Source organism: Clostridium sp. BL-8 (assembly GCF_002006495.1).
GTDB lineage: Bacteria > Bacillota > Clostridia > Clostridiales > Clostridiaceae > Clostridium.
In genome coordinates, this window is record NZ_LZZL01000020.1 from 1 (window position 1) to 85287 (window position 85287).

Here is an 85287-nt window from a genome sequence, read left to right on the forward strand (position 1 = left end):
CGGCTACCTACTCGCTGCTTTTGGACCGATGCTTTTTGGTTTTCTACATGATGCAGCTAACAACTGGGAATTACCACTTATCGTCTTAATCAGTGCTTCCGCGTTATGCTTGTTTGCTGGGCTTGGTGCATCACGCGATCTGCATATTAAGTACAACTGTTGATAATAACGTCACACATAAATATTCTATCTCTAATTTAGATTACTGCAATAAACTATTTTAAATTCAAAAATAAGACATAGAGTAATAAGATATTCTTATATCACTCCATGTCTTATCTATTTATACATAATTAATTTTCAAACAAACCTTATTGTTTAATCCCACATTAAATTCCTTTGATATAAGCGACTTACTAATCGCTAATCCCTTGCGCCTTCAATTCGTCTTAACTTCTCAGTGTCCCTAGCTGGAGATGAACCGAATAAACGGGAATACTCTCGATTAAATTGTGAGGGACTCTGATATCCAACTTGGTATGCAGCACTAGCTACTGAATATCCCTCAAATGCCATAAGGTTTCTAGCCTCCAAAAGCCTTAATTGCTTTTGAAATTGAATCGGGCTTAAACCCGTTGCCCGTTTGAATTGACGGTGAAAGGTATTTATAGCCATACCATATTTTAATGCAATCTCACCGATGTCAATTGGCTTTGTATAGTTATCGCGAAGCCATTTTACAACCTGAGAAATCTTAGAAAAATTACTTTCTCTCAAGCCAAGTTGCCTCAGATACCACCCTTGCGGTCCCATAAGAACTCGATAAAGTATTTCGCGTTCATAAGCCGGTGCAAGCGCTGGAATATCTCTTGGAGTTTTTGTTAACCTCAATAATCGCAGCCATGCCTCCATAAGCTCGATGTCTATTTCGCAAGCTGCAAAGTGCTCAGAAGCAGTTGGTATTAGATCTTCAGGAATATCCCTTAACAAACTCTGAAGAACATTCTGGTTTAACTCAAGACCTAGTGACATGTAAGGACGCCCATCACAGTCTGGATGTACACTCGCCGTTGCAGGAACATGTATCGGTAACACGTAATATGAAGGTCCTTTCATTGTAGTACTATGTTCACCAATTAAAAGAATCTTTGTTCCTTGAATCGTAAAACCAACCATCGGCTTGTAGAGTGCTGCGAGCTGATGTGTTGGAACGTCTCCCTTAATCATGCTTAACCCAGGTACTTCGGTTTCTATTGGTCGGGTGCCTGCTCTTTTCATTAAATCTATAATTTCATCTAAAACTTTATTCATACACGTATTCTATCACATGACTTCGTGCTTTTCAACATAATTCCTAACGCCAGGGCATTTTTAGGCTCTTTGAAAGATAAAAATATAGAGTAATTCAAATGATTTTCATCACTAGTGATACTTTTAGGCAATAAAATGGTACCATTAGATCTAGTTTATTTCAGCAGAAACGAATAAAATAGAATCAAAATTAAGCAACAAAACAAGGAGGATTTTATTATGAAAATTGCAATTGTAACAGGTGGAAGTAATGGCATTGGAAAAGCAACTGCGCTTGAGCTTGGCAAACGCGGAATTAGTGTCATTCTCACATACAATTCCTATAAAGATAGAGCAGAAGACATTGTTAAGGAAATTAAAAAGAATAAGGGAATTCAGGCTGTAGCGCTGAAGCTGGATCTGACTCAAAGATCAACATTCGAAGGTTTCGTTCAGGAAGTGAAGATGAATCTCAAAGAAATTTGGAATAGAACGACTTTTGATTACTTAGTAAACAATGGCGGTGTAGGGGGCCCAATGATGTTCTCGGAGATGAGCGAAGAATATTTTGACAAAATTCTTAATACGAACTTCAAAGGCCCCGTTTTCTTAACGCAACACCTTATGCAATTCATGGAAGATGCTGGAGCCATTGTAAATACCTCGAGCTCATCCAAGAATCAATCATTTCCTGGTTATTCAGTCTACGGTTCGTTAAAAGCAGCGTTGTCATCTTGGACTCGCTATATCGCCAAAGAACTTGCGCCGCGCAAAATTCGTGTCAATGCGGTTTCTCCTGGTCCTACTCACAGCAATTTTGGCGATGGAGCCTTCGATAAACATCCTGAATTCATTAAGCCGCTAGCTGAGCAATCTGTATTCGGCCGAATAGGCCAACCTGAAGATCTTGCCAAGGTCATTGCGAACTTACTATCCGATGATTTCGGATGGGTCACAGCCCAAGATATCGAAGTGTCTGGCGGACACTTGCTTTAGGAAGGATGATACACAAGCAACCGTGTCATGTACTATAAAAAACATATACCCTATAAAGGCAATTTCTAAGTAAGTATATAAAAGTATTTAATTATGATCTAATTTTAGTATATAAAGTCCAACAGAAGACGTCGAATTAGCAGAATTGTATAATCTAGAAGAAAAATAATATATAAAACAAATGTAATGGAAAGTTATGATAATCAACTTAGGAAAGTCACTAAAAATAACCAGGTTTTCCCTAATGATAAGTCATTAGGGAAAATACTATATGTTGTAATCATTCATATAATTAAGAAATGGAGACATAAAATTAAAGGCTGAGCTCAAATTTTAGCTCAACTCTCAATCTTCTTCGAAGGTCGACTGAACGAAGATTTATAACAACTAAACATTGTAAATGTTCTAATCCTAAATGGATTGTTGTTGATTTTGAATAAAGTTTGATGTAGGTTTTGAATAAAGTTTGATCAAAGTATTCTTAAAAAATGGCTTAAAATCATAAAAGTAATTTTATATTTTTTTAACAAAGTTTGCTCAAAACTTATCATAAACTTATTGAGCTGATAGAAATTTTTATAATAAAGTTTTATCAAAACCATTAAATCTTTATGCAACAACTCTATTTATAAATGTTTTGTTATTAATTTTATAGCAAATTTTGATCAAACTTTTTTACACATCTACAATTATAGTATGTTAAAATTAATATACAGAATATAGAAAATATATCCAACAAAATACGTTTATTGAAATATTATAACAAATATATTATGCAAGGAGATTATGGAATGAACTTTAAATGTGATAATAAAGAACTTAAAGCAATTGCTTCTGTTTACAAGTACGCAATAAATAAAACTGACGAATCCGAGAATAATAGGCAAAATATTCTAAAGGAGATAAACCTAAATTATAATAACTTTAATTTTTCCAATTTGATAGAATATAGAGAAAAGCTTTGTAACTTTGCTTTTAGCATTATAGAGAGTTTTGAAAAGGAATCGATTCTTTTCTTTGCTGAATTTTTAAGAGAACAATATTGTAATAATGAGTTTCCTAAGAGAATGTTAGATCATTATATGTCGATAACCGAGGCAGGAATATATATACAGAAAATTGCATTGCAAAAGAATTGTTCTTTTCGAAAAACGGCTAGTTTTAATAGATCTCGTTTATGTCTTCTGTTAGAAACTTTGTTTATGTATGAATTATTAGATATGAAAATTAAATTCTCAATTAATAATTCATATGTCTGCAATTTTGAATCTTTGTTTCTCCCTCTTGCTGAAGATGAGATTGATTCATATTTCGAAAAATATGATCTCTATTTTAGGGTTGAAAAACCAGAAGAGAGGATGGTATATAATCCACAACTAAGAGAATATCTTCTGAAAAAAAAGTTAACTCCAGCAGCAATATATCTGGATGCTGACCACGTATTAAAAGAAGTGCTAGGCTTTACATATTCTGATATAGACACAGTAGTCAACAATATAGAAAAGCAAATACATAAATTTAATATATCGAAAAAATGCCTTACCGGTCAGCATCATGTCAGAATAAAAAAAGAAGAATTAGTAAATTTGTTTACTGGTCTTGTAAATAAAGATAGTATGGAGTCAATGTTAAGTCATCTATCATTAAATATGTGCATAGAAAAGAATATAGATTCTTCTAATAGAATGTTGGAACTTAGATGTATAGTGGAAGATGGTGATGTATTATCATTTGGATTATGTACTATCAAAGAGTGCTTATTGATATTAAAAGCAATAAGTCTTCCAGGACATTTTCCAAATGAAATTGGAATCACTAAGGATAAAAATGCATTATTCGGTGAATTCCAGAACAAATTATCTCAGTATTTTTCATATATGGTAGGCGATTTGTTTCAACAGAATGGATTTCATGTTCCATTAAAAGAAAGCGGATTAATTAAAGTTGAGTTGAATACAATTCAATTATCGAATAAAAAGTTAATATTTAAAGATATTGATGTTTTAGCATTAGATGTGGTTAATAAGAAATTGTATAATTGTGAATTAAAATATTATAAGGTTAAAATTGATTACCAATCAATGTTAACTGATGCGTTAGAAAACAAAAAATACGAAAATTTTCTCAAAAGACAGAGGATACTAGAAGATAATAAAGAACAGATTCTAGAAGAGATTTTTGGAATAACTAATCTCGAAGGATATTGTGTTTGTCCGATTGTAATAACAAGTAGAGTAAATAATAACACTAAACAAGTGCCTGAATATAGTTTTGAGGAATTGAAAAGAAAAGTTCTTAATAAGGAAGTTTTGTAAATAATGCTTCTTATTAAAGAAATTTAAAAAATTACATAACGGTACTTTTAATATTTAGCCAAGAATAACCTTAGAGTTGGTTTAGAATTAAGTTTGATCAAATATTTTATATAATAGTTTATAATTTATAGTTTCTTATGCAATATTTTTGTCTTTTAAAATTTAGGTGAAAAGGCTACAATATTACTACTAAAAAACTTACATTTGAAAGGAGATAAATTATGAATTTTGAAATTCCCCTTATTACTCCAGTCTCTCTTAAATACTACAACAAAGCTCAAGTAGAAGAGAAAGAAACTTACTACAGAGCTCTAGATATTCGTTTATGTCTAGAAAAGATTTGTACTGATTTACTAATTCAATTTATTCCTGAAACTAAAAAAGAAAAATGGCTAAAATTATCTTTACACAATAAATTAATAGACACAAAATCATTTATGGACAATAATATAATTACAAAAATCATAAACACTAAACTCGTAGGAAATAATGGAGTCCATAATGGTGAAGAATCCAATATTAAATCTATTGATATAGAGAATTCTATACTATCAATACACGAATTTTCTCTTGAAATTTTTGTAGCCTATTTCAAAAAATTCGGTTTCTTTAAGCCAGATAGTTCATGGGTTCCTGTTATATTCAGTATTCTTCCTCCAATTTATCGTGTTAAGATATTAAAAAAATATTTTGACTACGATAAATCTCCTTTAATAATTGACAAGCTTTCAATGGCTTTAATAAAAAATAATATGATAACCGAATCTTATGACTTTATTAAATATTGTCTAGAAAATAATTATATAGATAAATATACATACTATAATTTTATTGAAAAATTAAATTTGTTAGAACATAGTCTTGATAAATTAGCAGTTTCCAAAAGCTTAACTGAATCAAAAGAAAGATTTAACATGCTAATCGATTCTATTCCCGAGAATGAGCGCGATTCCTTTTCAATTCTTCTATCTCTAATACTTAATGGCGAAACAAACCAAATTAATATTGAGTTCTAATTTATATGAAAATTTCATTTCAATTTTTTTGATAAACATAAATAATAGCTGCCATACAACAATTATCGGCAACTATTATTTACTAGAATCTAATCACAATATTTTTGTGTTCTTTAAATTTATCACAACATGTAGTTTGGGAATAAGTTTTATTAAAATTCAATATGCTGTAGGTTTATAACAAAGTTTAACCAAAGTACCCTTTTAAAATGGCTTAAAATCATAAAAACAACTTTATATTTTTTTAACGAAGTTTGATCAAAACATATCTTAAACATATGGAACTGATAAAAATTTCTATAATAAAGTTTAACTCAAACTATTTAATTTTTTATCCCCATATTTCTTCCAACTTTATATTAGGTACTTTTATAAAACTGCCATTGGAATTTTAAGTTGTTCATACTTGCTTTTAGCAAAATTATAGTTTAGTATACTACCTTCACTAGTAACTTCTTTAATATCAATATTTTTGCAGTGATAGTTTCCATTCCTCCAATATATTCCTTAGAATCGTCATAATGTTTAGAACTTTTATTTGAGATCACTTTATGTATTTCCTCAACATGTGCTGGACTATAGTAATATTCACATTTACCTTTTGCTTACCTTATGAAATCATATAATTTTAAGTTTTCTATCATCTCAATATAAATATTTAAGTCTAGATAAATTTTTCTGAATTCACCTAAAAGTTTATTTTAAAATTCCAAAGCATATTAAACCTTAGATATTAAGATATAATCAACATTGCTGATTTTCACTCCATGATTAACTCATTTAAACTCTTTCCTAAAAAGTGTTCTTTATTTTTTAGAAATATTTCATCAACTCCAGATCTTGACCAAAATGCAAAGTACTTACTTAGTATTTCTTGCAAATACTGCTTTTGCATCCTATAAGGTCTTGTATATTTTTTCAAACATTCTACATTTGATTTATCATTTAAATCAATTATTTTTTCCTCGTAAAATCGCCATTCAATCTTTTCTAAAACATTATTCAATGGTAATATACTTAAATGATTTCCTTCACCTTTGTTATAATCAGTTATCTTAATTCCTTCAATAAACTTAACCTTATAATTAACTTTTTTAGGTCTAAAAACATCACAAGGAGGAGTGATACACATCAAACAAGATTGTCCATTTTCATGGATTAATATATCACCACTGTTAAATAAATTTAATGTTTCTCTTTCAAATTCATCTTTATTACTTGATGATTTAATTAACTGTTCCAACCTGCTTTTTAAGTCGCAATTTGTATAAGATACCAACTTCATTAATTTAAATAAAGTTGATATATGCGATTCTATACGTTCTGGGTCTTCAAATATTCCAGCCAAAACAAAGGCCTCGAAATATTTTGCTATAAAAGTTTTAGACTCTGGTTTTAAAGCTATTTCAGTTTTAATAATCCCTAATGTATTAGAAAATTCATCATTTCTTTTATTTTTATCATCAAGATATAAATTTGAATTAATAAATACATCAAGAAGTCTTATAAAGTGTTCTTTCTTAAATTTTTCATTTATATTTTCTAATTCTATTTTATGTTTTTCATATATTCTTTTTCCTTTAATCCAATTTTTAAAATTGGTCTTAATGTTATCAAAATCTGCATTCTTTAATTCTTCAATCTTAAATTTGTAATTATCTATTATACCCTCCATTATGCAATTATCTATGATAATGTTGTCATTTAGGTGACTCAATACTAAATTTCTTAGCTTTTCTTCATAATCTAGTTCATCTATACCAGTATTTTTTAATTGGATCATCAGCAATAATTCAAATGGATCCATAAATTCATTTAAAACTTTACCAGTCTGTAATCTAATTTGTTGTGCTATATTAAAAAAGCTTACAAATAAATATCCATATTTCTTTACCAATGTTTCGCTAAAGTCATTTATTATAGCTTTTAATTTTTTACCTGTATTTTTCCCTGAAATCATAATATAAGTAGTATTTACTCTCACAATTCTTTTTTCATCATCTATTGTGTTATAACAGTTTTCAAATTTTGATTCAATAGCTCCACGAACATTATCTAAATCATCTCTATTTGTATATATTATTACAAATCGGAGAGTACTGTCTTTATTAATTTCTTCCAAAATCTCTAAAGTTTTCTCAGCTCTCCCATGTTCTAATTCCCAATCTAAAATAATAAGACTAGATTTTTCAATAAAATTTATTAACCTTTCTATATTATTCTCATCCTTAGGTATATATATATATGGGAAAACATTTAAATCTGTTTTTTTAAAATCTTCAAGCATTTTTCCTATATTATTATATACTTTTTTTATATCAGTTTCATTTTCAACATTGCTGAATTTATCTTCATTTCCTACTTCATAACTAGCTGCACTTTGCTCCGAACCCCCATTAATTTCATCTTCTTCATATGATGTTGGATCAAAGTCATCTTCTTCTTTATCGATTTCGCTCTCTTTCTCACTATCTAATTCATCATGCTCTTCTCTAATATCAAAATAATCATCTATATATATTATACTTTCAAAATATTTTGCTAAGATTTGTTCTGCGTTTTCCATATGCTTTTGTTTTACCATTAATCATCTCTCCCCTCCAAATGTTATTTTAAAGCAAGCACCAGCTAACTTCTTTTCATTGGCTTCCAATATTATATTTATATTATGACCTTCCATTTCCAAAACCTTTTTTGTTATAGTCAATCCTAATCCTCTACCTAATCCATATGGCTTTTGTGAATAAAACTTATCAAATATGCGATTTCCCACCCTTGGATTAATACCTGGGCCAGTATCCTCAATATATAAAGATCTTTCTTCCTCATTATATCGCCAGAGAATTATTCTTTCTTTGCTTGATAGAGTCCAATAAATCGCATTATCTAATAAATTAGAAAAGACAGGATATATTTTAGATGGTGAAATTGTAACTCTTGCTTCCGGATTTATTTCATATCTAATATCAATTCCCGAATTTTGTATTTTAAGTCTAAAAAATTCAACTGTCTGCTCAATCATATCTAATATTTTTATTTCTTTCTTTTTAATGTTATAACTACGATACATAGGTGATAATTGACTGTGACGATTACCTATAGCTCTAAACCCTACTTCAATTTGATTTAAATAATAATTTCCCGCTTGATTTAATTTAGTTTTCTTTAAATCTCTTATTGCATTTGTAACATTGGTAAAATATTGATTGAATTCATGATCAACGATTTCAGCAGCTAATCCTACATTAGCCAAATCCGCCATTATTTCATTTTCCTTTTCTAATTCAGCATTCTTTTTAGTTAATGCATCAACTAAATGTTGAACATCATATTCATTATTTATAAACTCTCCAAAGCCTCTAAGCTTAGGTGAAATATTCATCTCTATGCTCATTATTTCATCTTTTAATTTAATTTGCTTGTTTCGAAGTTTATCACTTATTTCTCGTATAACTATCGATATATCATTGATCTTATTTTTAATATCTTCTGGTCTTATCTTATCTAAATTGTTAATATTATATTTTTCTCTCTCTAAATATCCAATAAAATCTTTTTCAATTTGAAAAACTTTATTTCTTAAATTTATCTCAATCTCATTCACAGACTTTGCTTCGTTATGAATAATTTCAATTAATTGTTTATAGGATACTAAATTTTCTTCAATTTCATTGCTAAGTTCACCAACAATATTAACCATTTCTTTATTTAAGCTATTACATTGTTTAAATAAAGCTTCTTTATAATTTTCTATGCTATCACCAGAAATATTTATAATACTTTTCCGCCATTCGTTTAACTTATTTTGATAAATAACATTTAATTCTTCTTTTCTATCTTTTAATATTTCTAATCTTTCATCAAGATTTTTTAATAGTTTACTATTAAGCACTGATGCTTCAAATACCATCTCTTCTGGTAATGAGCTTTTAAATTTCTCTGAAATCTTAATTATTAAATCCTTCTTATTTTTTGCTACATCTTTCTCTATCGAGTTTATAATTATATCTAATTGATTATAATATAATGATATTTCATCATATGTTATCTTTTGTTCGAAAACCTGCATTAACTTATCATAGTTTTCTAATTTCTCCTCAATGGATTTATTAATACTTTTAAATTTCTTTTCATTTGTTTCCAATGCAATTTTTATTTTATTCTTTTCATTATTTAATAAATTCTTTTGTTCCTTTATTGCCTTTTCCTCTTCAAACTTTTTATCAAACAAAGCTCTATTGTAATCTACATATGATGTTCTAATACCAGTTCCATTCAAGTAATTTACAGCTATTTTTATCAGTAAAGTTTTAAGAATTGTAATAAAATAGTGGTATTGTTCATTCTCTATAAAACCTTCCCTACTTGATTTATCTTCTAAAGCTGGGTTGTCATTATAAGTAATATCTATTCGCCCAAATAATCTTCTATGAGAAAATATATAATCTCCTGCTCTAAGCAATCTTCGTTTCTCTAATTCTAAGAAATCATTTTCTGGTTCACCATATGGTAATATTCTAACCCCATCTCGATATATCATAACTCCACCATAAGTGTTTAATTTTTGCGTTTGCTTTAACCACACACTTTCTTCCAATGCAGTATTTTTTTTAGTTCCTTCTATGTGACAAAACTTTATTTTAAATCGTCCACAATCACTTTGTCTCCTCATATCATATGGAATTGTGTCTGCAATATCTATACCACTTTCTAGTTCCTCGTTACATTTTTGAATGCTATTTTTGTCTCCATTAATAACGTCAATACTTCCATAAAATTTTCCATTTAAAACTTCACCATCTATTTTAACATCATAAATTTCATAATCTTCATCGGAGAATCCCGCTTCTATGGCCAATTCAGTATCATTGTAAAATAGGCTCACCTCAAATTTGTCTTTTTGAGTATGATTTAATGGATATAAGAAAGTTTGTAATCTTGAATTATTGGTAGCAGCCAACGAATCTCCATCTTTATCTTTTTTATCTTGCATAGGGTTTAATATTCTATTCCAATCTTCCCTAAGGTTGGAAATTAACATCAATGTTCCTTTACCCTTTTTTTCTATATTATTTAACTGATTTAAAATCTTTTTATACGGGATAGATAATTCATTTAATTGAAATTCTATTCGTCCCCTTAATTCTAGTAAATCATTCTTTACCTGTTTCTCCTCAATTGAACCATTTTCATTCTTAATTATATCAAACCATGAATCCTTATTTATATTGTTAAATACTAGTAATCTCATTTCCTCAATGATTTTGCTTAAATCATCAAATATATGGAACTCTTTACTGAAATACGTTCCAACATCAACATCTTCAATAAATGAATAAGGGTTTTCAAATACATTCCAATCTATAAAAACAACACTCCATTTTCTATCTTTCTCTGATTTAGAAAATAACAATAGTTGTTCTCCTAAACACGCAGAAGCAAGTCTACCTATTCCTTTCTCTCCCATTAACATTCTGCCATTTGGTGTTCTTCGTTCTTCATTTCTTCCTCTTTTTTTTGAATTTGTTCCAATTACTAGCCATTTATCTATAATATCTTCCCCTGTCATCCCAAAACCAGAGTCCACTAAAATTAAATATGGAATCTCAAACTCAGTATTGAATATAGCTTTTGCATATTCGGCATCAGCATCATATGAATTTTTCAAAAGTTCTGCTAATGCTGTTGTTCCATCTCTAATCTGTTTTCTTCCTAATAACTCTATTGCTCTAGACTTAGTTTTAAAAATCATATGAACACCCCTATACTTTTAAATAAACTATAACTTACAAATCATCACTTTATTCCACACTACTGGTGCTACTTAAAATTATGCTTACCATGTATTCACGTAGAAAAAATTATAATTTATATTATATTTAAAACTTTACCCAATTGAACAAAATACTTGCCACTTGCAGCAGCCATATCGACTGGTACAGCATTTCCTATCTGTTGAGCAATTTCTTGTAGATTACCTTCAAAAATAAAATTATCGTCAAATGTCTGCAATGTAGCTGCTTCCCTTGCAGAGATAGCTCTATCTTGCTCTGGATGCCCAAATCTACCTTTACTATACGACAAGCATCCTCCAGTTAGTGTAGGCGCTGGTTTATCCCAATCCATAATTCCATACACATCCCCATATCCAACTTTCTTCTTACCATCTTTACTATTATGACAAGCTAGTTGCAATTCTTTAGGTAAAGAACTTCTACTTCCACCATACTTTCGTATCAATCTGATACGCTCAAGATTTATTTCTTTGAGATTAGTTGCCGCATGATTAGGGATCATTTCATGGCTTTCTCCGCATTTAATTTTAGGATAATGTGATATTGCATCTCTTACAGTTTTCCATTTTTTTGATTTTCTTTCATTTAACTCTTCTGGCTTGCAGTGTGTCTTCTCTGGAAACTCTATATCAATGTTTTTGGCAATCATTTTCTTGTAAACGTCTTTTCTAACTCCATGCAAAACTAATCTTTTTCTTGTTTGAGGCACACCATAATTAACAGCATTTAGAACCTCTACTCTAACTTCATATCCAATTTCATTAAACATTTTTAATAGCTTGTCAAAAATGTTTTTTTCATTTTTAAGTCCTGGTACATTTTCCATTAATATGAACACAGGTCTTATTTCATTAATTATTCTGAAATATTCAAAGACTAGTAAATTTCTTTCATCATCTTCACCTTTTTTATTTTTCTGTTGTGAAGAGAATCCTTGACATGGTGGACATCCAGCAAGTAAAAACAATCTGTTTTTACGGACTCCAATTTTTTTTAATATCTCTTTACCTTTTACATTCCTAATATCTTTCCTTATTACTTTGTTTTCACCAAAATTTCTTTCATAAGTATTTGCTGCTATTCCCCATAATTCAACTGCTGCGCTTACTTCAATCCCTGCTTTTTCTAATCCACATGAAACTCCACCCGCTCCTGAAAATAAATCTACAGCAACTTTATCCACTTTTTTCATATATTTCCTCCGTGCGATAAAATTATTATAACATACCGTATTTCTAATACAATATAATTTTAATATTATAAGAAAATTATAGCAAATTTTCTGTATTTTGTACAGAAAATTGTTGCAATAAATCCTTCTATATTATATAATTCATCTATATCGAGGTGAATTATATGGAAGCAAGAAACAGAATTAGAATTAACCAAAATATAGATATCATTTTATTAGATGAATTACGTTATATTTCACAATCACTAGATTTTCCACAAAGTCGTATACTTGAATTTGGAATGAAATATACTTTAAAAAAACAATTAATTCCATCAAAAAAAACTGCTATAAGATCTTCCATAAATTTGACTATAAACAAAAATTTATGGGATGATTTTAAAATTTATTCTAAACAAAATAACATTAAGCTTGTTCATTTATTGGAAGAATCCCTTAGATATTCAATGAAAAAATTCAAAAAAGATTTAAAAGATACATACAACTAATATTTCTATAAGTTGCATCTACAATAATTGAACACTTTATATTTTATGTAATTTTCATTATAATTTATTATTTCAATATATAAGTGATTTCCAAACCCAATTCTCTGCTCAAAATAAATAATATCTTATTTTATACAACTCATAATGTTATCTAAATAATTCCTACTATGCTTTTTTCTATCTATTGTAATACTTTCTTTTTCTATACCATAAAAAATTTCATTACTCCATTTTCCACTTTGACGAACTAACCCATTTAATAGTTCTTTGTACACCCATTCAAGCCTTTTTTGTGAAGTTAACACTAATGTAGATAATAATCTACACTCTCTTTGAACTTCTATAATTGAAAGAACATTTCCATTCATTTTTAATATCTCTACTATTAAGCACTTTCGCCTATCCATTCCATTATCTAAATATGAAAATTTTCTTCCCAAAGGCAACATTACAATTCTTATATCAACCCTTTCAATCCAATCTACTTTTTCTAACTCTTTTAATCTATATATAAAGTCATTAAATTCTTTTGGTATTAGTATTTCATCTAATGCTGATACTTCAATGCCATTTGCTTTTTTCATTCCGCCTTCTGAAGATAAAGTTCTTGAATTTTCATCATATATAAGATATTTTTTAGTATCATCATCTTCAGTTACTCTTAACTTTCCATTATTCTCTTTTTCTTTTTTTACGATTGGAACTTTAATATATTCGTGTATTATTAATTCATTATTTATTCTTTCATCATAATCTTTCGCTCCATCCACATCACTATCAATTATTCTATCTTCATCCTTATTGTTCTGATAAGTATAAGTTCTTAATTTTGCTTCATTAGTCTTTTCACGTTGTTCAAAACTAGGATGATATATATTTAATTCATCTATATTAATTTTTTTCTGATTAACTCTCGATATCTCCACTATGGTAAATCCATGCTTATTTTTCTTTACCCTCGCAGTTATACTAAATCTAGGTATATTAAAATCAAAAAATAATTTTCCCTTACTAAACATATTGTATCCAATATCGTTGCACATTTTTAAGACTTCCTCATTACTTATCATCCAAGCTAAATGATTATAATATTCATTTTTTAAATATGATATCTTATATTGATTAGTAAAATGTATCTGAAGTTTTCTATCATCAAGCTTATATGTAAAATAATCTTCCCATGCATCATTATATAAAATAGTATTTAACATAAACGTATTTGGTGCAAAAATAGCTCTTACTATTTCAATTATTGGGATTGTATACAGAACATTTCGTTTCCAAAAGCTAAAAGTTTTTGATTGACTCTTATAAGCACTTTTTAATATTGACCATTCGTTTTCATTATATCTAGGAATAATACCACTTAAATTTATATTTATAGTTTCCATTTCTCCTTCATTATCCAATAGTTCACCAGACCTTAAATCTCCATCAGTATAATATTTATCAATAGACAAAAAATATAAATTAGCCCAATCTTGAATTATCCTTTTTGTATTTTCTCCATCGTTAAAATATGTATCAAGCATCCATTTATTATTTCGCTTGAAAGGTTCTCCTATCCATATTAACTTTGCTTTTTTGCCTTTCTCAAAAGGCCAATTATCTAATTTAAGTTTTTTTCTTTCCCCCATAATCTGTTTTCACCTGTTTCTCTTCTAAATATTTCTGTAATTCATATCTTATGTTTTTAAAATGTTCAGTTCTAATTCCAGCCATTCTTTGTATTTGCCACATTTTTATATTTTTAATATCAAACTCTACTTGCTTATCAATTACCGCCTTTGCTCTTCTTATTTCAAAGGCTTCCGTGCTTTCGCAAACTTCAGCAAAGAAACTTTTTGTTAAAGGCAATTGTTCTAATCTCTTTTCTATGTTAACTAAAATTCCTAAAGACTTAGCTAAACTTCCTCTAGTGATTTTAATAACAGGATCTTCATCAATTAATTTTTCATATTTTTCTTTTAATAATTTTAAATAATAATTATCTCTTTCATTCCAATTTATTCTCCGATTATCAATGCTTGCTTTAACCTTAATAGGTAAATTATTGAAAAGCCATTCTTTATCGTACCTATAAAGATATACATACTCTTTATTACATTTATTACGTATATCAGTTCTTGTAAGAGCTTTATTATTTATAGTCTTCAAAATTACAGCTTTATAAGCTTTTAATTTATTAGCATTCGCATTTTCAATGGCATAGACTTTATCTCTTTTTTTAATTTCATCTATCTTACAAGCATCTATATTCTTGAAAAAATCATTAATATTCTCACATAAGAAATTAATAAATAATAGATGTCTTAAAGGATGTGATGCTCTTTTTGACTTCCTTGATAATACCTTCAGCCAATTATATTCATTATGATAATCTATTTCTGAAGCTAGCTGCTTTAAAAAAGCTTTTCCATAATAGCTTATAAATGCTTCATATAATTTTCTCTGATTTACAGTATTATTGCCTTTAAGGAAGCCTTTTTTATATAGTAAATATCTATATTGGTTAAATACTTTTGCTTTACAAGTCGCATTTAAATCTTTATCTAATAAATAGTAGGAAGATTTTGCGAGCCTTATATGCTTATCATAGTCTGTAATTTCTGTTTCTTCAGCTTCAAAATTCAAATATTGTTCTTCAAATCTTATATATTCAAGCTTACTTACGTCTGTTCTCTTTAAGGAATATTGTTTTAGTAAAGTACCATGATGAGGGCAGAGTAGTATTCCTTCTAATTGATGTTCTCTATGAATATAGGCTTCCCCATATTCCTTAATATCCTTGGCTACACATATAGGACAATAAAAAATGCCTGCTTTTTTGCATATACCACCTGCTATAATTCCAAGCTTTGTATATATTGAAGAACTACCTTTATATTTTATTGCTTCGAGTATTTCTTTTTTTGCTTTTTCATCTATAAAAAGTGAATAGTAAGGTAAAATCGTATGCTTGGCTATTAAGCTTTCTGAATCATATCTTTTGCCCAAAGTCTTCGATAAATATTCAAAGTTACCGCCTATCTCCAGTGTTGGTATCATAGTTCTCTTTCCAAAACATTCTTCAATGGTATCCCTAAAATCCACATTGCCTGAATAATAATGATACCTAGCTATAGTTGAATATATAAGTTCATCCTTGTAGGGATCAGTAAAAAAATCTAACAATATTTTTCGCTCCTTTACTATCCCATCCCCCAGTTATTAGCTAATGTTTAAAAACTCCTCTATTGGATTTTTAATAAAACCTTTTTCTTTTAATAGTTCATATGGATGTATGTTTTGCTCTTTAGCTGCTTCGTATATTCCAATTAAACCTTCCTTCATCTCAAAGGATTTTTTCCTATTTCTATTGGTTTTCAAGGTCTCGTTAAGCTCCATTGCTTTCTTTAAAGCTTGAAGCTTTTGTGAGTTATACTCCTCATCAATTAATGATTTTTCTACTACTTTTTCACATACTTTTTTAACATCTTCCACGCTTAATTCATCAAAAATATCCATACCTGTTAGATCTAAAATTAAATTTTCAACTGTACTTCTTTTCTTAAGTTCTATAGATTTTTTTCTTTCTTTAAAGGATTCCTTAATTAAACCTGAAAGCTCTATATTCCCCTTATAGTTTCTTTCCAACTCCTCAAGATTAATTGATATATATTCATATTTTGCGATTTCAGATATATTATTATTTCTAAGCGCTTTAATCATTGGTTTAATCATCTGAAGGTCATTTTTTGCAGTCTTTCTAATAATGTCTACAGTTATTTCCTCCTTGCCTTCTTGTAAGGCTCTTTCCTGAGCTAATAGAAATAAATTAACGGCCACTGCTGTAATTCCTTGGCACTCATCATAAAAGACATCGATAAGTTTATCTGTTAAGGGTGTTATTTCTCTCAAACCTTGAAAATCCCATATAGACTCCAGGAAGAAATGCCATTCCTCACTATCTCGTTTCATTCTATCCCACATAATTGAGCCTTCACTGGCGGCTCTTCTTGCTTGCCTAAAGTTACCTTTAAAGATCTTTTGCGCCTTGCTAGTTCCAATTAATATAGTTGGTATTCCAACCGTATTAGTAAGTGTAACAAAGAAATTCAACATTTCTTCCATATCATTTTTTGTGTTTAATAGATGTTGTATTTCATCTATAACTAAAACACCAATACCATATCTCCAGGCCAACTTAGTCATATTAATTAACATTGTTGAAGTGACTCTATTTGAATACCCAAATTTCTCTAAGTATCTAGTTCCTAAAATATCATCTATTGCTGAAAAAAAGTTTTTACATAATGTAGATAAATTACCATCATAGGGACAGTCAATCTTAAGCCAGACTATTTGCGTTCTAGTAAGCTTATTTTCCTTATATTCAAAATGTTTAATTACTTGAGGATACATTAAAAGAAGTCTTTCAATGGCTGTAGTTTTTCCTATACCTGAAATCCCTATAATTGATAGGCTATCAGCCGTTGATCTTATATTGACTAATTCATCCTTTAAATCATTTTCTTTAATTGAGTTATCATCTAAGCCATTCAATATTCTTAAGTTCTGTAAGAACGTTTTATCTACTGGATTTCTGCTTAGATATCCACGTCTTATAAGGGATGATATCCTTCGTTCTAATTCAATATGTATAGGTAGTGGTTGAATGAAGTTTTTTGCTCTTTTTATTATGTGATATCTTAAATTATCTGGCTTGTTTCTATCTTTATCAGATATTTGTGGTAAAACCGTAAATTTTTCTATCACATCTTCCTCATTAAATATTGGTGGCAAGGCTTCAATAAAAGGATTATAAGCATATTCTTCTAATTCCTGTTCTTTATATACTGCTTCCTCAACACTTCCCTTGAGTATTGTTATCTTTTCCTCATCCATCACTTTTTCTCATTCCTTTTTCTTTTAATCATTTCCATTACTCTATTATTTCCCTTATTTTCTTGACTAAGGTCCTTTGGTCTGATCGCTTCAATAACTTCTGCCATCTCACTCTTATTATTTCTACTTTCTTCCTTCAGATTAAAACTCTCATTCTCCCTATTAATAGCCTTTTCTACACTTCTATTTCGCTTTATCCCTTTCAATTTCTCTGAAGCACTCTTACTATAATCAACATCTTTTTCTTTTATCTTCCTGGCTTTGCTAACTATCTTATTAATTTCTTTTTCCAGATCTATATTATTTTGATTTTGCTCTTTCATTTGTTTTTCTTTCAATTCTGCCTCAAGCTCTTCATTGAATATAATTTCTTCTAATAAGCAATCTTTATATTGAATACTGGCACTAATCAAATAACATTCATCATAGCTTAGACCATTATCAAATGGAATGTAAATTTTATTCATATTTCTAGGATCATATACTATTTCAATACTTCTAATTTTATTATTAATAAACCACTGTTCCTTAATGGCTTTATCTGAACTATAATATAGACCTTTGAACCTTATTCCAGCTCTTGATACACTTGCTTTTCCTCTAGGTAATATATTAAGCCTTAAAATTTCTCGATTTACAGTTTTCAACCTGCCTTTTCTATTTTCAATTCCCCATTTCCATAAATTTAATGGCGTAGGAGTTATTTCATCCTCAAGCATTTCTTTATCCATGGGATATTTATCAATTATTTTGCTATTATGATGCAGCACAATATTTATATATATTCTTGTAAACTCTTCTAAGGTTAAGGTTGCATCTAATCTATAATCTCTATCTCCGCGCTTTCTAAATTCTTTCTGAATAGCTCCTGGCGTTGTATGTTTTATTTTCTCATTTGTAGTCCTAAAGCTTCGCTCAACAATTCCCTTTAAATCTCCTCTGTAGGGTGAAGTGTTCTCAATTTTTATATTTAAATTATTTATTAAGTTTTCTACTGAATATCCTTCAAATTCTCCTCGATCTGCAATTATTATTTCAGGAATATGTTCGCATGGCCATTGTTCTTTTTCTATGTTTATTCCATACGCTTTACAATACTCCACCTTATCTTGAAGCATATTATCTAAAGCCATCATTGCACCAAGCCAGGAAGGACCTTCTAAACCAATATATATTCCTGTAATGAGTCTTGAGAAAACATCTATAATCGCATATACAATAGGTCTTCCTATAATTCTATTTCTATTTAATGAACTAACTAAATAAACATCAGCAATTGTTGCATCCACCTGAAATCTTGTACCTGGTCCATCAGTTTCTTGCTTTGAATTATTTAATAACTCTCTATGCTTAAGATTAAATTCTTTTTCACTTTCTCTAAAAGTAATATCTTTCTTTATGTCTTCATCTTTCTTAAACCAATAATAAAATTGATTATAGGTAGGTATTCTTGCTATATCCCACATCTTATGTTTGAGCTCATTATTCTCCATATAACTATCTGAATAAAAATCTTTTAGCATAAGCATATATGCTTCTTTAAGTGATAGCTTATTATTACTTCGATAATACTTGTTTATTGCTACTTGAAAATGCTTTTTAACTTCAGCTGTTATATTAATTCCCTCAACTATTTCACCATGATAGTTTGCTTTTTTAGGTCTCCCAACCTTATTAACTGATAATTTTCTTTCCTTACCTTTTGCTCCTGAATTAATGTAATCAGGCAAAAGTGCATTTTTGTTCATTCCTCTTTGCCAATACCTACTAAATAACTTCTTTACCTTTGGAACACTTATACCTATTTCTTCTGATATCCTTTCAAACATGATATTTCTAGACTTCTTTTCTAGTAGCTCTTCTTTATCATTAATCCAATATTTTAAAATAACTTTCCAATCTGAATCTCTTTTACTTATTTGTAATTCTGACAGATCCTTTTCATCAATTATTTTTGCAAAAGGATCTTTAATCAATATTAATTTTTCAGCATTAATTTCTTGTGAAATAGTTTCTGTTAATTCCTTTCTAGGCATTGAAGTTGCACCATCTATATTTACTATGTAAGTAAATTCATCTATTATATAAATAACTCTAATTCTTTCTTCCTTATTATCAATATATTTATATACAGAATTAATCTCCATCATATAGCTTCCACCTTCTTAATTTCTTCTTTTCGTACGCTAATAATAGGGATATGTTTATTAACCTCAATTTCTTTTGAAATATCTATTTGAATGATCTTATTTATAATTAAATATTTAAATATACTTAAGCCACTTCCTTTTTCCAAATCCATATCCTTATCAAACTCAAAGCATATTTTCCTTACAGTTCTTTCATCATCAACAATTCGTTTTATAAACTCATATACTAAATCCTTTAAATTTAAATTATCAATTTCTTGAAAACAATCTACTAACGTTAAATCTTTATACCCTTGTACAAAGCTTATATTTTTAGCTATTGTCTTATCGATTTCATGTTCAGTTACTATTCCCCAATTTATCTCTTTTTTCTCCCAGTACCTTCTTTCAATTTCAAACTTTTCAATTATTCTTTTATTTAAAAGATCATCTTTACTTTTTATGGTTCTTGCAACTTCAAAATATTCTCCATTCTCTTCAATTGTTACTAGAAAATCCGTAGTCATAACTATTGGGTCATTAGTTTTAGGATCTCTCGGATGTGTTATTCCAAGTTCCATAGCTATTGCCAAGGTATCTTCCAAAGGAAGTAACGGATATTGTTCCCTGATATCAACTACTTCGTCTGAAAACTCAAGTAAATAAAAATAATTTCTTTCCATATCAGACATTAATTCATGCTGCCTGGCGGTTTTAATTCCTTTTACCCTTGTTACCCTGCCAAGAGATGCAACATCTTGTATTCTTATCCATGGAAGATATTCTTTTCCTATGCCACTTCCACGACCTTCCTTAAGCATTTTATCAATATCCTTTGTTCTTTCTCTTTTTGCCACCTTATCACCTCTAATATAACAAAAAGCTAGACATTTAATTTGCTTTAAATGTCTAGCCTTCTAAGAATTACCTGCTATAATTAATTTAAATGGTAATACTAAACATTATGCTTAGTATTACCATTCAATTATTTTTTGATACGACTTTATTATAAATGATATAACTTTATTCAAAACGATACGACTTTGTTATAAACGATACAACTTTATTATAAAGCCACAAACACATCTTCTATTAATTTATACTTTATTCAACAGTAACTGATTTAGCTAAGTTTCTTGGCTTATCTATATCGCATCCTTTATTTCTAGCTGTATAGTAAGCTAAAAGTTGTAATGCAACTACAGCAACTATTGGTGAAACTAAGTTAAGAAGTTCTGGAATTCTAATTACTTTATCAAAAATTGATTCGTCTAACTCATCATTTTCATAAGCAATAGCAATTACCTCTGCTCCTCTTGCCTTAACTTCTACTATATTACTTACCATTTTTTCTCTAAGCGATCTTTGAGTTAATAAAGCAATTACCTTTGTTCCTTTTTCAATTAAAGCTATTGTTCCATGTTTTAATTCTCCACCAGCATACGCTTCTGAATGAACATATGAAATTTCTTTAAGCTTTAGTGATGCTTCTATACATAGTGCATAATCAGCACCTCTTCCTAAATAAAACACATCTTCTTCATTAGTTAAAAGATTAGCTATTTCTTCTATTTCATTTGCTTTATCTAAGATTACTTGAACTTTTTCAGGCACTAATAATAAAGCTTCTCTTAATTCTTTATCTAGTTCCTTAGTCATTAATCCCTTTAATTCACTAAAATACATTGCCATCAAGTACATAACAACTACTTGTGTTGTATATGCTTTAGTAGAAGCTACAGCTATTTCTGGACCTGCCATTGTATATATTACATTGTCAGCTTCTCTAGAAATACTACTTCCTACAACGTTAGTTATAGCTAAAGTTCTAGCTCCAACCTTTTTACAATCTCTAAGAACTGCTAATGTATCAGCAGTTTCCCCTGATTGACTTAATGTGATTACAAGAGATTTATTAGTTACTAAAGGATCTTTATATCTAAATTCTGATGCTATATCAACTTCAACTGGTATCCTTGCTAATCTTTCAATTGCTACTCTACCCATAAGCCCTGCATTATATGCAGTTCCACAAGCTACTATGAAGATTCTATCTATATTATCAAGATCTTCTTTAGATAACTTAAAGTCTCCAAAATTAATATCATTATTCATTGATAATCTTGAAGCCATTGTATCTTTGATAGCTTTTGGCTGTTCATTGATTTCTTTAAGCATGAAAGAATCATATCCACCCTTTTCAGCTGCATCTTCATTCCAAGTTACTTTGAAAACATCTTTCTTTACTTCTGTTCCATCACCGTTAAAGATTTTAGCTCCATCTTTAGTAATAAGAACAAATTCTCTATCTTCTAAAAGATAAATGTCTCTTGTGTAGCTGATTATTGCTGGTATATCTGAAGCAATAAATGTTTCATCCTTTCCAAGGCCTACAATTAACGGACTATCTTTTCTTACAGCTACTAGCTTGTCTGGTTCTGCTCCGCTTACTACACCTAGAGCATAACTACCTTCTAGTCTTTCAGTAGCTTTTACAACTGCTTTAAAAAGATCTCCTATTTCTTCGTAATAATAATGAATCAAATTTGGTATTACTTCTGTATCTGTTTGAGATATAAATTCATATCCTTCACCTTTAAGCCATTGTCTAAGTTCTATATAGTTTTCTATAATTCCATTGTGAACTACAGTAATATCTCCTTTTGAACTTTGATGTGGATGTGAATTAATATCTGATGGCTCTCCATGAGTTGCCCATCTAGTATGGCCGATACCAAGTGTTCCCTCAGCTTTACCTTCTCCTAAATTATCAGTTAAATTAGTAAGACGGCCTTTGTGCTTTTCGATGCTTACCTTACCTTCATTAACTACTGCTATCCCTGCTGAGTCATAACCTCTATACTCTAACTTTGATAATCCATCTACTAAAAAGGATTTCGCTGATTTACTTCCAAAATATCCAACTATTCCGCACATATTTATTCTTCCTCTCTTTTTCGCATATTATTTAATTTTTATTCTCCTTTTAATTTCATCCTAGCAAAACAAAAAAGGGCATAATAATCCTAGAAATTAAAATTAAAAGAAAGGTTTTAACACCAGACTGAATTTGTGCTGCAAATTGCTTTACAGTTTTACCAGCCGTTTACGGTAGTGCGATACCGTGGGGCACCCGCCGAAGTTTCGATACTCCCCAACCTCGTCAACTTAAGTGAAAACCTAAATCTTTGATTTAGTAGTTTGAACTTACCCAGTATAATCGGGCAAGTGAGACTCCAAATCTATGATTTGGTCAGTCGAACTTACTCAGCGAACGAATGTGAGTCGAGTTTCCTTTAAAAAGATTTACTTAGATCTTCATGTAACTTTAAAGAAAAGATTACTTCCATCTAAATTCTTTTTCAAAAAACTAAACCACTAAAAGTTCACTTACCTTCAAACTTCACTTAGTCCTGGCGCTTTTTTTCAATTTATAGCTTTAACTTTTCCTATATCATCGCCTCCATTTTTCCTTTTTTTATGCCTCTTTGACTATTTTATCATATATTTTTTAATTGTCTATATTTATATATATTTTAATTCTTACTTTTTAGTTACAAAAATATTATTATACAAAAATACTTAAGTAATTTATTAAAATTACTTAATTTATTTAACTTAAACAATCTAAGGCGGATTTTTTTTACCCGCCTTAGATGAAACTTTTATAATTTTAAAACATCTTCATATGCTTTTTCTATCTTTTCTAGTAATTCACTATCATCTATATTAGCAATTTCTGAAATAGCAGCTTTTATTCCTTTTTCCTTAATTAATTCTTGCAATTTTACACTCTGTGCATCTTCAGGATTATTATAATGAAGAGCTGCTCCTACACCTAATAATAAATTATCTATACCTAGATTAAATCTCTTAGCAGTCATTAATGGCTTGATTAATCTATCACTATCGCTTAATTTTCTAAGTGGTTCTCTTCCAACTCTTGATACATCATCTTTTAAATATGGATTTTTAAATCTTTTAATGATTTTATCTATATATTTAAAATGAGCATCTTTATCTAAATTATGTTTTTCTACTAATCCAAGTCCACTTTCTTTCATTGCACTTTTTACAATATTATATATCTTTTCATCAGCTATACTTTCATCTATTGTGCTATATCCTTTTAAGTTACCTATATATGCTGTAATTGCATGACCAGTATTTAATGTGAATAGTTTTCTTTCTATATATGCCATTAAATTATCTGCTAAGTTCATTCCTTCTATTGATGGAATTGTTCCTTTAAATGCTTTCTCTTCAACATTCCATTCATAGAATTTTTCAACTACTACATCTAAAATATTTTCACTCTTAACTGGTGGAACTATTCTATCCACAGAACAATCTGGGAATCCAACAAACTCTTCTAAATAAGCTTTTTCATCTTCATTTAAGCATTTTTCAACTTCAGCTTTTAATTGAGAACTTGCCTTTATGGCATTTTCACATGCAATAATGTTTAGTGGCGCCTTAACTCCAGCCTCTTTTCTAAGTTGTATCCCCTTAGCTATTGTTGGTGCTATTCTTGGTAATACAACAAGACCTACGGCTGTTGTTATAATTTCTGCTTCCTTTATTTCATTTAAAACTTCATCATTTATTGAGATAACTCCACTTATATTTTCAACTACTACATCTTCACATTCTACATCCATAACATGTATTGTATATGTTTTATCAACATTTATTTTGTCGATTATTTCTTTATTTACATCGGCAAAAACTACATGATATCCTGCTTTTGAAAGTAATGCACCTATGAACCCTCTTCCTATGTTTCCTGCTCCAAATTGAATTGCTTTCATATTACATCTCTCCTTCTTCTATAATTTCTATTATTTCTTCTGGAGTCTTTGCATTTCTAAGTCTCTCAACATTTTCTTCATATTGAACTGTTAGTGCTATCTTTGATAAAATCTCCATATGTTCATCGCCTTTTCCAGCTATCCCAATTACTATATATGCAGTATTTCCTTCACCGAAATCAACACCATTTGGGTATTGAGCTATAACTATTCCAGTTTCAAGGATTTCCTTCTTATATTCATTCATACCATGTGGAATTGCTACACCATTCCCCATGTAAGTTGTTACTTCCTCTTCTCTAGCTTTCATTCCCTCTATATAATTTTCTTTAACATAACCTCCATCTATTAAAAGCTTCCCAACTCTCTCTATTGCCTTGTCCTTAGATTCTGAACTTACATTTAATACTATTCCTTGTTTTACTAAGATTCCTTTTTCCATTTATTCTTCCTCCTCATTATTAATGATGTTAATTAGAAACTCTCTAATCTCCACCGCGCTGCTAAATTTTAATACTTCAATAAATTCTTTTTTTTCTATTAATGAAACACTTATTTTGCCGAGAATCTTAAGTATATAATTACTTTCAGCATTCCTTGCAAACATGACTATAAACGTGTCTACATCCTCTACTGAAAATCCTATACTTCTCATAGCTAAAGGTTTATTTATTCTATATACTCCTACAAATGGTTCACTGATTTCATCACTTCTAGTGTGTATAAGAGCTACATTAGTTCCTGGAACAACTACATTTCCATTTTCCTCACGTTTAAAAATGAGTTTTCTGATAACTTCTCTATTTTTCCCAATATTTATTTTGTGAATATCTTCTACTATGAAATTTATTAAATCTGTGAAAGCTTCACTATTGCATTTATTTACTTTAAGATTTTTAACCATAGTATTAGCCAGCTCATATTCCTCATCTGTAACTGTATTGTCAGGAGCTTCAGCAAATAATTTTAATTCTTTTTCATTATTAGCTTTAAACTCAGATATAAACTCACTGATTTTTTCCACATCTTCCTCATTCATGAAATGTGAAACTACAATTATATTATCTGCTTCTAAACTTACAGGAACTGTTGCTAAGATCAAATCATATTCGTTCCTTTTAACTAAATTATTTATATCATGCAAAGACACCACATCAATAGTTTTTATATCATTAAAGAGAGTTTTTACTTTATTGCATAATATTCTTGAAGTACCTATACCACTTGGACATACAACCAGCACCCTAATATCCTTAGACATTACCTGCCGTTTTTGTATAGCCACAACAATGTGCATAGTTATGTACCCCACCTCCTCTGGAGGAATTTTAAAATTATATCTTGAAAATATTAGCCTACAAGTACTATTAATAATCTTATATATGTCTCTATAGTTTTCTTTTATTTCATTTATAAGTGGATTTATTACTTTCAGCCCCAAGTTCAGCATGTAAAAGGTTTGTTTAAAATGTTGAGCAAGATCTTTTGCTAATTGATCATCTCCTGTAATATCCACATTCATTTTTTTTGATACTTCTTCAATGACTTCTTTCGATATATTCTCATAATCAATATCTGATTCTATACGATACTTGTTATTAAACAAATACTTATAATCACTCAGATATAAACATAAATAAACTAATTCATCCTCTGATATAAATATATTATTCTTCTCTAAGCTCTCGCCCAAATATTGTATTCGTTTGTATTCATCTACAGCTAAGATATTCGTTTTAATTTCCTTCGGTAAATATATACTTTCTCCATTTTGAGTCTTTTTTATTGATAGGAGTACTTGTATAAATAAACTTAGGTATTTTATATCGTTGTTTTTAAAATAATCTAATTCTTTATCCTTCAATACATTCTTTACTGAATTAATAATTTCATTTCCAAAAATAATATTAAAAAATACCTTAACCAACTGATCGACTTTTTCATCATAAAGAAATGCTAATAAGTCTTCGAAAGGTTTAAAATCAAAGAACAATTCTACTATGGCATTTCTCTTATTCCACTCTGATCCCTGAATACTTATTCCATAACTTCTCTTTCTGATAACGCATAGATTCTTTGAAATAAGCCTTTTTTCTATATTATCTATATCTAGACTTATGCTTCCCATTACTACATTAAATTTATGGCAAAAATATGATGCTTTTAAGGGCTCCTTACTAACCAAAAGTTCACACATAATTATGATTTGTCTTTGCTCCTTGCTAAATAACCAAGGAATCGGAATCATCTCTAAAGAGCTTTTGATTTCTTCTAGATTTTCCTTATTACCAGAAATACTTAAATTCATATCTTCATCATTAAATATAACTATACTACTTTTTTTAAGTTCTTTATTAATAGCATTTATTTCCCTTAAAATGGTTCTTTCACTTACATCAAGGTCTTTACTGATGCTCTTTATATTAGAAGTACCTTCATTTAAGATTGTACTTAATATAAATTGCTGTCTAGGAGTTAAATTATTCATATACTTCACCCGATTTACTTTATTATTTTTTATGCACTTCTTAGGTTATCGCATCTTTTAGTAATGTAAAATCTTTTAAGATGAATTATCATTATATCGTCATTAATTCTTATAATTTAGAACTTTTCAAAAATAGGTTTTCCTATTGTCTGAGATTAAATACGATACTAAAATAAAGAAGTATTATAACTAGTTATTTTTATTTTAATAATAAGAATCGTTAATACCCATTATTAATCTTTAGTAAACGTTACCACTCTTTTGGATATTTGCATTTTTTGCATATTCCTAATTATGGAATTAATTGTCTTAATGTAAATTTTAATATGTTATTTATCAATATTGAATATTATTGCTTCTTTCACTTATTATCTTATACTACGCATAATACGTTTTCAATTTAAACAAGTTCAAAACTGTGGTGACTTTTCAATGACAAATTTAAAGTTCAAAATTAATTATTATTGCATGAATATATTAGTTATGAATTACCAGAAATAGTCTCGCTTTAAAAAATTTTTAAATATATTCATATAAACTACAATAAAGGACAATTAAACTCATTGTCCTTTATTGCTATTTCATGTTTATTGTAACTTATATTATTTTAATGTGTTTATAAACTCATCATATTTACTACGATCTAAGAAGTTTTTAACTGTAATTATACTAGCTGCAGCTGATGCTGAGCTTCTTGCTCTTTCAACTAAGTTTTCTTGAGTAAATATTACATTAGCTTCTTTTGGAATGCTATCAACTGATGAATGTTTAACTTCTATGCCATTAATTCCAGCATCTTTTAGAGCCTTTTTAAGAATAGATTCTCCCATTGCAGAAGATCCCATACCTGCGTCACAAGCAAAAACTATTAATTTAACATCAGCTTTTGATACATTAACAACTGTTTCTTGAGCTTTTGCGCCCTTACTTTCTGCTTTCATTTCTTTCATCTTAGATTGAGCTTCATCAATATCTTCTCCATTATCCTTTGATGCTTTAAGAATTATTGATCCAACTAAGAAAGATACAATTGCACCTACAGCAACTCCTGATAAAACAGATGCATATCCACCTTTTGGTGTCATAGCCAATACTGCAAATATACTTCCTGGTGAAGCTGCTGCAGAAAGTCCTGCATGAGTTAATACAAAAGTTAAGTCTGCACAAATTCCTCCAGCTATTGCTGCTAATATTAATATTGGTTTCATTAAGATATATGGGAAGTATATTTCATGTATTCCTCCAAGGAAGTGAATGATTATAGCTCCTGGAGCTGATTGTTTTGCATTTCCTTTACCATAGAATGTATAAGCTAAAAGTATACCAAGACCTGGGCCTGGATTTGCTTCAAGTAAGAAGAATACTGATTTACCTACTTCTTGTGCTTGTTGTACTCCAAGCGGAGTCAATATTCCATGATTAATTGCATTGTTTAAGAATAATACCTTTGCTGGTTCAATGAATATATCTATTAAAGGTAATAATCCCATGTTTGTAACTATTGTAGCTAAACTACCTAATGCGTTTGAAAAACCTTGAACTACTGGTTCAATACAAGTAAAACTTAAAAGTGCTAAGATTCCTCCAAAGATTCCAGCTGAAAAGTTATTAACTAACATTTCAAAGCCTGTTGGAACTTTTCCTTCAAAGAATTGATCCACTTTTTTAATTACATAACCACCAAATGGTCCCATAATCATTGCCCCTAAGAACATTGGTATAGAAGCACCGATTACAACACCTATTGTTGCTATTGCACCAACAACTCCACCTCTATGATCATATACGATTTTACCACCTGTATATCCTATAAGTAATGGTAATAAATATTTTATCATAGGATCTACCATATTGCCTAAATATGCATTTGGCATCCATCCTGTTGGAATAAATAAAGCCGTAATTAAACCCCACGCAATAAATGCACCGATATTAGGTAATACCATACCACTTAAGAAGCTGCCTAGTCTCTGTACTTTTCCTTTTAGAGATGTTTTTTCCCCTGTATTAACAGTTTCCATAATAAAACCTCCTATTTATTCAATAAATTATTTTAGTATTAGTTCTTTCATTTATCATCTTAAACTATCGTGAATACCTTTTCAATTTAAACAACTTCAAAATTGTGCTACGTTTTCAATGACAAATTTAAAGTTTGAGTATAACCATTGATAATTCACATTTTTATTATGTTTTTTTCAACAATAAAAAATACCTAATAGATAAAAAGTATCTATTAGGCTCTTTGACATTTGTGCCACTCGCAATTATTTAAATACAAAATTTCATATTAATACATTATTTTAACAATCACGATTACTTCTCCATAGCTTCTCTAAATGATTCAATTAAATCATCTATATCTTCTAATCCTACAGATACTCTTATTAATGTATCTGTAATTCCAAGTTCTTCTCTTTCTTCTTTTGGAATCGATGCATGGCTCATTTTAGCAGGATATGACACTATAGTTTCTACACTTCCTAAACTAACTGCTACGGCTACATTCTTAACATTATTTAAAAATGTTTTAGTCCTTTCAAAAGTTTTAAACTTAAAGGATAAGACTGCGCCAGCGCCATATGCTTGTTCTAAATGCAATTCTCTTCCTTCCATAGAAGATAATCCAAGATAATATACTTTTTCCACTTCTTCTCTTGTCTCAAGCCATTCAGCCAATTTTTGAGCACTTTTTTGAAGTGCATCTAGTCTAACCTTTAAGGTTTTAATTCCTCTAACAAGAAGCCATGAATCTTGAGGCCCAAGTACAGCTCCAAAAGTGTTTTGTATTTGATAAATTCTATCTCCAAGCTCTTTCGTCTTAGTTACAACAAGGCCTGCAATTACATCACTATGTCCACCTAAAAATTTAGTCGCACTATGAAGAACTATATCCGCTCCTAATTCTAATGGCCTTTGAAGATATGGTGACATGAAAGTGTTATCTACTATTGTAATTGCATTATTCTCTCTAGCTAATTTGCTAGCAGCCCTTAGATCTGTAACCTTTAACAACGGATTTGATGGAGTTTCTAAATAAAGTCCTTTTGTATTTTGTTTAAAAGCCTTTTCTATTTCTTTAACATTTGATGCATCTACAAATGTAAAGTCAATATTAAATCTTGAAAATAATTTTGTAGCTGCTCTATAAGTTCCCCCATAAACATCTCCACAAATTATAATGTGATCTCCTGCTGAAAATATTGATAACACAGAACAAATTGCTGCCATTCCTGAAGCAAATGCAAAGCCACACTCTCCCCCCTCGAGTTCTGCTATTAATTTTTCTACTACATCTCTTGTTGGGTTTCCTGACCTTGCATAATCATATTTTCCGAAGTTCTCTATATCAAATTGATGAAATGTTGATGTTTGATATATTGGAGTACTTACAGACCCTGTTGTAGGGTCTATATCTCCACTTGCATGTATTAACTTAGTTCCAAAATTCATAATTACACCCCTCTTATTTAGTTAACAGTTAGCAATTAACAGTTAACAATTATTGATTAATTTGCTACGTAAATTCTTTAAATTTTAAAATTATATTTTTAAAAAGCCGTCAGCTTTTCTTTCTAAACTCTTAATTCTTAACTCTGAACTTAGTTAATCGCGTTGTCTAAGTCACCTATTAAGTCATTAATATTTTCTATTCCTACTGATAATCTCAATAGATATTCATCTACACCTAACCTTTGCTTGATTTTTTCTGGAATCTCTGAATGAGTTTGAGTAAATGGATATGTTATTAGGGTTTCCACTCCTCCTAAACTTTCTGCAAATCTTATGACTTTAACACCCTCTAGGATTTTAGGAACTAATGCTTTGTCCTTGACTCTAAAAGATAGTGTTGCTCCAAAACCTGTTGATTGTTTCTTATTTATCTCATATCCTTCTGAACTCTCTAAACCAACATAATAAACTTTTTCTACTTTAGAACTTTTCTCTAAAAATTTTGCTATCTTTATTGCATTTTCTTGAGATCTATCTAATCTTATATGTAATGTCTTTAATCCTCTTAAGACCAACCATGAATCAAATGGAGATAATGTTCCTCCTGTTGACATGTGAATCTTTCTAAGCTTTTGTAAAATTTCTTCATCATTTCCAACTATAAATCCTGCTAGTAAATCATGGTGTCCACCCAAAAATTTTGTTCCACTGTGAATTACTAAATCAGCACCTAATTCTAATGGCTTTTGATAATAAGGCGTTAAAAAAGTATTGTCCACAATTAATAGTAGATTTTTTTCCTTAGTTATTTCTGCTACTGCTTCTATGTCTGTCACCTTCATCATTGGATTAGAAGGAGTTTCTATAAAAACAGCTTTTGTGTTTTCTCTTATAGAGTCTAATATATAATTAATGTTTGTTGTATCAACAAAAGTTACTGTTATCCCAAAATCTCTATAAATGTCATCAAACAACCTATATGTACCTCCATATAAGTCATCAGATAAAATTATATGATCCCCAGATTTAAATAAGTGTATACAGGCATTAACCGCTGCAACTCCTGACGAAAATCCTATTGCTGCTTCCCCACCTTCTAAAACAGCTAGTGTTTTTTCAGCTTCTTCGCGTGTTGGATTTTGAGCTCTTGAATAATCATATCCTGTACTATTATTGAGTCCATGATGCTTAAATGTAGCTGACTGATATATTGGAAAACTTATTGCTCCGGTAACTTTGTCCCCACCTGATACCCCACTTACTGCAATTGTTTCAAAAGATTTTTTTAGTGCCATTTTCTTGCCTCCTTAAATTTATATCTTACTTAATGCTTTATTAGTTATTATTTAATATTTATTTATAAGTTATAACTTATCAGCTAATAATATTTTTATTATTTTATAGTAATAAAAAAAGTCACTTCTCAAACAAGAAGTGACTGCATAGTCATAAGTTCTAATAAGACTTAATTCCTCTCATTTTTCAAGATATTCTCTTGCAGGATTTAGCACCAACGAAAAAATTCATTTTAAAAATTTTCTCAGGTTGCCGGGCTTCAAAGGGCCAGTCCCTCCACCGCTCTTAATAAGATTAACTTATATAAATATTCTTTTATTAATATTAATTATACCTTATAAAAAATTCTTGTCAATAAATATCAGTAAACTTATCGATTTTATGTTCTTATTACTGCAACATATATAAACTTAATATATATGTTGCAATAATAAAACTACATCACTATTGTTTAAATGAATCTGAGCACAAAATATGCAATGTAAAATATTTAACGCAACTTATATAGATCTATAGATTGAATAAAAAAAATTCAACGAACTCAAAATGAATTTTAACAGCAGAAAATAAACAACATATTGTATTAATTATTATACAATATGTTGCTTATTTAAATTAGGTAAAACTTTGAGATCCTTTTAGTTTACCCAAGCTCCATTGGAACCAACATAATATCCATCAATATATTTATCATGTTCCATAGCTCCTGATTCGTTTAGGTAATACCAGTTTCCATCTGTATCTTTAAACCATCCAGTTGCCATAACTCCTGATCCATTTAAATAATACCAGTTTCCATCTGTACTATTAACCCATCCTGTTTGCATTGCCCCTGATTTATCTAAGTAATACCAGTTTCCATCAGTGCCATTAACCCATCCTGTTTGCATTGCTCCTGACTTATCTAAGTAATACCATTTTCCATCTCCATCTTTAAACCAGCCAGTATTTGTTGTTCCTTCTTTTGATAAATTATACCAAGCACCATTTTTTTCCTGCCAACCACTTTCAGCCGCATTTGCAGTTTTATCCGGTGCACCGGTATTGGTTCCCTTATCAGATGTAGTTGTATCTGAACTTGTAGTTGTACTTGTGCTCGCACTATCACTTGATGAGCTTGATGAATGATGATGTGATCCTGAAGAAGAACCAGTAGTTCCTATTAATAACTTAACATCATTGTTATCATAAGTAACAGTTACTGAATAATTATCTGGTAAACCAGTTGTTTCAATTGAAGAAAATCTGCTATTTGTACTATTACTATTAAATGTTATTATAGCCGTACCATTAGCAGGTATATAATTGTTATTAAAATCCAGTTTTAATTTTCCATTAAAGGTTGCATTGCCACCAATCTCAAATATATCATCCTTGCTTCCAATAGAAAGTTCAAGTGTACTGTTTTGTTCTTGTTTATAGTCACTTTTAATATTTACTGCTCCATCTACCTCTTCAGCAAGTGTACCGCCTTCATTTGAAACACTCCCTGCTCCTAAAGCTGTAGCTGAATCTGCTTCAAGAGTTCCTCCTTGAATTTCTGTTCCACCGCTATAAGTATTGTCTCCGCCTAATTTCAAGCTTCCTGTTCCTGCCTTTGTTAATGAACCGCTTCCTGAAATGTCATTACGCCAGTTATCTGAAGCATTAAATCCACCTTTAGACGCATCCATATTTACTGTAACAGCACTATTAAAAGCACCATATCCATCAGCTGCTGCAAAAAGATTAAGTCTTCCCCAGCCTTCTGCATCATCTAATAATGGGTAACCAGATTCTAAACCAGTTGTATATAGAACATCGCGTCTTTGATTTGCATCAAGATATGGAAGACGAGTTTCTAAAAGCACTTCTGCTCCCTTTGGCACTACCATTGGCTTAGTTGTATCCCCAATTTGAGTAAAACCATAAGTTAATCTATCAATATAATCTTTCTTATTCTGCTTATAATCATCGAATCTATCTGTTGCTGTCCCCTGTTGTGGTAGGAGTTTAGTCTGCCCATCATTATAAGCAGCCGCTTTTATAGCTGCATTAGCTGGGTCATTAAGTGCTGCCGCTGAAAGTGCAGTTCCTGTCATACGTCCTCCTATTACATCTAATGGTGAATGCATCCCTGCAATAATTCTGTTATTTCCAAGCTCAGAAGCACGTGTAAGCATTTCTTGAAAACGTTCTGGAAAAGCATATGCTAATCCTATTGCTGATATGTATGCAGCATTTGTATGTCCGCTTGGGAAACCTCCATCTGTACTTTGTTCAGGAAGTAGTGTTGGAAGAAATTTCACGTCTGAACTCCATTTATACGGACGATTATAGTTATAATAATTTTTAGCTTGTGATGTGCTTGCACAAGTAGCACGCAAAGCCTCCACTAATTTAACCATGTTGCCAAGCTGGGAATTATCATCTGCCCAAGTACATCCCGCATCATCATCATTCTTTACTACATTTGTTAAAGCTGCTTCTCCTACAGTTGTAACTGAAGTTTGCGCATTAGATAATCTTTTAAATACATCTGTATAATTTCCAAGACCATCAATAACGCTATAATTCTGATTTCTACGGTCATCAAAGAAAACCTGTGCTAATGGACCAGTTGTTGAAACTGCTGCTGCTGTTGTATTTCCACTTGTAAGTTCAATGTCCATATTAATATTATGTTGTTGAACATCATCATCTAAAACATTCCCATTACTTGGATCATATATTTTAAGAAATTGAGACAATACCCCAATGGATGGGTTACTTTCTGGTGTCATATTCGCTTTAATATTATTTTTATAATTATCTACATAATATCCATATGTACTTGGATTAGGAGTCAAATTATCATCCGCAAAAGATGCCATAGGCATTAAACTTTGAGTTACAGTAGTCGCTAAAACTAATGGTATAATCTTTTTATTAAAATTCATATTAATCTTACCCCATTCTATAATTTTTTTGTAAAGTCGCTTTCTTATTAATTCATATAATCATTTTATTTAACGAATATTATTTCCTCATTAATTTTAGGTTAAATCCTAGTTTATTCTTCATATAGTATTATTTTCTTTCTAATTGTTCCTCTTAATTTCATAATATTAAAAAAATAAAGCTAAAAACTATATATTTTAGTTTTTAGCTTTGTTTTAGATTACTATATTCTTATGACTTTATATACTTATTTTCCTTCTCTAATAAAAAGTATATATGTTGCAGTTAGTTTTCTACATTTTATATATCTGCATACACTTAACTAATAACCATACTAAATTCACTTTCATTCTTACAATATATTTTAACTTAACTGTATATTATTTATTCATATCTTAAAGCTTCAATTGGATCAAGACTAGCTGCCTTTTTAGCTGGATAATATCCAAAAAATACACCAATTGCCATTGAAAATGTGAAACTTATTAAAATAGTTGGAATTGATATTGATATTGGTGAATTTAATACTATACAAGCAATTATCCCCATACTGATTCCAAGTACTATTCCTATTGCACCACCTATTGAACATATTATAACCGATTCAGTTATAAACTGCATTTTTATGTGGCTGCTTTTTGCACCAAGAGCTTTTCTTGTTCCTATTTCTCTTGTTCTCTCCGTAACTGATACAAGCATTATATTCATTACTCCTATCCCACCTACAAGTAATGCTATGGCTGCAATTACAGATATTCCCATAGATATCATACCTAGTACTGAAGTAATTGATTCCGCCTCATTTTTAAGATTTGAAACTTGTAACTCCCAATATTTATTACTCTTATACAATTTATCCGTGTATTTCTTTATATCTTTAACTAGTTTATCTGAATCAGCATTAGGACTAGGTTTAATCATAAAATAAGAATAATTTTTATTTGTTTGATTAACCTTGGCCGTTGTTACAGGAATATATACATCTGTCTGTATATCTTTTTCCGTTGCTGTAGATCCACCTCCCTCTAAAAATGATGGCGGTTCATACTTGTACACTCCAACAATAACATATGTTTCAATATCATCTTGTATATAAACCTTAATTTCTTTACCTAAAGGATCTGACTTTCCCTTAAATATATTATTAACAAGCTTTTCAGAAACTACAGCACACTTTTTTATTCCTTTAACATCTTTATCTGAGATGAATCTTCCACTAAGCATCTTTATATTATTTACATCCTTAAAACCATCGTTTACTCCAACAGTTGTTACATTCGCATATAGATATCCATCCTTTACTTTCCCGCTTCCTTCTTGGGCCGATATACTTATACTGCTTATTCTATCAAAGAATGCATCATGAAGTGCATTTATTTGATCTAAAGATACAAGATCACTATCATCAGGTCTCTTACTTGAATCACCTTGACTAGAACCGTCTATACTTTTTTCCCTTACATAAACCTGCATATTATTAGCACCTAACTTATCTAGTTCTCCTGATACCTTAGCAGTGATTGCACTTCCAATAGAAACAATACCTATAACAGCGGATATTCCTATTATTATTCCAAGCATAGTTAATAAAGAACGCATTTTACTTGATTTTATTCCTGCTATTGCAAGCAGTATATTCTCTTTTATGAACATATCTCTTCACCATTTGGAAATCTCTTAATATACTTATCATTATGTCTTTCTGATACTATCTTTCCATCCCTTAATGTTATAATCCTTTCTGTTTCTTCTGCAAGTTCATAGTTATGTGTTATAAATACTATTGTCTTTCCTTCAACTTCATGAACCTTATGAAATAAGTCCATAACTAATCTTCCTGTTGCTGAATCAAGAGCGCCTGTGGGTTCATCTGCTAATATGATACTTGGATCATTAGCTAAAGCACGTGCAATTGCAACCCTTTGTTTTTGTCCTCCAGATAATTCATTTGGAAGATGCTTCATTCTATCTTTCATCCCCACAAGTTCTAAGAGCATTTCTGCCCGATCACATCTCTCACGCTTATTCATTCCATAATAAAGCATTGGTAATTCAACATTTTTTAATGCTGAACTTCTTGGTATTAAGTTATAAGTCTGAAACACAAAACCTATTTGCCTATTTCTAACCTCTGATAAACCATTATCTGTTTTTTCATTAACATTTGTGCCATCTAAAATATAAGTCCCAGAGGTTGGCCTATCAAGTGCCCCTATAATATTCATTAAGGTACTTTTTCCAGAGCCTGATGCACCTACAATAGCTACGAACTCACCCTTATTTATTGTTATATCAATGTTTTTAAGAATATTTAACTGATTAGGAGTATTAACATAAAAACTTTTCACAATATTTTTCATCTCTATTATACTTTCACCCAATATACTCACCTCTAATCTATTCGTACTTTCTCCCCGACCTTGCAGACCGTAGGATCATTGATTACCATAACTCCATCCATAATTCCATCACCTGAAATTTCTACATTAAAATCAGATTCAAGCCCTATATTTATTGGTACTTCCCTAACTATATACTCATTTGGTTTTTTACCGCTTTTTTCTGCTATATATATACTTTTGTTGCCATTCTTTTCAACTATACTTTCTGATGAAACTGCATAAATATCAGATTTTTCACTCGTAATAATGTTTACCCTTGCACTCATTCCAACCTTTATATTTTCATTTGCATCGTCTATTTTAACTTTTGCTTCAAAATCTCCATCAGAACTTGTTTGATCACTTTGAGAATCAGCTTTATTCTGAGTTTGAGGTATACTTCCTTTTTGTGCTACCGGACTAACACTTATCACTTCTCCTGGAATAACTTCCTCTCCTGTTGCATCTGTTTTTATTTCTACTCTTTGTCCAGCCTTTACATTTGCTATATCAACTTCCTTAATAGGAACTGTTATTTCTGTATTATCTAGATCTTCGATTTCAAATAGTATTCCATTCCCTGAATTTCCTACAACAGCATCCACTCTTGTAACGGTTCCATCAGTAGTTGCTTTAATTGTACATGCTTCTAATTGCTGCTGCTGCTTTTCAATTCCAATGCGTTTACTTCTATCGCTGCCTTTAGCCTGCGCTGTTTCATAATTACCTTTAGCGGTGTTTAACGCTTCGTCTGCTTTGGTTTTAGTACTTTCTAGCGCTACTTTTGCTTTTTCATACTCTGAATTTGCAGTATCGAAATCTATTTTTGCTTTATCAAAATCACTTTCTGTAATTGCTCCTGAATTAAATAATGTCTCATTCTTTTCATATGTCTTTTTTTTATCATCAAGATTAATCTTTGCAACATTTAAAGCCTCTTCTGCATCTTTTACATCCGAATTCAAGTTATTATCATGTAAGTATAACTCTTCCTCATAAGTTTTTTGCGTAGTATCCGTTTGTGTTTTATCACTAGCTTCTTCCGCATCCGCTGCTGCTATTGACTGTTCAATATCCTTCTCTAAATCTGCTGAATCTAATATTGCTAATACATCCCCTGCTTTAACCTTATCTCCTTCTTTGACTTTTACCTCTTTAATTGAGTTATTCATTGTACTATATATATTAGTGGAATCCTGACTCTTTATTTCTCCTAAAACACTTACACTATTTATCACTTCTCCTTTTGATAAAGCCGTACATTTAATAGCTACTGCTGGTTTAGGTATAACAAATTTCCATATTACTATAGCTACAACTATTACAAATATTGTACTTAACACTACTATTTTTTTACTTGGTTTCTTTTTGAGCTTTAATCCTTTAAGGCTAATACCTTTAGGCCTTAAATTTTTAATATCTAACTTTGGCATCCTTTACTTCCCCCAGACTTTTACTCCATGAATAATAATTAATAGGAAGCTTAATTCCTTTTACTTACAATTCATGTATTTTACCCTTATCTTTCATCACATAATGCTTGTATATAATTTCCATGCGATGCCTTTAGTATATCATTGCCAATCTAATATAAGCCTTAACAAAACATTAAATTTTTCTTAAATTACAGAGGACTATCTTAAAATAAATTTTGTTTATTTTAAGATAGTCCTCTGTAATTACTTTACTATTTATTAATCTCTTATTTTATGTAAAAAAAATCATCCTTGATGCCATCATTTAGACTTGGCGATAACTTATTTAACGTTTCTAATATGTCTGTTCTATTTTCACCAGTTGCTAAAGTTGGGATATAATCATTTTTATCATTTCTTGAAGAAATCATGGCTGGAATAACTTTATACTCGAAGTTTATTAATCTATCATTCTCTACATTAGCCTTAAGTTGAAGTATAAATGTTCTTTTATCCGATGGATTTGAATTTCCACCAAAGCAGAAATTCCCCATTGAATATGCTATAAGCCTCCCCTTATAATTTTCCATGCTTTGAATCACATGAGGATGTGAACCTATAACAGCATCTGCACCACTATCAATAGAAAATCTGGCTAACTTTTGTTGAACATCATCTGGCTCATATACCCTTTCAATTCCCCAATGAAAATATGGAATAATTACCGTTGCCCCTTTAGCTCGCAATTCATTAATATCATTAACAATTTTTGCTTTTAATTCATCTGAATACTGCCAGCCAGTATAGCCTATAAAACCAAATTTAACACCTTTTATGTCTCTTAAAATTTTATAACCCTCTCCACAAATATCAATATTATTTTCTTTTAATGTATTTATAGTATCATTTATCCCTTGACTGCCATAATCATAAATATGATTATTAGCTATTGTAACACCATCTATATAACCATTTGTAAGAATCTTAGCATACTCTTTAGGCCCCTTAAAATTATAATATACTTCTCCTTGTTTAATAGTCTTAATATTAGAATCTGTAAGTGTAGTTTCTAAATTTACTAAGGTATAATCGTCCTTACTAAATACAGAAGATACATTTTGCATAAAATACGAATAATCTTTCCCACTATTTATAAATGCAGCTGGTAAGCTTCCATCATATGCAAATTTAGAATCTGTCCCTAATGTAAAATCTCCAGCAAAAGAAATTGTAATCTCCTTTTTTATTGGCTCTTCTTTAATATTTTCTTCTGTTAAATTAGTAATCTCATCATCGATTTCAACATGGGAATCATTACTTTTAACTCTTTGCATCTTCAAATAGTATCCTACTCCGCTTATGATTAATACACTTAAACAAATTAATATAGCATTTATTAAATAATTCTTCTTTCTATATCTTTCACTTCTTTTCCTCATAATATTATCCCCCAAATTTTTAGCTTTGAGTTATCTTTATGCAAATACTAACATATTATACGTCCCACTTCCATAAGTTGATGTATTATTTTGAACTATGGCAAATATTTTTTATTTATACATCCACTTATTGCAATCGATTGCGCTATTCTTGTCAATGAATACCATAAGCTTACATTTATATGTAATTTAAAATGATGATCTTCTTATAAGTTTAGACTCAATAATATAATGATTCGTTGATGTTTCGTTATTCTCTAAAAAATCAATTAGAATCTTTGCAGCATAATACCCAAGTTCCGAAGCATTAATATCTACCGATGATAATGGAGGTGTTTGAAACTCAGCTAAGGGACTATTGTTAAATCCCACCACATCAATATTTTCAATTTTTCTTTCCTTAAGAACTTTAAGTGTCCCAAATGCTAGTACATCATCTTCTACTATTATAGCTGTCGGAATCATATTTTTTAATAATTTTATAGTTCCATTTCTACCCTCTTGCTCATTGAAATCATTAGCCATTACTACGCTTTTATTTTGAATTTTAATGCCATTAACTTCACATGCAGCTTTAAATCCTTTATATCTATCTTTTGTCACATTCCACTCTTTCTTAGCTCCAAGAAAGGCAATAGACTTATGTCCTTTTTTTATTAATTCATTTACTAAATTATACGTCGCCTGAAAATTATCATTATCCACCCATAGTAAGCCTTCTGATTCTTCTGGTCTTCCTATTACCACAAATGGAAACTCAGCATCTTTAAGGTATTTAATGCACTTATCATCTGCTCTTGCTCTCAATAAACATATACCATCAACTAAATTGCTTGTAATAAAATTATTTATATATTCTATTTCTGATTTTTCATCTTCACTAAATGCATATGAAATATAATACTTTTTATTTTGAGCATAAAGGCTCATTCCTTTCATTGCCTGAATGAAAAATGTATTGGTTATTAAATCTTGAGCTTCACTTGGTAAAACTACGCCTAAAATTCTGCTTTTCTTGTTAGCTAAGCTTCTAGCAATTGCATTTGGCTTATATTTTAATCTATTTATTGCATCTCTAACCTTCTCTTTAGTCTCCTCACTTATTTGTGAACTATCTGATACAACCCTTGATACAGTCGATGGAGATACATTTGCTTCCTTTGCTACTTCCTTAATCGTAACCTTCATAATTCTCCCCTATTCTATCTTAATAATTTTAATATTAGCATATTTAATATAATGTTACAAATAATACATTAATTAGTATAATACTCTCATAAATAATGAATTTTCTACCTTATGGATGAGTAGCTCAAGGACTTGATTTGTTACTTGTGATTCTTAGATCATGCTATACTCAATTATAAGTTATGGGCTCAAGATGAAATCCTACCTTGTAAGAATTTTAAATATATATTTTTTTGAAAAGCCTATGGATCTTTTTCCAAAACTCATAACTTATGACTTTTAACTCATAACTAATTAAAGATTTTTCTTTAGTCTTCCATAAATCTTAGTAACTCTATAAATCTTTTCAGCTAAATCATTTGTAAATAGTCCTGATTTTGCCCTCCAACGCCAATTCTCCCCAAGAGTAGATGGCAAATTAATTCTTGCTTCATTACCCAAATCCAAAAAATCCTGCATTTGAGCTATTGCTACATCTGCAGTGCTACTCCAAGCTCCCCTTATAAATCCCCAGTTGTAGCCTTCTTCTTTATTCAAACCCAAATACTCTATTGCCTTTTTAACTTGTTCCTTTGGAGCACTTGTTTCTATCCAGCCTCTAACTGTATCATTATCATGAGTTCCTGTATAAACAATAAAATTTCTTTGATAATTGTGAGGTAAAAAAGGATTTTCACTATCTGAATCAAATGCAAATGTTAGGATTTTCATTCCTGGAAAACCAGTATAATTTCTAAGTTCTATAGTTTCTTCTGTCAAAGTCCCCAAATCTTCTGCAATTATATTTACCTCTCCTAGTTCAGCCTTAATTGCATCAAATACTTTTCTCCCAGGGCCTTTAACCCACTCTCCCCTCTCTGCTGTTGGATCTCCATAAGGAATTGACCAATATGATTCAAAACCCTTAAAGTGATCTATTCTGAGTACATCATATAAATTCAAACTTTGCCTTATGCGATCTATCCACCATTTATAATCTGTCCTCTCCATATAGTTCCAATCATAAATAGGATTTCCCCATAATTGGCCTGTAGCAGCAAATATGTCTGGCGGACACCCAGCAACCTTCAGCGGCTTCAGGGTCTTTTTATTAAGAAGAAATGCTTCAGAATTTGCCCAAACATCTGCACTATCTTCTGCTACATATATAGGCATATCTCCTATTATTTCAATACCTAGTTTATTTACATATGACTTTAACTCAGTCCATTGTTTATAAAACTCATATTGCAGAAACTTCCAGTAATTTATTTCATCACTTAATAAATTCCTATATTTATCTATAGCTTCCGACTCTCTCACTCTTATATCTTCATCCCATGTTTGCCAGCTTTTTAAATTAAACTCCTTCTTTACTGCCATATACAGCGCATAATCCTCGAGCCAATATGCTTCTTTTTCCTCAAACCCTTTTAAATTCATACTCTTATTTAATTTAAAATTCTCATATGCTTTTCTTAGCACCTTAAATTTTTCTGTGAATATTGTTCCATAACCTATGTCTTCTGAATTCTTTCCAAAATCTATAGAGTTATAATCTTCTTCTTTTAGCAATCCTTCTTCTTTTAAAATGTCAAAATCAATAAAATAAGGATTTCCAGCAAACGCTGAAAAAGATTGATATGGAGAATCTCCAAAGCTGGTAGGCCCAAGAGGCAGTATTTGCCAATACTTTTGACCTGCTTTTTTAAGAAAATCTCCGAATTCATATGCTTCTTTACCAAAGGTTCCTATTCCATATTTTCCTGGCAGAGAAGCAATATGCATGATAATTCCACTACCTCTGTTCATACCTTCCTCCTATTATCCACCTCTTGCTTTTAATATGTTTTGCACTATTATTTCCATCTTAATTTACTGTATTTAGTAATTGCTTACATAAAACATCAAGGCACAGTTTTTATTTATAAGTATTATATTCCGTTAGTATCTTTAATGATTATTGGAATTTTCTAACAAACTATTTTATTGAACCTTGAACAATTCCTGCTATAATCTGCTTTTGAACAAAGAAATAGAATATTATTATTGGAATTATGGCCATGATTAATGCGGCCATAGCTAATTCCCATTGTTTTGAAAATGCTCCAAAGAAATTATTCATAGCTAGTGGTATAGTATTTATTTTCCCGTTTATAGTTAAAAAAGGTAACAAAAAATCGTTCCATATCCAAATACTATTTAATACTGCTACTGTAACGGTAGTTGGTTTTAATAATGGCAGCAAAACTTTTACATACGTCTGCCATTTGCTACATCCATCTATAATTGCGGCCTCTTCCACTTCTTTAGGGATTCCTTTAATAAATCCATGATACAAAAATATGCTCATACTAACACCGAATCCTATGTACATAAATATGAGCCCATAGTGTGTTCCTAGCATTTGAAATGGTCCAAAATGGATTAATCCCATCCATTTTACAAGTGGTAACATTACTGCTTGGAATGGAACAATCATTCCTGAAGTAAATATATAAAATATTATCTTGCTCTTTTTTGACTGGTCACGCACCAATACCCATGCTGCCATTGATGAAAATAGAAGTATTAATACTACACTTCCAACGGTTATTATAATAGAATTAGCAAATGCACTTATTACATGCATTTTATCCATAGCATCTAGATAATTCTTAAAATTCCACGTCTCTGGTAATCCTGTAGTATTAGAAAATATTTCTCTTCTTGATTTAAATGAATTTATTATCATCAAATAAAATGGTGTCATATATACTACTAATAGCAACCATGCAAACACTTCTAATATTTTTAACTTGCCAGTGTAGCTGCCTAATGTCTTCAATTTTTTGCTTGATTTAGTTTTCTCTGTATCATTAACAACTTTACTTGTTTCCATTATACTTCTACCTCCTTCTTCTTATTAAAGTAAACTTGAGTTAAAGAAATAGTAGTTACAAGTATAAAAAATACAATAGCTTTAGCTTGTCCTATCCCCATATTATTTACTATAAATGCTTCATTATATATGTTTAGTGCTAACATTTCAGTTGTTTTTACAGGTGTAAGAGAGAAATTTAAGTCAAACAACTTAAATGAATTTGCTAAAGTTAAAAATAAGCAAATTGTTATTGCTTGTCTTACCATCGGTATTGTTATATTTTTAAATGTATGCCATCCATTAGCTCCATCAATATGCGCTGCTTCTATTAGATCCGTAGGAACATTTTCAAGGGCTGCTACATAAATAACCATTATATACCCAGCATACTGCCATGTTGAAACTATTAGCATTGCAAGCATCGCTGTAGTTGGCTGCTGCAAAAGTGATGTTCCAAGTATTTGGGAACCTAAAGTTTTTCCTATTGATGTGAATACGGAATTAAACATGAATTGCCATATGAATCCTAAAATTAATCCTCCAATTAAATTTGGCATAAAAAATCCAGTTCTTAAGAAACTGCTGGTTTTTAATTTCCTCGTAACTGCATATGCTAGTCCAAACCCAACTAAATTAATAGTTATTACGCTGGCTATTGTATATAGAACCGTTATTTTTAAAGAGTAAATAAATTGTGTATCCTTTGGAAGATTAATGTAGTTCTTTATTCCTACAAAATCATATTGTGGGTTAGCACCATTCCAATTTGTAAATGTATAATATATCCCAATTATAAAAGGTATTATTACCACTACTGTTATTGCAAATAAGGCTGGCCCTACAAAAATCCAAAAGTCTTTGCTATCTTTTAATTTTTTACTCATTCTCTTACTCTCCTTTCATAATAACTTTTGGAACTTCATCCTAAAATATTTTAAAAAATTCATGAGAAGATATATCCCCTCATGAATAGAATTTTATCTAGTGCTATTTAGCTTTTGTTGCATCTTGAATTCCTTGCAACATATCTTTCTTAGCCTGCTCTCCCATATCAGTATTAATAAACTTAGAGAATAAAGGTGCTAAACTATTCTTGTTAAATCCATCTGGTAGATTAGTAAATGCCCAAGGAAGAGTTTTTCCTGCTTTATTATATTCATTTATTGATTTGTTCAATGGATTATCACTTTGAACTGTAAAGTTTGTAAATGCAGGAATCATGTCCATATCCTTAACTAATGATTCTTGACCAGCTTGACTGCTAACCATCCAATCTAAAAATTCTCTAGCTTCCTTATTAACCTTAGAATCTTTATTAACTACCCAGTACATTGGAACTCCTACTGGAATAGATCCACTCATCTTTGGATCATCATTTATTGCAAGTGGAACAAATCCCATATCAAATTTAGCATCTAAGTTCTTTAAATCTGAAGCAATCCAGTTACCTTGATGTATAAATGCAGTTTTTCCAAGAGCGAAATTACCAACTTGAGTACTATAATCTATGGTGTCTAAATTCTTTCCACCACCATATTTACAAAGTAATTCAACTAAATTCATCCAATCATTAAATTGCTTATTATTAACTATATCAGCTTTACCTGCAAGGTAATCCTTAGTAAATTGAGTCGGATTATCTTGAGTTGCGAGTGGTATATTAAATGTATGATTTCCTGTAACCCAGAATTCTTTTGTTGTATAAGATACAACATTATCAATACCTAATTCAGCTTTTTCACTATCTAATTTTTCAAAGGCTGCTTTTAATTTATCAAAAGTATCTATAGACTTGGGATCGATACCAGCCTTGTCCAAGATTTCTTTGTTATATAATAATCCATAACCTTCTGTAGCAGCTGGCATACCATAAACTTTTCCATCAATAGTTACTGTATCTAAAGTTCCTTTAACAGCATTGTTCACCCATTCTTCTGAACTTAAATCATCAATTTTATGTTTCCAAGTTTCGTAATCCCCAGCACCCTGAATCATGAATATATCAGGTTCAGTTCCTTTTTGAAACTCTGCCTTTAAAGATGCACCATAATCAGCTCCTCCACCAACTGAAGTAACTTCAACTTTTACACCTTTTTCTTTCTCATATTCTTTAGCAAGTTCTTGAAGCTGATCATTGATTTCAACCTTTAGTTGATAAACTCTGACTGTCTTTTCACCTCCAGAATCACTAGAATTTTGTGTACTTGTAGTAGTCGATGCTTGTCCACATCCTGCCATAGTCCCCACTAATAATGCAGAAGTCAAAATTCCTGATAATAACTTTTTTGTTTTCATGTGAATACCCTCCATTAGAATTCATTTAATTTTTTGATTTTTCCAAAGCCTTAAATGATATATTAATATAACATATGCCTAAAATATTAATTTTAGATATATGATATTTATCACATAATTAAAGATTTTATTTATGCAAGCGTTTGCGAAAGCTGCTAAAAAATTTAGTCTTATAACATTTCATGTTATTTAGACTATTGCCGAACCTCCACTTGGGTATTTTGTATTATATTTACAGTATAACAGTATAAGAAAACTTTTACAAGTAATTTTTTTACTTTTTTAGAGGTCATTACACTTTCTTACTATAGTAACAACTTATCAATTTTAATTTTTCTTTCCTAGTTAATCTTTTTATTGCATATTCTCTTTTCATTGCATCATTTTTATTCTCAAATATCTCATGATAAATCAGCTTAACTGGGCCTCTTCCTCTAGTATACTTTGCTCCAATTCCCTTTGAATGCATTTCAACTCGTTTTTCTAAATTATTTGTCCATCCTGTATAGAGTGTACCATCGGCACATTCTAAAATATATACATAATTCATTATATTCTCCTAATTATTTTTCTATTATATTTAATTATATATCTATTTTATATTATAGGGCATATAAAAATGAATAATAAGGCAAATATATATCTCACATAAAAAGAATCAGGTATAAAGTATTTTCACATTTTACACCTGACTCATGCTATATTTTACACGGCTAATATATAATTATATACAGAATTAATACTACTATGAAAATGCTTTTATGGTATTTGTTTTGATATATCCTCTAGTTCTTCATATTTCTTTAAAAAAAGAATTAATTTTTCCAACATCACATTTGTTCCATTGTCCGAATCTGACTCTACATTTAATGCCAGTACAGGTTCATGTAATGATAATCTTAACAAAAGCCATCCATCACCGCTTTTTTTATTACAGTTTATCCTTACTCCTTCATAATTTTGTGGTTCAATTGTCCAGCCTTCTATTTGTTCTACGTATTTTTTTAAACCTTCAATTATCATTTCTCCATATGTTCTAAAATCTGCTCTTTTTATATTTATTCTTATATCTCTGCTTTCTTTTGGATATTTAAGATTTTCTATAAGGCTAGAAATGTCTTTTCCCTCTTCTTTTAGCTTAGCCATTTTTATTAATATTTTAGCAACTAAATATGCACCGTCATCTAAAAAATAATTTTCTTTCAGCGCAGCATGTCCAGATGTTTCTATCGCTAAGTTGCTCTCAGAACCTTTTTCATTTAATCTCTTAGCTTCATTTATAACATTTTTATATCCTCTTTTAAATCTATGATGAATTCCCCCTAAGTTTGTTATAAATTCAGCAAGCCCTGCTGAAGTTACTGAGTCTGTAACAATAGTGGAACTTGGCGTTTCCTCTAGTACTATAGCAGATATTAATGCTATAAGTGCATTCTTATTTATCTCCGTTCCATCACTGCTTACCACTGCTGCCCTATCTACATCTGTATCAAAAATTATTCCTAAATCTGCTTTATTTTGAAGAACTGCCTTTTTTATAGATTCCATGGCCTCTTTGTTTTCTGGGTTTGGTATATGATTAGGAAAATTTCCATCAGGTTCTGTGAACTGACTTCCTTCTATATCAGCTCCAAGCTTCGCTAAAACTTTATGTGCAAAAAATCCTCCTGCTCCATTTCCTGCATCTACAATTATTTTCTTTCCTTCTAGAGGAAATTCATAATTTATTTCCGAATTTACGCTTTTCCTTATTTTATTGACTAATATATTTGAGTAAACATCTATAAAGTCAACATTTTCTACTGATCCACCAGCACAACTCTTTCCTTCTAAGCAGGAATATTCTATTATTTCTACAATATCTTCTTTTTCACATCCACCTTCCTTAGTAAAAAATTTTAATCCATTATAATAATATGGAAGATGGCTTGCTGTTATCATTATAGCTCCATCACAGGAATAGTCTTCTAAAATAGTTGTCATAAACATGGCAGGAGTTGTACACATTCCACAATCATAGATTCTGAAGCCAGAATTTAAAAAAACTTTAATTAAAGCCTCTTTCAATTCTAGACCTGACAATCTTGAATCTATACCAACAGCTATTTTTATACTACCTTTATCTATATTTTTATTATTTTTGAGCCATTCCAAAAATCCATTTCCTAAGGCTCTTACTAAATCTGGTGTAAGGTTTTTAATTCCATTATATTCAGTTGCTATCCCTCTTATATCCGTTCCGCTTTGCAACTTTTTAAGTTCTTGTAGCATAATAATTCCTCCCAAAACTAAAGTATATACTAGTAAACATCTTGCAATATTTTTTTATTATTAAAGTGATTAACAAAATAATTAAATTACCTTTAGCAAAGTTTATTTATTTTCTATTTCTTCTACCAATGCAAGTCTTTCTGCGTGTCTTCCACCTTGAAATTCTGAATTCAACCATGTATTTACAATTTCAAGAGCTAATCCTTCTCCTATAACTCTTTCCCCTAAACATAAAACATTTGTATTATTATGTTCTCTGGTAGCTTTTGCAGAGAAACAATCACCAACAACTGCGGCTCTTATCCCCTTATATTTATTGGCTGCAATCGACATTCCGATGCCTGTTCCACAACACAATATTCCTAAATCACATTCTTTTGATACTACTGATTCCGAAACTTTTAATGCATAGTCCGGATAATTCACACTATCACTGCTATTAGTACCAAAATCAATAACATCTATATTTTTAGCCGAAAGTTCTTTCTTTATTGTATTTTTTAGATTAACTCCACCATGGTCACATCCTAAAGCTATTTTCATCTATATCATCCTTCCTATTATTTACTCATTGAATCTTAATATTTCTCGTAGTATAATTATCTTTAAAATAATAGGAGAATACTCGCAATATTCTCCTGTTATTTAAGCATATGAATGAGTTATGGGGTATTGTTGATGTTTATTATCTTTTGATTGAATAGATCAATGTTTTTCGCTAAACCTTCATTAAATAATGATGAACCTATTACAATATCTCTAGCTCCTGCTTTAATTACATCTTCTACATTGTATAAGTTTATTCCACCGTCTACTTGAATAGTGAACTCATAATTGTTTTCTGCTTTAATTTCATTAAGCTGACTTATTTTATCTAAAGCAAAAGGAACGAATGATTGTCCGCCAAATCCTGGCTCTACGGACATTATCAAAACTCTATCTAAAAGAGGATAAACATATTCTAGACAGTTTATTGGTGTTGCTGGATTTAAAGCTACTCCTGCCTTTATACCAAAGCTTTTTAAATAGTGTATGCTTTTATATAAATGAGTTGCAACTTCTGAATGTATTGTAATGCTATTTGCTCCTGCCTCTACTAAAGCTTCGACATATTCATCTGGATTTGTAACCATTAAGTGAACATCAAATTCTGCTGTTGTTAACTTTCTTAAAGCTGCTAATTGGCCTAATCCTATTGAAATATTAGGTACATAATGTCCATCCATAATGTCTATATGAATAACCTTAATATCCTTTTCATTGAATATCCTAAAGTCTTCTGAATAATTACATACATTTGCTGATAACAGTGATGGTGAAATTATTGCTTCCATCTACAATCCTCCATTCTTACTTCATATATAACTTTATTTTGATATTATCTTTTTAAGCTTCTCTATTAATTTATCTTAAGTTAGTACATAATATTTTAGCGTGGTGTTTAGTTTATTGAGAAAATATATATTAGAAATTTAGTCTTTAAAATGATTTTACAGTTTCAACTATGTGCTCTGCTGTTAAATTGTATTTTTCTAGTAGAACTTCTGCACTTCCTGACTTTCCGAATTCATCGTTTATTCCAATTCTTTTAACTTTTGTTGGATGTTCTTCGCTTAAAAGTTCTGAAACTGCTGAACCTAATCCCCCTATTATACTGTGCTCTTCTACAATTACAATTTTCTTTACTCTTTTCGCAACATCAACAATTAGTTCATTATCAAGAGGCTTTATTGTTGATATATTTACAACAGTTGCATTTATTCCGCTTTCACTTAATGCTCTTGCTGCATCTAAAGCTTTTGCTACCATTATTCCTGTTGCAATTATTGCTACATCATTTCCACTTGAGAATAAAATTTCACCTTTTCCAATTTTAAATTCATAATTTTCATCATGTATATCTGGAGTTGCTGCTCTACCTAATCTTATATATACTGGTCCATAATATTCTTTAGCGGCAAATATTGCTTTTTTAGCTTCAACTACATCTGCTGGGCTTATTACAACCATATTAGGTATGCTTCTCATTAATGATATATCTTCAAGTGCCTGATGGCTTCCTCCATCTTCTCCAACTGTTATACCTGCATGAGTTGCCACTACTTTAACATTTAGGTTAGGATATGCTACTGAATTTCTTATTTGCTCAAATGCTCTTCCTGCTGCGAACATTGCAAATGTACTTGCAAATGGAATCTTTCCGGCTGCTGCAAGACCAGCTGCTGTACCAATCATGTCTCCTTCTGCAATTCCCATATCAAAGTATCTTTCTGGTGCTACTTTTTTAAACTCCATACTCTTAGTTGCTTTACCCAGATCCGCCTCTAATGCCACAACATTTTTGTCTTCTGCTAGTACTTTTAAAGCTTGTCCGTATGCTTCTCTTGTTGCTGCTCCCATTAATTTACGCCTCCTTCTAACTCAGCTAATGCTTTCCTTGTTTCTTCTTCATTTGGTGCTGACCCATGCCATGCAACGTTATTTTCCATAAATGAAACGCCTTTTCCTTTTACTGTCTTGCAAACTATCATTGTTGGTTTTCCTTTTACAGCTGCTGCTTCATCTATAGCTTTAGAGATTTCTTCAAAGCAGTGCCCATTTATAGTTAGAACATTCCAACCAAAAGCCTTGAATTTTTCATCAGCTGGACCTATATTCATTACTTCTTCATTTGAACCATCTATCTGTAGGCCATTTAAATCAAGGAATGCAGTTAAATTGTCAAGTTTATAATGTGCTGCGCTCATTGCGGCTTCCCATATCTGTCCTTCTTGCACTTCTCCATCACCTAATACTGCGTAAACTCTATAATCTGCATTGTCTAGTTTTGCAGCTATTGCCATTCCATTTGCTGCTGATAATCCTTGTCCTAGTGATCCTGTTGACATATCAACACCTTCAACTTTTTTCATATCCGGATGACCTTGTAACTTAGATCCATATTTTCTTAAGCTTAAGAGTTCCTCTTTAGGGAAATATCCTCTCTCTGCCAATGTAGCATATAATGCTGGTGCTGAATGTCCTTTTGATAATACAAGCCTGTCTCTTTTTGGATCTTTTGGATTTTTAGGATCTATATTCATTTTCTCAAAGTATAAAACAGTCAGGATATCTGCAATTGATAATGAACCTCCTGGATGCCCTGATTTTGCTGCTGATACACTTTTAATAATATTTACTCTTATGTTGCTTGATATTTTCTTTAAATTTTCATTCATGCGCTATATTTCCTCCTAAAATTTAAGATCTGTAATTTTTTCTATTAGTGCTTTTCTTCAAAACATTACTCTTGCTCTTGGACTATCATTATCTTATTATATTCCTCTTTTCTACTACCAATTAATTCAAAAGCTTTTGCTGTATCTTCTAGTGAGAATCTGTGTGATATAAGTTCCTGTAATTTAATTTTCTTTTGTTTTAAATATTCTATAGATGCAAACCATTCTTTTCCTGGAAATGGTGCAGAATATGAATTCCAAAATCCTTGTAAATTTAATTCTCTTCTGAATATTCCTTCAAAAGCACTCTCTGATAACTCAATCCCTGCATGTCCAATTCCTTGATATGCTACTTTTCCTTTTTTTCTTGTTATTAATAAGCATTGTTCTTGTGTTATCTTTGATCCAGCACATTCGATACTGATATCAACACCTAACCCATTGGTTAACTCTAATATTTTCTCAACTGGATTTTCCTTCATTGCATTTATTCCTATATCTGCACCTAAAGCAATAGCTTCTTCTATTTTTTTATCAGATATATCTACTGCAATAATTCTTTCAACTCCTGAAATCTTAAGCCATTGAATCGTAAGCTGTCCTATGGTACCAGCCCCTAGAACTGCTACTGTATCACCTAGTTGCGAATGAATATTTAATGTTCCATGTAATGCAACTGCCAATGGTTCTATCATTGCTGCTTCTTCATAATCTATATCGTCTATTTTTAATACATTTGCTGCTTTAACATTTGCATATTCTGCAAATCCGCCAAATTGCGTTGCACCTATCATTTCATAATTTTCGCAAAGTGAAAATTGTCCCTTTTTACAGTATTCGCATTCATTACATGGTTGTAATGGAACTGCAACAACTCTATCTCCAACTTCTACATTTGTAACATTTTTACCCTTTTCAACTACATAACCTGAAAATTCATGACCTAATATAGCTGGTAACTCATATTTCCATTTCTTTAATGCTCTTGGAGGATCTGATCCACATATTCCTGCCGCCATTACCTTTATTTTAACTTCATCATCTCCATATGGACGTAATTCAATTTCCTCATATCTTATATCTCCTACTCCATGTAGTACTGCTGCTTTCATTTTTTCTCCTCCTTAATAAACAAAATCTAAATGAACAAAATATTTTATATTTTTATGGTTCTTATTGTAAAGCATACTTTTACTTAATAACCTAATGTTTTTACTTTAAAATCAATGGAAGAAAGGTCCTACTATTTGTGCAAATTTTAATATTATCCAGTTGAGGAAGTTACCACCCATATCTAAACTTGAAATCTGAGTAGCTCCACCTGGTACTTGGAAGCTTGCACCAGACATCATTGAAGTGTGTACTGTTGCAAAGTCTGTTGCCATAAGTAGTGAGAATGCAAGTACTATTGTCCCTGTAATTACTGAGTGAACAATATTTCCTTTTCTTGAACCAACCACAAATGCAACATAGAATGGTATTGTAGCTAAATCACCAAATGGTAATACTTTATTTCCTGGTATGATTACTGCTAACACTAATGTAATTGGTACTAATATTAAAGCTGTAGCCATTGTTGCTGGATGTCCTACTGATACAGCTGCATCAATACCGATATATAATTCTCTGCCTGCATATTTAGATTGAAGTTTTTCTTTCATTGCATCTGAAATAGGAATTAAACCTTCCATTAATATCTTAACCATTCTAGGTAGTAAGAACATAACAGCCGCCATGCTAACACCTGCTTTAAATATTGCTCCTGGATCGTTTCCTGCAAGTATCGCAAGTACGCAACCTAAGATTAATCCCATCATCATAGGTTCCCCAAATATACCAAATCTCTTTTGAATTGATTCAGGGTCTGCATGTAATTTATTTAATCCTGGAATTTTCTCTATTAAATATCCAATTGGAATACCTACTAATCCAAATGCAGCAGTAGAACCTGTTGGAAGTGATATACCTTCTAAATCATAAAAATTTGCAACCATTGGAGCTGTTTTATCAGCAATAACTAATACCATGATTTCATATAATATTGCGCAGATAATTGCAAATATCCAGCTGTTTGTAACTATATAACCAGTTGCTCCAGCAGCTATAAAATGCCAATAATTCCAGATATCAACATCTAGGGTTTTTGTTAATTTAAAGAAGATCATAACTAAATTAACAACTAAACATACTGGTATTAAGATAGCTGCTACTGGTGTTGCCCAAGATGCCGCTGCCGCTGCTGGCCAACCACAGTCAATTACATTTAGACTTAATCCAAATCTTTTTACCATTTCTTGTGCTATTGGCCCTAATGTACTTGATAACACACCACAAACTAAGTTGATTCCAACGAAACCAATACCTATTGTGATACCAGACTTAAATGCCTTAGTGATTCCCGTTCCCGCTATCAAGCCTATTATCAGTATTGCTATTGGTAAAATTGCTGTTGGCCCAATTCCTAAAATGTACTGAACTACTCCCATAAGTTGATCCATATTATTATTCCTCCTAACAATCTTTGAAAAATTTTATTTAAATTGTCCTAATAAATTAGGACAATATAAACCTTATTTAAAAAAGCTTAATATTTTTTCATCTAGTTTATCCATACCAATTCCAGTAACATATGCTGTAGCCTTTATTGCTGGAATTTCATACGTAGTAGGTAAGATAGTAGTTGAGATTATCAAATCAGCATCTTTTGCTTTAGAAGCTACCTCTGCTATCTTACATTGAATAATCTCTGCCATAATACCATTTGCTTTAAATAATTTTTCAACCTTGTCGCAAACTACTGTCGATGTTGCTATACCTGCACCACAAGCTACCAATACTCTTTTTTTACCATTCATAATTAATTCCTCCTAATATTTTTAATTTGGTTTATAACTTAAAATATTTGTATTATCAATTTAATTTATATATTGTTTAAAAGGTTTTCAATCTGATCCTGATCTTTGGCTTCTATAATTTGCTTTACTAAATCTTCTTGTTGTATAACTTCCATCAACTCCTTTAGCACTTCTAATTGATCATGAGGTTTGTTAAGTCCTAACATAAATATAAGACTCATTTCTTCTTCCTGTGTTTCATCTTCCATTAACTTAAACTTTATTGGACTTTTTGGTACTGCTATTGCAATAAACTCTTCCTTAACGTGAATTGCATCAGTATGAGGTATTGCAACATTGTAATTAGTTAATTTTATTCCTGTTGGAAAAACGTTTTCCCTTGATATCAACCCATCTAAGTAAGTTGGCTCTACATATCCATATTTAAATACTTCATTGTGCATCATCTGGAATAATTCGTTTCTATCTTTGCATGGTAAATTTACTTTTATCAAATTTTTATTAATAAATTTATTTAATTCCATACACTCATCTCCTTTCAATACTGCTTTTTTTATTTGATCTTTATGCTATTTATTAAAGCAAGACCCATGCCAAGTTTTCGGAATATTTTGATTTTATAAAAATACCCCCTTTACTTCTTTTTTAGATTTAGCTGAATGTATGTTATTCACTAGATTTTCTTCCCTAATCATGTAAGCTATTTTTTTTATTTCTTCTCTGTTATCCTCTTTAAGTGCCAGCAAAAAAACTATATCTACCATTATTTTTTCATTCCATTGTATTGGTTTATTTAGTTTTGCTATAACTATAGCTGGTTTAATAACATTTTCAGGCAGACCATGGGGAATAGCTACTTCATTGTTAAACACACTATCCCCAATAGCTTCTCTTTTGTATATATTTAATAAAAACTTATTATTAACGAATCCTTTTTCTTCAAGCAGTCCTACCATTTTATCTATTATTTCCTCTTTATTTAAACAATCTAAATTTATCAAAATAAAATCTTCAGCTATTAATTGATTTAGCTTTTCATACGCTATTAATTCTTTACTAGCTGCTTCCATACCAATAAGCTTAATTAACTTATTAATACCAATTCCATCTAATATATCTCTGTAATCTATAAAAGGTATATTTGCTACGTTAATTTTTATAGTTCCGCACACTGCCACAATATCATATTCACTTGACATCTTTGCAATTTCATCTTCTATGTCTTTTCTATTAATAAAACCCATTGCAAATATCTCTATATTGCAATGCATTTTTTTTAGATATTTCTGAATATGCATTTTAATACTTAATGCATTTCCTTCCCCTGTTAGACAAATAGTTATTATTGCTTTCTTTTTGTTTTCTCTGCTCTCCATTTTCGGTTTAAACGTACCATGATATTCTTTTAACTCTTTTAACATTTCAACAATATTATCCAAACTTTCATATTCTATTGAAGCTTTTCTAACTGCTTCTATCGCTAATAACGTATCAACTCTTGCCAAGCTTCTAGTTTTTATTCCAGTCCGCTCCTCCACCTGTGACGAGAACATACCTAATGACCCCATATCTACAAGTAATAAACACCCTCTCCCTTCATCCATTTTCTGAATAAATTCAATAGTTCTATCCAATCCACTTTCAGGTGATTCATCTAACGATATCTCTATTCCAATTGCATCATCTACTCCTAACAACTGATTAACAATATCTGCAATACCACATGCAACATGTCCATGAGTTATTATAAATACCCTAACCTTAGATTTAATATTAAATGTATCTGAACAAAACTTCTTTATATAGATTGCAATATATATTGTTTCTTCTTTAGAAATTTCCAAGTTTGTGGATTTCCCTATCATTTGTCTTATCTTTTCGGCAATTTGCATCTCTTGTTGCATAGTTTCTTTGTTTATATGAATGTTAGATTTTCTTATAACTTTCCCAGTAATAACTCTTTCAATAGTAAAATTAATATGTATAGCTAGCGCAATAAAAAAGTTGTCGTTTATAAACTTATATTTTCCTCTAACCAATTCTAAAATCCCTTCTGTTATACTTATAACTTCTGGTCTAACTATTGATTTTAGCTCATTTATATTTAATAACTTTGTAATTTTTTTATTATCAATTATCTTTCCTAATTTACTTTCAACTCTTTCTAAAAGAATCTTGTCTAATTCACAATCATTTATTCCTTCTGACTCAAGTTTTTTAAATTCAGATTCTATATAATGATAGATTTCATTTTCATTTACATATTTAGTTATTTCATTTTTATTTTTTTCTTGGTTTTTTATATCTATATATAGATCATCTATAACAAGATTTTTTACTTGCTTATCATTCTTTTGTCCTTCAGAAAATGAATTTCTAATTGAAATACTTATGTCATCCATACTAATAATTACTTCATCTGTATTTTTGAACATATATTTTACATAACTTTTTGCACAAATGACTTGAATGTCACTTTTAAGTTGTCCTATATTAGCTTTACAGTTATATAGCATCAGACAGATTAATATGTCCTTCTCAACTAAAAGATTTCTATTAATTCTATGCGCCTCTCTATTTAAAAACATTACTATAATCTCTAATCTTTCATGTAACGGTCTTTCTATTAATTTAGGCAATTCAATGAGCATAGGTATCCTTCTTCTAAATGTCAATAATAAACTTGATTCTGGATTTTCAGTAGTTGCAGCTAATATAAGAACATTAACTTTTCTTTCAACATTTGTTTCTCCTAGTCTCCTATACTTACCTTTATCTATAAGATTAAATAATATTTCCTGTCCTTCTGAAGGAAGTCTATGTATTTCATCTAAGAATAAAATGCCATTGTTAGCCTTTTCAACTAATCCTTCCTTGTCTAAATTAGCTCCAGTATATGCCCCTTTAATCACTCCAAATAATTGAGCGATAAGAAGATTTGGATTTTCTGCATAATCTGCACAGTTAAATACTATGAAAGGAGAATTTTTAGACTTGGCCCCGCTTGATACAGCAAATTCATACATACATTCTGCTAACTCACTTTTGCCAACTCCTGAACCACCATAAATAAGTGTGTGTAATCCATTAGGTGGGTATAATATCGCTGCTTTTGCTAAGTCTATCTTATTTCTAATACTTCCTTTATACCCTATTAGTTTTTTAAAACTCTCTTCATTTTGATTATCTGATTTAGGTGTGAATATATTATCACTAATATTTTCTCCTCTAATATTCTCCGAACCTAACTCTTTCATATACCTTCCTACAATATTTCTGGAAATATTATATCCTTTTTGTATCATTCGTTCTGTGACTTTTCTTTCAGATATATTATTACTACGTAAAATTTCCTTTAAATCACTTAGCAATAATGCCTTTCTCCTATCCCTTGAATCAGGAATATTTAGTTCCCTTCTTTTTTCTATAACTTTTAATCTTGGAATAGATAATAATTCTGAAAGTTCCTGATCTGTATAAGGATTTTTCTTATCCTCAGTATCAATAAGTTCAGCTAATCCTCCCACTCATGTCTCCTCCCTTATGGTCTATTTACAACTCAACTTGATATTGGAACCTAGTTAACATAGCAAAAAATTATATTTAATATAAATATATCCGAATTAAAATATTCATTAATCCGTTATCTTAGTAAACATTTACATATGTTACTACAATACTTTTCATTTATATCTGCAATAAATTTACTATCAGAAAATGCCCTAGAATGTCTTTCTCTAAATATCATTAGTAAAAGTGAGTTATTCAAAAAAATTTAGAAATCTAAACTAGAATTTCAAAGTCTTCCAAATAACTCACTTAATAAGTATAATTGACATATTAGAATTTCAAACAATAGCTGGTTCAATAAGATTAGAATAAAATTATGTGTATTTAATAATTATATTTCTTCTGTTTCAAAAGCTTTCCATGGAATATCAATTTTAGCACCTGAATTTATGATATCATCAATATGAATTAACAATGGGAAATCACTAAGTGCAACTATTCCCTTTTCTGCTAAAAATCGTACATACTTTGCTGCGCGAGTAGCAATGACTACTGATTCCAAAGTAACTCCTTTTAATTTTTCCATGGCTTCCGCAAAGGAAAATCCTTGTCCAAGTAGAGTTCCTATTCTACGGGTACGCCCTCCAAAAACAGTTACATAAAGGTCTCCACCAAAATATACGATATTTTCTTCTTTACCCCCTATTAATTTAAGAAGATGTTTTGCTTCCTTTATGCTTTCTCCAAAAAGTGCTGCTTGTGAATTGTAATGCTCTTTTCCTGATCCATCTGCTCCAATAGCTAACCCAATAGCTAGAGATACACCAAGGGCATACGCGTTCTTTAAGGCTACTGCACATTCAACTCCTACAACATCTGTGGATAAGCTGATATGATAATAAGATGTCTCAAATAAATCCTTAAACTTTCTAAGTATATTTACATTATCTCCACAAAATACTACTTCTGAATTGTCTTTGTCAGCAAGCTCATAACTAGTACATGGACCTCCAATAGCACTAATAGAAAGCTTTTTATTAGGAGGAAGTTTACTCAAAAAATACTGTGGATAATTGATTATTTCTCCATCTTCTTTAGTAATCATTCCTTTTGTTATTGAAAGAACAGGAATATGTTCAGGTATAATAGGCAATATATTATCCGCAAACCAATCAACACCAAAACTGCTGACTCCACAAATGATAACATCAGCTCCATCTATTGCTTCCTTTACATCTTCTATTTGATAGTAATTAATCCCCTTTTTAGGTAATTCACGTTTCAATGTTGTATGAAACCCTGTCTCCTTCGCTGCACTTATGATATCTCTATCTAATGGAGTACCAACAAGTCGTACCTCATTCTTATTTTCTGTTGCAGGAAAAGTTAATGCAGATGCCATTTGGCCTGCTCCAATAATTGCAATAATACTCATAATATTACCTCCATATTTACAAATTAAAAACTTGTTGAAACAATTTTTAATTTTCTGAATTTTAATCTTTATGCTATCTTATTAGAGCAAAAACTATGCCAAGTTTTTGGAATATTTTGATTTTACAAAAACATTCTTATTATTTCTTTTTCTGATTGTGCTAAACGTATATTTTTTACTAGATCTTCTTCTCTAATCATATGAAATAATTTTTTTATTTCTTGCCTATTATCTTCTTTAAGTGCCAACATAAAAACTATATCTACCATATTTTCATTGTTCCATTGAATTGGTTTATTTAGTTTTGCCATAATTATAGCCGGTTTTATGACATTTTCAGGTAATCCATGAGGAATTGCTACTTCATTATTGAAAACTACATTGCCCATAGATTCTCTTTTATATAGATTCAACATAAACTTATTATTAACAAAGCCTTTTTCTTCAAGTAATTCTGCCATTTTATCGATAACTTCTTCTTTCACTAAGCAATCCAGATTTAATAAGATCAATTCCTCTGAAATCAAGTTGCTTAGGTTACTATGTTCTACACTTTCATTTGAATCGTTTTCACTCTTTATAAGCTTAATTAATCTGTTAATTCCTATTCCATTTAACATGCTTTCATAATCGATAAAGGGTATATTAGCTACTTTAATTTTTATGGTTCCGCATACCGCTAAAACATCATATTCAATGGATAACTTTATAATTTCACCTTCTATATCTTTCTTATTTATGAAACCCATTGCAAATATTTCTATATTGCTATTCTCTCTTTCTAAACGTTTTTCAATATATGTTTTAATACTTAATGCATTACCTTCTCCAGTTAAGCATACTGTTACTATTGCTTTCTTTTTCTTCTTCCTATCACTTATTTCTGATTTAAATGTACCATTGTATTCTTTAACTTCTTTTAGCATTTCAACAATATTATCTAGGCTTTCTCCTTCTATTGAAGCCCTTCTAGCTGCTTCTAATGCTAGTAAAGTGTCAACCCTTGCTAAACTTTTAGTCCTGATTCCTGTTCTCTCTTCCACCATTGATGCAAACATTCCTAAAGATCCCATATCCACAAGTAATAAACAACCTCTTCCCTCATCTATTGCTTTAACCATTTCAATAGTTTTTTCTAATCCACTTTCTGGTGATTCATCTAAAGCTATTTCTATTCCTACGGCATCTTCTATACCTAATAATTTATTAACAATATCCGCCATTCCACAAGCGACATGCCCATGCGTAATAATAATCACCTTAACCTTAGGCTCTACATTAAATACGTCTGAACAGAATTTTTTTATATAAATAGCTATATATGTTACTTCTCTTTTTGGAATCTTTAGTTTTGTTGCCCTTTCTATCATTAATCTTATCTTTTCTGCTATTTTGATCTCTTGGACCATATTCTTGGTATTTACTTGAATATCAGATTTTGTTATAACTTTTCCAGTCATTACTCTTTCAATTGTAAAATTAATGTGGATGGCTAACGCAATGAAAAAACTATTGTTAATAAATTTATATTTTCCCCTGACTAGTTCTAAAATCCCCTCTGTTATGCTTATAACCTCAGGTCTCACTATAGTTTTTAGTTCATTTATATTAAGTAACTTTGTAATGTTTTTATTATCAATAATCTTTCCTAACTTATTTTCTACCTTTTCTAGAAGAATCTTATCTATCTCCTCTTCTCCTATCCCTTCTTGTTCAAGTTTCTTAAACTCATCTTCTATATACTGATATATTTTATTTTCATTTACATAATTTTTTATTTCATCCTTATTTTTTTCCTTGTTCTTTATGTCTACATATAAATCATCTATACCAAGATTTCTGACTTTCTCACTTTCCTTCTGTCCTTCAGCAAAAGCACTTTTGATAGAAATGCCAACATCCTCCATATCAATAACTACTTTATCCGTATTCTTAAACATGTATTTTACATAACTTTTAGCGCATATAACCTGAATATCACTTTTTAATTGACCTATATTAGCTTTGCAATTATACAACATTAAGCATGTTAATACATCTTTAGTTATTAAAAGATTTCTATTTATTCGCTGAGCCTCTCTGGTTAAAAACATGATTATAATTTCAAGCCTCTCAGACAAAGGTCTTTCCGTTAATTTAGGTAATTCAATAAGCATAGGTATTCTTCTTCTGAAAGTTAGAAGTAAATTAGACTCTGGATTCTCAGTAGTTGCTGCCAATATAAGAACGTTTACTTTTCTTTCAACATTTGTTTCTCCAAGTCTTCTATACTTGCCCTTATCTATCAAATAAAATAGAATTTCCTGCCCTTCTGATGGAAGTCTATGAATTTCATCTAAAAATAAAATACCTCCATTTGCTTTTTCAACTAACCCATCCTTATCAGCATCAGCTCCTGTGTATGCGCCTTTTGTAACTCCAAATAATTGGGCAATAAGTAGATTGGGATTTTCCGCATAATCTGCACAATTAAATATTATAAATGGTGCATTTTTAGGTTTTGCTCTGCTAGATATTGAAAATTCATACATACATTCTGCCAATTCACTTTTTCCTACTCCTGATCCGCCATAAATTAATGTATGAAGACCATTTGGCGGATATAGTATTGCTGCCTTTGCTAGATCTATTTTATTTTTAAGACTTCCTCTGTATCCTATGAGCTTTTTAAAGCTCTCTTCACTTTTATCCTCAGAGTCATCCGATACAACAATGTTTTCTTCTTTTGATATTACATCATTTTCGCCTTTGAATTCTTGAATCACTTCTTTTATATTTTTACTTATAATGCTTCGTGAAATATTATAGCCTCTCTCTATCATTAATTCCGTTATTTTTCTCTCTGATAAATTTATATTTTTTCGTAATATATCCCTTAAATCTGCCAGAAGTAACTCTTTCCTTCTATCTCTAGAGTCTGGAATATTTAGTTCATTTCTCATTTGTATTACCCTTAATCTTGGAATAGATAAGAATCCTGCAAGCTCTTGATCTGTATAAGGATTTTTTTTATCCTCAGAATTAATAAGTTCAATTAGTTTTTGCATGCAATCCCTCCATTTTAATACAGTTATTTTCTCCATAGTTAATATTGATTCTCTTTGTCTCCATACTTTTTATTCCATACTATTATATAAAGCAATATCTATGCCATTATACGTTTTGTGCCAAATAAGACTTTTTATTTATATAATATCCTCCTCTCCACAAATTTTTATTTGGAATGTAAAAAATCTCGCAAATAAAACACTTTTAAACTGCGAGATCTTTTTATACTTACTATATTACATTGTATTTTTCTTCTTGTATATCATTTTTATTTCAAATTTAGACATTAATTTTACTTTTCTGATTTAAATACATATTTCAAAAATCAGCTCATAAAAATCTTTTACATACTACTAATATTTAATTAAATAACTTTAAAGAAAAAAAAAATAAAGGTAGTCGAATCAAAATCGACCACCTTTACTTTTATATTATATTAATCAACTTTAGCTGTATCAATCCAGCTCATCATTCCTCTTAATTCTTTACCAACTTTTTCAATTGGATGCTCTGCTTCCATTCTTCTTCTTGCATTAAATCCTGGTCTATTTGTTTGGTTTTCTAATAACCAGTTCTTAGCAAATGTACCATCTTGAATTTCAGTAAGAACCTTCTTCATTTCTTTCTTTGTATCATCAGTGATTATTCTCTTACCGATTTGATAATCTCCATATTCAGCAGTATCTGAAATTGAATATCTCATCATACTTAATCCACCTTGATATAATAAATCAACGATTAACTTCATTTCATGCATACATTCAAAATAAGCATTTTCTGGTGCATATCCAGCTTCCACTAAAGTTTCAAATCCAGCCTTAATAAGCTCTGAAACTCCACCACAAAGTACTGCTTGTTCTCCAAATAAATCTGTTTCTGTTTCGTCTTTGAAAGTTGTTTCAAGAACACCAGCTCTTGCTCCTCCAATTCCATTTGCATAAGCTAAAGCATATTGTTTTGCCTTTCCAGAAGCATCTTGATGTACAGCTATTAAGCATGGTACCCCAGCACCTTCTGTATATGTTCTTCTTACTAGATGTCCTGGTCCTTTAGGTGCAACCATGAATACATCAACATATGCTGGTGGCTTAATTTGACCAAAATGAATGTTAAATCCATGAGCAAATACTAATGCGTTTCCTTCTTCTAAATTTGGAGCAATTTCTTCATTATATATTTTAGCTTGTTTTTCATCTGGTAATAATACCATTACTAAATCAGCTGCTTTTGCTGCTTCTGCAACAGTTGCAACTTTTAATCCAGCTGCTTCAGCCTTTTCCCAAGACTTACTTCCATTGTACAATCCAACTACAACATCTACTCCACTTTCGTGTAAGTTTAGTGCATGAGCATGACCTTGGCTACCATAACCTATTACAGCAACCTTCTTTCCTTTTAATAAATTTAAATCTGTGTCTTTTTCATAATACATTTTTGGCATTTTTATGACCCTCCTAATTATTATTAATTTTTATTAATATCTTCTTCACTTATTATTTGATTGATTGGTGCACCAGGTGCAACCATAGGAAAAACTTTTTTATCAGTATTAATTAAATAATCTATAAGAACTGGACCCTGTGAATCCAGAGCTTTTCTTAAAACGTCATCTATTTCTTCTACTTTAGATATTCTAAATGCTTTAGCTCCAAAGGCTTCAGCAAGTTTCACATAATCTGTTGGTCTATCTAGTGTTGTTTCAGAATATCTTCCTTCATAAAATAAACTTTGCCACTGTCTAACCATTCCTAAACAATTATTATTCATAATGACTTGTATTAAAGGAAGTTTATTTTTAACTGCAGTAACTAATTCATTACAATTCATTCCAAAGCTACCATCTCCAGCAATATTAAATACTCTTCTATCTGTTCTGCCTATTTGTGCTCCTATTGCTGCACCAAGACCATACCCCATAGTTCCAAGACCACCTGAAGTTATAAGAGTTCTTTCATTTCTAAATTTAAAGTATTGAGCTGCCCACATTTGATGCTGCCCAACTTCAGTAGATATTATAAAACTTCCATCATTTAATTCGTTTAATTTATTAAAAAATAATTCCGGTGTTAGTTCATCATTAGTTATATTCAATCTCTTGGATTCTTTTAAACTGTTTACTGTTTCAATCCATTCTTGGTCTTTCTTTGTCTTAACTAATGGTATAAGTCTATCTAGAACTTCCTTTAAATCTCCTACAATACATGCATCAACTTTTATATTCTTGTTTATTTCTGCGGGATCAACATCAATCTGCAATACTTTAGCATTCTTAATATGATTTTGATTACTTATAACTCTATCACTAAATCTAGCTCCAAGGGTTATCAACAAATCACATTTAGTTGCTGCAATATTTGATGCTTTTGTTCCATGCATCCCTATCATTCCAGTATATAACTCATGATCATTCGGGAATTCTGACATGCACATTAGTGATGTTGATACAGGTGAATTTATCTTTTCTGCAAAATTAATGAGTTCACCTGTTGCTCCAGATATTCCTACACCTCCACCTGCATATATAAATGGCTTTTTACTCTGATTTATTAACTCTACTGCTTCCTGCAACGAGCTTTCTGTAATATATTTTGACTTTCTAATTACTTCCCTTGGAATCAATTTAGTATACTGTGTCTTATCTGCAGTTACATCCTTAGGAATATCTATTAATACTGGTCCTGGTCTCCCATCTTGAGCTATATAGAAAGCATCTCTAATTATATCTTGAAGATCATTAACATCTCTTACAATATAGTTATGCTTTGTTATTGGCATTGTAATTCCTGTGATATCAACTTCCTGAAAGCTATCTTTTCCAAGTAATGACTTAGCTACATTTCCTGTGATAGCTACCATTGGAATTGAATCCATGTATGCTGTGGCAATACCGGTAACTAAATTAGTCGCTCCTGGCCCCGAAGTTGCAAGACAAACTCCAACTTTACCGGTAGCTCTTGCATATCCATCAGCTGCATGTGCTGCACCTTGTTCATGACAAGTTAGAACGTGATGGATTTTGTCTTTGTATTTATATAATTCATCATATATATTTAATACTGCTCCACCTGGATATCCAAATATAGTATCTACGCCTTCATCAAGTAGAGACTTTATCAGAATTTCAGCTCCAGTTAATAACATTTTATTCACTCCTTTGCTGATAAAATGATTGTAAATTTGCAATGCACAATTGTAGAAAATAAACTTAAGATTTCAAAATCATATTATTTTTTTCTTATTGCGCATCGCACATTGAAAACTGGAATTATAATTATTTTGCTTGTAATTTTTCACAAACTAATTTGCCCATTTCAACTGTTCCAACTTTTTTCTTACCTTCTGTCATTATATCTCCAGTTCTATATCCATCTTCAAGAACCGCTAATACTGCGTTTTCAATTGCCTTTGCTTCTTCCTCTAAAGAAAAACTATATCTAAGCATCATTGCTGCTGAAAGTATAGTTGCTAATGGATTTGCAATTCCTTGCCCTGCTATATCAGGAGCACTTCCATGAATTGGTTCATACATACCAAGTGTTCCGTCTCCAAGAGATGCTGAAGGCAACAATCCTATTGATCCCGTAACCATACTAGCTTCATCTGATAAGATATCTCCAAATAAATTTGACGTTACTATTACATCAAATTGGTTTGGATCTCTCACTATTTGCATTGCTGCATTATCAACATATAAATGATTTACTTCTACTTCTGGATAATCCTTAGCTATTTCGTTAACTACACTTCTCCAAAGTTTTGAACTATCTAAAACATTAGCCTTATCAACACTTGTAAGCTTTTTGTTTCTCTTCATAGCTATTTCAAATCCACTTTTAGCAATTCTAGTTATTTCATTTACATTATATCTTTCAGTATCATAAGCACTCTTTACACCATCAACTTCTTCTGTTCCTCTTTGACCAAAGTAAATACCACCAGTCAATTCTCTTACTATACAGATATCTATTCCATCTTTAACAATACTATCTTTAAGCGGTGATTCATTTTTTAGTGGTGCATATAAAACTGCTGGTCTTAAATTACAATAAAGATTCATTCCACTTCTTAATTTAAATAACCCTTGTTCTGGTCTTACTTTCCCAACATCCCATTTTGGTCCTCCAACAGCTCCTAGTAAGACCGCATCACTTTTCTTACATATCTCTAACGATGCATCTGAAAGTGGTGTTCCCTCTTTATCTATAGCGCATCCCCCTGCTAGCACATATTCGTAATCAAATCTATGTCCAAACTTATCACCAATAACTTTTAAAACTTTTGTAGTTTCTTCTATTACTTCTGGACCTATTCCATCTCCTGGTATTACAGCTATATTATATTTCATTACAAAACCCCCGTTTAATCAGTTTACAGTTTACAATTTTCAGTTAACAGTTATGGATAAAATCACTTTATAATTTCTTTAAATTTTCAATAATATTCATTATCCCAACTGTCAACTAACCAACTTTAATTCTTACTGTTATTATTACTTATTATTTATTGCTTTCATTTTATTATTTACTTATTGTTTAATTGGTTTAATTTATACTATTAGTTATTATTCTGATTATCTATTTCTTATATACCCAATTAATCCATCATTATCAATAATTTTTTGCATGAATTCTGGGAATGCTTCTCCTTGATACTCTTGATTCTTTGTTAAATTCTTTATAAGTCCTGTTGAAAAATCAACTTCTAATTCGTCTCCGGCATCAATGCTCTTCACAGCTTCATCACATTCTAAGATTGGCAATCCAATGTTAATTGCATTTCTATAAAATATTCTTGCAAAAGTCGATGCTATAACGCAACTTACTCCAGCAGTCTTAATTGCAAGTGGTGCATGCTCTCTTGAAGAACCGCATCCGAAGTTTTTATTAGCAACAATTATGTCCCCATCTTTTACATTTTTAACAAAATCAACATCTATGTCTTCCATACAATGTGCTGCAAGCTCTTTAGCATCTGATGTGTTTAAATATCTTGCTGGAATTATTACGTCTGTATCTACATTATCCCCATATTTGAATACTTTACCTTTTACGCTCATTACTAAATACCTCCTAGACTAATTCTGGATCAGTTATCTTTCCAGTTAATGCAGATGCTGCTGCAACTGCTGGACTTGCAAGATATACTTCAGATTCAACGTGCCCCATTCTTCCTACGAAATTCCTGTTTGTTGTTGATACACATCTTTCACCTTTTGCTAAAATCCCCATATGTCCACCTAAACATGGTCCACAAGTTGGTGTTGAGAATACTGCTCCTGCTTCAACTAAATCTTTTATTATGCCTTCTTCTAAAGCTTGTAGATATATCTTTTGTGTTCCAGGAATAACTATGCATCTAATTCCTTTTTTAACTTTCTTTCCTTTTAATATGTCTCTGGCTATTCTTAAATCAGAAATTCTACCATTTGTACATGACCCTATAACTACTTGGTCAATTACTACTTCTCCAGTATCATCAATTGTTCTTGTGTTATCTGGTAAGTGAGGGAATGAAACTGTTGGCCTTAGTGCACTTAAATCAATCTCAAATACCTTATCATATTCTGCATCCTCATCTGCTTCGTAAGCTGTCCATTCTTTAGTTGAATGTTCCTTTAAATATTGAGCGGTTTTATCATCAACCGGGAAGATTCCATTTTTTCCACCAGCTTCAATTGCCATATTTGCCATTGTAAATCTATCATCCATTGAAAGATATTGTAATCCATCACCTACAAATTCCATTGATTTATATAATGCCCCATCAACACCAATCATACCGATTATGTGCAATATAACATCTTTTCCGCTTACCCATTTAGCTGGCTTATTCTTAAGAACAAACTTTAAAGCTGAAGGTACTTTAAACCAGCACTTTCCTGTAGCCATTCCAGCTGCCATATCAGTTGATCCTATACCTGTTGAGAAAGCTCCAAGAGCGCCATATGTGCAAGTATGTGAGTCAGCTCCTATAACTACATTTCCTGCAACAACTAGACCTTTTTCAGGAAGCAAACAATGTTCTATTCCCATTTCTCCAACTTCAAAGAAATTTTCTATTTCCATCTTTTGAGCGAATTCTCTAATATATTTAACTTGCTCTGCAGCTTTTATATCTTTATTAGGAGTAAAGTGATCTGGAACTATTGCAATTTGACTTTTACTAAATACTTTATCTGTTCCAAATTTCTTAAATTCATTTACAGCTACTGGAGTTGTAATATCATTTCCTAAAACTAAATCAAGGTTTGCTTCAATTAATTGTCCAGCTTTTACACTTTCAAGTCCTGCATGTGCTGCTAAGATTTTTTGCGTCATTGTCATTCCCATTTCTAATCATCTCCTTAAAAATATGCTTTTACTTTTCTTTCAATATCTTTTATTAATTTATATTCTATTGAATCTACTAAAGCTATCCAGCTAGCTTGAATTACATCTCGAGATACCCCAACAGTACTCCAAGTATCAATTCCATCTGTTGATTCAATTAAAACTCTTACCTTTGCTTCTGTTGCACTTTCTGAATCTAAGACTCTAACTTTATAATCTACAAGTCGTGCCTGCTTCAGCTCTGGATAAAAGATCTCAAGAGCTTTTCTAATAGCCTTATCTAGTGCATTTACCGGACCTTCTCCTTCTGCTGCTGTCATTTCATTTTGTCCATCAACTGTGATATTTATTACTGCTGTTGAGCTGAAATCTTCGCTGCCATAAGGTTGTTCTCCAATAATTTTAAAATGATTTAATTTGAAAAAAGGTTTGTACTTGCCTATGATTTTTCTTATTACTAATTCTACGGTTCCTTCTGCCCCTTCAAATTGATATCCTTCGTATTCCAATTCCTTTAATCTATCTGTAATTTTTTGAACCGAACCATCATCCTTAGATATATTAGGGAATATTTTTTTAATTTCCTGAAGTATTGTACTTTTTCCACTTACTTCTGAAACCAAAAATCTTCTCTTATTTCCAACTGCTTCTGGTTCTATATGCTCATATGATCTTGAGTCTTTAGTTACCGCATCTATATGCATTCCGCCTTTATGAGCAAATGCAGAATTTCCTACAAATGGGTTTTGCTCTGTTAATGTAATATTACATATTTCAGCAATATATCTGGCTGTTTTAGTTAAATTTATCAATTCAATATTGTTTAACACCTCATATTTTAGCTTTAACTTTAATGTAGGTATTATTGCACTTAAATTAGCATTTCCACATCTTTCACCAATTCCAATAAATGTTCCTTGAACTTGAAGCGCCCCAGCTTCTACTGCCATTACTGAATTTGCTACTGCCATTCCCATATCATCATGACTGTGAATTCCAATATCTATTGATATTTGTTTCTTTACTTCTTTAGTTATCTCATATATCTCTTGAGGCAGTGAACCTCCATTTGTATCACATAATACAACTACTTGTGCTCCAGCTTCTTCTGCCGCTTTTAGGGTTGCAATTGCGTACTCCTTATTTGCCTTGTATCCGTCATAAAAGTGTTCTGCATCAAAAATTACTTCTTTCCCTTTTTCACAGAGATATTTAATTGTATTTTTTATCATCTCAATATTCTCATCCAAAGAAGTTTTGATTATATCTAAAACTTGAAAATCCCATGCCTTTCCGAATATAACAATTGTATCTACTCCCGATAACATTAAATCTCTGAGATTTTTATCATCCTCTGTATTAATGTTAGGTCTTCTAGTTGATCCAAAAGCTACTATCTTTGCAGTCTTAAGTTCCACATCCTTAAGCCTTTTAAAGAATTCCATATCTTTTGGATTTGATCCAGGGTTGCCAGCCTCAATATAATCAATCTTCATCTCATCCAAAGCTCTAACTATTTTAAGCTTATCTTCTAATGAGAATGAAATTCCTTGTCCTTGAGCTCCGTCTCTCAAAGTAGAATCAAATATCCTTACCTGATTCTGAACCATATATTCTTATCCCCCTTTTTATCATTTATTGCCATTGCTTACATTCACTTTGCACTAATAACTTTCAATAGAATTTTTTATGGTTTTTTCTCCCCGTTGAAGTGCTGTAACTCCAGTTCTCACCAGCTCTTCTATACCATACTCCTCCATCAAATTTATCAATGCTGATATTTTATCTTCATCCCCAGTTAACTCTATAGTCAGCGTATCGGTAGATAAATCAATTATCTTGCTTCTAAAAATATTTACCGTTTCATTTATCGCTGCCCTGCTTTCTGCATTTGCTCTTACTTTAATGAGCACTAATTCTCTGTAAACTGATTCATTTGCTTTAAAGTTAATGACTCGTATTACATCCTCTAACTTACTTAATTGCTTTTTTACTTGCTCTAATACATTATCATCATCCATAAGCGTTATTGTCATTCTTGAAATTAAAGGATCTTCAGTTCTACCAACTGTTAAGCTATCAATATTATATCCACGCCTTGAAAACAGTCCGCTAACTCTACTCAAAACACCTGATGAATTCTTTACTAGAACAGATAGCACATGCTTTTCCATAAACTTCCCCCTAGATATTTTTTATTATATGCCCTAAAAATGGTTAAAAAAATCCACCCTTAATGATATAAATCATAAGAAGTGGGATAATATTCCGCCTTATATAATATCACTAGGTTCTAACAAACCCTTGCATATAACGGATGCACACCGGACATCTTTTACTCGAAAAATATTTTTTCTTTCTGGATTCTGCTCAGGAGTGATAATTATAAAGCTAAAGTATCGATTCTCACCAACCATCGACTCTCTGCAACTTATCTGCAAAACAATTGTCTCCATCTCAGCATTTAATAACCTAAGGACCTATTCAATTTTCTTGTTAGACTAAATTTTACTCTGGGTTTTTACTATTGTCAATATTTTAGTAATATATTTTTCATTCTCTTTTTTTTGATAATTTTAAGCTTATATAAATTGCTTATTTTTCAATATATGTATTGTTTTTTTATCAAATTATCATCATTTTTATTTTTAAATTAATTATATAAAGTTTTTTAAAGTTAATAATTAATAATCTTAATTTTTTCTCCTTATTCTATTAATTTAAAGTAATAGAAATTAATTCCTATAATTTGCTGAGATGATCTCCAAAATCCTCCATACTCTCGACTTCTTGAACATCTGCTAAAATTTCATCTAAACCATACTCATATATATTAAAATTTACTTTTGCTTCACATAGTTTAGAAATTATTTCTTCTTTATCTTCCTCGAAAATCAAATCTTTATTAATTGCTTCAATAAATGCTTCTGTCTTATATATTTCGCATTTTGCTCCTTCTTCTGCTCCTAATTGAGTAAATACCTCAAATCTAGGCTGATCTCCTCCAATTTCTGTCGCATCAACAAATCCATCTTTATGAATTACATCATCAAACCGCCATTCATAATATATGTTTATATATGCCTTTGCTCCCTCTATATCATTAAAGCCTTTACAATTACCTGTTGGCATAACTACTAAGTACTCGTTATAAGGTTCTTTATCCATATAATTTCCTCCTCTTTTGCAAACTCATTGTTTATTATTTTATTTATCCCCTTATTAATCATTTGTTATGCATTAATAACTGTAATGTAGTCTTGAAAGATTTATTTTAAAAATACATGACTTAAACTATATTTACATCTTTCATTTATAAATATCCAAGTAGAGAGTTTGATATATACAGTGGCATAAGAACTATAAATTTAAAAACTCACCTAAATGTTATTTCTTAATTTTGAAATCTATAAAATTATAATAGCAGAGTATAAAAAGGAGTCTACTCCAAACTCCTTTTTACACTCTGCTATTATAAAGCTTTATTTAATTAATATATAATTAATTGTATTTCTTTTCAATTAAATTTGCTAAACTATGAGCCATCTTATCTATTTCTGCTTGATCTTCACCTTCAAGCATTACTCTAACTAATGGTTCTGTTCCAGATGGTCTTATAAGAACTCTTCCAACACCATTTAAAGCGTCTTCTATTTTCTTTATTTCACCTTGTATTTCATCATCTGTTAAATATAGGTTTTTCTTGTCATTTGGTATTGTCGCATTTGCCAATACTTGTGGTAATTCTTTCATTATTGAACATAGCTCTGATAAAGGCTTTTCTTTCTTCTTAACTATACTTGCAATTTGAAGTGCTGTAACTAAACCATCTCCTGTTGAATTATAGTCTAAGAATATAACATGTCCTGATTGTTCTCCACCTAAAACATATCTATTTTTAACCATTTCTTCTAAGACGTATCTATCTCCAACACTAGTTTTTACAAGATTTATCCCTTCTCTTTTACATGCAATGTCTAATCCAAGATTACTCATTACAGTTACTACTAAAGTATCATCTTTTAGCTTTCCAAGTTCTTTTAAATACTTAGCACATAACATTAATATAAAATCGCCATTTATTAAATTACCTTTTTCATCAACGGCCAAACATCTATCCGCATCTCCATCAAACGCAAATCCTAAATCGCACTTCTTCTTGACTACATAATCCATTAATTCTTCTGGATGTGTTGATCCACAATTTTCATTTATGTTTGTCCCATCAGGATTATCGTTTATTACAAATACATCTGCACCTAATTCTCTAAATGCCTTTACTGATGATTTATATGAAGCTCCATTTGCACAGTCTAAAGCTATTTTTAATCCCTTTAAATTATAAGGTATAGTTTCCTTAGCAAATTCTATATAATCATCTAAAGCGGATACTTCAATTGTCTCTCTTCCAAGATCTATTCCAACTGGACTTGGTACACCTTCAAAATCACTTTCAATAACTCTTTGAATCTCATCCTCTAAATCGTCTGAAAGCTTGTATCCTTTATCATCAAAGAATTTTATGCCATTATATTCTACTGGATTATGTGATGCAGAAATCATAACACCTGCATCAGCTCCATATTTTCTTGTTAAATATGCAACAGCTGGTGTTGGTACTACCCCAAGCACTACTGCCTCGGCTCCAACTGATAATATTCCTGCTATTAATGCTGATTCCAACATATCTCCAGATATTCTTGTATCTTTTGCAACTAATATCTTAGGCTTATGAGCTGCTTCTGTTAAAACATATGCCCCTGCTCTTCCAAGGTTATATGCAGTTCTTGCTGTTAATTCTGTATTTGCAACTCCTCTAACGCCATCAGTTCCAAACATTCTACCCATAATTTTACCTCACTTTTTTATTCTGTTATAACCACTTAATTAATTTACAGTTGTGACCAAAAAACTTACGACTTTTCATAAATAGAACTTTTTTAAATCCGCATATGAGTTTTATCCCAAACTCATACCCCTTAACTCATAACTGTCTAAATGGCTCACCTTAAATAGTATAATATTTTTAAGCCCTATTTACAATCATGTCTTTCGGGCTTTCTATTATTTTTCGATTTTATATGCAAATGAAATCTTCAATATTTACTTATATTAGTCTATTTTTCCACTTTCTAATCTTTCCAGTACCATTTTATAACCATCACTACCATAATTTAAGCACCTATTTACTCTACTAATAGTGGCTGTACTCGCACCAGTAATTTCTGCTATTTCCGAATAAGTTTTTTTAGCCTTAAGTAATTCTGCTACATGTAATCTTTGCGCCAATGCCTTAACTTCATTTATAGTTGCCACATCTTCAAAAAACTTATAACATTCATCTATATCTTTCAATTCTAAAATTCCTTTAAAAAATAAATCTAATTCCTTGCTTTTAATTTTGGATTCTAAAGAACTCACCTTATCACCTCGCAGTATAATCATAAATATACTTAATCATACTTATTATAGCATACTTTACAACTTTAGTATGCTAGAGTTCATTATTCATCTTCTTCAATAACTTCAGACGAAAACTTATTTTCTAAGTTTGCTTCTTTTAATCTTAAATCTTTATATATATTTTTGGTTGGTACCAGCCAAACTTCACCTGTACCTCTGTACACGCTAACTAGTCCTTCTCCACTGACGGCAGTTCCAATAAGGGATTTTGATGATTTCTCTATTGAAAACTCAATATTTCCAGTCCTTAAAATCGCAAAATTTCCATCTACTCTTAATGTATCATTAATTAATACGCATTTAAATATTTCACTTTCTGGAACTGGAACCCTAAGTGCAACTATTCCATATCCTTCTAGCCTTGTTTGATATAAACCGTCACTTCCTAAAAGGGCTGCTGAAAAAGTTTTTTGCATTGTTGCATTAATCTCTATGCTCTCTTCGCATGCACAGAACATATCATCACTTACTATTATTTCATCATCTTCTAGTTCTATAAGTGCAAAATGATCAAAAGATGGTTCTAAAAATATTTCTCCACTCCCACTATATACTGGCTTGAATGCAGTCTCTCCAGTTAACTTGCTTGATATTATTTTTTTCCCAAATCCTATAAGTCCACCTGATTTACTTCTTATGTCTATATCACCCTTCATATAACTCAAAGTACCCGGCTCTAGTTTTACTGAACTTTCATTTATTATTATTCTTATTTGCTTTAGTTTGACTCCACTTTGTCTAATCACATTAATTCCAAAGGCAGTTTGAACATCTGTAGCCCCGTCTAAATTCTCATATTCTAATATTTGAAATTTAGATTCTCCCTCCATTTCTGATAACATACTTAACTTATTTGTAAATTTCAGTGAACTCCTCATAAAATCACTCCCATCTTATAACATATTATTTTATTAATTATTTGAACTTAATTCTTCTAGCAATGTAAATATTCTTTTATTAAGTACAGGATGCATAAGGTATGGTGCTATTTCATTTAGCGGCTTTAATACAAATTCTCTTTCATGCATTCTAGGATGAGGAAGAATTACCTTTTCATTAGAAGATATTAATTCATCATACATAATAATGTCTAAATCAATAGTTCTAGGCCCCCACTTTATTTCTCTTTTTCTATCAAACTCCAACTCAATTTCAAGCAATAAATCCATAAGTTCTTCAGCTTCAAGTATTGTTTCTATCTCCACCACTGCATTTAAGAAATCTTCTTGATCTAAATATCCCCATGGTTTTGTTACTATAAATGACGATTTTTTTTTAATTTCAACATTTTTTTCTGCACATATCCTATTAATTGCTTCTTTTAAATAATTTTCTTTATCTCCAATATTAGATCCCAGTCCTATATATGCCTTATGTCTTTTTCTTTCAATCATTATTTCTACAGTATCTAAATGCTTTTTTATTGGCGCCCACGGCTTTTTTAAAAATACTTTAACACCATATATTACCTTATATTCGCTCAGAATAAAATCTGCTAAATTTAAAGCTGCAGTTTCTATAAGTTCATGGCTATCCCTCTTAAATTCTTCTTCAATTTTGTCGCATAATTCACCATAATGGACTGATTTAAGCAAATCTCCAGTTTTTCCTGCGGATTTTAAATCTAAATCTATCTCTAACGATAGTATAAATTTCTGTCCCAGTCTTTTCTCTTCTTCAAAAACTCCATGAAAAGCAAATAATTCTAAGTCTTTTATATACATTTTATCCATAATTTATCCATCCTATCCTCTTATGCCTATAAAAAAACACTAATCCAAACATGCAGCACTGCATAACCTAAAACATGCTAACTATTTGTCTATTATTTTTTAATTTCGCCTTATTATTGCATCAGTCATCTTTGCTGCCCTTGAATTTTCTAACACATCGTGAACTCTTACAAAATCACAGGCGTCTTTCATTATTCCAATTACAGTTGTCGCAACTGTTCCTTCTACTCTTTGCTCTACCGTTAGGTCCAATGCAAGACCTATCATAGACTTTCTTGATGTTCCAAGAAGTATTGGATATCCCAATTCTTTAAGCCGCTCTAAATTATTCATAGTTTCTAAATTTTGCTCATAAGTCTTTGCAAAACCTATTCCTGGATCTAATATTATATTTTCATCTTTTACCCCTGCATCCTTAGCTATTTTTATGCTTTCTTTCAAATCTTCTAGTATATCGTCCATTAAATTTTTGTAATCCTTATTTTCTCTGTTATGCATTAAACAGCAAGGAACATTATATTTAGCTGCAACTTTTGCTATATCTTTTTCTTTCTTAAATCCCCATACATCATTAATAAGATTAGCTCCTGCTTCTATAGCTTTTTCAGCCACCTTTGCTTTATATGTATCTATAGATATAGGAATATCGAAATTTTCTCTTATAGCCTTTATTATAGGAATAACCCTGCTTATTTCTTCATCTTCTTCTACTGGTGTGTGATTGGGCCTTGTGGATTCTCCTCCTATATCTATTATATCAGCACCATTTTCTATCATCTGTTTAACATGCACTATAGCTGCATCTATATCATTAAATTTTCCACCATCAGAAAAAGAATCCGGTGTAAAATTTAAAATTCCCATAATATATGTTCTTTCACTAATTTTAAATTCCTTATTCCCTATTTTCATTACAACTAATGCCTCCTAATAGTATATCTTCAAATTCTTTTTTTCATCGCTCCAATTACATTCAGTTAATGCCTTACATGTAATACACTGTCTTGAAAGTTTATCTGCTCTATATATAAGCAAAGAAAATCCTTTACTCTTCTTATTTCTATGTCCTAATATTCCTTGCTTTATCAATTCAATTTCTTCGTCATTAAATTTATAATCCTCTAAAATTGTTTTTGCAATTTCCCACGAAGCCATTTCATGTGGAATTCCATCTTCATATTGAAATGATTTTCCTATATCATGTAAAATTGCAGTTGTATATATAATTTCTCTTTCAAAGCCCAAACTTTCCTCCAAATTTATCAAATATGCAATTCTTGCCACATCTAAAAAATGTTTTAGATTATGCTTGCAAAACTTTCTACCCTTCTCAAGCTTTTTATTTTTCTTTAAATAGTGTATATATTTTTCATCATTTAAGATACAGTTGAATCTCTCCATATATTTTTTACCCCAACAGCTTTCATATTTACTAATCTATATACTTATAATCATCATATGATTATTTATTATTATATCATTTGCTCATGATTTTAAGGTACAAATAGACAAATTTTTATTTATGTTGTAGATAATACTTTATCTTGAGAGATTCTTACATCCAAGTGGCTCTATCACTAGATGTAACATTTCTTAATAACAAAAAAACATCTTGAAATAACTTAAAAGTCATCTCAAGATGTTCCCTCTACATTTTAATAAACTTTAGCTTGTTCTTCTCCATCAAGTACTCTTATAGCACCTTGAGCTAATGCTAATAGCTCATCTTCTCCTGGGTAAACTGTTACTGGCGCAATCCAGTCAACCTTTGCTTTAAGATCTGGTACAAGAGTTGGCGAATATGCTATTCCTCCTGTAAAGATAATTTGATCTACTTTCCCCTCTAATACTACTGACATTTCTCCTATTGCTTTTGAAATTTGATAAACAAATGCTTTATAAATTTTCTCGCATTCTTTATCTCCGGCTTCCATTTTATCTATAACACCTTTTACATCATTTGTATTTAAGTATCCGACAAATCCGCCTTTTCCAACTGTCTTGCCATATACTTCTGCTTCACTATATTTTCCACTAAAACACATTTTTATTAAATCACCAATTGGAACTGATCCAGCTCTTTCTGGTGAAAATGGACCATCTCCATCTAAAGCATTGTTAACATCAACAACTTTACCATGCTTATGAGCTCCAACTGAAACTCCACCACCCATATGTACAACAACTAAATTTAGATTTTCATATCCTTTTCCAGTTTCTTTACCATATCTTTTAGCTACTGCTTTTTGGTTTAATGCATGGAATTTACTCTTTCTTGGAAGCTCTGGTACTCCTGATAATCTTGCTACATCAGCTAATTCATCTGTAACAACTGGGTCTACTATATAGGAAGGTATGTTTAATTCATCTCCTATTGACTTAGCAATGATTCCACCAAGATTTGAAGCATGAGGTCCTTGAACTCCAACCTTTAAATCTTCTACCATTGCATCATTAACAGCATATGTTCCGCCTTCTACAGGTTTAAGCATTCCTCCTCTGCCAACAACAGCACTTAAAGTTCTTATATCAAAGTTTTTCTCCTTAAGAACATTTAAAATAACCTCTTTTCTAAATCCAAATTGATCATATATTGTTTCATATCTCTTTATTTCCTCATTTGTGTGTCTTAATGTTTCCTCAAATAGTTCCTTTTCATTTTCATAAACACCAATCTTTGTTGATGTTGAACCTGGATTAATTATTAACAGCTTATATGACATTTTGAATCCCCCTCTGATTTAATGCATTTAGAATGCAGTAATAATAAAATAAATTATTATAAATTTAATTTTTAATCGCCCTTTATGGTTTATTAACTGCTTAATTACTTATTTTTTGCTGCAACTAATGCTGCTAGAGCTATTGAATTAACTTTTGTTTCAAAAGAATCCGCTCTTGAGGTTAAGATAACTGGTGCTGAAGTACCTACTAGAAGTCCACCATTCCTTGATTTAGAGAAGTATGTTAGTGTTTTATACATTACATTTGCTGTTTCAATATTTGGTAATAATAGTATATCTGCTTTACCTGCAACTTCACCTTTAACACCTTTATGGTGAGCTGCTTCTTCTGATATAGCATTATCTAATGCAAAAGGTCCGTCAACAACGCATCCTTTAAATTGTCCTCTGTCACTCATTTTTGCTAATAATGCAGCATCAACTGTTGATGACATATTTTCATTTACAACTTCAACTGGACATACAACTGCTACATTAGGAATTTCTATTCCACATGAATGTGCAACTACTACTGCATTATTTATCATACCTGCTTTATCCTTAAGTTCTGGGTATGTGTTAAATGCTGCATCAGTTAAGAATAATAATTTATCCCATCCTTCTATATCAAAAACTGCAACATGTGACATTAATTTTCCTGTTCTAAGTCCTACTTCTTTATTTAATACGCTTCTTAAAAATGTAGCTGTATCCACTAATCCCTTCATAAGCATATCTGCATGCCCACTTGAAACTAACTTTACTGCTTCTAATGTAGCTTTCTTTGGATCTTTAATATCCATTATTTCATAGTCTGATAAATCTAAGTCTATCTTTTTAGCAATTTCGTGTATTTGTTGCTTATCTCCAACTAATATCGCCTCTGCTATATTATTTTCTGTAGCCTCTTTAATAGCTTCTAAAACCGGCTCATCTTGTGCCACTGCTACAGCAACTTTCTTGATTGGAACTTCCTTTAGTCGTGATAGTAAATCGTCAAAATTTTTACTCATCTTTACACCTCTTACATTTCATACTATTTTTGCTTGTTATTAATTTAATTATCTTGTTAAATTTCTGTCAATCACTGGTATAAGAATTTCTTTCATCTATCATTGTAACAAAAAATAATTGTAAATGTTAAATTTTCAGAAAATTGTTTTTATTATTTTATAGAAATTTTTTTTAATATAAATTATATTATAAGTCATGATTTTTCTTATATGCATTAAAAAAACTCAATTTAAATGCATATTTATTGTAAATCAAGTAATTTTACAAAATTTAATCATATTATATAAAAAAATAACAGACAATTGTATTAGTCCATTATTTTTAATTATTACTTAATTTATTAGTTACAATACATAGAATTTTTGAATTATATGTTCTGCAACCTTTATACCATCTACAGCTGCTGAAATTATTCCTCCTGCAAATCCAGCACCTTCTCCTGTTGGATAGAGCCCACATACATTTATGCTTTCAAGTTTTTCATTTCTATTGAGCCTAACTGGCGCTGATGTTCTAGTCTCTATACCCGTTAAAACTGCATCTTCTCTCGCATAGCCCTTTATCTTTTTATCAAAATTTACAATTCCTTCTTTAAGTGCTTCAACAACGTAATCCGGTAAACACTTCTTTAACTCTTTAAATTCATATCCTGCAGTATAACTCGGTACAACCTGGCCTAACTTACTTGATACTCTATCTTTCATAAAGTCCCCTACTAGCTGCACTGGTGCCTTATACTTTCCACCACCTAATTTAAATGCTAAGTTTTCATAATATCTTTGAAATTCCATTCCTCTGAGAGGAGAATTTCCTTCAAAATCCTCTGGTGAAACAGTTACTACTAATGCTGAATTAGCATTTTTTAAGTCTCTTGCATGATAACTCATGCCATTTGATACAAGCCTGCCTTCCTCTGAAGCTGCCGCAACCACTACTCCACCCGGACACATGCAGAACGAATATATTCCTCTTCCTAATCTCTCACTTTGGTAAGTTAGTCTATAATCAGCAGCATGTAATTTCGGATGATCGTGACTCTCTCCATATTGACTAATATTTATCAATTCCTGAGGATGTTCAATTCTTACTCCTATTGCAAATGCTTTCGCATCCATTGAAACTTTTTCTTTATATAACATTTCATATGTGTCCCTTGAACTGTGGCCTATTGCAAGCACTAATGCCTCACAGGAAATTTCTTTTCCATTAACTATTATGCTTTTTAATTTACCGTTCTCATATGTTATTCTCTCTAACTTGGAATTGAAATTAACCTCGCCTCCAAGATTTTTAATTTCTTCTCTTATATTCTTAACTACACCTTTTAATAAATCAGTCCCTACATGAGCTTTACTCTCATACTTAATTTCTAATGGTGCTCCTGCCTTTATCAGTTCATCAAGTACAAATGCACATCTATGATCTTTAATTCTTGTGGTAAGCTTTCCGTCTGAGAATGTACCTGCTCCACCTTCGCCAAATTGAACATTAGATTCCAGATTAAGCTCTCCAGTACTCCAAAACTTTTCCACAGTCTCTGTTCTTTTATCCACATCTTCCCCACGTTCATACACAATTGGCTTATATCCCTGTCTTGCTAAAGTTAATGCAGCAAAAATTCCTGCTGGCCCAAACCCTACTACTACTGGTCTAAAATTAAGTTTTTGTGTTCCTGACTTTATAGTTTCTATTTCCTTGACTTCTTCAAGTTTTATATCTTTATCATGAATTTTAGATAATATCTTTTTTTCTTTTTCGCAGAATACATCAACACTATAATTAAATTTTATATCATTCTTTTTCCTTGCATCTATGCTTCTTTTTATTATACTTATTTTATTAATATTTCCATTAGATACATTTAACCTTTTACAAACCTTCTTTTCTAGAACTTCTAATTCATCGTCTAAACCTAAATTTATATTATTTATCCTTATAGCCAAAATTTATTCACCATATCCTTTCAAAGTCAAAGCATGATTTCGCTTTGTACTTATTATATCCTTCATTGAACTACTCCAAACTAAGTTAAAAAAATTATATCATAAAAAATCACAGTACTCATTATACTGTGATTTTTTTATTATTCTTTCTTTTTAACTACTATATGAACACTTCCAACCTCTGATATTGTTACATTATCAGCTCCAACAAGTGTCGCTTGTGGCGTATAATCAAAAGTTCCTTCCGCTTGTACTTTCGATAAATCCAATATAACATTTATATTCTGAGTTGCTACTTTATCTAATGCATCCTGACTTCCTGTCACCTTTACATTTGTTGTTAAATTCTGTGTTTCTACTGAAAGTGCATCATTTAAGTTTTTGTATTGAACGTTGCACACTAAATTCTTTGTTGTATTTTCTTCCTTTGTTACTTTAAATTTAACTTTAACTGTATTTTCATTGTTCAGAACGGAAATTCCATCCGGCAGGTTAAGCTTAACATCCATTTCACTATCAGCTTGTAATGCTGACATATCCACAGGTTCAGTATCTATGGCTTTTACTTTGTTTAAGTTTTGAATATCTCCAAGGACATTTACATAGTTTTGGCTCAGTTCATATCCTCCAAAAGTAAATCCTTGAGGAACACTACCTGAAGTTATTAAACTTATTGGCACAGACTTTCCATTTGTTACTGTGATAGATAACTTTGCAGTTTGAACATTAGATTGAACATTGCTAATTTCATTACCTGATGAATCTACAAATTTTATATCATAATCCTTCTCCATATTCTGATCTACATCTTTTTCTTCACCATTTAAGGTAGCAGCGTCAATTTTTTCTATAGAGCTTTTTCCTCCTTTTACAGTTACAGTTTGAGGGCTTATTGATTGTCCCTTCTCATAAATATTTTCTTTATATGAAACTTTTATATTTGACTTTATTGGTATATCCTTTTGAACCAGCTCTTCTAAACTTACTTTAACACCCAAAAAGCCATTATTCTTTATATCTATATTTTCAGGGGCGCTTACAACTTGAACTGGTATAGTATTATCTCCTGTTTTTAACGCATAAGCTGACATATCGGCTACTATTTTAAAGTCCTCTTTTTTTACTTTTATCATTTCACTCGATGGGCCTTCTAACTTTAAATCCACCGTAAATTGCTGCTTATCTGCAATTGCAAGTTTTGAATCCGTTAATGAATCCTCATTAATTAGTTCTACAGGAACATTTTTCAGGTCATATGTTCTAAGCGGATTCTCAACATTTGAGACATATAGCCATAAACCTAATGATAATAGTAAGCATACAATCTTGACTATTAACGTTCTGTTTTCACTCTTATCCATGACCTAACCCTCTCTCCTGCTGATTTTACCTTCTTTTCATTTCTATTTTCTATTATTTTAGTTAATACAATTTTTAATCTATCTTTATCATAGCCTCTTGTAATCCTTCCATTGATAGCTAATGATATGACTCCTGTCTCTTCAGACACAATTACGACCAATGCATCTGATACTTCTGACAATCCCATTGCAGCTCTATGCCTAGTTCCTAGTTTCTTGCTAATTGTATTGTTATCCGTTAACGGCAAGACACATCCTGATGCTAGAATTCTATTATTCCTTATTATTGTTGCTCCATCATGAAGTGGTGTATTGACTACAAATATATTTTCTAAAAGATTTGAAGTTACGTTAGCATCCAATAATGTTCCCTGCCCAATTATTTCATTCAGACCTGTACTCTGCTCCATTACAATTAATGCGCCTGTTTTGCTTTCGGATAAATTTTGTACAGCTATTGCAATTTCGTTGATTGTAGAATTAAAAGCTTCCTTATTGTTTTGATAGTGTTTATCATCAAAAGCACTTCTTCCTAGATGTTCTAAAGCTCTTCTAATTTCCGGTTGAAAAATTATGACTACAGATAATACCCCGATAGTTAATGTTTTATTTAATATAAAATATAACATATCTAATCTTAATAAATAGCTAATTGGAATAAGTGCTATTATTAACAATATTCCTTTTAATAATTGTTCTGCTCTTGTTTCTTTTATTAACATATATCCTTTATAGAATATGAAAGATACAACTAATATATCCAATACAGACCATATTGACATATTAGAAAAACTTTGTACTAGCATCGATAAAAGTTCATTCAAATGTCTCACCTCTCTTCTAATTAAAATTATACAACAAATGCTATACTCATACACATATAGAGTATTATAATTTTATTACTTTTTAATTATTTTTATAATAATTTTTTATTAATTCTTCTGGCTTTTCTAGTTTAATATCGTTAGAAAACCCTATAAATGATTATAAAAATAAATAGTGTATATAATTACTTTCTTTGGCAATAATATTACTTGTTGCACTATACCGAAGGAGGTTTTTTATGAAAAAGAAATATAGTATTTTTGTAATTGCTTTAATACTATATCTTTCCGTTATTAATGTAAATCCAACTTTCGCCAAAACATTAGGTGAAACTTGTAGTGAAACTAAGAATGTCCAAATAAATGAGAAAACTACTGAAAATAACATAAACGCTAATTCACAATTCAGAGAAAATCGTGATGAAGTTCTACAAGTATTTAATCATGATACTCAAAAATTATATATAACGGGTGAAGATATAGATTTAATGGCAAAGGTTGTTTCTGCCGAAAGTCGTGGTGAACCATATGCAGGAAAGGTGGCTGTAGCTTCTGTGGTATTAAATCGTACCATTGACCCTCATTTTCCAAACACTATAAAAGAAGTTATTTTCCAAAAAAATGCATTTTCCTGTGTTAAAAATGGTCAAATAAATGCTAGTGCAGACCAAGATTGTTATGATGCAGTATACGATGCAATTAGAGGTATTGATCCAACAAATGATGCCCTGTTCTTTTATAATCCAGCCATAGCAACATGTAACTGGATGAAAGAAACTCAAAAAATCAATGAAACAACCATAGGACATCATACTTTCTTCAAAGTAAAAGCTTAGTTTTAAATATCGTAAAAAAATCAGGAGTTATATCAAAAATTTGATTTAGCTCCTGTTTCTTATTTTTAGGCACCATCAAATAAATAACAAGTCAATTTGCCAGCCTATTTTCCATTAGAGGAAGCTCGACTCGCTACGCTTGCTGAGTA

The 85287-nt window shown here is 30.7% G+C and carries 64 protein-coding genes, 1 pseudogene and 1 riboswitch; of the genes and pseudogenes, 7 read left to right on the top strand and 58 right to left on the bottom strand.

The features are described 5' to 3' along the window. Positions 1 to 163, top strand: a pseudogene (locus tag CLOBL_RS28505) (MFS transporter); the annotation flags it as partial. A gap of 200 nt (positions 164 to 363) precedes the next feature. Here CLOBL_RS28505 and CLOBL_RS08845 read toward each other — a convergent pair. Next, positions 364 to 1251: an AraC family transcriptional regulator gene (locus tag CLOBL_RS08845; RefSeq protein WP_077858682.1), complete on the bottom strand. Its 888-nt coding sequence runs from the start codon at positions 1249 to 1251 to the stop codon at positions 364 to 366. Positions 1252 to 1470: 219 nt separating this feature from the next. On the opposite strand from CLOBL_RS08845, the gene CLOBL_RS08850 reads away from it, so the two are divergent. From CLOBL_RS08850 to CLOBL_RS08860, 4 genes are all read left to right on the top strand, one after another. Then, complete coding sequence (locus CLOBL_RS08850; protein WP_077858683.1) at positions 1471 to 2226, top strand: SDR family oxidoreductase; 756 nt, start codon at positions 1471 to 1473, stop codon at positions 2224 to 2226. 186 nt (positions 2227 to 2412) lie between these two features. Beyond that, complete coding sequence (locus CLOBL_RS27480) at positions 2413 to 2550, top strand: hypothetical protein (RefSeq protein WP_143323853.1); 138 nt, start codon at positions 2413 to 2415, stop codon at positions 2548 to 2550. 467 nt (positions 2551 to 3017) lie between these two features. Next, positions 3018 to 4541, top strand: coding sequence for a hypothetical protein (locus tag CLOBL_RS08855; RefSeq protein WP_077858684.1), 1524 nt, complete (start codon positions 3018 to 3020; stop codon positions 4539 to 4541). Between the two features lie 221 nt (positions 4542 to 4762). After that, entirely contained in the window at positions 4763 to 5557 is a 795-nt protein-coding gene (locus tag CLOBL_RS08860) for a hypothetical protein (RefSeq protein ID WP_077858685.1), read from the top strand. A 760-nt stretch (positions 5558 to 6317) separates the two neighbouring features. Here the strand turns inward: CLOBL_RS08860 and CLOBL_RS08865 are convergent. The 3 genes from CLOBL_RS08865 to CLOBL_RS08875 form a co-directional block, all read right to left on the bottom strand. Further along, complete coding sequence (locus CLOBL_RS08865; protein ID WP_077858686.1) at positions 6318 to 8141, bottom strand: response regulator receiver domain; 1824 nt, start codon at positions 8139 to 8141, stop codon at positions 6318 to 6320. A 3-nt stretch (positions 8142 to 8144) separates the two neighbouring features. Next, positions 8145 to 11309, bottom strand: coding sequence for an ATP-binding protein (locus CLOBL_RS08870; protein ID WP_077858687.1), 3165 nt, complete (start codon positions 11307 to 11309; stop codon positions 8145 to 8147). Between the two features lie 116 nt (positions 11310 to 11425). After that, a complete protein-coding gene (locus tag CLOBL_RS08875) occupies positions 11426 to 12544 on the bottom strand; it encodes a DNA cytosine methyltransferase (protein WP_077858688.1) in 1119 nt (372 codons plus the stop codon). A 164-nt stretch (positions 12545 to 12708) separates the two neighbouring features. On the opposite strand from CLOBL_RS08875, the gene CLOBL_RS08880 reads away from it, so the two are divergent. Next, positions 12709 to 13032, top strand: coding sequence for a hypothetical protein (locus CLOBL_RS08880; RefSeq protein WP_077858689.1), 324 nt, complete (start codon positions 12709 to 12711; stop codon positions 13030 to 13032). Between the two features lie 125 nt (positions 13033 to 13157). On the opposite strand, the gene CLOBL_RS08885 is transcribed toward CLOBL_RS08880, so the two are convergent. The 54 genes from CLOBL_RS08885 to cdaA all read right to left on the bottom strand — a co-directional run bounded on the left by CLOBL_RS08885 (position 13158) and on the right by cdaA (position 84302). After that, positions 13158 to 14669 (bottom strand): Tn7-like element transposition protein TnsE, encoded by a 1512-nt coding sequence (locus CLOBL_RS08885; protein WP_077858690.1) that lies wholly within the window; start codon positions 14667 to 14669, stop codon positions 13158 to 13160. Further along, positions 14647 to 16206, bottom strand: coding sequence for a TnsD family Tn7-like transposition protein (locus tag CLOBL_RS08890; RefSeq protein WP_077858691.1), 1560 nt, complete (start codon positions 16204 to 16206; stop codon positions 14647 to 14649). Before CLOBL_RS08890 ends, CLOBL_RS08885 begins: the two co-directional genes overlap by 23 nt. A 36-nt stretch (positions 16207 to 16242) precedes the next feature. Beyond that, positions 16243 to 17919 carry an ATP-binding protein gene (locus CLOBL_RS08895; RefSeq protein WP_242953805.1) on the bottom strand — a complete coding sequence of 559 codons (1677 nt, stop codon included), beginning with the start codon at positions 17917 to 17919 and terminating at the stop codon, positions 16243 to 16245. Then, positions 17919 to 20069: a Mu transposase C-terminal domain-containing protein gene (locus CLOBL_RS08900; RefSeq protein WP_077858693.1), complete on the bottom strand. Its 2151-nt coding sequence runs from the start codon at positions 20067 to 20069 to the stop codon at positions 17919 to 17921. Before CLOBL_RS08900 ends, CLOBL_RS08895 begins: the two co-directional genes overlap by 1 nt. After that, complete coding sequence (locus CLOBL_RS08905) at positions 20066 to 20905, bottom strand: TnsA endonuclease N-terminal domain-containing protein (protein WP_077858694.1); 840 nt, start codon at positions 20903 to 20905, stop codon at positions 20066 to 20068. Before CLOBL_RS08905 ends, CLOBL_RS08900 begins: the two co-directional genes overlap by 4 nt. Positions 20906 to 21152: 247 nt before the next feature. Then, positions 21153 to 22985: a glutamine--fructose-6-phosphate transaminase (isomerizing) gene (glmS, locus tag CLOBL_RS08910; protein WP_077858695.1), complete on the bottom strand. Its 1833-nt coding sequence runs from the start codon at positions 22983 to 22985 to the stop codon at positions 21153 to 21155. A gap of 728 nt (positions 22986 to 23713) precedes the next feature. After that, positions 23714 to 24859: a mannitol-1-phosphate 5-dehydrogenase gene (locus CLOBL_RS08915; RefSeq protein ID WP_077858696.1), complete on the bottom strand. Its 1146-nt coding sequence runs from the start codon at positions 24857 to 24859 to the stop codon at positions 23714 to 23716. 1 nt (position 24860) lies between these two features. Further along, on the bottom strand, positions 24861 to 25301 hold the full coding sequence (locus CLOBL_RS08920; RefSeq protein WP_009167938.1) for a PTS sugar transporter subunit IIA: 441 nt from the start codon (positions 25299 to 25301) through the stop codon (positions 24861 to 24863). Next, positions 25302 to 27347 (bottom strand): BglG family transcription antiterminator, encoded by a 2046-nt coding sequence (locus tag CLOBL_RS08925; RefSeq protein WP_077858697.1) that lies wholly within the window; start codon positions 27345 to 27347, stop codon positions 25302 to 25304. Between the two features lie 602 nt (positions 27348 to 27949). Further along, entirely contained in the window at positions 27950 to 29368 is a 1419-nt protein-coding gene (locus CLOBL_RS08930; protein ID WP_077858698.1) for a PTS mannitol transporter subunit IICB, read from the bottom strand. A 295-nt stretch (positions 29369 to 29663) separates the two neighbouring features. After that, positions 29664 to 30800 carry an aminotransferase class I/II-fold pyridoxal phosphate-dependent enzyme gene (locus CLOBL_RS08935; protein WP_077858699.1) on the bottom strand — a complete coding sequence of 379 codons (1137 nt, stop codon included), beginning with the start codon at positions 30798 to 30800 and terminating at the stop codon, positions 29664 to 29666. Positions 30801 to 30949: 149 nt separating this feature from the next. After that, a complete protein-coding gene (locus CLOBL_RS08940) occupies positions 30950 to 32095 on the bottom strand; it encodes a PLP-dependent aspartate aminotransferase family protein (protein WP_077858700.1) in 1146 nt (381 codons plus the stop codon). Positions 32096 to 32272: 177 nt separating this feature from the next. Beyond that, positions 32273 to 32391, bottom strand: a riboswitch (SAM riboswitch). A gap of 343 nt (positions 32392 to 32734) precedes the next feature. After that, positions 32735 to 35014, bottom strand: a complete 2280-nt coding sequence (locus CLOBL_RS08945; RefSeq protein WP_077858701.1) for a phosphatase PAP2 family protein — start codon at positions 35012 to 35014, stop codon at positions 32735 to 32737. A gap of 385 nt (positions 35015 to 35399) precedes the next feature. After that, on the bottom strand, positions 35400 to 36668 hold the full coding sequence (locus CLOBL_RS08950; protein ID WP_077858702.1) for an ABC transporter permease: 1269 nt from the start codon (positions 36666 to 36668) through the stop codon (positions 35400 to 35402). Further along, on the bottom strand, positions 36659 to 37396 hold the full coding sequence (locus CLOBL_RS08955; RefSeq protein ID WP_009167932.1) for an ABC transporter ATP-binding protein: 738 nt from the start codon (positions 37394 to 37396) through the stop codon (positions 36659 to 36661). Before CLOBL_RS08955 ends, CLOBL_RS08950 begins: the two co-directional genes overlap by 10 nt. Before the next feature lie 11 nt (positions 37397 to 37407). Continuing rightward, a complete protein-coding gene (locus tag CLOBL_RS08960) occupies positions 37408 to 38829 on the bottom strand; it encodes an efflux RND transporter periplasmic adaptor subunit (protein WP_077858703.1) in 1422 nt (473 codons plus the stop codon). A gap of 269 nt (positions 38830 to 39098) precedes the next feature. After that, positions 39099 to 40250 carry a CapA family protein gene (locus CLOBL_RS08965; RefSeq protein WP_077858704.1) on the bottom strand — a complete coding sequence of 384 codons (1152 nt, stop codon included), beginning with the start codon at positions 40248 to 40250 and terminating at the stop codon, positions 39099 to 39101. A 189-nt stretch (positions 40251 to 40439) separates the two neighbouring features. Then, positions 40440 to 41438 carry a LacI family DNA-binding transcriptional regulator gene (locus CLOBL_RS08970; protein WP_077858705.1) on the bottom strand — a complete coding sequence of 333 codons (999 nt, stop codon included), beginning with the start codon at positions 41436 to 41438 and terminating at the stop codon, positions 40440 to 40442. 294 nt (positions 41439 to 41732) lie between these two features. Continuing rightward, positions 41733 to 43229 carry a 4-alpha-glucanotransferase gene (gene malQ / locus CLOBL_RS08975; RefSeq protein ID WP_077858706.1) on the bottom strand — a complete coding sequence of 499 codons (1497 nt, stop codon included), beginning with the start codon at positions 43227 to 43229 and terminating at the stop codon, positions 41733 to 41735. A 169-nt stretch (positions 43230 to 43398) separates the two neighbouring features. Beyond that, a complete protein-coding gene (locus tag CLOBL_RS08980) occupies positions 43399 to 44298 on the bottom strand; it encodes a carbohydrate ABC transporter permease (RefSeq protein ID WP_077858707.1) in 900 nt (299 codons plus the stop codon). Then, on the bottom strand, positions 44298 to 45164 hold the full coding sequence (locus CLOBL_RS08985; protein WP_009167926.1) for a sugar ABC transporter permease: 867 nt from the start codon (positions 45162 to 45164) through the stop codon (positions 44298 to 44300). The genes CLOBL_RS08980 and CLOBL_RS08985 overlap by 1 nt, the downstream gene beginning before the upstream one ends. A 103-nt stretch (positions 45165 to 45267) precedes the next feature. Next, positions 45268 to 46575, bottom strand: a complete 1308-nt coding sequence (locus CLOBL_RS08990) for an ABC transporter substrate-binding protein (protein WP_077858708.1) — start codon at positions 46573 to 46575, stop codon at positions 45268 to 45270. A gap of 292 nt (positions 46576 to 46867) precedes the next feature. After that, on the bottom strand, positions 46868 to 47125 hold the full coding sequence (locus CLOBL_RS08995) for a GIY-YIG nuclease family protein (protein WP_077858709.1): 258 nt from the start codon (positions 47123 to 47125) through the stop codon (positions 46868 to 46870). Positions 47126 to 47334: 209 nt separating this feature from the next. Further along, entirely contained in the window at positions 47335 to 48846 is a 1512-nt protein-coding gene (locus CLOBL_RS09000; RefSeq protein ID WP_077858710.1) for a phosphomannomutase/phosphoglucomutase, read from the bottom strand. Positions 48847 to 48948: 102 nt separating this feature from the next. Further along, complete coding sequence (rpiB, locus tag CLOBL_RS09005) at positions 48949 to 49389, bottom strand: ribose 5-phosphate isomerase B (RefSeq protein ID WP_077858711.1); 441 nt, start codon at positions 49387 to 49389, stop codon at positions 48949 to 48951. Between the two features lie 119 nt (positions 49390 to 49508). Next, a complete protein-coding gene (gene rpe, locus CLOBL_RS09010) occupies positions 49509 to 50180 on the bottom strand; it encodes a ribulose-phosphate 3-epimerase (protein WP_077858712.1) in 672 nt (223 codons plus the stop codon). Positions 50181 to 50325: 145 nt separating this feature from the next. Next, the gene (locus CLOBL_RS09015; protein ID WP_077858713.1) at positions 50326 to 51246 is read right to left on the bottom strand and encodes a transketolase family protein; all 921 of its coding nucleotides are present in this window, start codon (positions 51244 to 51246) and stop codon (positions 50326 to 50328) included. Beyond that, positions 51246 to 52064: a transketolase gene (locus CLOBL_RS09020; RefSeq protein WP_077858714.1), complete on the bottom strand. Its 819-nt coding sequence runs from the start codon at positions 52062 to 52064 to the stop codon at positions 51246 to 51248. The genes CLOBL_RS09015 and CLOBL_RS09020 overlap by 1 nt, the downstream gene beginning before the upstream one ends. Before the next feature lie 65 nt (positions 52065 to 52129). Then, a complete protein-coding gene (locus CLOBL_RS09025; RefSeq protein WP_077858715.1) occupies positions 52130 to 53176 on the bottom strand; it encodes a galactitol-1-phosphate 5-dehydrogenase in 1047 nt (348 codons plus the stop codon). Positions 53177 to 53287: 111 nt separating this feature from the next. Then, positions 53288 to 54562 carry a PTS transporter subunit IIC gene (locus tag CLOBL_RS09030; RefSeq protein ID WP_077858716.1) on the bottom strand — a complete coding sequence of 425 codons (1275 nt, stop codon included), beginning with the start codon at positions 54560 to 54562 and terminating at the stop codon, positions 53288 to 53290. Positions 54563 to 54634: 72 nt separating this feature from the next. Then, a complete protein-coding gene (locus CLOBL_RS09035) occupies positions 54635 to 54919 on the bottom strand; it encodes a PTS sugar transporter subunit IIB (RefSeq protein ID WP_077858717.1) in 285 nt (94 codons plus the stop codon). A gap of 65 nt (positions 54920 to 54984) precedes the next feature. Next, a complete protein-coding gene (locus tag CLOBL_RS09040) occupies positions 54985 to 55443 on the bottom strand; it encodes a PTS sugar transporter subunit IIA (protein ID WP_077858718.1) in 459 nt (152 codons plus the stop codon). Between the two features lie 93 nt (positions 55444 to 55536). Then, positions 55537 to 58446, bottom strand: coding sequence for a sigma 54-interacting transcriptional regulator (locus CLOBL_RS09045; protein ID WP_077858719.1), 2910 nt, complete (start codon positions 58444 to 58446; stop codon positions 55537 to 55539). Positions 58447 to 58820: 374 nt separating this feature from the next. Next, complete coding sequence (locus CLOBL_RS09050; RefSeq protein WP_077858720.1) at positions 58821 to 59864, bottom strand: NAD(P)-binding domain-containing protein; 1044 nt, start codon at positions 59862 to 59864, stop codon at positions 58821 to 58823. 122 nt (positions 59865 to 59986) lie between these two features. Then, entirely contained in the window at positions 59987 to 62911 is a 2925-nt protein-coding gene (locus CLOBL_RS09055) for a sigma 54-interacting transcriptional regulator (protein ID WP_077858721.1), read from the bottom strand. Between the two features lie 437 nt (positions 62912 to 63348). Next, positions 63349 to 64353, bottom strand: a complete 1005-nt coding sequence (gene ilvC / locus CLOBL_RS09060) for a ketol-acid reductoisomerase (protein ID WP_077858722.1) — start codon at positions 64351 to 64353, stop codon at positions 63349 to 63351. Between the two features lie 23 nt (positions 64354 to 64376). Beyond that, positions 64377 to 66053, bottom strand: coding sequence for a biosynthetic-type acetolactate synthase large subunit (ilvB, locus tag CLOBL_RS09065; protein ID WP_077858723.1), 1677 nt, complete (start codon positions 66051 to 66053; stop codon positions 64377 to 64379). Positions 66054 to 66183: 130 nt separating this feature from the next. Continuing rightward, positions 66184 to 67257: a 3-isopropylmalate dehydrogenase gene (gene leuB, locus CLOBL_RS09070; RefSeq protein WP_009167909.1), complete on the bottom strand. Its 1074-nt coding sequence runs from the start codon at positions 67255 to 67257 to the stop codon at positions 66184 to 66186. A gap of 225 nt (positions 67258 to 67482) precedes the next feature. Continuing rightward, positions 67483 to 67968 (bottom strand): 3-isopropylmalate dehydratase small subunit, encoded by a 486-nt coding sequence (gene leuD, locus CLOBL_RS09075; RefSeq protein ID WP_077858724.1) that lies wholly within the window; start codon positions 67966 to 67968, stop codon positions 67483 to 67485. 13 nt (positions 67969 to 67981) lie between these two features. Next, entirely contained in the window at positions 67982 to 69241 is a 1260-nt protein-coding gene (leuC, locus tag CLOBL_RS09080; protein WP_077858725.1) for a 3-isopropylmalate dehydratase large subunit, read from the bottom strand. Positions 69242 to 69255: 14 nt separating this feature from the next. Beyond that, positions 69256 to 70851 (bottom strand): citramalate synthase, encoded by a 1596-nt coding sequence (gene cimA, locus CLOBL_RS09085; protein ID WP_077858726.1) that lies wholly within the window; start codon positions 70849 to 70851, stop codon positions 69256 to 69258. 54 nt (positions 70852 to 70905) lie between these two features. Continuing rightward, positions 70906 to 71415, bottom strand: coding sequence for an acetolactate synthase small subunit (gene ilvN, locus CLOBL_RS09090; RefSeq protein WP_077858727.1), 510 nt, complete (start codon positions 71413 to 71415; stop codon positions 70906 to 70908). Positions 71416 to 71983: 568 nt separating this feature from the next. Then, positions 71984 to 72409: a hypothetical protein gene (locus CLOBL_RS09095; protein WP_009167904.1), complete on the bottom strand. Its 426-nt coding sequence runs from the start codon at positions 72407 to 72409 to the stop codon at positions 71984 to 71986. 333 nt (positions 72410 to 72742) lie between these two features. After that, positions 72743 to 74089 carry a phosphoglucosamine mutase gene (gene glmM / locus CLOBL_RS09100; RefSeq protein WP_077858728.1) on the bottom strand — a complete coding sequence of 449 codons (1347 nt, stop codon included), beginning with the start codon at positions 74087 to 74089 and terminating at the stop codon, positions 72743 to 72745. Positions 74090 to 74353: 264 nt separating this feature from the next. Beyond that, on the bottom strand, positions 74354 to 74662 hold the full coding sequence (locus CLOBL_RS09105; RefSeq protein WP_009167902.1) for a YerC/YecD family TrpR-related protein: 309 nt from the start codon (positions 74660 to 74662) through the stop codon (positions 74354 to 74356). 83 nt (positions 74663 to 74745) lie between these two features. Continuing rightward, positions 74746 to 75582 (bottom strand): AIM24 family protein, encoded by an 837-nt coding sequence (locus CLOBL_RS09110; RefSeq protein ID WP_009167901.1) that lies wholly within the window; start codon positions 75580 to 75582, stop codon positions 74746 to 74748. A 33-nt stretch (positions 75583 to 75615) separates the two neighbouring features. Continuing rightward, a complete protein-coding gene (gene folK, locus CLOBL_RS09115) occupies positions 75616 to 76437 on the bottom strand; it encodes a 2-amino-4-hydroxy-6-hydroxymethyldihydropteridine diphosphokinase (protein ID WP_077858729.1) in 822 nt (273 codons plus the stop codon). Between the two features lie 99 nt (positions 76438 to 76536). Then, positions 76537 to 77349, bottom strand: a complete 813-nt coding sequence (gene folP, locus CLOBL_RS09120; RefSeq protein ID WP_077858730.1) for a dihydropteroate synthase — start codon at positions 77347 to 77349, stop codon at positions 76537 to 76539. Between the two features lie 15 nt (positions 77350 to 77364). Next, a complete protein-coding gene (locus tag CLOBL_RS09125; RefSeq protein WP_077858731.1) occupies positions 77365 to 77838 on the bottom strand; it encodes an HD domain-containing protein in 474 nt (157 codons plus the stop codon). 254 nt (positions 77839 to 78092) lie between these two features. After that, positions 78093 to 79160: a butyrate kinase gene (buk, locus tag CLOBL_RS09130; RefSeq protein ID WP_077858732.1), complete on the bottom strand. Its 1068-nt coding sequence runs from the start codon at positions 79158 to 79160 to the stop codon at positions 78093 to 78095. Positions 79161 to 79264: 104 nt separating this feature from the next. Further along, complete coding sequence (gene ptb, locus CLOBL_RS09135; RefSeq protein ID WP_077858733.1) at positions 79265 to 80173, bottom strand: phosphate butyryltransferase; 909 nt, start codon at positions 80171 to 80173, stop codon at positions 79265 to 79267. Between the two features lie 345 nt (positions 80174 to 80518). Beyond that, entirely contained in the window at positions 80519 to 82117 is a 1599-nt protein-coding gene (locus CLOBL_RS09140) for an FAD-dependent protein (RefSeq protein ID WP_077858734.1), read from the bottom strand. A 140-nt stretch (positions 82118 to 82257) separates the two neighbouring features. Continuing rightward, positions 82258 to 83478: a CdaR family protein gene (locus CLOBL_RS09145; protein WP_077858735.1), complete on the bottom strand. Its 1221-nt coding sequence runs from the start codon at positions 83476 to 83478 to the stop codon at positions 82258 to 82260. Then, positions 83451 to 84302, bottom strand: coding sequence for a diadenylate cyclase CdaA (cdaA, locus tag CLOBL_RS09150; protein WP_077858736.1), 852 nt, complete (start codon positions 84300 to 84302; stop codon positions 83451 to 83453). Before cdaA ends, CLOBL_RS09145 begins: the two co-directional genes overlap by 28 nt. 239 nt (positions 84303 to 84541) lie before the next feature. On the opposite strand from cdaA, the gene CLOBL_RS09155 reads away from it, so the two are divergent. Beyond that, positions 84542 to 85138 carry a cell wall hydrolase gene (locus CLOBL_RS09155; RefSeq protein ID WP_077858737.1) on the top strand — a complete coding sequence of 199 codons (597 nt, stop codon included), beginning with the start codon at positions 84542 to 84544 and terminating at the stop codon, positions 85136 to 85138. Positions 85139 to 85287: the final 149 nt, after the last annotated feature.

What these genes read in the sequence shown, in the direction of transcription:
- CLOBL_RS08845 (WP_077858682.1), bottom strand. Translation starts at nt 1,251, where the DNA reads ATGAATAAAGTTTTAGATGAAATTATAGATTTAATGAAAAGAGCAGGC.
- CLOBL_RS08850 (WP_077858683.1), top strand. Translation starts at nt 1,471, where the DNA reads ATGAAAATTGCAATTGTAACAGGTGGAAGTAATGGCATTGGAAAAGCA.
- CLOBL_RS27480 (WP_143323853.1), top strand. Translation starts at nt 2,413, where the DNA reads ATGGAAAGTTATGATAATCAACTTAGGAAAGTCACTAAAAATAACCAG.
- CLOBL_RS08855 (WP_077858684.1), top strand. Translation starts at nt 3,018, where the DNA reads ATGAACTTTAAATGTGATAATAAAGAACTTAAAGCAATTGCTTCTGTT.
- CLOBL_RS08860 (WP_077858685.1), top strand. Translation starts at nt 4,763, where the DNA reads ATGAATTTTGAAATTCCCCTTATTACTCCAGTCTCTCTTAAATACTAC.
- CLOBL_RS08865 (WP_077858686.1), bottom strand. Translation starts at nt 8,141, where the DNA reads ATGGTAAAACAAAAGCATATGGAAAACGCAGAACAAATCTTAGCAAAA.
- CLOBL_RS08870 (WP_077858687.1), bottom strand. Translation starts at nt 11,309, where the DNA reads ATGATTTTTAAAACTAAGTCTAGAGCAATAGAGTTATTAGGAAGAAAA.
- CLOBL_RS08875 (WP_077858688.1), bottom strand. Translation starts at nt 12,544, where the DNA reads ATGAAAAAAGTGGATAAAGTTGCTGTAGATTTATTTTCAGGAGCGGGT.
- CLOBL_RS08880 (WP_077858689.1), top strand. Translation starts at nt 12,709, where the DNA reads ATGGAAGCAAGAAACAGAATTAGAATTAACCAAAATATAGATATCATT.
- CLOBL_RS08885 (WP_077858690.1), bottom strand. Translation starts at nt 14,669, where the DNA reads ATGGGGGAAAGAAAAAAACTTAAATTAGATAATTGGCCTTTTGAGAAA.
- CLOBL_RS08895 (WP_242953805.1), bottom strand. Translation starts at nt 17,919, where the DNA reads ATGGATGAGGAAAAGATAACAATACTCAAGGGAAGTGTTGAGGAAGCA.
- CLOBL_RS08900 (WP_077858693.1), bottom strand. Translation starts at nt 20,069, where the DNA reads ATGATGGAGATTAATTCTGTATATAAATATATTGATAATAAGGAAGAA.
- glmS (WP_077858695.1), bottom strand. Translation starts at nt 22,985, where the DNA reads ATGTGCGGAATAGTTGGATATTTTGGAAGTAAATCAGCGAAATCCTTT.
- CLOBL_RS08915 (WP_077858696.1), bottom strand. Translation starts at nt 24,859, where the DNA reads ATGAAAGCAATTCAATTTGGAGCAGGAAACATAGGAAGAGGGTTCATA.
- CLOBL_RS08920 (WP_009167938.1), bottom strand. Translation starts at nt 25,301, where the DNA reads ATGGAAAAAGGAATCTTAGTAAAACAAGGAATAGTATTAAATGTAAGT.
- CLOBL_RS08925 (WP_077858697.1), bottom strand. Translation starts at nt 27,347, where the DNA reads ATGAATAATTTAACTCCTAGACAGCAATTTATATTAAGTACAATCTTA.
- CLOBL_RS08930 (WP_077858698.1), bottom strand. Translation starts at nt 29,368, where the DNA reads ATGGAAACTGTTAATACAGGGGAAAAAACATCTCTAAAAGGAAAAGTA.
- CLOBL_RS08935 (WP_077858699.1), bottom strand. Translation starts at nt 30,800, where the DNA reads ATGAATTTTGGAACTAAGTTAATACATGCAAGTGGAGATATAGACCCT.
- CLOBL_RS08940 (WP_077858700.1), bottom strand. Translation starts at nt 32,095, where the DNA reads ATGGCACTAAAAAAATCTTTTGAAACAATTGCAGTAAGTGGGGTATCA.
- CLOBL_RS08945 (WP_077858701.1), bottom strand. Translation starts at nt 35,014, where the DNA reads ATGAATTTTAATAAAAAGATTATACCATTAGTTTTAGCGACTACTGTA.
- CLOBL_RS08950 (WP_077858702.1), bottom strand. Translation starts at nt 36,668, where the DNA reads ATGTTCATAAAAGAGAATATACTGCTTGCAATAGCAGGAATAAAATCA.
- CLOBL_RS08960 (WP_077858703.1), bottom strand. Translation starts at nt 38,829, where the DNA reads ATGCCAAAGTTAGATATTAAAAATTTAAGGCCTAAAGGTATTAGCCTT.
- CLOBL_RS08965 (WP_077858704.1), bottom strand. Translation starts at nt 40,250, where the DNA reads ATGAGGAAAAGAAGTGAAAGATATAGAAAGAAGAATTATTTAATAAAT.
- CLOBL_RS08970 (WP_077858705.1), bottom strand. Translation starts at nt 41,438, where the DNA reads ATGAAGGTTACGATTAAGGAAGTAGCAAAGGAAGCAAATGTATCTCCA.
- malQ (WP_077858706.1), bottom strand. Translation starts at nt 43,229, where the DNA reads ATGAACAGAGGTAGTGGAATTATCATGCATATTGCTTCTCTGCCAGGA.
- CLOBL_RS08980 (WP_077858707.1), bottom strand. Translation starts at nt 44,298, where the DNA reads ATGGAAACAAGTAAAGTTGTTAATGATACAGAGAAAACTAAATCAAGC.
- CLOBL_RS08985 (WP_009167926.1), bottom strand. Translation starts at nt 45,164, where the DNA reads ATGAGTAAAAAATTAAAAGATAGCAAAGACTTTTGGATTTTTGTAGGG.
- CLOBL_RS08990 (WP_077858708.1), bottom strand. Translation starts at nt 46,575, where the DNA reads ATGAAAACAAAAAAGTTATTATCAGGAATTTTGACTTCTGCATTATTA.
- CLOBL_RS08995 (WP_077858709.1), bottom strand. Translation starts at nt 47,125, where the DNA reads ATGAATTATGTATATATTTTAGAATGTGCCGATGGTACACTCTATACA.
- CLOBL_RS09000 (WP_077858710.1), bottom strand. Translation starts at nt 48,846, where the DNA reads ATGCTACAAGAACTTAAAAAGTTGCAAAGCGGAACGGATATAAGAGGG.
- rpiB (WP_077858711.1), bottom strand. Translation starts at nt 49,389, where the DNA reads ATGAAAATAGCTTTAGGATGTGACCATGGTGGAGTTAATCTAAAAAAT.
- rpe (WP_077858712.1), bottom strand. Translation starts at nt 50,180, where the DNA reads ATGGAAGCAATAATTTCACCATCACTGTTATCAGCAAATGTATGTAAT.
- CLOBL_RS09015 (WP_077858713.1), bottom strand. Translation starts at nt 51,246, where the DNA reads ATGGGAGCAGCAACAAGAGAAGCATACGGACAAGCTTTAAAAGTACTA.
- CLOBL_RS09020 (WP_077858714.1), bottom strand. Translation starts at nt 52,064, where the DNA reads ATGAATGAAAATTTAAAGAAAATATCAAGCAACATAAGAGTAAATATT.
- CLOBL_RS09025 (WP_077858715.1), bottom strand. Translation starts at nt 53,176, where the DNA reads ATGAAAGCAGCAGTACTACATGGAGTAGGAGATATAAGATATGAGGAA.
- CLOBL_RS09030 (WP_077858716.1), bottom strand. Translation starts at nt 54,562, where the DNA reads ATGGATCAACTTATGGGAGTAGTTCAGTACATTTTAGGAATTGGGCCA.
- CLOBL_RS09035 (WP_077858717.1), bottom strand. Translation starts at nt 54,919, where the DNA reads ATGAATGGTAAAAAAAGAGTATTGGTAGCTTGTGGTGCAGGTATAGCA.
- CLOBL_RS09040 (WP_077858718.1), bottom strand. Translation starts at nt 55,443, where the DNA reads ATGGAATTAAATAAATTTATTAATAAAAATTTGATAAAAGTAAATTTA.
- CLOBL_RS09050 (WP_077858720.1), bottom strand. Translation starts at nt 59,864, where the DNA reads ATGAGTATTATTGCAATTATTGGAGCAGGCCAAATGGCATCTGCATTA.
- CLOBL_RS09055 (WP_077858721.1), bottom strand. Translation starts at nt 62,911, where the DNA reads ATGCAAAAACTAATTGAACTTATTAATTCTGAGGATAAAAAAAATCCT.
- ilvC (WP_077858722.1), bottom strand. Translation starts at nt 64,353, where the DNA reads ATGCCAAAAATGTATTATGAAAAAGACACAGATTTAAATTTATTAAAA.
- ilvB (WP_077858723.1), bottom strand. Translation starts at nt 66,053, where the DNA reads ATGTTATTAACTGGAGCTGAAATTCTGATAAAGTCTCTACTTGATGAA.
- leuB (WP_009167909.1), bottom strand. Translation starts at nt 67,257, where the DNA reads ATGAAATATAATATAGCTGTAATACCAGGAGATGGAATAGGTCCAGAA.
- leuD (WP_077858724.1), bottom strand. Translation starts at nt 67,968, where the DNA reads ATGAGCGTAAAAGGTAAAGTATTCAAATATGGGGATAATGTAGATACA.
- leuC (WP_077858725.1), bottom strand. Translation starts at nt 69,241, where the DNA reads ATGGGAATGACAATGACGCAAAAAATCTTAGCAGCACATGCAGGACTT.
- cimA (WP_077858726.1), bottom strand. Translation starts at nt 70,851, where the DNA reads ATGGTTCAGAATCAGGTAAGGATATTTGATTCTACTTTGAGAGACGGA.
- ilvN (WP_077858727.1), bottom strand. Translation starts at nt 71,415, where the DNA reads ATGGAAAAGCATGTGCTATCTGTTCTAGTAAAGAATTCATCAGGTGTT.
- CLOBL_RS09095 (WP_009167904.1), bottom strand. Translation starts at nt 72,409, where the DNA reads ATGGATAAAGAACCTTATAACGAGTACTTAGTAGTTATGCCAACAGGT.
- glmM (WP_077858728.1), bottom strand. Translation starts at nt 74,089, where the DNA reads ATGGGTAGAATGTTTGGAACTGATGGCGTTAGAGGAGTTGCAAATACA.
- CLOBL_RS09110 (WP_009167901.1), bottom strand. Translation starts at nt 75,582, where the DNA reads ATGAGGAGTTCACTGAAATTTACAAATAAGTTAAGTATGTTATCAGAA.
- folK (WP_077858729.1), bottom strand. Translation starts at nt 76,437, where the DNA reads ATGGATAAAATGTATATAAAAGACTTAGAATTATTTGCTTTTCATGGA.
- folP (WP_077858730.1), bottom strand. Translation starts at nt 77,349, where the DNA reads ATGAAAATAGGGAATAAGGAATTTAAAATTAGTGAAAGAACATATATT.
- CLOBL_RS09125 (WP_077858731.1), bottom strand. Translation starts at nt 77,838, where the DNA reads ATGGAGAGATTCAACTGTATCTTAAATGATGAAAAATATATACACTAT.
- buk (WP_077858732.1), bottom strand. Translation starts at nt 79,160, where the DNA reads ATGTCATATAAGCTGTTAATAATTAATCCAGGTTCAACATCAACAAAG.
- ptb (WP_077858733.1), bottom strand. Translation starts at nt 80,173, where the DNA reads ATGAGTAAAAATTTTGACGATTTACTATCACGACTAAAGGAAGTTCCA.
- CLOBL_RS09145 (WP_077858735.1), bottom strand. Translation starts at nt 83,478, where the DNA reads ATGGATAAGAGTGAAAACAGAACGTTAATAGTCAAGATTGTATGCTTA.
- CLOBL_RS09155 (WP_077858737.1), top strand. Translation starts at nt 84,542, where the DNA reads ATGAAAAAGAAATATAGTATTTTTGTAATTGCTTTAATACTATATCTT.